Source organism: Pseudomonas sp. TE21394 (genome assembly GCF_054057835.1).
Genome location: NZ_JBSRZR010000001.1, coordinates 3,417,296 through 3,531,221, shown reverse-complemented (window position 1 = coordinate 3,531,221; position 113,926 = coordinate 3,417,296). Strand labels below are relative to the sequence as shown.

The window sequence follows — 113,926 nt, the reverse complement described above, 5'->3', positions numbered from 1 at the left end:
AACTGAAAGCCTGCAAATACGGGCTTCCAGGGTGAAGTGCTGTCAGAGTGATGCCAGAAAAGCGGCAAAGGCCTTCCGCCCGGAGCGGCGAAAGCGGCAATTGCCAGGCGGCAAAAGCGGCAAAACAAAAAATTGACGTCAGCATTTGCTGCTCCGGCCTTCTCGCCGGCGCGCCCGCGAAGAGGCCGGAGCAGACAAACAAAAAAGCCGGCAACTTTCGCTGCCGGCCTTTCGTGCCTACTTGGCCTGGTAGATGATCCCCGGGCTGCACTGCACCATCTGGTAATGGTCCGGCAGGCCGTTCAGCGCCTCGGAAGCGCCAAGGAACAGGTAGCCACCCGGCTTCAGGGTGGCATGAATGCGCATCAGGATGTCCTTCTTGACCTGCGCCGAGAAGTAGATCAGCACGTTACGGCAGAACACCACGTCGAACTTGCCCAGGCTGGCATAGCTGTCGAGCAGGTTGAACGAGCGGAACTCGACACGGCTGCGAATCGCCGGCTTGACCGCCCAGCGCCCGGGCCCCTTGCTGTCGAAGTAACGCTGCAGGCGCTCCGGGGACAACCCGCGGGCAATCGCCAGGCTGTCGTACTCGCCCGTCTTGCAGTTGGTCAGCATGCTGCCGGACAAGTCGGTGGCGACGATCTGCGCGCCCATCTTCAGCTGGCCCAGGTTGCTGCGCTCGAACTCGTCGATGGCCATCGAGATGGAATACGGCTCCTGCCCCGAGGAACAAGCCGCCGACCACATGCGCAGGCGCTGGCCGGGGTTGTTGCGGATGAACTCCGGAATCACCTTGTTCTTCAGCACTTCGAACGGGTAGGTGTCGCGAAACCACAGGGTCTCGTTGGTGGTCATGGCATCCACCACCTGCTCGCGCAAGCCACCTCGCGGCTGGGCCTGGATGCGCTGCACCAGCTCGCCCAGGCTCTTGATGCCCTGTTGTTCCATCAGCTTGTTGAGACGGCTGGAAACCAGGTACTGCTTGTTATCCCCCAGCAGGATGCCACAGGCTTTCTCCAGGAAGCCCCGGAACTGTTCGAAATCCAAATTACCCGTAGACACTTCTGCCGCCTCTTTTTCAATCACTGGTGCCGGAGGGCTGCCCCCGGCGCTTTCAATGTGCTGCCTTGATCCGGTCGACCACCCGCTGGGCCAAGTCGTCCGGCTTGAACTTGGCCAGGAAGTCATCAGCCCCGACCTTCTTCACCATCGCCTGGTTGAACACCCCGGAAAGCGAAGTATGCAGGCAGATATGCAGCTTTTGCATGCGTGGGTCACTGCGTATTTCCGCGGTCAGCGTGTAGCCATCCATTTCCGGCATTTCAATGTCCGAGATCATCATCAGGAACTCTTCCTCCGGCTTCTTGCCTTCATCCACCAGCTGACGCAGGTAGTTCAGGGCCTGACGACCATCATTGAGCGCCACCACCTCTACCCCTACCGTCTGCAGGCAGCGGCTGACCTGCTTGCGCGCCACCGACGAGTCGTCGACGGTGAGCACCCGCAGCAGCACGGCCTTGTCCTGCACCTCGGCATCGACTACCCCGGCCGACACCGACTCGGACGATGGCGCCACTTCGGCCAGCACCTTCTCCACGTCGATGATCTCGACCATGCGGTTGTCCACCCTGGTGACTGCGGTCAGGTAGTGATCGCGGCCGGTGCCCTTGGGTGGCGGGTGGATTTCTTCCCAGTTCATGTTGACGATACGTTCCACCGAATGCACCAGGAAGCCCTGGGTCTTGGTGTTGTACTCGGTGATGATCACGAAGCTGTTGCGCGTGTCTTCCTGCAGCGGCCGCAGCCCGGTGGCCATCGACAGGTCGAGGATCGGGATGGTCGCCCCGCGAATATTGGCAACGCCGCGCACCACCGGGTGCGCCCTGGGCAGCAGGGTCAGCGCAGGGCATTGCAGCACTTCCCTGACCTTGAACACGTTGATGCCGTAAAGCTGTTCGCCATTGAGGCGGAACAGCAGCAATTCCAGGCGGTTCTGCCCGACCAGCTGCGTGCGCTGGTTGACCGAATCCATAACACCTGCCATGCCAGTCTCCTCTACCTTTAAGCCTTTCGTTGCCACTCACCAAGGAAGTCGGCACGGGCTTTGCTTTTTTGAGCGTCATGTACACGAAAACGACATTTTCCCGACGATTGACGCGCCTGCTGACTGGCTCGCTGGCCGTGCTGTGCCTGCTGATGCCTGGCGTTCGCACGGTAGCGGACGCGTTTACCTTGCCTGAACAGCTTATCGGTGTCACCCAAGGGTTTCTTGAATTCAGCGTCGAAGATTACCTGGCCACCACCCAGACCGCCGGCCGCTACGAAATCCAGGTCAACCCGCTGGACCCGCGCTTGCGCATGCCGCTGTGCAGCCAGCCGCTGGACGCCTCGCTGGAGAGCCCGGCGCAACCGCTGGGCCGCGTTACAGTGAAGGTGCGTTGCGACAGTGCAGCGCCATGGACCGTGTTCGTACCAGCCAGCGTGCGGCTGTTCCGCGAAGTCGTGGTAGCGACCCGCCCGCTGAAGCGCGACAACGTGGTGAGCGAAGGCGACGTGGCCCTGCGCGAACGCGATGTCGGCACGCTGGGGCAAGGCTTCCTGACCGAGCTGGACCAGGCAGTCGGTATGAAGATGCTGCGCCCCACGGTGATCGACCAGGTGCTCACCCCGCAACACCTGGAACAGGCCGAAGTGGTGCGCAAGGGCGACCACGTGGTGATCATTGCCCGCAGCGGCAGCCTGAGCGTACGCATGCCCGGTGAAGCGCTGAGCAAGGGCGGCCTGAGCGAGCAGATCCGGGTGCGTAACCTCAATTCCAAGCGGGTAGTCAAGGCCAGGGTCACCGGCCCTGGCCAGGTCGAGGTGAGTATGTAGCCAGCCGACATTGCGCTGGCGGTGAGGAACCGCTGCTCCTAAACTGTGTCAGAAAATGGGTTCGCAAGCTTGCCGACAGGCGGCTACGCATTTGTGCCTAAAGTTTCTTTCGGGTTGGCCGAAAACAAGGCAAGCGTCCAAATACCCAGAGGTTTCTGATCATGGTCATCGACTTCAGTCGTGTAAATAATTCTCCGTCCGTCACGGGCGGCGTGCGCGGCAACAGCGCATCCGGCAGCGCCGAAAAACCGGCAGCCAGCCAGGAAGCCACTACCAGCGCCAGCGGAGAAGCGGTACACCTCAGCCAGGAGGCACAGCAGTTGCAGAAGATCAGCGACAAGCTGCGCGACGAGCCGGTGGTCAACAGCGCCCGTGTGGCCCAGTTGAAACAGGCGATCGCCGACGGCAGCTACCAGGTCGATGCCGGCCGGGTCGCCAGTAAACTGCTCGATTTCGAAGCCCAGCGCTGACCGTTCGGCGCGCTGACTTCACGGACGCTAGAAAAGCCAAGAGTTAGCCATGCACGACACCACCTTGCTGCAACTGATCGAAGATGACATCGCACCGATGCAGGAACTGCTCGACCTTTTGCAGAAGGAGGCCGTGGCACTGCATGGGCGCGACATGGCGTTGCTGGAAACCATCCTCGCCCGCAAGCAGTCCTTGATCGTGCTGCTGGAGCAGCAAGGTACGCGGCGCAACAACCTGCTCACCAGCCTGGGCCTGAGCGCCAATCGCGCCGGGGTGGAGGCGGTGGCGGCACAATCACCGAACGGTGAACTGCTGCTGCAGCAACTCGACGTCATCAGCCAGTTGATGCAAGCTTGCCAGCAACTCAACGAGACCAACGGGCGGATCATCCAGGTGCAGCAAAACGTCACCAACAACCAGATCCGCATTCTCATGGGGGGCGACTCTCCGTCGCTCTACGACAGCCGCGGCAGCACTTCGCCGCTGGTCAAGCCACGGGCGCTCAGCCAGGTTTGATTTTTTCTATCAAGGCACGGAACATACTGGCAAAATGCCGTTAATTGCGTGTGTCGCTTTTGCCTGGAGAAACATAAAGCCGTGTTCAATGAATCCGATGCCCCGCAGCCGCCAAAGGTACTGAACACCCCTTTGGAGATTGCGGCCAACTTGCGGCAGCTGCAGGAAAGCCATGACCCTCTGATCATCACCTTCCCTGACCGCAGCCAGCGCTTCCAGAGCTATGTGGTGCATGTGGACCGTGAGAGCAATACCCTGGCGCTGGACGAAATGATCCCCCGCGACGGCGAGAAATACATCGAGAACGGCGAGCACTTCCGCGTCGAAGGTTTTCACGATGGCGTGCGCATTGCCTGGGAGTGCAACCACGCGCTGCGGATCAGCGAGGTCGATGGCCACCGCTGCTACCGGGGCGCCATGCCCCTGGAAATGACCTATCACCAACGCCGCAACGCTTTCCGCGCAGCCCTGAAACTGTCGCAGCTGGTCGACATCATCCTCGATGGCGCCCACCTCAAGGGCAATGGCGCCCTGCGCGGCAAGCTGCTGGATATTTCTGCCACCGGCTGCAAACTGCGCTTCGACGGCAATGTCGAGGATCGCCTGCAACTTGGCCAGGTGTACGAGCGCTTCAAGGCAGGCAACCCGCTGGGCCTGGTCGATACCATGGTCGAGCTGCGCCACCTGCATTATGAGGAGCGGATCAATACCACCTTCGCCGGCGTGCGCTTCCATAACCTCAGCGGCCAGGCGCAACGCAAGGTCGAAAGTTTCGTGTACCAGTTGCAGCGTGAGGCGCGGCGGTTCGACAAGGACGATTACTGAACCAATACCAGGCTACCCTTGCTGACAAACGGGGCTGCATCATGCAGCCCCGTTTGTATTTGGGGCCGGCTAACGGACACAGGAATGCTTGCCCGGTTACCGCTGGCCTGCTGGCCGCTTAGGGTGCCAGACACCCGAAGCAAGGGCCGCCAGGAGCCAGTCCACATGATTACTTCCACTTTCACCGCCGAACTGCATTGTCAGCATGGACGAATAGGGGTTGTCGAGACCCCCATCTATGTTCATCCCATCTTCTCCCTGGACCAGGACGGCTGGTTATGCACTGAAGACCAGCGCGGAGAAACGCCGAGCTTTCTGCCGATTACCTTCCAGTTCCACTTCGTCAAACAAAGCGGAGACCGGCACTATTACACGATCAATGGCGCCGATACCTGGAAGTACTTTGGCTCCCGCATGCAGAGCAACAGGAACGGCTGGCTCGGCCTTTACGCCAGCCACATCGTGGGGCGAATCATTGACTGGTCTCCAACCGCACTGATCGGTCGGGCGGTCAGCGGGCAACAGGAATGGAAAATTCAAATGCTCGACGCCTGGGACGGCACCGTGGAGGGCGCCGAACAGGTCCGTTTCTACTTGCGCGACAGCCAGGGCTACAGGGTCGCGCTGGCCAAGGAAATCTATACCAGGGACAAGGTAAAGCGGCATTTCTGGTTCTTGAACGCAAGTGATAAAGCGGGAGAAATCCTGGTGTTCACCTTCAAGAATATCGAACTCATCTGATCAGGATCGCGCTCGCCGCAGGCTAGTCGCTGGCGGCGGGCCGACACTCACACCGACGATTTCACCTCGGCTTCAGGGTTGGCCTGGCCCTGCTTCTGGGGAGGATCCTCTTCGGTATCCTCGGCGGCCACCGGCGCCTGCATCACGTCCTGCACAGTCTGCTCGTCCACCCGCGGGTCAAGCGCTGCCGACAACGGCGAACCCGCCGCCGGCATCGCCACGTGGCCCAACGGCGCGTCCTGAACCTGGTGCAGACCGGTGACCGCTTTTGGCCGGATGCGCCATACCAGTACCAGCGCGAAGAACACGAAGAAGGCGTACAGCATCTGCGCCCCCAGCACCTTCATCAGCACACCCGCCGCCAACGGGCCGATGCACGCGCCCACGCCATAGGTCACCAGCAGCATCGCGGTCAGCGACACCCGTCGCTCGCTCTCCACATGGTCGTTGGAAAACGCCACCGCCAGCGGGTACAGGCAGAACTGCAGCAACGAGATCAGGAAGCCCACACCAAACAGCAACTCCAGCGGCACGCTGGGCAGTATCGCCAGCGGCGCCGATGCCAGCGCCAGGCCCACTGCCACGCTACGGATCAGTACCGCCCGGTCGTAACGGTCCGACAGCCAGCCCAGCGGCCACTGCACCAGCAGACCGGCGAAAATGCAGCTACCCATGAACAGGCCGATCTGCTCGGTGCTCAGCCCCTGGCTCGAAGCATACAAAGGCGCCAGGCCATAGAACGAACCGACGATCAGGCCCGAGCCCAGCACCGTGCTGAGCGACTGCGGCACCCGCTTGAGGAAGAACTTCGGCTCCATCGGTGCCGGGCGCAAGGGCGCCGGGTGGATACGCCGGGTCATCGCCACCGGCACCAGGCACAGGGCGAAACACATGGCCACCAGCATCAGCAGTTCGGGGCCCAGTTGCGGGTGCACCACCAGGATCAGCTGGCCAAGCACCAGGCCCAGGTAAGAGGCAATCATGTAGCCGCTGAACACCGCGCCACGGTGCTTCACATCGGCCTGTTCGTTGAGCCAGCTCTCGATGACCATGTACTGGCACATCATGCCCAGGCCGACGATCATGCGCAGGCCGACCCAGGCCGGCAACCAGTTGGTAAGTCCATGGCCGAGCACCGCCGCACCGACGATACCAGCGCAGGTGGCATAGGCCCGGATGTGCCCGACCCGGCCAATCAGGCGGTGGCCGACCTTGCCGCCGACCGCCAGGCCAAAGTAGTTGGCCGCCATCAACGCACCTACCCACAAACTGTCGACATGGTCAGCCGCCAGGCGCAGGGCCAGGTAAGTACTGAGCAGGCCCGAGCCGATCAACATCATCAGCGCGGCGAAATACAACGACTGAAATGGCTTCCATATATTTCGCATACGTCGAGTGTGGCTCCCTGGTCAGGTGACGGTTGGGTGCTAGAAGCATAAGGGCAAAAACTGCCTGGCGCAGGCCCCTATAGGGATTTTGCCGCTACGAGGCGTGTCCAGTGTCGGTTGTGTCGCGATCAGGCCTGTGCCGCCAGTACCCGGCGCTCCCACGGCGTGATTTCGTCGAGGAAATCGGTCAGCTCCAGCGTCTTGCTGGCGATGTAGCCTTCGATGAACTCGCTGCCGAACAGTTCCCGCGCCAACGCGCTGCGCTTGAGCCGCTCCAGCGCCGCATGCAAGGTGCACGGCAAGGCAAGGTGCTCCGGCACCTCGAACTCGCCCTGGATAGCTGGCGCTGGTTGCAGGCGCTGCTGGATGCCATGCAGCCCGGCGGCCAGGCTGGCGGCGATGGCCAGGTACGGGTTGGCATCGGCGCCGGGCAGGCGGTTTTCCACCCGCCGCGCTGCCGGTGCGCTGGCCGGAATGCGCAGGCCTGCGGCACGGTTGTCTTCGGACCAGCAGGCATTGTTCGGCGAAGCGTAGGGGTGACACAGACGCTGGTAGGAATTGACGTTGGGCGCGAACAGCGCGGTGAAGTCGGCCATGCACGCCTGCAGGCCGCCAATGAAGTGGTGAAAGGTTGCGCTGGGCAGGCCTTGCTCATCGCTGAACACGTTACGCCCGCTGGCCACCTCCACCAGGCTCTGGTGAATATGCATGGAACTGCCCGGCGTGCGCGCCAGCGGCTTGGCCATGCATACCACGGTCAGGCCGTGCTTGAGCGCCACCTCCTTGAGCAGGTGCTTGAACAGCAAGGTCTGGTCGGCCAGCAACAACGGGTCGCCGTGCAGCAGGTTGATCTCGAACTGGCTGACGCCCATTTCGTGCATGAAGGTGTCACGCGGCAGGCCCAGCGCGACCATGCACTGGCCCACCTCCTTGAAGAACGGGCGCAGGCCGTTGTTGGAACTGACACTGAATGCCGAATGGCCAAGCTCGCGGCGACCATCGCTGCCGATCGGTGGCTGGAACGGCTGCTGCGGATCCGGGTTGGCAGCGAAGACGAAGAATTCGAGCTCAGTCGCCACCACCGGCGCCAGGCCCAGCGCTGCGTAGCGGGCGAGCACTGCCTTGAGCTGGCCGCGAGTGGACAATGCCGAAGGGCGACCGTCGAGTTCGTCGGCATCGCAGATGGCAAGGGCGCGGCCATCGTCGCTCCACGGCAGGCGGTGGACCTGGCTGGGGTCGGCCACCAGCACCAGGTCGCCATCGTCGCTGCCATAGTACCTGGCCGGCGGGTAACCACCCATGATGCACTGCAACAACACCCCTCGAGCCAGCTGCAGGCGGCGGCCTTCAAGAAAGCCCTCGGCGGTCATTACCTTGCCGCGCGGAACGCCGTTGAGGTCGGGGGTGACGCATTCGATTTGGTCGATGCCGTGCAGTTGCTCGGTGGTCATGACGCAGGTCCTTGTCGTTGGTGGCTGACACCAACATAGGCCCGGGGTGTTTAAAATATCAAGCACCTGCCTTCAACAGTGCATGCGCCTCTGCGCGGGAACGGGCGAGCCCGCGCAGAAGCCGGGCCGGGCAACCACTATTCACGCAGGGTCATGCCATTGGCCGGCAGCGGCAAGGCGGTCTTGTAGCGTACCTGCTTGAGGGCAAAACTCGACCGTATGTTGGCCACGCCGGGCAAGCGCGTCAGGTAATCGAGAAACCGCTCCAGCGCCTGGATGCTGGGCAACAGCACGCGCAGCAGGTAGTCCGGGTCACCGGTCATCAGGTAGCACTCCATCACCTCGGGCCGTTCGGCAACTTCTTCCTCGAAGCGGTGCAGCGCCTGCTCTACCTGCTTTTCCAGGCTGACATGGATGAACACGTTGACGTCCAGCCCCAACACCTCGGGCGACAGCAAAGTCACCTGCTGGCGGATCACCCCCAGTTCTTCCATGGCCCGTACCCGGTTGAAGCAGGGGGTCGGCGACAGGTTCACCGAGCGCGCCAGTTCGGCGTTGGTAATGCGGGCGTTTTCCTGCAGGCTGTTGAGGATGCCGATATCGGTACGATCGAGTTTGCGCATGAGACAAAATCACCGGTTTTTTGTGTTTATGCGGAATGTTTATCTCCCCTGCCTGGCAAAGGCAATCAACTTGAGAGAAAAATTCTCCTGCCGGACCACTAAGATGTAGAGGACGCTGACCTACCAGTCACAAGCCGGTACTCAGCGGCGGCCGCTTCAGAGCTCACAAAAACAAATACCCGAGCGAGCGTAAAAAGCATGAACGAGTACGCCCCCCTGCGTTTGCATGTGCCCGAGCCTACCGGCCGGCCAGGCTGCCAGACCGATTTTTCCTACCTGCGCCTGAACGATGCAGGTCAAGTCCGTAAACCGCCTGTCGATGTCGACGCTGCCGACACCGCCGACCTGTCCTATAGCCTGATCCGCGTGCTCGATGAGCAAGGCAACGCGCAAGGCCCGTGGGCTGAAGACATCGACCCGCAGATCCTCCGTCAGGGCATGCGCGCCATGCTCAAGACGCGGATCTTCGACAGCCGCATGGTGGTTGCCCAGCGCCAGAAGAAAATGTCCTTCTACATGCAGAGCCTGGGTGAAGAAGCCATCGGCAGCGCCCAGGCCCTGGCGCTGAACCGCACCGACATGTGCTTCCCCACCTACCGCCAGCAAAGCATCCTGATGGCCCGCGACGTGTCGCTGGTAGAAATGATCTGCCAGCTGCTGTCCAACGAGCGCGACCCGCTCAAGGGCCGCCAGCTGCCGATCATGTACTCGGTGCGCGACGCCGGTTTCTTCACCATCAGCGGCAACCTGGCGACCCAGTTCGTGCAGGCGGTCGGCTGGGCCATGGCCTCGGCCATCAAGGGCGACACCAAGATCGCATCGGCATGGATCGGCGACGGCGCCACCGCCGAGTCGGACTTCCACACCGCCCTGACCTTCGCTCACGTATACCGCGCCCCGGTGATCCTTAACGTGGTCAACAACCAGTGGGCGATCTCCACCTTCCAGGCCATTGCCGGTGGCGAGTCGACCACCTTCGCCGGACGTGGCGTAGGCTGTGGCATTGCCTCGCTGCGGGTGGACGGCAACGACTTCGTCGCCGTCTATGCCGCCTCGCGCTGGGCCGCCGAACGTGCCCGCCGAGGCCTCGGCCCGAGCCTGATCGAGTGGGTCACCTACCGCGCCGGCCCGCACTCGACCTCGGACGACCCGTCCAAGTACCGCCCCGCCGATGACTGGAACCACTTCCCGCTGGGTGACCCGATCGCCCGCCTGAAGCAGCACCTGATCAAGATCGGCCACTGGTCCGAAGAAGAACACCAGGCCACCACCGCCGAACTCGAAGCCGCGGTCATCGCCGCGCAGAAAGAAGCCGAGCAGTACGGCACCCTGGCCAACGGTCACATCCCCAGTGCCGCCTCGATGTTCGAGGACGTGTACAAGGAAATGCCCGACCACCTGCGCCGTCAGCGCCAGGAACTGGGGGTTTGAGATGAACGACCATAACAACAGCATCAAACCGGAAACCGCCATGGCCACCACTACCATGACCATGATCCAGGCCCTGCGCTCGGCCATGGATGTCATGCTCGAGCGCGATGACAATGTGGTGATCTATGGCCAGGACGTCGGCTACTTCGGCGGGGTGTTCCGTTGCACCGAAGGCCTGCAGAACAAATACGGCAAGTCCCGTGTGTTCGACGCGCCGATCTCCGAAAGCGGCATCGTCGGCACCGCCGTGGGCATGGGTGCCTACGGCCTGCGCCCGGTGGTGGAAATCCAGTTCGCCGACTATTTCTACCCGGCCTCCGACCAGATCGTCTCGGAAATGGCGCGCCTGCGTTACCGCTCGGCTGGCGAGTTCATCGCCCCGCTGACCCTGCGCATGCCCTGCGGTGGCGGCATCTATGGCGGCCAGACCCACAGCCAGAGCCCTGAAGCGATGTTCACTCAGGTGTGCGGCCTGCGCACCGTGATGCCGTCCAACCCCTATGACGCCAAAGGTCTGCTGATCGCCTCGATCGAATGCGACGACCCGGTGATCTTCCTCGAGCCCAAACGCCTGTACAACGGCCCGTTCGACGGCCACCACGACCGCCCTGTAACCCCCTGGTCGAAACACCCGCAAAGCGCCGTGCCCGATGGTTACTACACCGTGCCGCTGGACAAGGCCGCCATTACCCGCCCCGGCAACGACGTGACCGTGCTGACCTATGGCACCACGGTGTACGTGGCCCAGGTGGCCGCCGAAGAAACCGGCGTCGATGCCGAAGTGATCGACCTGCGCAGCCTGTGGCCGCTGGACCTGGACACCATCGTCGAGTCGGTGAAGAAGACCGGCCGCTGCGTGGTGGTACACGAGGCCACCCGCACCTGTGGCTTCGGTGCCGAACTGGTGTCGCTGGTGCAGGAACACTGCTTCCACCACCTGGAGGCGCCGATCGAGCGCGTCACCGGTTGGGACACCCCCTACCCTCACGCGCAGGAATGGGCTTACTTCCCAGGGCCCTCGCGGGTAGGTGCGGCATTGAAAAAGGTCATGGAGGTCTGAATGGGCACGCACGTCATCAAGATGCCGGACATTGGCGAAGGCATCGCGCAGGTCGAGTTGGTGGAATGGTTCGTCAAAGTCGGTGACATGATCACCGAGGACCAGGTGGTGGCCGACGTCATGACCGACAAGGCCACGGTGGAAATTCCCTCGCCGGTCAGCGGCAAGGTACTGGCCCTGGGCGGCCAGCCGGGCGAAGTGATGGCGGTCGGCAGCGAGCTGATCCGCATCGAGGTGGAAGGCAGCGGCAACCATGTGGATGTGCCGCAGGCGAAACCGCTCGAGGCACCCGCCGCCCCAGTGGCCAGCAAACCGGAACCCCAGCAGCAAGCAGCACCGGCAGCGTATCAGGCGCCCGCCCATCACGAGGCAGCCCCGATCGTGCCGCGCCAGCCAGGCGACAAGCCGCTGGCCTCGCCGGCCGTGCGCAAGCGCGCCCTGGACGCCGGTATCGAACTGCGTTATGTGCATGGCAGCGGCCCGGCCGGGCGCATCCTGCACGAAGACCTCGATGCCTTCATGAGCAAACCGCAAAGCGCTGCCGGGCAAGCGCCGAATGGCTATGCCAGGCGCACCGACAGCGAACAGGTACCGGTGATCGGCCTGCGCCGCAAGATCGCCCAGCGCATGCAGGACGCCAAGCGCCGCGTCGCGCACTTCAGCTATGTGGAAGAAATCGACGTCACCGCGCTGGAAGCCCTGCGCCAGCAACTCAACAGCAAGCATGGCGACAGCCGTGGCAAGCTGACCCTGCTGCCGTTCCTGGTGCGCGCGCTGGTCGTGGCGCTGCGCGACTTCCCGCAGATCAACGCCACCTATGACGACGAAGCCCAGGTCATCACCCGCCATGGCGCGGTGCATGTGGGCATTGCCACCCAAGGCGACAACGGCCTGATGGTACCGGTGCTGCGCCATGCCGAAGCGGGCAGCCTGTGGGCCAATGCCAGCGAGATTTCGCGCCTGGCCAACGCTGCGCGCAACAACAAGGCCAGCCGCGAGGAGCTGTCGGGCTCGACCATCACCCTGACCAGCCTGGGCGCCCTCGGCGGCATCGTCAGCACACCGGTGGTGAACACCCCGGAAGTGGCGATTGTCGGCGTCAACCGCATGGTCGAGCGGCCGGTGGTGATCGACGGCCAGATCGTCGTGCGCAAGATGATGAACCTGTCCAGCTCGTTCGACCACCGCGTGGTCGATGGCATGGACGCCGCGCTGTTCATCCAGGCCGTGCGCGGCCTGCTCGAACAACCCGCCTGCCTGTTCGTGGAGTGAGCATGCAACAGACTATCCAGACTACCCTGTTGATCATCGGCGGCGGCCCTGGCGGCTACGTGGCTGCCATCCGCGCCGGGCAACTGGGCATCCCCACCGTGCTGGTGGAAGGCCAGGCGCTGGGCGGTACCTGCCTGAACATCGGCTGCATCCCGTCCAAGGCGTTGATTCATGTAGCCGAACAGTTTCACCAGACCTCACGCTTCGCCGGGCCTTCGGAACTGGGCATCAGCGTCACATCGCCACGCCTGGACATCAGCCAGAGCGTGGCCTGGAAGGACGGCATCGTCGACCGCCTGACCACGGGTGTGGCCGCCCTGCTGAAGAAGCACGGAGTCAAGGTGATCCACGGCTGGGCGAAGGTCCTCGACGGCAAGCAGGTAGAGGTCGATGGCCAGCGTATCCAGTGCGAACACCTGCTGCTGGCCACCGGTTCCAGCAGCGTCGAACTGCCAATGCTGCCGCTGGGCGGGCCGATCATTTCTTCGACCGAGGCCCTGGCACCGACAACCCTGCCGCAGCACCTGGTGGTGGTAGGCGGTGGCTATATCGGCCTGGAACTGGGCATTGCCTACCGCAAGCTGGGCGCTCGGGTCAGCGTGGTGGAGGCGCGCGAGCGCATCCTCCCGAGCTACGACAGCGAATTGACTGCGCCGGTTGCCGAGTCGCTGAAGAAGCTGGGCATCGCGTTGCACCTGGGCCATAGCGTCGAGGGCTACGAAGGCGGCTGCCTGCTGGCCGGGGATGGCCAGGGCGGGCAACTGCGCCTGGAGGCCGACCAGGTGCTGGTGGCCGTTGGCCGCCGACCGCGCACCCAAGGTTTCAACCTCGAATGCCTGGACCTGAAGATGAACGGCGCTGCCATCGCCATTGACGAGCGCTGCCAGACCAGCATGCGCAACGTCTGGGCCATCGGTGACGTGGCGGGCGAACCGATGCTGGCGCACCGGGCCATGGCCCAGGGCGAGATGGTCGCCGAAATCATTGCCGGCAAGACCCGTCGCTTCGAGCCCAGCGCGATAGCCGCGGTGTGCTTCACCGACCCGGAAGTGGTAGTGGTTGGCAAGACCCCGGAGCAGGCCAGCCAGCAAGGGCTGGACTGCATCGTCGCGCAGTTCCCGTTTGCCGCCAATGGCCGGGCCATGAGCCTGGAAGCGAAAAGCGGCTTCGTGCGCGTGGTCGCGCGGCGCGACAACCACCTGATCCTCGGTTGGCAGGCCGTTGGCGTGGCGGTATCCGAGTTGTCCACCGCCTTTGCCCAGTCGCTGGAGATGGGCGCCTGCCTGGAGGATGTAGCCGGTACCATCCATGCCCACCCGACGCTGGGCGAAGCGGTACAGGAAGCGGCATTGCGCGCCCTGGGCCACGCCCTGCACATCTGACACTGAAACGGCCGATGCCGACTTGGCCCGCTGCGCCCCAAGGCGCCGCGGGCCCTTTTCATCTGACGTTGATCCTGAGCCCGGCGCGGCGGGTGCGGGAGTGCCTGCCTATTCGGCTATGGCGTTCTTGCCGGCATCCTTGGCCCGGTACAGCGCCTGATCGGCGCGGGCCAACAGGGCATGCGGGTCTTCTCCCTGTCGCCACTGCACCACGCCATAGCTCATGGTCAGCCGGCACTCGCCCACCGGCTCTACCTCAGCCATCACCTGGCGCAATCGCGTAGCCACCTCCAGCGCTTCAACCAGCGAGGTCTGCGGCAGCACCAGGACGAACTCGTCACCACCCAGGCGCGCCAGCAGGTCCGGCTCACGCAGGCAGGTGCACAGGTTGTCGGCCACCCGCACCAGTGCTGCATCGCCCTGGGCATGGCCGTAGCGGTCATTGATCGGCTTGAAGTCGTCCAGGTCCATGGCAATCAGCGCCAACGGCTGGCGGAAACGCTGTGCGCGCTCGCATTCCAGCTGCAAGGCCTTCTCCAGCCGGTAACGGTTGGCAATGCGCGTCAACGCATCGCGCTCTGCCAACTCACGGTTTTCCTCCAGCTGGCGCTGCAACTGCTCGTTCACCCAGGACAGCTCGCGGGTGCGTTCGGCCACCTGGCTTTCCAGCGACAGGTTCTTCTGCTGCAACTGCGCCACCAGGCGCTTGCCGGCATCGATGTTGCGGTGGGCGCCAAGCATGCGCGCCACCGAGCCGTCTTCGTTACGGGCAATGATGTAGCCCCTGTCTTCGATCCACAGGTAGCTGCCATCGTGGCAGCGGCAGCGGTATTCAACCAGATAACGCTCGTGGCGCTGGTTGAGGTAGGCCTCGAAATGCGCCATTACCCGAGGGTAGTCTTCAGGGTGAATCACGCTTTCCCAGGTGAATACCGAATTGGCCAGCGAATGGCTGGGGTAGCCGAGCATGGCGTACCAGCCCGGGTTGCGATAGACGTAGCCGGTGTTGGCGTTCCAGTCCCAGATACCGTCGCTGATCAGCTCGAACAAGGTATGCAGTTGCTGTTCACTGAAGCCGGCGGGTACCGGCGCGATTTGCTGACTCATGGACCCTCTCCCTGATGCCCAGCAACTGCGCTCCGAACAAGGGGCTGCCGACAAGGTGGTAGATGCCGCAGGCGGCAAGATCATTTCCTGACGGGCAAGCATATGCCCAGCGTGCCGCCATCGGAATAGCGGCCAGGCTCATTTTTTCGGTGCTGACAATTGGCATACCCGTCAGCGGAAGACGGGGCGGGAGACATGAAAGTGGAGAAATGGCGTCCCAGGCAGGAATTGAACCTGCAACCTTCCCCTTAGGAGGGGGATGCTCTATCCAATTGAGCTACTGAGACGCAAGCGCCGACAGCGAGCGCTGCACAGCGGGACGGCCAGCATGTTAACCAGCATGCTTGCGTTTGTCATGCCTCAACCAGGCTTTTTCGCGTAATCCTTTTCTGCCAATGCTACACCTGCGCCAACACACCTTCATCACGCAGCAATGCGAACAGGCCCTCCACCGCTGTCTCCAGGGTCGTGGAGTTGTCCAGCACGTGCACCGCCGGGTCGGCCATCGCCTGCAAGTGGTCGTTACGGGCCAGGCGCTGCTCGATTTCGTCCGCGGTTTCCCGGCCACGTGCGTGCAAGCGTTGGCGCAGTACCTCGGGCCTGACCTGGACCCGCACCGCCAGAAGATCGGGGTAGCGCTTGCGCGCTTCGGACAGATAAGCCCGCGAGCCATTCACCAGCACTGCCCTGCCCTCCGCCAGCCATTGATCAATCTGCCGGGGAATGCCGTAATCCAGGCCATTGGCACGCCAGTGCATGGCAAATGCACCGTGCGCACGCAGCGCCTCGAACTGTTCGGCCGTGACGCCTTGGGCAGCTTCGCCCTTGGCTTCGGCCGAGCGGGTAATCACGCGACGGGCAATTTCCACCCCGGCGGCTGCAAGTCGCTCACGTGAAGCGTCGATCAGGGAATCTTTCCCGGAACCCGACGGTCCTACCAGGTATATCAACCGGCCTGTCCCTGATCGGCGGTCGCTTGCGTCATGTTGCATAGCCACTATGCTCTATGGAAGGAAACCGGCGCATTCTAGGGCTTTTCTCTGACTTTTGCTGCTTATTGCCCGTTTTTGACAGCATAAGACTGACAGTCCCGGCAGCCGGCGCATGTAAAACTTTTCAAACCAGTGCTCATTTCTGATAATTGGTACTGGCAAAAAGCCTTTATTCGGATCACTATTTGTCACAGAATTGACGCCAAGGAAACGGCGACCATGAGGCAAGATGAACATCCATTTTTCACTGGCGGTTGAACATTTTGTCGTCGCCACGGTCGTACTACCACCCCGTGCGGCCAATTTGAGAACCGCTTCCCCTGAACCAAAATCCGGTCAATTTATATGCGCCCAATGAAACAGGCTATTTATTCGAGCCGCACTGCTGACAAGTTCGTCGTCCGCCTGCCAGACGGGATGCGTGAGCGCATTGCCGAGGTAGCGCGCAACCATCACCGCAGCATGAACTCCGAGATCATCGCGCGCCTGGAGCAGAGCCTTATCCAGGAAGGTGCGTTGGGTGACGAGCTGAGCATGCGCATGGACAGCCCTGAACTGTCCCTGCATGAGCGCGAGCTGCTGCAACGCTTCCGCCAGCTGTCCCACCGCCAGCAGAACGCACTGGTCGCCCTCATCGCTCACGATGTGGAAATGGCCGCCGACGCCTCCTGAGGCACTCGGCGAACATGACAAAGCCAGCGCAAGCTGGCTTTTTTGTGGGCGGATGGTCCTGCAACAGACGCGTTCCCTGGTAGGAGCGACCCCTCGCGAACAGGATCGCGCAGGCCGCAGAGACCGGGTTACAGCAGGAACAGAGTGGCCAGGCCGAGGAAGATGAAGAACCCGCCACTATCGGTAACCGCAGTGATCATCACGCTGGAGCCCATTGCCGGGTCGCGGCCCAAACGCGTCAAGGTCATCGGAATCAATACCCCCATCAAGGCCGCCAGCAGCAGGTTCAAGGTCATTGCCGCAGTCATCACCAGGCCCAGCGACCAACTGCCATACAGCCAGAACGCCACCACCCCGATCACCCCACCCCAGATCAGGCCATTGAGCAGCGATACCGCCAGCTCCTTGCGCATCAGGCGGCTGGTGTTGCCTGGCGACACCTGGTCCAGCGCCATGGCACGCACGATCATGGTGATGGTCTGGTTGCCGGAGTTGCCACCGATACCCGCCACGATCGGCATCAGGGCGGCCAGGGCCACCAGCTTCTCGATCGACCCTTCGAACAGGCCGATCACCCGCGAAGCGACAAAAGCGGTAATCAGGTTGATGGCCAGCCAGGCCCAGCGGTTGCGCAGCGAACGCCAGACCGAGGCGAAGATGTCTTCCTCCTCGCGCAAACCAGCCATGTTCAGCACTTCGCTTTCGCTTTCTTCACGAATCAGGTCGACCATTTCGTCGATGGTCAGACGGCCGATCAGGCGCTCGTTCTTGTCCACCACCGGCGCAGACACCAGGTCATAACGTTCAAAGGCTTGCGCAGCATCATAGGCATCTTCCTCAGGGTGGAAGGACACCGGGTCGGTCGCCATGACCTCCGCGACCTTCTTCTCCGGGTCGTTGACCAGCAGGCGCTTGATCGGCAACACGCCCTTGAGAATGCCGTCATAGTCGACCACGAACAGCTTGTCGGTGTGGTTCGGCAGTTCTTTCAGGCGACGCAGGTAGCGCAACACCACTTCCAGGCTGACGTCTTCGCGGATGGTGACCATCTCGAAGTCCATCAACGCACCGACCTGCTCCTCGTCGTAGCTCAACGCCGAACGCACGCGCTCGCGCTGCTGGGCATCGAGGGTTTCCATCAACTCATGGATAACGTCACGTGGCAGCTCGGGCGCCAGGTCGGCCAGCTCGTCGGCGTCCATTTCCTTGGCGGCGGCGAGCAGCTCGTGATCGTCCATGTCGGCGATCAGCGATTGCCGAACTGCGTCGGAAACTTCCAGGAGGATGTCGCCATCGCGATCCGAGCGCACCAGCTGCCAGACCGTCAGGCGGTCTTCCAGGGGCAAGGCTTCGAGGATGTAGGCGATGTCGGCGGGGTGCAGGTCATCCAGCTTGCGCTGCAGCTCGACAAGGTTCTGGCGGTGGACCAGGTTTTCCACCAGGTCGTGGTGGGCACCTTCCTGACGGTGCGTCAGGTCTTCGACCACGCGCTGGCGTTGCAGCAGTTCGACCACCTGGGCCAGGCGATCTTGCAGGCTTTCTTGCGCTTTTTTTACTTCTACTTCAGTCATAGGCGAACTCCACTCCCAGCAGCGGAGCACGCCGGGAGAATCAATCGGTCAGATCTTTCTGTACGAAACTTGTTAGCGAGTAACTACTGGGTAAGTCCATGGTGGTTTTCCACAAGCCCCGGCGGGGCTGACGGGCGCAATCATACACTGCTGGAGCGGTCAGATCGCTGAAAATTTTGGCCAGAACAATCGTTTGCGTAATAAAGCTGGGACAACGCTCGAAGCTATCAGTGCGACGGCGGGTCTGGCGGTTAAAGCACATTTGTTGTGCCTGGATGTGTATGCCTGACGGGGTCGATCTCGGGCCCTACCGCACCCCCAAAGGCCAAACGCAACATCTACAGGAGAGCTTAGATCGACATCACCGACAATTCATTGGCGAAGAAAACAAAAAGCCCGCTCAATTGAGCGGGCTTCTTGATGGGGTATGGCGGACTCAGGAGGATTCGAACCTCCGACCGCTCGGTTCGTAGCCGAGTACTCTATCCAGCTGAGCTATGAGTCCGTGGTGGTATTTTTAGACCAGGTTACCACTGGTGACTGAAGCAGCCTTGCAAACAAAGCCACTTCAAAAGTGGCGGACTCAGGAGGATTCGAACCTCCGACCGCTCGGTTCGTAGCCGAGTACTCTATCCAGCTGAGCTATGAGTCCGTGGTTGGTATTTTTAGACCAGGTTACCACTGGTGATTGAAGCAGCCTTGCAAACAAAGCCACTTCAAAAGTGGCGGACTCAGGAGGATTCGAACCTCCGACCGCTCGGTTCGTAGCCGAGTACTCTATCCAGCTGAGCTATGAGTCCGTGTCTTGCCGCGCATTATAGGTCGCTGAAACATTATTGCAAGAACTTTTTCGTTTAAAATCAACTACTTAGCGTTCTTGCCGATTACAGCGCCCTAAGCGAATAATGGCGGTGAAGGGGGGATTCGAACCCCCGATACCCTTATGAGGTATACTCCCTTAGCAGGGGAGCGCCTTCGGCCACTCGGCCACCTCACCGCAACACGAGGCGAATATTAAACACAGCCTTCCTCGTTTGCAACCCTTTTTTTGAAAAAAACTTCAAAAAAATTAAAGGCTTGGCTCCTCGTCCTTCTCTTTCTTGATCCGCAGGTAGATTTCCTCGCGGTGAACGGCCACTTCTTTAGGGGCGCTGACGCCAATACGCACCTGGTTACCTTTGACACCGAGCACCGTCACGGTGATCTCGCCGTCTCCAATGATCAGGCTCTCGGCGCACCGACGAGTCAGAATCAACATAGCTTTCTCCTTACGCGAAACATACAGGGGTAACAGTCTTGGGTGTCGCGGCCGGCCGTGGACGACGGCTCGGGCCTCGGTTGCTTGCCCCGCAAGCCAGGAAAGGGCCTGCGTGGCAAGCAGAAACGCGAAGGGCGCGGCAAGCCGCGCCCTTCCAGGCAGCGTTTTACTCGCTCTGTCGTACCGGAGCGTCGAGCTCGAACGCGGTGTGCAGCGCGCGTACGGCCAGCTCCAGGTACTTCTCTTCGATCACGACCGAAACCTTGATCTCGGAGGTGGAGATCATCTGGATGTTGATCCCCTCCTTGGCCAGGGCTTCGAACATGCGGCTGGCCACACCGGCGTGCGAACGCATGCCGACGCCAACGATCGAGACCTTGGCGATCTTGGTGTCGCCAATCACTTCACGGGCGCCGATTTCGCGCGCGGTGTTTTCCAGCACGCTCTGCGCCTTCTCGTACTCGTTGCGGTGCACGGTGAAGGTGAAGTCGGTGGTGTTATCGTGGGCAACGTTCTGCACGATCATGTCGACCTCGATATTCGAGGCGCTGATCGGGCCGAGGATCTTGAAAGCCACGCCCGGGGTGTCCGGCACGCCGCGAATGGTCAGCTTGGCTTCATCACGGTTGAAGGCGATACCGGAAATGATCGGCTGTTCCATGGATTCCTCTTCATCAATGGTAATGAGGGTACCCGGACCCTCCTTGAAGCTGTGCAGCACGCGCAGCGGAACGTTGTATTTGCCGGCGAACTCCACCGAGCGGATCTGCAGCACCTTGGAACCGAGGCTGGCCATTTCCAGCATCTCTTCGAAGGTGATCTTCTCCAGCCGTCGGGCCTGTGGCACGACGCGCGGATCAGTGGTGTAGACGCCGTCGACGTCGGTGTAGATCTGGCACTCGTCGGCCTTCAGCGCCGCCGCCAGGGCCACGCCGGTGGTGTCGGAGCCGCCACGGCCCAGGGTGGTGATGTTGCCGTGCTCGTCGACGCCCTGGAAGCCCGCTACCACGACCACGCGGCCTTGCTTGAGGTCGGCACGGATCTTCTGGTCGTCGATCTGCAGGATGCGCGCTTTGTTGTGCGCACTGTCGGTGAGGATGCGCACCTGGTTGCCGGTGTAGGACACCGCTGGCACACCGCGCTTGATCAGGGCCATGGCCAGCAGGGCAATGGTGACCTGCTCACCGGTCGACACGATCACGTCCAGCTCGCGCGGAACCGGCTGATCGCTGATCTGCTTGGCCAGGTCGATCAGGCGATTGGTTTCACCGCTCATGGCCGACAACACAACCACCAGGTCGTCGCCCGCCTCACGGTGTTTCTTGACCTTATCGGCTACCTGCTCGATCCGCTCGATGGAACCGACAGAGGTGCCGCCAAATTTCTGTACGATCAACGCCATTTCAATGGTGCCTCAGCCCATACAGGGCCCCAAAAAACAATCCAACATGGAGCGGCCAGCGACTAGACCACTGGCCGCCCCATCTCAAAGTCCCTGCTCTGCGAATGGCACGGCCAGCGCCAGGGCCCGGTCCAGCGCAGCGACGTCGACGCCACCACCCTGGGCCATGTCCGGACGGCCACCGCCCTTGCCACCCACCGCCGCAGCGGCTTGTTTCATCAGATCGCCAGCCTTGAGTTGGCTGGAGAGGTCCTTGGTCACACCGGCCACCAGCACGACCTTGCCCTCATGCTCGCTGCCCAGCAGGATCACTGCGTGGCCGAGCTTGTTCTTCAGTTGATCGACCAGCGCCAGCAAGGCCTTGCCATCCTGCCCATCCAGGCGGGCGGCGAGCACCTTGGCGCCCTTGACCTCAACGGCCGCGTTGGAGAGATCATCCCCGGCGGCGCTGGCGGCCTTGGCCTGCAGCTGTTCCAGCTGCTTCTCCAGCTGGCGGTTGCGCTCGAGCACAGCCGACAGCTTGTCGATCAGGTTGTCACGGTTGCCTTTCACCAGTTGCGCGGCTTCCTTGACCTGCTCTTCGGCAGCGTTCAGGTAGGCCAGCGCCGCAGCGCCGGTTACCGCTTCGATGCGGCGCACGCCAGAAGCCACACCACCTTCGCTGATGATCTTGAACAGGCTGATGTCACCGGTGCGCTTGGCGTGAATACCGCCGCACAGCTCCACCGAGAAATCGCCGCCCATGCTCAGCACACGCACGGTGTCGCCGTACTTCTCGCCGAACAGCGCCATGGCACCCTTGGCCTTGGCGGTTTCGATGTCGGTCAGTTCGGTTTCCACCGCAGTGTTCTTGCGCACTTCGCGGTTGACGATGTCTTCCAGGGCCTTGATCTGCTCCGGTTTCACCGCCTCGAAGTGGCTGAAGTCGAAACGCAGGCGCTGGCTGTCGACCAGCGAGCCCTTCTGCTGTACGTGCTCACCCAGCACCTGGCGCAGCGCTTCGTGCAGCAGGTGGGTGGCCGAGTGGTTCAGCGAGGTGGCATGCTGCACCTCGGCATCGACCTTGGCCTCGACCGACGAACCGATCAGCAATGCACCGCTGGCGACCACGCCGTGGTGCAGGAAGGCGCCGCCGGTCTTGGTGGTGTCGCGCACGTCGAATCGTGCAGCGCCGGCCTGCAGGTAGCCGGTGTCGCCCACCTGGCCGCCGGACTCGGCGTAGAACGGCGTGCGGTCGAGCACGACCACGCCCTGCTCGCCTTCACCCAGCTGGTCGACAGCCTGGCCGTCCTTGTACAGGGCGATGACCTTGCCCTGGCCTTCGGTAGCGTCGTAGCCAAGGAATTCGGTGGCGCTGTCGACCTTGACCAGGCTGTTGTAGTCCATGCCGAAGGCGCTGGCCGAGCGGGCACGCTCACGCTGGGCGTCCATTTCGCGCTCGAAGCCGGCTTCGTCGATGGTCAGTTCGCGCTCGCGGGCGATGTCGGCAGTCAGGTCCATCGGGAAGCCATAGGTGTCGTACAGCTTGAACACCACGTCACCCGGCACCACGTCGCCCTGCAACTGCGCCAGGTCCTGCTCGAGGATGCGCAGGCCCTGTTCCAGGGTCTTGGCGAACTGCTCTTCTTCGGCCTTGAGCACGCGCTCGATGTGCGCCTGCTGGCTCTGCAGTTCCGGGAACGCTTCGCCCATTTCGCCGACCAGCGCGGCCACGATCTGGTAGAAGAAGCTGCCCTTGGCACCCAGCTTGTTGCCGTGGCGGCAGGCGCGGCGAATGATGCGGCGCAGCACGTAGCCGCGACCTTCGTTGGACGGCAGCACGCCGTCGGCGATCAGGAAGCCGCACGAACGGATGTGGTCGGCCACCACTTTCAGCGAAGCCTGGCCGTCATTGCTGCAACCGATGGCCTTGGCCGCGGCAGACAGCAGGTTCTGGAACAGGTCGATCTCGTAGTTCGAATGCACGTGCTGCAGCACCGCGCTGATCCGCTCCAGGCCCATGCCGGTGTCTACCGACGGCGCTGGCAGCGGGTGCAGCACGCCATCGGCAGTGCGGTTGAACTGCATGAAGACGTTGTTCCAGATCTCGATGTAGCGGTCGCCGTCTTCTTCCGGCGAGCCGGGTGGGCCGCCCCAGATGTCCGGGCCGTGGTCGTAGAAGATCTCGGTGCACGGGCCGCAAGGGCCGGTGTCGCCCATGGTCCAGAAGTTGTCGGAGGCGTATGGGGCGCCTTTGTTGTCGCCGATACGCACCATGCGCTCGGCTGGTACGCCGACTTCCTTGGTCCAGATGTCGTAGGCTTCATCGTCAGTGGCGTAGACCGTTACCCAGAGCTTCTCCTTGGGCAGGTTCAGCCACTTTTCCGAGGTCAGGAAGGTCCAGGCGAAGGTGATGGCGTCGCGCTTGAAATAGTCGCCGAAGCTGAAATTGCCCAGCATCTCGAAGAAGGTATGGTGACGCGCGGTGTAACCGACGTTTTCCAGGTCGTTGTGCTTGCCACCGGCGCGCACGCACTTCTGGCTGCTGACGGCACGGGTGTAGGCACGCTTCTCCGCACCGAGGAAGCAGTCCTTGAACTGGTTCATGCCGGCATTGGTGAACAGCAGAGTCGGGTCGTTGTTCGGGATCAGCGAACTGGAGGCGACTCGGGTATGTCCCTGCTCTTCGAAGAAGCGAAGGAAGGCTTCACGGATTTCTGCGCTTTTCATAGGTTCTTCCACGGAAACGGCAGCCCTGTTGGGCAAACGCGTCGACGAAACGACGGCAAAGGGCCGCATTATATCGGTCCTGCGGTCTCGATGCAGTGTGTTTATACGATAGAAACCATCGTTTGGACGGTTTTTCGGGCTATGCAAACGAAAACGACATGGCCGGATGCTAAAGCCTGCCTTTCGCCACTGGCAAGCCAATTACCGCTCAGGGGGAGGGAAAATGGAACAGGCGGTGAATTAAAAGCGTTTCATCGGCAAACCGGGACGATTTCAGCCTGGCCCGGCGGTAAGGGCGGGACAGGCTGATTGCCAATCACCCCAACCGCTGCCCGGAATCGGGCACGATCAGGATGCCGGCGCGCAAGCCATTCCTGACCCTGGGGTTGGGGAAGATGATGCGCGCACCCTCCTCCTCCACCACCCAGCGGGTCTCCGCCAGGTCCTCGGCCAACAGGTAACCCTTGCTCAGCTCGGAGAAATTCTCGATGTCCGCCGGCAGATGCAGGTGAAAGCTGTCACTGTGCTTGATGATCTCGCGGGAAACACTGAACAGCTGCAAGCCATCCAGCGAGCCTTCACCTTCCGGCTCGGTGTTTTCGATGATCTGGATCAGGCGCTGCTCCAGCTTGTCGAGGTTGACCAGCTCGTTCTGGCCGAACGGGCGGGCCTTGCCCAACTCCAGGGTAAAGGCTTCGGCCTCCAGTTGCTCATAGGTGAAGGCACTGAAGGTGATGGACGACTTGCTCTGCAACAGCACGGCCTGCATGCCCGCTGCCGCCAGGCGTGCCAGCTCGCGGCGGGAATGCTTGCGTCCCTCCTTGAAGGGATACAGGGCGAACTGCTCGATCTTCGAGCCGCGAATGGCCGTATGCAGGTCGTAATGCAGGCGGCTGCGCCCCGGCATGCTGAAAAACACCCGGGCGAACTGTTCCAGCTCGGCGGCACGCAAGGCCTCGAAGCCACTGGACAGCTCGTGGCGGCCGTTGAACAGGCGGTTGATGTCCTGCTCGATGAAACGCTCACCCTTGCGGATAGCCGCAGGATTACCGAACAGGAACAGTACCCGTGCCCGGGGTATGATCTTGCCGTTGGCCACGCCATGCAGCAGGCGCTCGAGCAACTCGATCGGCGCCGTTTCGTTGCCGTGGATACCGGCGGACAACAGCAAGTCGAGCCCGCAATCGTCGCTTTCGGCCGGGCGCACTTCCAGCGCGCCCTCCCCTAGCCAGCGCAAACGCACGCCCTTGGGAGTCACTTGGGTCTTCTCGGCCGGTTCGTGATCGGCGAGGGTCAGATCAAGCAATTTGCCAAGGGCGAGCATAGGGACTTCCTTAGTGGTGGTGGCCGCAGTCGGGGCCATGGACGTGATCGTCGTCTTCGCCAAGCTCCGCCGGCTCCATTTCCAGCTGCAGGCTGACCAGGTTGGTGGCCATCGGCCGCAGCAACAGGTTGGCGTACTCGGTGTCGTCTTCCTCGACATCCACGCCGATCAGCAGCTGGCCACGGCCATCCTGCTGAATCCACACTTCCTTGCCTTGCCAGACCACGGCAAAGCGGGTGCAGGAGGTCTCCAGCTGGGTGCCGTCTTCATCTTCGAGGATCAGGCGCAGGGCGTCGGTCATTGCAAAGTCTCTCTTCAAGGTTGGCGTTGGAACGGATACACCGAGCCCAACTTCAGGATCTGGGTCAGTTCGTCCAGTGCCGTACGGCATTCCAGCAACAGCTGCGGGTCGGCCAGGTCCGCCTCGCCGAGGCGATCGCGGTAATGCTTGTCGACCCACTGCACCAGGGTGTCGTACAGCGGGGCGGTCATGATAACGCCTTGGTTGACCGCTGCCAGTTCCGATTCCTTCAACGCCACACGCAAACGCAGGCAAGCCGGGCCACCACCGTTCTGCATGCTCTGCTTGAGGTCGAACACCTTGACCTCCTTCACCGGGCCGCCCTGGCTGGTGAGCCGGCCCAGGTAGGCCCAGACCCGCTCGTTGTTGCGGCACTCTTCCGGCACCACCAGCAGCATGGAACCATCCTCGCGGCTGAGCAGCTGGCTGTTGAACAGGTAGGAACGCACCGCGTCCTCTACGGTAACCGCTGCCCGCGGCACGCAGATGGCCTGGAAGTTGCCACCCTTGCTGGCCAGTTTAGCTCGCAGTTGGCCAAGTACCGTGTCGGTGTCGAGGAAAGCGTCCTCGTGGTAGAACAGTACCTCGCCGTTGCCCACCGAAATCACGTCGTTGTGGAACACGCCCTGGTCGATCACTGCCGGGTTCTGTTGAGCGTAGACCACGCCACCCTCGCTCAGGCCATGCAGCCTGGCCACCGCCTGCGAGGCTTCCAGGGTTTGCCGGGCCGGGTATTTCTGTGGTGCCGGGTAGCGGCTGTCGAAAGCACTGCGGCCATAGACGAAGAACTCCACGCCAGCCTCGCCGTAGCTACGGCAAAAGCGCGTGTGGTTGGCCGCGCCTTCGTCGCCGAACTGAGCCACGGCAGGCAGCGCCGCATGGTGGGCAAAATACTGTTCATCACTGAACATGGCCCCCAGCACGCGGCTGGTGGTCGGGTGCTCGATGCTGCGGTGGTACTTGCAATTGAGGTTGGCGGCGGTGAAGTGCACGCGGCCATCGGCCGTGTCGGCACTCGGGCTGACCGTGGCGGCGTTGGCTACCCACATGCTCGAGGCCGAGCAGCTGGCCACCAGCAACGGCATGGCCTCCCTGGCAGCCCGCTGGATCACCTCGGCATCGCTACCGCTGAAGCCCAAGCGGCGCAGCGCGGCCACATCCGGGCGCTCCTGCGGCGCCAGTACGCCCTGCTTGAAACCCATGTCAGCCAGCGCTTTCATCTTCGCCAGGCCCTGGCGTGCAGCTTCGCGCGGGTTGGACCCCTGCTGGCTGTTGCTCTGCGAAGCCACGTTACCGTAGGACAGGCCGCCATAGTTGTGGGTAGGCCCCACCAGGCCATCAAAATTCACTTCATAGGATTTCATCGGCTAGGCTCCGTGACCTGTAGTTATAGGGTGACGCCCGGCGTCAGGGTCGCCGGCAAGGCAAGGCTGGCGGTCTCCAGCGAAGCCACGGGGTAAGCGCAGTAGTCAGCGGCGTAATAGGCGCTGGCGCGATGGTTGCCACTGGCGCCTACACCACCGAACGGCGCGCTGCTGGCGGCGCCGGTCAGCTGTTTGTTCCAGTTGACGATGCCGGCGCGGCTGCGCAGCCAGAAGTACTGGTAGCGGGCGCGCGAGTCGGACAGCAGCCCGGCGGCCAGGCCGTACTGGGTGTTGTTGGCTTCCTCGATGGCGGCATCGAAGTCGGCGTAGCGAATCACCTGCAGCAACGGGCCGAAGAATTCTTCGTCCGGCCGCTCGCTGACGGCACTGACGTCGAGAATACCCGGGGTCAGCAGTGCGGCATCGGCCTGCGGCTGGGTCATTTCCAGCAGTTGCACGGCACCCTTGGCAACCAGCTCGGCCTGGGCCGCAAGCAACGCTCGCGCCGCCTGCAGCGAAATGACCGAGCCCATGAACGGCGCTGGCTGCTGGTCGAACGCACCCACCGTGATGGTCTTGCACACCTCGACCAGGCGCGCGATCAACCTATCACCCCAGGCGCCTTGCGGCACCAGCAGGCGGCGGGCGCAGGTGCAGCGCTGGCCGGCGGAAATGAATGCCGACTGGATAATGGTGTACACCGCAGCGTCAAGGTCCTTGACCTCGTCCACCAGCAGCGGGTTGTTGCCACCCATTTCCAGGGCCAGGATCTTGTCCGGGCGGCCAGCGAACTGCTGGTGCAGCAGGTTTCCGGTACGGCTGGAGCCAGTGAAGAACAGGCCGTCGATACCAGGGTTGGCGGCCAGCGCCACGCCGGTTTCACGCGCGCCCTGCACCAGGTTCAGCACACCCGGCGGCAAGCCGGCGGCAATCCAGCAGTTGACAGTCAGCTCGGCGACCTTGGGGGTCAGCTCGCTGGGCTTGAACACCACGCAGTTACCCGCCAGCAGTGCCGGCACGATATGGCCGTTGGGCAAGTGGCCGGGGAAGTTGTACGGGCCGAACACCGCCACCACACCGTGAGGCTTGTGCCGCAGCACTGCGCTGGCATCGGCCAGCGGGCCACTCTTTTCACCGGTGCGCTCGCGGTAGCTTTGCACCGAGATCGCCACCTTGTTGACCATGCTGGTAACTTCGGTAGCTGACTCCCACAGGGGCTTGCCGGTTTCCTCGCCGATGCACTGGGCCAGCGCTTCGGCATGCGTCTTGAGCTGCTCGGCAAATTTTTCCAGCACGTCGATACGCGCTTCCAGGCTCAGTTGCGCCCAGCCCGGGAAGGCCTGGCGGGCAGCCTGCACGGCGGCATCCACCTGGCTGGCATCAGCGCCCCGGCCTTGCCAGATGACGGACTGCGTAACCGGGTTGAGCGACTGCAGGGTATCGCCCTGGCCGGCCTGCCAGTTGCCGGCGATGTAATGCGTGGTCATTTATTTGGCCTCCCGGCTTGCCGACAGCGGCACCGCGCGCACATTGTCGCCAGCACCCATGCGCAGGCGCTTGGCCGTCAAGGGGTCAACCACCAGGGTACCGGCGGCCAACCGCGCAGGTGCAGCCGTGATGCGGCAGTCGTCGCGCTTGCGGTTGTGAATGATGTAAGGGGTGGCGTCATCGCCCGGTGTGCCCACGGCCAGCACCAGGGTCTGGCTTTCGCGCACGGCGCGGATCTTGTCGGTATCGCATTCGATAGCAGGGCCGGCGTCGAAAATGTCGACGTAGCCCTGGTAGTTGAAACCTTCCTGCTTGAGCATGGCCAGCGCCGGCTCGGTGTCCTTGTGCACGCGACCGATCACGTTGCGGGCCGCCTCGGACAGGAAGCAGGTGTACAGCGGGAACTTGGGCATCAGCTCGGCGATGAACGACTTGTTGCCCACACCGGTGAGGTAGTCGGCCTGGCTGAACTCCATCTTGAAGAAGTGCCGGCCCAGGCTTTCCCAGAATGGCGAACGGCCCTGCTCGTCGGACATGCCGCGCATTTCGGCGATGATCTTCTTGCCGAACAGTTCGGGGAACTCGGCCATGAACAGCATGCGCGCCCGCGACAGCAGGCGGCCGTTCAGGCCCGAGCGGTAGTCACTGCGCAGGAACAGCGAGCACAACTCGGAATTGCCGGTCAGGTCGTTGGCCAGGAACAGGGTGGGGATTTCGCGGTAGATCTTCAGCTCCTGCGAGGCGCTGACGGTCAGCCCGACCCGGTAGTTGTACCAGGGCTCACGCAGGCCGACGGCACCGGCAATGGCACTGATGCCCACCACCAGGCCTTCGTCGTTTTCCAGCACGAACAGGTAGTCGGTGTCGGCGCGCTCGGCTTCACCACGGAAGCTTTTTTCCGCCCAGCCAACGCGATGCCCCAGGCGCTCTTCGTTGGCCGGCAGCGTGGTCAGCCCGGTGGTTCCGGTGCTGCGTGCCAATTCGATCAACGCAGGCAAATCGCTGCTGCGTACAGGACGAACGATCATGCTATCTCCTTGCGCGACGGCGGCGGCCGGCGCGAAACTCTGCTAACGCATCAATCCGCAAACGTCTGTTGCCAGACCTCAGACCGCGACCAGACGCACGCTGGCCCCCTCACCCACCCCCAGCGCATCGGCGGCAGCCAGGCTCAGGCTGACCGGTTTGCCGGGCACCCAGTCCAGGTCCAGCAGCACCGCGCGGTAGTCCTGCAGCTGGCCGTTGCACACCAGGTATGGGCGCCCGCCCTTGACCGGGGCGTCCTCAAGCTTCACCGGCACCACCCGGCTCTGGGCGATCGAACGGATGCCCGAAGTACGCGCATGCAGGGTTGGGCCGCCATCGAAGATGTCGATGTAGTGTTCGGTTTCGAAGCCTTCGCGCATGAGGATGTCGAAGGTGATCTGCGCCCGCGGATGCACCTGGCCCATCGCCTCCTGCGCCAGGTCAGGCAGCAGCGGCACGTAGATCGGGTAGTGCGGCATCAGCTCGGCGAGGAAGGTACGGCTTTTCAGGCCGCACAGGCGCTCGGCGTCGGCGTAGTTGAGGTCGAAGAAATTGCGGCCGATGGCATCCCAGAACGGCGACTCACCCTGCTCGTCGCTGTAGCCGACGATCTCGGTCACCACCGAATCGGCGAAACGCTCCGGGTGCGAGGCCATGAACAACAGGCGGCCACGCGAATTGAGCTCGGCCCAACCACTGTTCACCAGCTCCGGCAGTACATAGAAGCTGGTCAGAAGGCTGTTGCCGGTCAGGTCGTGGCACAACGACAGCACGTGGATCTTGTTGTGGATCTTCAGCTCGCGTGAAGCGTGCACGAAGGTTTCGTTACGAAAGCTGTAGAACGGCTCGGAGTAGCCGGCCGAAGCAACGATCGCCGAGCAGCCTGCCAGCTTGCCGGTTTCGCTGTCTTCAAGGACGAAGAAGTAGCTTTCTTCACCGTTGAAGCTGACCTCGGCGGCGAAGGAAGTCTCGGAAGCGGCAATCTTGTCGCCCAGGCGAGCAGTGTCGTCCGGCAGCGAGGTGACACCAATGGGGCTGTCTGCAGCCATGCGCTGCACTTCGTTCAGATCAGCCATTTGCGCGGGGCGCATCACCAGCATGGTGTCACTCCTTTGGAATACGGGCCGCTCATGGCGGCACGGAAGAACGGCAGGTGCACCGGCACCTGCACGGGAATCGGGTATCGCCGGCCCGCTCAGTCATCGCTGCCGGCGATGGGACCCCAGGCTGCTCAGCCCTGGGTCAGGGTGGCCACGGCGCGCTCGAAGCGGTCCAGGCCTTCATCGATATCGGCGTCTTCTACCACCAGGCTTGGGGCAAAGCGGACCACATCCGGGCCGGCCTGCAGCACCATCACGCCTTCCTTCTCGGCGGCGTTGAGCACGTCCTTGGCCTTGCCTTTCCAGGCTTCAGCCAGCACGCAGCCCAGCAGCAGACCGACGCCACGCACCTGGGTGAACAGCTGGTACTTCTGGCCGATCTGCTCCAGGCGTACCTTGAAGCGCTCGTGCTTGGCCTTGATGCCAGCCAGGGTTTCCGGGGTGTTGACCACGTCCAGCACCGCGCAGGCAACCGCGCAACCCAGCGGGTTGCCGCCATAGGTGGTGCCGTGGGTGCCGACGGCCAGGTGCTTGGCCAGCTCGGTGGTGGTCAGCATGGCGCCGATCGGGAAGCCACCGCCCAGGCTCTTGGCGCTGGTCAGGATGTCCGGAGTCACACCGTAGTGCTGGTAGGCATACAGCGAACCGGTACGGCCCACGCCAGTCTGCACTTCGTCGAAGATCAGCAGGGCATTGTGCTCGTCACACAGTTTGCGTGCGCCTTCCAGGTAGGCCTTGTCGGCCGGCACTACGCCGCTCTCGCCCTGGATCGGCTCGATCACCACGGCGCAGGTCTTGTCGGAAATCTGTGCCTTCAGCGCTTCCAGGTCGTTGTAGGGCACATGGCTGATACCGGTGATCTTCGGGCCGAAGCCGTCGGAATACTTCGGCTGGCCACCGACGCTGACGGTAAACAGGGTGCGGCCATGGAAGCTGTTCACGGTGGCAATGATTTCGTGCTTTTCCGGGCCGAAGCGGTCATGGGCAACGCGCCGGGCCAGCTTGAAGGCCGCCTCGTTGGACTCGGCGCCGGAGTTGCAGAAGAACGCACGGTCGGCAAACGTGGCATCCACCAGCTTGTGGGCCAGGCGCAGGGCCGGCTCGTTGGTGAATACGTTGGATACGTGCCAGAGGGTGTTGGCCTGCTCGGTCAGGGCCTTGACCAGTGCCGGGTGGCAGTGGCCCAGGGCGTTGACCGCGATGCCACCGGCAAAGTCGATCAGCTCGCGACCCGACTGGTCCCAGACACGGGAACCCTCGCCTCGCACAGGAATGAAGGCCGCCGGGGAATAGTTGGGGACCATGACCTGGTCGAAATCGGCACGTTGCACCGGGGCTTGCTCAACGGACATCTGAGTCTCCTGATGAGGAACGCTGGCCTGGAAGTGGCGAGCGATGGGGGGATTGTAAGGACTGAACCGCGCCTGTCCTTGCGGCCAAGCGACAACTTGTTACAGCGCAAAACCCTGTTTGCACAAGGTTTTCGGCAATGCGACAAACATTGTCGCAATAGCGCAGTGTACGGGAGAGAGGGTGCTGGGTGAACGGCTGTTCACATAAGAAGGGATGGCGCCTGTACCGACCTCTTCGCGGGTAAACCCGCTCCCACAGGTATGCACGGCTCCCAAGGCCGGTGGAGATCCTGTGGGAGCGGTTCTACGTGCGACGAGGCCGATACAGACGGAGGAGAGATCAGCCTTTTTCGGCAGGCGCCGAGCTCAGCTCGAACGGGCTGCTGTTGCGTCGCTGATTACGGTCTTCGCGCGGTGTTGCCCCGAAGAAATTACGATACGCACTGGAAAAATGCGGCCCGGAAGAGAAGCCGCAAGACAGGCCGATCTGAATGATCGACTTGCTTGTCTGCATCAGCATCTGCCGCGCCTTGTTCAGCCGCAGCTCCAGGTAGTACTGGCTCGGCACGCGGTTGAGGTACTGCTTGAAGATGCGCTCCAGCTGCCGACGTGACACGCACACATGCTGGGCAATTTCGTCGGTGGTCAGCGGCTCTTCGATATTCGCTTCCATCAGCAGCACCGCCTGGGTCAGCTTGGGGTGGCTGGAGCCCAGGCGATTCTGCAACGGAATGCGCTGGCGCTCTCCCCCCTCGCGGATGCGCTCGACCACCAGCTCCTCCGACACCGCCCCGGCCAGCTCGGCACCGTGATCACGCGCCAGCACCGCCAGCAGCAGGTCGGTCACCGCCATGCCGCCACAGGCGGTCAGGCGATCGCGATCCCAGTCGAACAGATGGCTGGTGGCGATGACCTTGGGGAAACGCTCGGCGAAATCATCCTGCCAACGCCAATGCACCGCCGCCCGGTAGCCATCGAGCAGGCCCAGCATCGCCAGGGGATAGACCCCGGCCGACAGCCCACCGATCATGCAGCCGCTACGCGCCAGTTGCTTGAGCGCCGCCACCAGGGGCCCTGCCACCACCGCCGGCGGCTCGTCAGCCACCAGGAACAGCTTCTGGCAACCGTCAAGGCGGCCGTTCCACGGCTCGCCCGGCAGGCGCCAACTGCCCTCCTGCGCCGGCTCCGCCTGCAGGAACAGCAGCTCGTAGACCACCTCCGGGTGCACCCGCTGCGCCACCTGCAACACCTCCTCGGCCAGCGCCAGGGTCAAGGGCCTGGTATTGGGCCAGATGAGAAAACCGATTCGCTGGGTGGTCATAGGGTGCGGTCCGAAACCTGAGGTCGTTCGAGTCTGTGCGCCGGGTCAGGCTGCGCTCGCCGCGCAGCATGCCCTACTATGGTGCAAAAATGCAGCTTTTACTTCAGGCTGCCGGAGAGGAACTGCTTGAGGCGCTCCGACTGCGGATTGGCCAGCACCTGGCGAGGGCAGCCGGTTTCTTCGACCAGCCCCTTGTGCAGGAACACCAGCTGGTTCGACACCTCGCGGGCAAAGCCCATTTCATGGGTTACCACCACCATGGTCCGGCCTTCCTGGGCCAGCGCCTGCATGACCTTGAGCACATCGCCCACCAGCTCCGGGTCGAGTGCCGAAGTCGGCTCATCGAACAGCATCACTTCCGGCTCCATCGCCAGCGCCCGGGCAATGGCCACGCGCTGCTGCTCGCCGCCGGACATGTGCCCCGGGAAGGCGTCCTTGCGATGCGCGACTCCGACCTTGGCCAGGTAGTGCTCGGCCTTTTCCAGGGCCTCCTTGCGGTTCACCCCCAGCACGTGCACCGGCGCTTCGATGATGTTCTCCAGCGCGGTCATGTGCGACCACAGGTTGAAATGCTGGAACACCATCGACAGGCGCGAGCGCATGCGCTGCAACTGGCGCGGGTCGGCGGCCTTGAGCGCACCGTCCTTGCCCGGCACCAGCTTGAGTTCTTCGTTGTTGAGCAGGATCTTGCCGGCATGCGGCTGCTCCAGCAGGTTGATGCAGCGCAGGAAGGTCGACTTGCCCGAGCCGCTGGAGCCGATGATGCTGATGACATCGCCTGCCTTGGCCGACAGGGACACACCCTTGAGCACTTCATGGCTGCCGTAGCGCTTGTGCAGGTCTTGGACTTCGAGTTTGTACATGCTGTCGATTCTCACAAAGCGGTCAGTGCTTGCGCGGCGCCAGGTAGCCGAGCCAGCGGCGTTCGGCCATCTTGAACAGGCGCACCAGGATGAAGGTCAGGCACAGGTAGAACACGCCCGCCGTGATATAGGCCTCGAAAGGCAGGTAATACTGGGCATTGACCGTGCGCGCAGCACCGGTGATGTCGATCAGGGTAACGATCGACGCCAGGCTGGTAGTCTGCAGCATCATGATCACTTCGTTGCTGTACTGCGGCAGCGCCCGGCGCAGGGCCGACGGCAGCAGGATGCGCCGGTACATCTTCATGCGCGACATGCCCATGGCCTTGGCCGCCTCGATCTCGCCATGCGGCGTGGCCTTGAGGCTGCCGGCGATGATTTCGGCGGTGTAGGCGCTGGTGTTGATGCCGAACGCCAGGCAGGCACAGAACGTGGCGCTGGACAGCAGCGGCCACAGGACGCTTTCGCGTACCGCCTCGAACTGCGCCAGGCCGTAATAGATCAGGAACAGCTGCACCAGCATCGGCGTGCCGCGGATCACATAGGTGTAGAGCCAGGCAACCAGGTTGACTGCCGGCTGCCTGGACACCCGCATCAGGCCCAGCGGGATGGCCGCCAGCAGGCCGAAGAACAGCGAAATGGCCAGCAGCTTGAGCGTGGTCAGCAGGCCGCCGAGGTACAGCGGCAAGGCCTCCCAGACGACGTTGTAGTCGAAGATCATAGTTCAGCCACCTTGACGCCTACCGAATAGCGGCGTTCGAGATACTTCAGGGCCAGCAACGAGACACTGGTCAGCACCAGGTACAGCGCCGCCACCGCGAGGAAGAAGGTGAAAGGCTCGCGGGTGGCATCAGCCGCCTGCTTGGCCTTGAACATCATGTCCTGCAGACCGACCACCGAGATCAGCGCGGTAGCCTTGGTCAGCACCAGCCAGTTGTTGGTGAAGCCCGGGATCGCCAGGCGAATCATCTGTGGCACCTGGATGCGGAAGAACACCTGGCGACTGCTCATGCCATAGGCCACGCCCGCTTCGGCCTGGCCCTTGGGAATACCCAGGAACGCGCCACGGAAGGTCTCCGACAGGTACGCGCCGAAAATGAAGCCCAGGGTACCGATACCCGCGATCAACGGGTTCAGGTCGATGTAGTCTTCGTAACCGAGCAGCGGCGCCACCCGGTTGATGATGTCCTGCCCGCCGTAGAAGATCAGCAGGATCAGGACCAGGTCCGGAATGCCACGAATCACCGTGGAGTAGAGATCGCCCAGCCAGGCCAGCCAGCGCACCGGCGACAAGCGCAGCGCCACACCGATCAGGCCGAGCACGATGGCCAGGGCCATCGACGACAGGGCGAGCTGCAGCGTCAGCCACGCCCCGTCGAGGATGACTGCCCCGTAGCCTTTCAACATGATGAGGTCCTCGACCTAGAGAATGAAAAATGGTGCAAACCTCAGAGCCTCTGCTGTTTGCACCATTGCACAGGTGAAACCCGATTTCTTAGTTCGAGTCTGGACCGTAGATATCGAAGTTGAAGTACTTCTTCTCGATTTCTTTGTACTTGCCATTGGCGCGGATGGCGTCGATGGCCTTGTTGATGCGCTCGCGGTTGGCGTCGTCACCTTTACGCACGGCAATACCGACGCCGTCACCGAAGTACTTCACGTCGGTGAACGACGGGCCGACGAAGGCGAAGCCCTTGCCAGCGTCGGTCTTCAGGAAACCGTCCTCCAGCAGGGTGGCGTCAGCCACGGTACCATCGAGGCGGCCGGCAGCCACGTCCAGGTAGATTTCGTTCTGGGTACCGTAAGGAACCACGGTGGCACCCTTGGCAGCCAGCACTTCCTTGGCGAAGCGGTCATGGATCGAGCCGCGCTGCACGCCGATCTTCTTGCCCTTGAGCTCGTCGAGGCTGTCGCTGACGGTGGTGCCTTCCTTCATGGCCAGACGCGCTGGGGTCAGGTAGTAGCGCTTGGTGAAGTCCACCGACTTCTTGCGGTCTTCGGTGATCGACATGGATGACAGGATGGCGTCGATCTTGCGCACTTTCAGCGCCGGGATCAGGCCATCGAATTCCTGCTCGACCCAGGTGCACTTGGCCTTCATCTCTTCGCACAGGGCGTTGCCGATGTCGTAGTCGAAACCGGCAAGGCTGCCATCAGGCTGCTTGAAGGCAAATGGCGGGTAGGCGGCCTCGATGCCGATTTTCAGCGGTTTTTCATCGGCCTGCGACACCAGGGAAAACACGGACAGCGCCAGGGCGCCAAGCAGTGCGAGCTTCTTCATCAGGTAACTCCATCGGTACGGGGCAATACAAGGCAGGGAACGGCTGCCCGAATGCGAATGGGTACAACGCGAGCCGCGCAGGGTATCGACCAAGGTCGCAGACCACGAGCGTGTGAGTGGCATTCTAGCGACAGCCCGGTAGTCGATATTTCTTCAAAGCGACAACTACTTACAGAAGCGCCTGAAACCGCTGCGGGCAATGTTGACAGCCAGTGCAAAATATGCAACAGCGCAAGAAATAGAACCTATAGACCTAGCAATTCCCGGGCCTATTATTGGCAAAGCCTTGAAGTACGGCAAGCGTAGCGTGCTGCGTTGGAAAAATTGCCGGTGAAATGCACCGAAACGAAGCGGAATTGTTTCCTGGCGCCCCGAAGCCGTGCGTCAACGGTGACAGAACAGTTACCGATGAATGTCGGGTAACAGTAAAGCAAAAACCCCGCCGGTTGCCCGTGCGGGGTTTTGGTCGAACGGCGTACGAGTATTCAGCTTTCCGAATACCCGCAGCTATCAGGCCGAAGCCAGGCTCATCGCCTTGTGGGTATCGATCAGATGCTGCACCACCCCCGGGTCGGCCAGGGTCGAGATGTCACCCAGCGCGCCGTATTCGCCCGTGGCAATCTTGCGCAGGATACGCCGCATGATCTTGCCCGAACGGGTCTTCGGCAGCCCCGGCGCCCACTGGATCACGTCCGGCGAGGCGATCGGGCCGATTTCCTTGCGCACCCAGTTCTTCAGCTCCAGGCGCAACTGCTCGCTGGGCTCGATGCCGGCATTGAGGGTGACATACACATAGATGCCTTGCCCCTTGATGTCGTGCGGCACGCCCACCACCGCTGCCTCGGCCACTTTCGAATGGGCCACCATGGCGCTTTCGATTTCGGCGGTCCCCATGCGGTGGCCGGACACGTTGAGCACGTCATCCACGCGGCCGGTGATCCAGTAGTAGCCATCTTCGTCGCGGCGCGCGCCGTCGCCGGTGAAGTACATGCCACGGAAGGTCTTGAAATAGGTGTCGACGAAACGGTCGTGGTCGCCGTACAGCGAACGCGACTGGCCCGGCCAGGAATCGAGAATCACCAGGTTGCCTTCGGCAGCACCTTCGATCAGGTTGCCCAGGTTGTCCACCAGTGCCGGCACCACGCCGAAGAACGGACGGGTTGCCGAACCCGGCTTGAGGCCGGTAGCACCTGGCAGCGGGCTGATCAGAATGCCGCCGGTCTCGGTCTGCCACCAGGTATCGACGATCGGGCAGCGTTCCTTGCCCACCGCCTTGTAGTACCAGTTCCAGGCTTCCGGGTTGATCGGCTCGCCGACAGAGCCCAGCAGACGCAGGCTCGAGCCGTCGGCCCCGGCCACCGCAGCCTCGCCTTCGGCCATCATCGCGCGGATGGCAGTTGGCGCGGTGTACAGGATATTGACCTTGTGCTTGTCGATGATCTTCGACACGCGGGTGATGTCCGGGTAGTTCGGCACGCCCTCGAACAGCAGCGTGGTGGCACCGTTGGCCAGCGGGCCGTAGACGATATAGCTGTGGCCGGTGACCCACCCCACGTCGGCGGTGCACCAATAGACCTCGCCCGGACGGTAGTCGAACACCCGCTCATGGGTCAGCGCGGCATATACCAGGTAACCACCGGTGGTATGCAGCACGCCCTTCGGCTTGCCGGTGGAGCCGGAGGTGTAAAGGATGAACAGCGCTTCCTCAGCCCCCATCTCCTTCGGCGCGCAGTGGCTGGAAGCCACTTTCATCAGGTCTTCGTACCAGATGTCGCGATGCTGGTGCCAGGCAATGTCGCCACCGGTGCGCTTGCACACGATGATCTTCTGCACGCTGTTGGTTTCCGGGTTGGTCAGCGCCAGATCGACGTTGGCCTTGAGCGGGGTACGGCGGCCGCCGCGCACGCCTTCGTCGGCGGTGATCACCACCTTGGACTTGCAGTCGATGATCCGCCCGGCCAACGCTTCAGGCGAGAAGCCACCGAACACCACCGAGTGGATCGCACCGATACGGGCGCAGGCCAGCATGGCGACCACGGCTTCCGGGATCATCGGCATATAGATGGTGACCACGTCACCGCGGTGCACATCCTGGCCACGCAGGGCGTTGGCAAACTTGCAGACCTGCTCGTGCAGTTCGCGGTAGGTGATATTGCGGTGCTCGGAAGGATCGTCGCCTTCCCAGATGATGGCCAGCTGGTCACCGCGCTCTTCGAGGTGGCGATCCAGGCAGTTGGAGGAAACGTTCAGAGTGCCATCGGCAAACCACTTGATGTCGACATGGTGATCGTCGAAGGAGGTCTGCTTGACCTTGGTGAACGGCTTGATCCAGTCAATGCGCTGGGCCTGCTCGCGCCAGAAGCCGTCCGGGTTGATCACCGACTGCTGGTACATGGCCTTGTAGGTGGCCTCGTCGGTCAGGGTTGTGGCCGCGACCTCGGGACGAACGGGATACAGTGGAGCCGCACTCATCTGTGTTACCTCGGTGTAATAGTTGTTTTTGTATGGGACCGTTTTTAACTGTACCAGAGCAACAAAAGCCATTCGACGATGGTAGTAATTTGGTACGTGCGTACAGCACAAGCGCTCTGGCACGCGCCTTAGCGGCGCGGCAGAGAAAGAACTGCAACGCTTGGCAGACGATTGTTACAGATTCTGTCAAAAGACTTTATCAAAAGCCCCACTGTTTCGGCCTTGGGCACAGCCCTAGAATTCATCTCGCCAGCAACGGCAAGGCGATTAACAACTGGTAACAGCCCCCACGAAGGCAAACGTTAATCCCCGTCTTATCGATAGTTGAACCAGCAATACCCGCGGCGCCACAAGCGCCGCGCGCCCCCTCTCGACCTTAGACAGGTAAATGGAAAATGAAAGCTTTACTGGTATTGGTACTTGGCAGTCTTTGCGGCGCGGCAATGGCCGACGAAGCGAAAGAGGCCGAGCAGATTCCGGTTGAACAGTACAACTATTCGCAGCACCTGGACATTGCCCGCGTCATTTCCATGAGCGAAGTGCCCAATGTGTGCGAAGTCGTGCCTGCCCGCATGACCTATGAAGACTCCAAGGGCCAGAAGCACATTCTCGAATACCGCGTGATGGGGAACGGCTGCTCGAACGGCTGAGACCATTTGAATCAGGGGCCCTGCGGGCCCCATTCGCGGGTAGACCCGCTTCCACAAGTACAGCGCCTGCCTTGAGTCCAGCGCTGTACCTGTGGGAGCGGGTTTACCCGCGTAGCAGCCACCGCCTGATTAACAGGTTATAACTAACGACGATTTAATCCGCTGACTTGCCCAACGAATAATCCCGCAACTTGTTGGCAATTGTCGTATGCGAAACACCCAGTCTTTTACCTAAAGCGCGACTACTGGGAAACTCCCCCATCAAACTTTCCAGCACCGCCTTCTCAAAGCGCCCGACAATTTGCGAAAGATCCCCGTCCAGGGAAAAGTCACCCAGCGGTTGCCGCGCACCATAATCCGGCAAGCGGATATGTTCGCTCTTGACCACGCCGCCATCGCATAACGAAACTGCCTGGAACAATACATTTTCCAGTTGCCTTACATTGCCCGGCCAATGGTACTGGGCAAGTTTGTCCATCGCCGCCGGCGCCAGGCGCGGCATGGCACAGCCAATCTGCCGGCTGGCCTGGTCGAGAAAGTGCTGCACCAGGCCTTCCAGGCCATCCATGCATTCACGCAGGGGCGGAATGTGCAGCGACAACACATTGAGCCGGTGGTACAGGTCCTGACGAAACTCGCCACGCGCGCACAATTCGGACAAATCCACCTGGGTCGCGCAGATCACCCGCACGTCCAGGTATACCTCTTCATCACTGCCTACGCGGCGGAAGCAGCCGTCCTGCAGAAAGCGCAGCAGCTTCACCTGCAGGCGCGGGCTCATCTCCCCTACCCCGTCAAGGAACAGCGTGCCACCGGCGGTCAGTTCCAGCAGCCCCAGCTTGCCCTCGGCCCGCGCGCCTTCGAAGGCCCCAGGGCCATAACCGAACAACTCGGTCTCGGCCATCGACTCGGGTAACCCGGCGCAGTTCAGCGCCATCAGCGGCGACTGTCCGCGCGGGCTGGCCAGGTGGCAGGCACGCGCCAGCAGCTCCTTGCCGGTACCCGTTTCCCCCTCGATCAGCAACGGCGCATCCAGCGGTGCCATGCGCCGCGCCTCGCGCACCACGGCGGCCATGACCCGCGAGCTCTGGAAGATGCTGTCGAAACCGCGCAACTCCTGCTTGCGCACGTTGTAGATTCGCTCGCCGATGCGGTCGGCGCGGTGCAGAGTCAGCACTGCACCGGCCAGCGCCTCGCTGTCGTCGTGCTCGGACTGCAGCGGCGCGATATCGGCCAGGAACACATCACCCTTGACCTTGATGCGCAGGCCGTTGATGCGCGACTTGTTGGCCCGTACCAGCTCCGGCAGGTCGAAATCTTCCACATAGCGCGCCAGCGGCATGCCCGGCACCTCATCCACCCGCACCCCCAGCAACTGGGCTGCCGAGCGGTTGGCGGCGACGATACTGCCGCCCATGTCGATCGACAGCACCGGGAAATCCAGCGCCCCCAGCAGCGCATTCAGCTCCATGTGACGGCGCTCGCTGGGCATCAGCCCCACGCGCTTGACGCCGAACACCCCGGCGATGGCCTCGAACTTGGGCCGCAGCGCCTGGAATTGCAGGTTGATCAGGTTCGGGCAATGCAGGTAGATGGCGTTGCCGTGGTCACCGCCCACCTCGCCGCGCAACACGTTGATGCCGTATTCCACCAACAGGTTGAGGATGTCGCGCAGGATGCCAATACGGTTCTGACAATGCACTTTGATACGCATGAGGCCTCTCGAGGACCGGTTTATTTCGACACGGCAAAGAAAATTCGTAAAGAAAAGCTGACAAAGTCCACAATATGATCAGCCAGATGCCTCGGATTTTCCGACACTCGCCGCGCTTTGTAAAATATTCGTTACGAAAGTAGTGCAAGAACCCTGGCCCGCCCCAGTACTACCCCCGTGCAAAGCTGCCGGTGAAGGGATATCCCTTAAAGCATGTCCTGCACATAACAAGAAAAGCCCTCACCAGGAGAGCCACATGAAACAGACGCAATACGTGGCACGCGAGCCCGATGCGCACGGTTTTATCGACTACCCGCAGCAAGAGCATGCGGTATGGAACACCTTGATCACCCGCCAGCTGAAAGTGATCGAAGGTCGCGCATGCCAGGAATACCTGGACGGCATCGACCAGCTCAAGCTGCCGCATGAGCGGATTCCGCAATTGGGCGAGATCAACAAGGTGCTGGGCGCCACCACGGGCTGGCAGGTAGCCCGGGTGCCGGCGCTGATCCCCTTCCAGACCTTCTTCGAACTGCTGGCCAGCAAGCGCTTCCCGGTCGCCACGTTCATCCGCACCCCGGAAGAACTGGACTATCTGCAGGAACCCGACATCTTCCACGAGATCTTCGGCCACTGCCCGCTGCTGACCAACCCCTGGTTCGCCGAATTCACCCACACCTACGGCAAGCTCGGCCTGGCCGCGACCAAGGAACAGCGCGTCTACCTGGCACGCCTGTACTGGATGACCATCGAATTCGGCCTCATTGAAACCGCCCAGGGCCGCAAGATCTATGGCGGTGGCATCCTCTCGTCACCAAAGGAAACCGTCTACAGTCTGTCTGGCGAGCCAGAGCACCAGGCCTTCGACCCGGTCGAAGCCATGCGTACCCCCTACCGCATAGACATCCTGCAGCCGCTGTATTTCGTGCTGCCGAACATGAAGCGCCTGTTCGACCTGGCCCATGAAGACATCATGGGCATGGTTCACCACGCCATGCAGCTGGGCCTGCACGCACCGAAGTTTCCACCCAAGGTCGCCGCCTGAGCGACCTTGCCGACAACAACTCGAACCGGAAAACACTACATGAATGCCTTGAACCAAGCCCATTGCGAAGCCTGCCGCGCCGACGCGCCGAAAGTCACCGACGAAGAGTTGGCCGAGCTGATCCGCGAAATCCCGGACTGGAACATCGAAGTACGCGATGGCCACATGGAGCTGGAGCGCGTATTCCTGTTCAAGAACTTCAAGCACGCCCTGGCCTTCACCAATGCCATTGGCGAAATCGCCGAAGCCGAAGGCCACCACCCGGGCCTGCTGACCGAGTGGGGCAAGGTCACCGTGACCTGGTGGAGCCACTCGATCAAGGGCCTGCACCGCAACGACTTCATCATGTGCGCGCGCACTGACAAGGTGGCGGAGACGGCTGAAGGCCGCAAGTAATCGTCTGAAAAGTGGGGCTGCTTCGCGCCCCTTCGCGGGCGCGCCCGCTCCCACAGGGACCTATTTTCCGCGGCCCTGGCGGGAGTGGGCGTGCTCGCGAAGGGGTACGAAGCGGCCCCTTTTCGTTGGCATCCCTGTCCGCTGTTCGCCCGCAAAACCGACCGGCGACCGGCAAAAAAACCAAACTGTCATCCAGACTTGTGTATCCTGCCCCAGCTTTGCGAAGCTTCAAACGCGCCTGGCGCAGACTTTTCACTCACACTTGCGAGGAACGACGAGATGCATGAAATCCCGAATCTTCCCTTCCCAAGCCTGAACCCAGAAGAGCCAACCGTAACCGTTCACGCCGAGCCGGCTGCTGCCGCCGAGCAGGATGGTGACGATCAATCCAGCGCTGACCAGGACTAACCGCGCAACCCCGACTGTGTGAAAACGGCTGACCTGCGGGCTACCCCCGTCATCACGTTTTCACACCGTCCAGAACCCACGTAGGCCCCCATGCCCGACTCACCGCGCCCCCTTGCGGTCACCCTGCAAGTCGTCTCCATCGTCCTCTTTACCTTCATCGGCTACCTGAACATCGGCATCCCCCTGGCCGTATTGCCCGGCTATGTGCACAACGACCTGGGCTTCGGCGCCGTGGTCGCGGGCCTGGTGATCAGCGTGCAATACCTGGCCACCCTGCTCAGCCGCCCCACGGCCAGCCGCATCATCGACAACCATGGCAGCAAGAAAGCCGTCCTGTATGGCCTGGCCGGGTGCGGCCTCAGCGGGGTGTTCATGCTGGCCTGCGCCTTTCTCACCCACCTGCCCTGGCTGAGCCTGACCAGCCTGCTGGCCGGCCGCCTGGTGCTGGGCAGCGCTGAAAGCCTGGTGGGTTCGGGGTCGATCGGCTGGGGTATCGGCCGGGTCGGTGCCGAACACACCGCCAAGGTCATCTCCTGGAACGGCATCGCCAGCTACGGCGCGCTGGCCATCGGCGCCCCGCTGGGGGTGCTGATGGTCAAGGGCCTGGGGCTATGGAGCATGGGCGCGAGCATCATCCTGCTGTGTGCGCTCGGCCTGCTGCTGGCCTGGCCCCGGCAGGCCGCGCCCATCGTCAGCGGCGTGCGCCTGCCGTTCCTGCGCGTGCTGGGCAAAGTGTTCCCGCACGGTTCGGGGCTGGCCCTGGGCTCGATCGGCTTCGGCACCATCGCTACGTTCATCACCCTGTACTACGCCAGCCGCGGCTGGGCCAATGCAGCGCTGACCTTGAGCCTGTTCGGCGCCAGCTTCATCAGCGCGCGGCTGCTGTTCGGCAACCTGATCAACCGGATTGGCGGGTTCCGCGTAGCGATTGCCTGCCTGTCCGTGGAAACCCTCGGGCTGCTGATGCTGTGGCTGGCGCCCGATGCCGAATTGGCACTGGCAGGTGCCGCGCTGAGCGGGTTCGGTTTCTCGCTGGTGTTCCCGGCACTGGGAGTGGAGGCAGTGAACCAGGTATCGGCGGCCAACCGCGGGGCTGCGGTGGGGGCCTATTCACTGTTCATCGACTTGTCGCTGGGGGTGACCGGGCCGCTGGTGGGCGCGGTGGCGGCGGGGTTCGGCTTTGCTTCGATGTTTCTGTTTGCGGCGGCGGCGGCGGCTTGCGGGTTGGTGCTGAGCCTGTACCTGTACCGGCAGGTGCATCGCAGGCAGTATCGGTAACAAGCCGGGGGGCGCTTTGCCCCCCAAGGCCCTGAAACCTAGCGCTGCGCGTACTGCAGCACCACCTCCAGCGGGTGACGCAGCTGCCGCTCGGTCATGCGCTTGACTTGGCTACGGCAGGAATAACCCGTCGCCAGCGGTTCGCCTTCGTTGTCCAGCTTGGTCGCCCAGCTCTGTTCGAAGATGGTCCGCGAGGTGTCCTGGTTACGCGCCTCGTGCCCGTAGGTACCGGACATCCCGCAGCAGCCAGTGGCCTCGGTCACCAGCTTCAGCCCCAGGCGGGCGAACACCTGTTCCCATTGCCGGGTACTGGCCGGCACATTGGTCTTCTCGGTGCAGTGCGCCATCAGGCGGAAGCGGCCCGGCGCAGTCGGCGCCTGCTCCGGCAGCACATCCATCAACCACTCCTGCGGCAACAAAACTTTCGGACAACCGTCCAGGCCCGGGACTTTCTGGTACTCCTGGCGGTACACCAGGGTCATCGCCGGGTCCAGGCCCACCAGCGGTACGCCGCAGTCAGCCAGGGCCTTGAGCTGGTTGGCATTGCGGATCGCCGCCTTGGCGAACGCACCGAGGAAGCCCTGCACATGCAGCGGCTTGCCGTTGGCGCTGTACGGTGCCAGGAACACGCGATGGCCAAGGCGGTGCGCCAGATCGATGAAGGCCGACAGCAGTGGCGTCTCGAAGTAGCGGGTGAAGGCGTCCTGTACCAGCACGATGCTGCGCTCACGCTGGGCCGGGGTCAGCTCACGCAGGGCCGGCACACTGGCCACACCGACACGGCAGCGGGCCAGGGTGGCCTGGAAGTTGAAGCGGCTGAGCAGCGGGCTGTCGACCATGCCCACCTTGTCGGCCAGCAACCTGCTTACCCACTTCGAGCCCATCACCGCGTTGTACAACCCCGGCGCGTGGGCCAGGTACGGGATGGTGAACTCCAGCGAACCGATCAGGTAGTCACGCAGCGGGCGCTGGTAGCGGCCGTGGTAAAGCTCGAGGAAGCGCGAGCGGAAATCTGGCACGTTGACCTTGATCGGGCACTGCCCGGCGCACGACTTGCACGCCAGGCAGCCGGCCATGGCGTCGTACACTTCGTGGGAGAAATCTGCCTGCCCCTGGCTGCGTGCGCGGTTGTTGCGCAGGCGTGCCGGCAGGCCCTTGAGCCAGGACACTCGACTGCGCGCCGCAGCCAGCACATCGATGTTCGCCTGGCCCTGCAGGCGCAGCCACTCACGCATCAGCGAGGCGCGGCCCTTGGGCGAGTGCTGGCGCTCGCGGGTGGCCTTCCATGACGGGCACATGGCGTCGTTGGGGTCATAGTTGTAGCAGGCGCCGTTGCCGTTGCAGTGCACGGCGCTGCCGAAATCCTGCCACACGCGCTCGTCGATGGTGCGGTCGAGATCGCCGCGCAGGGTCACGCCATCGACCTTGGTCAGGCCCTCGGCACTGTCCGGCGGGGTACAGATCTTGCCCGGGTTGAGCTGGTTGTGCGGGTCGAAGGCGCCCTTCAGGCGCTGCAGCGTCGGGTACAGCTCGCCGAAGTACTCCGGCACGTACTCCGACCGCAGGCCCTTGCCATGTTCGCCCCACAGCAGGCCGCCGTAGCTTCGTGTCAACGCCGCCACGGCATCGGAGATCGGCTTGACCAGCGCCGCCTGGGCCGGGTCCTTCATGTCCAGCGCCGGTCGCACGTGCAGCACGCCGGCGTCGACGTGACCGAACATGCCATAGGCCAGGCCGTAGCCATCGAGCAGCGCGCGGAAGTCGGCGATGTAGTCGGCCAGTTGTTCTGGCGGTACCGCAGTGTCCTCGACGAACGGCTGCGGGCGGACTTCGCCTTCGACGTTGCCCAGCAAACCCACCGAACGTTTACGCATGGTATAGACGCGGGTCACCGCCTCGGCGCCCTCGGCGAGGGTGTGGCCCAGGCGTTCGACACTGGTGTCGCTCTGCAGGTGCTGGATGAACGCCTGCACCCTGGCGTTGACCTCGGCCGGCTCGTCGCCACAGAACTCCACCAGGTTGATGCCCAGGGTCGGGCGCTCGGGGTCGGCCGGGAAGTATTCGGCGACGCTGTGCCAGACGATATCCTTCATCGCCAGCATCAGCACCTTGGAGTCGACGGTCTCGATCGACAGCGGCTTGTGCGCCATCAGCGCGTTGGCGTCGCGCAGGGCATCCATGAAACTGCTGTAGCGGACGTTGACCAGCACGGCGTACCTGGGGATCGGCAGCACATTGAGCTTGGCTTCGACCACGTAGCCCAACGAACCTTCGGCACCGCACAGCACGCTGTTGAGGTTGAAACGGCCCTGCTCGTCGCGCAGGTGCGCCAGGTCGTAGCCGGTCAGGCAGCGGTTGAGCTTGGGGAACGTGGTTTCGATCAGGTCTGTCTGGGTTTCCTGGATCTCCCGCGCCATGCGGTACACCTCGCCGACCCGGCCGGGCGCGGCGCAGGCCTGTTCCAGTGCGGCATCGTCGATCGGCAGGCTGTGCAGGCGTTCGCCACCGAGCAGCACGCTGTGCAGCTCCAGGACGTGATCGCGGGTCTTGCCATAGGTGCAACTGCCCTGGCCGCTGGCATCGGTGTTGATCATGCCACCGACGGTGGCGCGGTTGGAGGTGGACAGCTCGGGGGCGAAGAACAGGCCATACGGCTTGAGCGCGGCGTTGAGCTGGTCCTTGACCGTACCGGCCTGTACCCGCACCCAGCGCTCCTCGACGTTGATTTCGAGAATCTTGTTCATGTGCCGCGACAGGTCGACGACAATACCGTCGGTCAGCGACTGGCCATTGGTGCCAGTGCCGCCGCCGCGCGGGGTCAGCTTGACCTGGCGGAAACGCGGCTCGCCCATCAGCGTGGCGACCCGCACCACGTCGTCGGCGTCCAGCGGGAACACCGCGGCCTGCGGCAAGCGCTGGTAGATCGAGTTGTCGGTGGCCAGCACCGTGCGGGTAGCGTAGTCGGCACTTATCTGGCCACGGAAGCCGCTGCTGCGCAGGGCTTCGAGGAATTCGGGGTAATTGGCGCTCGGCGCAACGGTCGGCAGCTGGGCGATCATCGAAGGATGGCCTCTTGATATAGGCTAATTCACGGGATTCCTGTCGCTCCGGCATGAGTGAAGGCATGCGGGGATGACGTATAGGCCAATGTTCCTGTAGTTTCGCGTCAGGGGCAAACGGATAATCCTGCCGCTATCGATGACTTCCATGAATGAATTACCGCCACCTGACCCCCTCCATGTCGCTGCTGCTGGCCTTCGAGGCTGCCGCCCGACATGAAAGCTATACCCGCGCCGCCGCCGAACTGTCGCTGACCCAGAGCGCAGTCAGCCGCCAGGTACAGGCACTGGAACAGCAGCTGGGGCTGACCCTGTTCCGCCGTGAAGGGCGCCAGGTGCAGCTCACGGATGTCGGGCGCCTGTACCAACGGGAACTCAGCGAGGCCCTGGGGCGCATCCGCAGTGCCACCCTGCAGGCACTGGCCTACCAGTCGGGGGTCGGTACCTTGCGCCTGGCCACCCTGCCCACCTTCGGCTCGAAGTGGCTGCTGCCGCGGCTGCACGCGTTCTACAGCGCCCACCCGGGCATGCTGGTGCACATTCATTCACGCATCGAAGCCATCAATTTCGACACCAGCGAGATCGACGCCGCCATCGGCGTGGCCAGCCACGACCTGCCGGGGCTGGTCTGCCATCGCCTGCATGCCGAGCAACTGGTGGTGATCCTGCCGCCGGAAGCTGGCGCGGATGGCCAGGGCTGGAGCCCGGCCCGGATCAGTGAAGAGGTGCTGCTGAACGTGGCCAACAACCCGCATGCCTGGGGCGAGTGGTTCTCCCACCATGGCCTGGCGCACCGGGCGATGCGCCTGGGGCCGAGCTTCGAGCTGACCTCGCACCTGATCCAGGCGGTACGGGCCGGTATCGGCATCGGCCTGGTGCCGCGCATCCTGGTGGAAGAAGAGTTGGCCAAGGGCGAGCTGTACAGCCCCGGCGAGGCGTTTGCCAGCCAGCGCAGTTATTACCTGATCTACCCGCCGCGGAACGAGGCGTTGCCATCGTTGCGGGCATTCAGAAGCTGGTTGCTGGAGCAGATCTGACTTCTGCCTCGGCCCTGTCGCCGGCAAGCCACGGCCGGGACAGGCAAGAAAAAACCCGAAGCCAGTCACCTGGCTCCGGGTTCCCGGCTACTGCATGGCGGCCTACTTGGCCATGCCACCAGCAGCCACACCGGTATTCATCCGGCGACGCGGCTTGACCATGTACACCACGAACATGACGAACACCCACAGCGGCATCACATACACCGACACCTGGATATCCGGGATCATCAGCATGATGCCGAGGATCAGCACCACGAATGCCAGGCAGACATAGTTGCCATAGGGGTACCACAGCGCCTTGAACAGCGGCTTCTGGCCGGTGCGGTCGAGGTGTTGACGGAACTTCAGGTGCGAGTAGCTGATCATCGCCCAGTTGATCACCAGGGTCGCCACCACCAGCGACATCAGCAGCTCCAGGGCGTTCTGCGGCATCAGGTAGTTGAGCAGCACGGCGAAAAAGGTCACAGCGGCCGACGCCAGAATCGAACGCACCGGCACACCACGCTTGTCGACCTTGGCCAGCGACGCCGGGGCATCGCCCTGCTCGGCCATGCCCAGCAGCATGCGGGCGTTGCAGTAGGTGCCGCTGTTGTACACCGACAATGCTGCAGTCAGGACCACGAAGTTCAGCAAGTGCGCCGCCACGTCACTGCCCAGCAGCGAGAACACCTGCACGAACGGGCTGCTGCCATAGCTGCCACCCGAGGCAGCGATGCTGGCAACCAGGTTGTCCCACGGGGTCAGCGACAGCAGGACCACCAGGGCGCCCACATAGAAGATCAGGATGCGGTAGATGACCTGGTTGATCGCCTTGGGGATCACGGTCTTCGGCTTGTCGGCCTCGGCAGCGGTAAAGCCGAGCATTTCCAGGCCACCGAAGGAGAACATGATGAACGCCAGGGCCATCACCAGCCCGCTGACACCGTTCGGGAAGAAGCCACCATGCGACCACAGGTTGGCCACGGTCGCCTCGGGGCCGCCGCTGCCGCTGGTCAGCAGGTAGGCACCCAGGCCGATCATGCTGACGATGGCCACCACCTTGATGATGGCGAACCAGAATTCCGCTTCACCGAAGAACTTCACGTTCATCAGGTTGATGGCGTTGATCAGCACGAAGAACGCCGCCGCGGTGATCCAGGTCGGGATCTCCGGCCACCAGTAGTGGACATATTTGCCGACGGCCGACAGCTCCGACATGCCCACCAGGATGTACAGCACCCAGCAGTTCCAGCCCGACAGGAAGCCGGCGAAACCGCCCCAGTAGGTGTGGGCGAAATGGCTGAACGAGCCGGCTACCGGCTCTTCGACGATCATTTCGCCCAGTTGGCGCATGATCATGAAGGCGATGAAGCCGCAGATGGCGTAGCCAAGGATCATCGACGGGCCGGCGGATTTCATCACCCCCGCCGAACCGAGGAACAGGCCGGTACCGATCGCACCACCCAGGGCAATCAGCTGGATGTGGCGGTTCTTCAGGCCCCGCTTGAGCTCGCCTGAATGCATGTTTTGTCCACTCATGAACGAAGTCACCTGCATTGTTTTTATCTGTGACGGAATCGGACCCACCGCGCTCGTGGCGCAGCGGAATGGGCAAGGTGGTTACCTTGGGTTTCCTGAACGCTGCAGCCGCCGGAGCGGGTCAACCAGGGGTGATCAGGAGTGCGCGGTACGCAAAGGAGTCACAGGTAAAACGCGGCGCACTGTATACCCCTGCAAACGCGCAGGCGTCAACGCACTGCATCGTTTCCCTGGGAAAAAACGCAGCGATCCTGTGGTGTAGGCCTTCAAAGGCGGAGTGATCGGCGTACATGGCGCCTCCATTTGTTGTTTTGTCAGCCGGGCTCTGCGGACCGGCTTTTGCACACGGCAATGACGGCTATAACACCGTGGGGCGGGGTTTTGGGCAAGGGTGAGCGGAGCCTGGGGGCAGGCTCAGGCATTGTGGCGGCGGCAAGCAATGTTTACAGGGTCGTGGAAATTCTGAAATCCGGGCTGGATTCGGCGGCATCTGTATAGATTTTTTTACACGGCGGTTCGAGAACTTGCCAGTCGTCCGAAAAATTCTTTTTGTTCAATGTCTTGGGCCTCTTTGCGGCCCACCGCAGCAGCCGCAAATCCCACAGGCATAAAAAAACCAGCCCGAAGGCTGGTTCTCGTTACCGCAAAGGCCGATCAGCCACGCGGCTTGCCCCGACCACGGCCGGTCGGCTTGTCAGCCTCAGGCTTGCCCGGGCGCTTGCGCATCTCGCTCGGGCGCTCGGCAACGGTGCTGCCACGGCTGCTCTTGCGCGGGGCTTCCTCACGCGGCTGGCGCGCCGGGCGTTCTTCGCCAGCGCCGCCTTCGTGGGCCGGGCGCAGGCTGCGCACGCGCTCGCCACGGCCCAACGGGCGGGTCGACTTGCGCTGCAAGCGCTCCAGCTTGTCCTTGGCCTTGAGTTTCATGGCAGGCAGCGCTACTGGCTGCAGGCCCACTTCAGCGGCGAGGATGTCGATTTCGCCCTGGGTCATTTCACGCCAACGGCCCATCGGCAGGTCGGAATTGAGGAACACCGGGCCGAACCGCACGCGCTTCAGGCGGCTGACCACCATGCCCTGGGATTCCCACAGGCGACGTACCTCGCGGTTACGGCCTTCCATCACCACGCAGTGGTACCAGTGGTTGAAGCCTTCGCCACCCGGCGCCTTCTGGATGTCGGTGAACTTGGCCGGGCCGTCTTCCAGCATCACGCCAGCCTTCAGGCGCTCGATCATCTCGTCATCGACTTCGCCGCGCACACGCACCGCGTACTCACGGTCCATCTCGTAGGACGGGTGCATCAGGCGGTTGGCCAGCTCACCATCGGTGGTGAACAGGAGCAGGCCGGTAGTGTTGATGTCGAGGCGGCCAATGTTGATCCAGCGGCCTTCCTTCGGCCGTGGCAGGCGATCGAACACGGTCGGGCGACCTTCCGGGTCGTCACGGGTGCAGATCTCGCCATCGGGCTTGTTGTACATGATCACCCGGCGGGTGGCCTCGGCGGCCTCTTCGCGCTTGATCAGCTTGCCGTCCACGGCAATGGCATCGTGCAGGTCGACGCGCTGGCCAAGGGTGGCCTCGACGCCATTGACCTTGATACGGCCCTGGCTGATCCAGGCCTCGACGTCACGCCGCGAGCCCACGCCGATACGCGCCAGCACTTTCTGCAGCTTTTCGCCGGACGGAGGGGTAGGTTGGCTATCTTGCAGGTCTTGCTCACTCATCTGGGCACCTCCCGGTGTAGGAATGAAAACAGGTTCTTGGCGACGAACGCGCCAAAAGGCCGCGCATCATACGCGGTTCGACGCGGGAACGCACTGGAGCGTAGAAGGTTTTGTAGGCGTTGGCAGGAGTATCTGCCTAATGGTGATGTGTTGGCAGTACCGGCCTCTTCGCGGGTGAACCCGCGAAGAGGCCCGTGCAGGCAACAGAAGAATCAGGGCTGCACCTTGCCCTCTTCCTCCATCGAGGCCCCAGGCTCCTCTTCACGCAAGTCATCGAAGTCGGTCTTCAACCCTTCTTCCATGGCATCCAGCTCCACCAGCAGGCTACGGAAACTGGTCTCCTCCTTCGGCTCGGCAACTTGCTCTTCTGCGCCAAGGCTGGCATCGGCCAACGCCTGCAGGTGCGCCGGTACCGGCGCATCATCCGGGTCGAGCAGCGGCTCGGGCTGCATTTCCCGCAGCTCGGCCAGGGCCGGCAGTTCGTCCAGGCTCTTCAGGTTGAAATGATCGAGAAAGCCCTTGGTGGTGGCGAACATCGCCGGCCGCCCGGGCACCTCGCGGTAACCGACCACGCGAACCCACTCGCGCTCCATGAGGGTCTTGATGATGTTGCTGTTCACCGCCACCCCACGCACATCCTCGATCTCGCCACGGGTGATCGGCTGGCGGTAGGCGATCAAGGCCAAGGTTTCCAGCAGCGCGCGTGAATAGCGCTGCGGGCGCTCTTCCCACAGGCGCCCGACCCAGGGGGCAAAGTCTTCGCGAATCTGCAGGCGGTAGCCGCTGGCCACTTCCTTGAGTTCGAAGGCACGGCCAGTGCACGATGTGCCCAGCAGCTCCAGGGCCTGCTTGAAGACCTTGGGCTCTGGCCGTTCGGCCTCTTCGAACAGCTCGTACAGGCGTTCCAGCGATTGCGGCTTGCCCGAAGCCAGCAGGAAGGCCTCGATCAGCGACGCCAGGTCACGGGGTTCATTCAGGTTCATCAGGTTCTTCTACAAGCGCCGGGCGAAGCCGCACGTGGATGGCGGCGAAGGGTTCATTCTGCACCAGTTCGACCAGCGATTCCTTCACCAGCTCAAGGATCGCCATGAAGGTCACCACCACGCCCAGCTTGCCCTCCTCGGCAGCAAACAGCTCGACGAACGGCACGAAGCCGCCGCCCTTCAGGCGCTCCAGCACCAGGCTCATGCGTTCCCGGGTGGACAGGGTCTCGCGGGTGATCTGGTGGCTCTCGAACAAGTCGTTGCGGCGCATCACCTCGGCCATGGACACCAGCAGCTCTTCCAGGCTGACCTGGGGCAACAGCTTGCGCACCTTGGCCTGCGGTGCCTCCAGGCGTGGCACCACGACCTCGCGGCCAACCCGGGGCAACCCATCGATGCCTTCGGCGGCAGCCTTGAAACGCTCATACTCCTGCAGGCGGCGGATCAGTTCGGCGCGTGGGTCGCCCTCCTCCTCCTCGACATCGGCCGAGCGCGGCAGCAGCATGCGCGACTTGATCTCGGCGAGCATGGCGGCCATCACCAGGTATTCGGCCGCCAGCTCCAGGCGCACGCTCTTCATCAGCTCCACATAACCCATGTACTGGCGGGTGATTTCCGCCACCGGGATGTCGAGGATGTCGATGTTCTGCTTGCGGATCAGGTACAGCAACAGGTCCAGCGGGCCTTCGAAAGCTTCGAGGATGACCTCCAGCGCGTCCGGCGGGATGTACAGGTCCAGCGGCAGCTCGGTCAGGGCTTCGCCATAGACCAGCGCCAGCTGCAGTTGCCGCGGCGCCTCGGCCAGTTCGGGCGGTGCCTCGGGTGTTTCGACCTGGCTCACGCGTTGACCAGGAATGGCGTGGGGTCGCCGCAGCCTTCGCGGATCAGCTCCGGCTCGTCACCGGACAGGTCGATGATGGTCGAGGCCTTGAGGTCGCCAAAACCGCCGTCGATCACCAGGTCGACATGATGCTCCAGGCGCTCGCGAATCTCGTACGGGTCGGTCATCGGCTCGTCGTCGCCCGGCAGGATCAGGCTCACGCTCATCAGCGGCTCGCCCAGCTCGGCGAGCAAGGCCAGGGTAATGGCATGGTCGGGCACGCGCAGGCCGATGGTGCGGCGCTTTTCGTGCAGCAGCAGGCGCGGTACTTCGCGGGTGCCATTGAGAATGAAGGTATAAGGCCCCGGCACATGCGCCTTGAGCAGGCGGAAGGTGCCGGTATCGACCTTGGCATACAGCCCCAACTGCGACATGTCACAGCACATCAGGGTGAAATTGTGGGTCTTGTCCAGGCCGCGCAGGCGTCGCACCCGTTCGATCGCCGCCTTGTCGCCGATCTGGCAGCCCAGGGCGTAGGCCGAGTCGGTCGGATACACCACCACGCCGCCCTTGCGGATGATCTCCACCGCCTGGCGGATCAGCCGCGGCTGGGGGTTCTCCGGATGAATCTGGAAAAATTGGCTCACGTAGTCGTCCTGTTCATACCGCCAAAGGCTGTTCATGGCTGAATCGGCGCCACAGAGGTGGCAGGTCCTCGGGCAAAGGCCGGTAGGCACCGATCTCGCCCCAGGTGCCGGGGCCGTGGAAATCACTGCCAGCGCTTGCCAGCAGGCCGAACTCACGGGTGAGGATGGACATCGTGCCCACCTGCTCGGCCGGCATCATTCCGTTGACCACCTCCAGTGCCTGCCCGCCTGCCTGAATATAGTCGGCAATCAGCCTTCTGCGCTTGCTGCGGGTCAGGTCGTAGTGCATGGGATGCGCCAGGCTCACCCAAGCGTTGGACTGGCGCAGGGTGGCAACGGTTTCATCGAGGCTCGGCCAATGCTGCTTGACATCGCCCAGCTTGCCGGCGCCCAGCCACTTGCGAAACGCCTCGCCGCGGTCCTTGACGTGCCCGGCACGCACCAGGTATTCGGCAAAATGCGGGCGCGCCGGGGCGTTGCCACTGTCGCCCAGTTCGTGCTGCACGGCGCGGGCGCCTTCGAGGGCGCCGGGCATGCCCTTGGCCGCCAGCCGTTTGTCGATTTCTTCGGCGCGCAGCCAGCGGCCACGGTGCAGCGCTTCGATCGCCGCCAGCAGCGGCGGCGCGTCGAGCGGGAAATCATAGCCCAGCACATGGATGGTCGCGCCGCCCCAGGTGCACGACAGCTCCACCCCGCTGACCCAGTGCATGCCCTTGTCGCGGCAGGCCTGGCGCGCCTCGGGCAGGCCCTCGATGGTGTCATGGTCGGTCAGTGCCAGCGTTTGCACCCCGTGCTCATGGGCCCGGGCGACCAGCGCCGAAGGCGACAGGGCGCCGTCGGAGGCCGTGCTGTGACAGTGCAGATCAACATTCATGGAGGAGCGCTTTCGCTGGAATCGATGTTTGTTATTATGCCGTCACATCCCGATTCTGGCTGCCATTGTGAAACAATTCATCGATTTCATTCCGCTGTTGCTGTTCTTCATCGTCTACAAGCTCGACCCGCGCCCCATGGAGGTCGCCGGCCACAGCTTCGAATTCGGCGGGATCTACAGCGCCACGGCCATGCTGATCATCAGCTCGCTGGTGGTCTACGGCGCGCTGTTCCTGCGTCAGCGCAAGCTGGAGAAGGGCCAGTGGCTGACTTTGGTGGCGTGCCTGGTGTTCGGCGGCCTGACCTTGACCTTTCACAGCGAAACCTTCCTCAAGTGGAAGGCGCCGGTGGTCAACTGGCTGTTCGCCCTGGGCTTCGCCGGCAGCCACTTCATCGGCGACCGGGTGCTGATCAAGCGCATCATGGGCCATGCGCTGAGCCTGCCCGACCTCATCTGGACCCGCCTGAACCTGGCCTGGATCGGCTTTTTCCTTTTCTGCGGCGCGGCCAACCTGTTCGTCGCCTTCACCTTCCAGGACTTCTGGGTCGACTTCAAGGTGTTCGGCAGCCTGGGCATGACCGTGATGTTCCTGGTGGCGCAAGGTGTGTACCTGTCGCGCCACCTGCACGACGACCCTTCTACCTCCAAACCCAAGGATTGACATGCTCTACGCCATCATCGCCAGCGACGTCGCAAACTCCCTGGAAAAACGCCTGGCTGCCCGCCCGGCGCACATCGAGCGCCTGCAGCAACTGAAAGCCGAAGGCCGCGTGGTGCTGGCCGGCCCGCACCCGGCCATCGATAGCAATGACCCGGGCGAAGCGGGTTTCAGCGGCAGCCTGATCGTTGCCGAGTTCGCTTCCCTGGCGGCGGCGCAGGCCTGGGCCGATGCCGACCCTTACATTGCAGCGGGCGTATACGACAAGGTTGTGGTCAAGCCATTCAAGCAAGTGCTGCCTTGACCTGATACGCGTCGGCATCTTTCGCGGGCTTGCTCGCGAAGGCTGGCGCGGTGCCGGCAGTTATACGATTGCCATCAGTCTGCGGTATCTTTGCCACTGGCGGGCCGAATAGTCGCCGTCAATGGTTGAATTGAGTGAGTCATGAGCGAGCTGTTACTGATTGATGATGACCAGGAACTGTGCGAACTGCTTGGCAGCTGGCTGACCCAGGAAGGGTTCACCGTGCGTGCCTGCCATGATGGCAAGAGCGCCCGCCAGGCCCTGGCCACGCATGCCCCGGCGGCCGTGGTGCTGGATGTGATGCTGCCCGATGGCAGTGGCCTGGAGCTGCTCAAGCAGTTGCGCAGCGAGCATGCCGAGCTGCCAGTGGTAATGCTTTCGGCCCGCGGCGAACCGCTGGACCGCATTCTCGGCCTGGAACTGGGCGCCGACGATTACCTGGCCAAACCGTGCGACCCACGTGAACTCACCGCCCGCCTGCGCGCCGTGCTGCGCCGCAGCCACCCTGCCGCCACCAGCAGCCAGGTGGAGCTGGGCGACCTGGTCTACAGCCCTGCCCGTGGCGTGGCCAGCATCGATGGCCGCGAAATGACCCTGACCCTGTCCGAGAGCCGCATTCTCGAAGCCCTGCTGCGCCAACCGGGCGAGCCGCTGGACAAGCAGGAACTGGCGCAGATCGGCCTGGGCCGCAAACTGACCCTGTACGACCGCAGCCTGGACATGCACGTCAGCAACCTGCGCAAGAAGATCGGCCCGCACGCCGATGGCCGCCCGCGCATCGTGGCCCTGCGCAGCCGCGGCTATTACTACTGCCTCTGACCCTCTTTACCGAGCCTTTACCCTCCGCTGACGGCGCTTGACGGTGCTCTCCCTAGACTGTGTTCATCCGGTAGACACCGGCCCATGAAAGGAGAGACACCATGCGCAAGACCCTTATCGCCCTGATGTTTGCCGCCGCCCTGCCGACCGTGGCCCTGGCCATGCCTGAAGACGGCCCGCGCCACGGCGGCCCGCATCATCGCGGTGACGCGCCGTTCCACCAGCTGGACCTGAGCCGTGACCAGCGCCAGCAGATCGGCAAGCTGATGGGCGAACAGATGAAGCAGCGCCGCGAGATCACCGAGCGCTACCTGTCCAAGCTGCCAGCGGCCGACCAGAAGGCCATGAAGGACGAGCTGCAGGCCAGCCGCGACAAGACCGACAGCGCGGTCCGTGCCCTGCTCAAGCCGGAGCAGCAGAAGCAGTTCGACGAGTTGCAGAAGGAACGCGCCGCCCGTAAAGCCGAGTGGCAGGAGTTCCAGGCCTGGAAAGCTGAAAAAGGCGCCAAGGCCCAGTAAGCTGACAGCTTGTGCCCGGCCCGCCCAGAGCGGGCCGGGTTTTTCCGTTTAGGAGGTGCACTTGCGTTCACTGTTCTGGCGCGTCCTGGCCAGTTTCTGGCTGGCCATCGCCCTGGTCGCGGGCCTGTCGATCCTGCTGGGCCACATGCTCAACCAGGATGCCTGGATCCTGAGCCGCCACCCGGGCCTCAATACCTTGGCCAGCCAGTGGGCCAGGCACTACGAGCAGGAAGGCCTGGCTTCGGCACAGCAGTTCCTGGAGCGACGCAAAGAGCGCTTCAAGATCGACGTGCAAGTGCTCGACGACAGTGGCGAAGCCGTCGTGCCCGGCACCTTCCCGCGCCGTGCGGCAGCTTTGGAGGCACGCCAGCACAACGACCAGCGGCGCCTGCCCTGGCGCCGGCTGACCGAGGAATACACCAGCCCCGACACAGGCGAGACCTACCTGCTGATCTACCGTATCCCCCACCCGGCACTGGTTGCCTGGCACCGTGAAAGCCTGCTGTGGCCGCTCAGCGCCCTGGGGATCGCACTGGTGGTACTGACCCTGTTCAGCCTGTTGGTAACGCTGTCAATCACCCGCCCGCTCAGCCGCCTGCGCAGCGCCGTGCACGACCTGGGCCAGACCACCTACCAGCAGAACAGCCTGGCGCAACTGGCGGCGCGGCGCGACGAGTTCGGCGTGCTGGCCAAGGACTTCAACAAGATGGGCGCACGCCTGCAAAGCACCATCGGCAGCCAGCGCCAGTTGTTGCGCGACGTGTCCCATGAACTGCGCTCACCGCTGGCAAGGCTGCGCATCGCCCTGGCCCTGGCCGAGCGCGCCGAACCTGGGCAGCGGGAGGCGCTGTGGCCGCGGCTGACTCGCGAATGCGACCGTCTGGAAGACCTGATCAGCGAAATACTCACTCTGGCGCGGGTCGATGCCGAACAGGCCCATGCCGAGCCGGTCGACCTCAATGCCGTGCTCGGCAGCGTGCGCAAGGATGCACAGCTCAGTGCGCCGGAGCAGGACGTGCGCCTGGAGGCGCAGCCGGGCTTGACCTTGCAAGGTTGGCCAACGCTGATCGAGCGCGCCGTGGACAACCTGCTACGCAACGCGCTGCGCTTCAACCCGGTGGGCCAGCCGATCGAAATCAGCGCCGCGCGCGAGCAAGGCCGCATCCTGGTGAGCGTACGCGACCATGGGCCCGGGGCGGCGGCCGAGCATCTGCAACAGCTCGGTGAGCCATTCTTCCGCGCGCCGGGGCAGGAAGCGCCGGGGCATGGGCTGGGGTTGGCGATTGCACGCAAGGCGGCGGAGCGCCATGGCGGCAGCCTGGTGCTGGAGAACCACCCACAGGGCGGATTCGTGGCCAGGCTGGAGTTGCCTGCGGAAGCAGTCCCGGCTTGAAATGGCCGGGTCTACTGCGCAGCCCCGGCATTCTCGGCGGTTATTCGCCCCAGGCGCTGACGAAATCAGTGATGTCCAGAACCGGCGCCGTACGCGGCTCGGCCAGTGGCGTACCGACATACAGGTAGCCAATCAGCTCCTCGTTCTCAGCCAGCCCCAGGCCCTTGTGCACATGGACATCGTAGGCCATGTCACCGGTTCGCCATACCGCCCCGATCCCTTGCGCATGCGCCGCAATCAGGATGCCATGCGCCGCACAGCCCGCCGCCAGGCGCTGCTCGGAACCAGGCACCTTGAAATGGTCCTGCACGCGGGCAATCACCACGATCAGCAACGGCGCCCGCAACGGCATGGCGCGGGCCTTGTCCAGTGCAGCCTGGCTGGCATCGCCCTTGCGCTGCAGTGCTTCAGCGAACAGCTCGCCCAGTTTCTCGCGGCCCTGGCCTTCGATGGTAAGGAACCGCCAAGGCCGCAGCTGGCCGTGGTCCGGGGCACGCAGCGCGGCCTGGAACAGCGCCTCGCGCTGGGCGGCATTGGGGGCCGGGTCAGTCAGGCGTGGCACGGAAACACGGTTGAGCAATGCGTCGAGAGCCTCCATCGGCTACCCTCCTGGCAGGTGAATGTGGCGCCATTCTAGCGTTTACATCACCAGACCCATAGGTAGAATGGCGCCCTTCCGTTTCGAGTCAGAGCAGATCACATGGCGTTGCCGACCTTAAGGATCATTGGTTTCATCATCGGCATCTTCCTGATTACCCTCGCTGTCAGCATGGCCGTGCCCATGGCGACCCTGGTGATCTTCGAACGCACCGGTGACATGCCGTCGTTCCTCTGGTCTAGCCTGGTCACCTTCCTCGCCGGCCTGGCCCTGGTGGTCCAGGGCCGCCCCGAGCATGTGCACCTGCGCCCGCGCGACATGTACCTGCTGACGGTCAGCAGCTGGCTGGTGGTGTGCGTGTTCGCCGCCCTGCCCTTCCTGCTGACCCAGCACATCAGCTACACCGACGCCTTCTTCGAAAGCATGTCGGGCATCACCGCCACCGGTGCTACCGTGCTCAGCGGGCTCGACAGCATGTCACCGGGCATCCTGATGTGGCGCTCGATGCTGCACTGGCTTGGCGGCATCGGCTTCATCGGCATGGCGGTAGCGATCCTGCCACTGCTGCGCATCGGTGGCATGCGCCTGTTCCAGACCGAATCGTCCGACCGTTCCGAGAAGGTCATGCCACGCTCGCATATGGTCGCCAAGTCGATCGTGGGGGTGTACGTCGGCTTTTCGATCCTCGGCGCGCTGGCCTTCTGGTGGGCCGGGATGAGCCCCTTCGATGCCATCAACCACGCCATGTCGGCAATTTCCACCGGCGGGTTTTCCACCTCCGACCAGTCGCTGGCGAAATGGGACATCCCCGCCGTGCACTGGGTCGCGGTGGTGGTGATGATCCTCGGTAGCCTGCCCTTCACGCTGTATGTCGCGACCCTGCGTGGCAACCGCAAGGCGCTGCTTCGCGACCAGCAGGTACAGGGCTTGCTCGGCATGCTGCTGGTCACCTGGCTGGTGCTAGGCACCTGGTACTGGGCCACCACCCAGATGCACTGGCTCGACGCCCTGCGCCACGTGGCCCTGAATGTGACCTCGGTGGTTACCACCACCGGCTTCGCCCTGGGCGACTACAGCCTGTGGGGTAACTTCTCGTTGATGCTGTTCTTCTACCTGGGCTTCGTCGGGGGCTGCTCCGGCTCGACCGCCGGCGGCATCAAGATCTTCCGCTTCCAGGTCGCCTACATTCTGCTCAAGGCCAGCCTCAATCAGCTGATCCACCCGCGCGCGGTGATCAAGCAGAAGTACAACGGTCACCGCCTTGACGAAGAAATCGTGCGCTCGATCCTGACCTTCTCGTTCTTCTTCGCCATCACCATCTGCGTGATGGCACTGTTGCTGTCGCTGCTGGGCGTAGACTGGATGACCGCCCTGACCGGTGCTGCCGGCACGGTCTCCGGTGTAGGCCCGGGCCTGGGTGAGGTGATCGGCCCGTCAGGCAACTATGCCAGCCTGCCGGACGCGGCCAAGTGGATCCTCTCCAGCGGCATGCTGCTCGGCCGCCTGGAGATCATCACCGTGCTAGTGCTGTGTATGCCAGCGTTCTGGCGTCACTGAGCCCCGCGGCCGTAGCGCCCAGGCGGGCACGGTACTCGCTGGGCGTGGTATCGAACCAGCGGCGGAACGCCCGGTAGAAGTTGCTGGGGTCGGCGAAACCCAGCAGGTAGGCGGTTTCCAGCAGGGTCATACCTGGTTGTGCCAGGTACTGTTCGGCCAGTTCGCGACGGGTGTCGTCGAGCAATGCCTGGAAACTGGTGCCTTCTTCCTGCAACCGCCGCTGCAAGGTGCGCTGCGACAGGTGCAGGGCCTGGGCCAGGGTTTCGCGCTTGGGCTCGCCCTGCGGCAGAATGCGGCACAGCACCTGGCGTACCCGGTGGGTTACCCGGGTTTCGGAAAAACGCGCCAGGTATTCCCCGGCAAACCGGTCGTGCAGCACCGCCATGGCTTCATTGGCGGTGGGCAACGGTGCCTCCATGTCGGCCCGCTCGAACAGCAGCGCATCGTGCGCCGCAGCGAACACCAGCGGGGCATGAAACGCCGCCTTGTAAGGCTCGACATGCTTGGGTGGCGGCCCCTGCAGCAGCACCCGGCGCGGCTGCACCGGTCGGCCGCTGAGCCATGAGCACAATGCCAGCCCGCAGGCCAGCGACGCTTCGGCACTGTGCCGGGTCGGCGGCAGATGGTCGCCGTGCACGGTCAGGATCAGCGAATACCCTTCGGGGTCGGCGACGAAGCTCAGGTCGCAGCTTTCGGCGATGATGCGCTGGTAGCGTACCAGGCGCTCGAAACCCTCGGCCAGGGTGCGGCTGGACATCAACGCATAACCCGCCACATGGAACGACGCCGGGCGCACCACCCGCGCCATGTTCAGACCAATGGCCTCATTGCCGGACAGCTCCTCCGCCAGTTGCCACAGGCGGGTCATGGCGTCCTGCGGGAAGCGCGCATCGGGGTCGTCCAGGGCAGTGAAGTCCAGCCCCAGCTGCTTGAACATGGCCCGGCAGTCCAGCCCTTCCAGCTCGAGTGCCTTCACGATCCCAGTTGCCCAGCTGGCTGACGTGGTTCTTTCGCTCATGACTGTGCAGACCGCTCCTGCGGTGCCCCCAAGGATACTCAATTGGCGCCCATTGTCACTGGAAGGCCTCGCCAGTCACTCTAGACTCGAATCAGGCTCCACGCCGTGCATCCTGTCCAAAAGTATCTGCCGGAGCAGTGCCATGAACCGCACAGCGCAGTTTCGCAGTTTTGCCGAGTTCTATCCGTACTACCTGGGGGAACACAGCAACTCCACTTGCCGCCGCCTGCACTTTGTCGGTACCAGCCTGGTGATTGCCCTGCTGGCCTACACCATCGGCAGTGGCAAATGGGCCCTGCTGCTGGCCCTGCCGGTGTTCGGCTACGGCTTCGCCTGGGTCGGGCATTTCTTTTTCGAAAAGAACCGGCCTGCCACCTTTACCCACCCGTTGTACAGCCTGGCCGGGGATTTCGTGATGTTCAGGGATATCCTGCTGGGCAAGATCAGCCTGTAGATTTTCGCGCCTGAAGCATTACGCCGGCTCCCGCAGTGCCCCGGCCTGCCGGGCCTCCCGCGCCTGCGCCTCGGCCAACCGGTACAGCTCGATCGTGCCATCCCAATGCTCGATCAGCGCCGTACACGACTCCACCCAATCCCCGCAGTTGAGGTACTCCACCTCACCCACCCGGCGAATCTCGGCATGGTGGATATGCCCACACACCACGCCGTGAAAACCACGGCGGGTGCACTCGTGGGCAATGGCATCCTCGAAATCGCTGATGAAGTTCACCGCGCCTTTGACCTTGTGCTTGAGGTATGCCGACAGTGACCAGTAGCCGTATCCATAGCGGGCCCGCCAGCGGTTGAGCCAGCGGTTGAGCACCAAGGTAAACTCGTAGGCCCGATCACCAAGAAACGCCAGCCAGCGATGGTAACGGGTAATCACATCGAACTGGTCGCCATGGATCACCAGCAGCCGACGGCCATCGGCGGTCAGGTGCTCAGCCTCGTCCACCAGCTGGATATTGCCGAGCATCAGCCTGGAATAACGGCGCAGGAATTCGTCATGGTTGCCGGTGACGTAGATCACTTCGGTACCGCGCTTGCTCATGGTCAGCAAGCGGCGCAGCACATTGGTGTGGGCCTGCGGCCAGTAGATTCCGCTGCGCAGCTTCCAGCCATCGATGATATCGCCCACCAGGTAGATGCGGTCGGCCTGGTAGCCCTTGAGGAATTGCGCAAGATGTTCGGCCTGGCAATCACGGGTACCCAGGTGCACGTCGGAGATCCACAGGGTTCGCACGCGCTGCTTGCGCGAGGGACGGGACAGTTCGGCATGGGTCATGGGCAGGCTCCGGCGCAGTTTGCTGGAGACTGGCAGGCATGGATGACAGAGCCATGGCAAAACCGTGACGAGTGATGGGCTGTCGGGAATCAGGCACAATGCGGGCCTGCCCCGCCAGGACGTTGCCCATGACCGGTCCGATCCTCTCGCTGCGCCATTACCGCCACAGCCTGATCGCCCACAGCCACGAACACCCGCAGTTGGTGTTCGGCCTGCGCGGCCGCCTGGAGTTCGAAGTCCAGGGGCATGGCGCCGGGATCGCTCGCCAGGGGCTGGTCGTGGTACCGGCAGGCGCTCATCATATCTGCGCCAGCGATAACGGCAGCGATTGCCTGGTGCTGGATGTGCCGGGGGAGCAATGGTTGCGCGAGCAACTGGGTGAGCATGCCGATGCCAGCCGCAGGCTGCTGGACCGTCCCGCCGCCCTCGGCCTGAACGAGCGCCAGCAACAGCTGGTGGACTGGCTGGCGGCCAGCCCGGTGCACGACCCGCTGATTGCCCGGCAAGGCGCCGCGCTGCTGCTGGCCAGCCTCAACCCCATGGCGGCTGCCAGCAGCGGTGCTTGCCAGCGGCTGCCGTATGCGGCGTTCGATGCGCATATCGAGGAGCATGCCGCTTACCCGTTGCAGGTAGCCGACCTGGCGCGCATCGCCGGGTTGTCCAGTGCTCGCCTGCACGCGCGCTTTACTACGGAGTGCGGGATGACGCCAATGGACTACATCCGCCAGCGACGCTTGCTCAAGGCGCGGCGGCTGGTAGTGCAGACCTTGCTGCCGCTGGGGGAGATTGCGGCGCAGGTGGGGTACAGCTCGCAGAGCGCGTTTTCGGCGGCGATGTTGCGGGCATTCGGCTGCACGCCTTTGGCTTTGCGGCGAGAGGCTGGCGACAACGCACACTAGTCTTGCGACAGAACGTGCTGGCCTGAACCTTTACACTTTGCCTGTGCCGTCCTCTTCCCGGCAAGCCCGCGAAGAGGCCGCTACTGCCAGCAAAGATCTTCAGCAAGGACCCCTCATGAACCACCGCACCGCTCTCGGCGCCCTGCACATTGGCGCGCTGTTCTTCGGCCTGACCGGCGTCTTCGGCAAGCTGGCCGCCAGCGCCAGCCCGGCAATCATCGTGTTCGGCCGCGCCGCCTTCGCCGTGCTCGCCCTGGCCCTGTTCGCCAGCCTGACCGGCCCGGGCTGGCAACGCCTGAGCGGCCAGGACGTCCGTCGCCTGCTGCTTGGCGGCATGCTGCTGGCCGGCCATTGGGTGAGCTTTTTCGTCGCCGTGAAAGTCGGCGGCGTGGCCATTGCCACCCTAGGCTTTGCCAGTTTCCCGGCTTTTACCGTGATTCTCGAGGGCCTGCTGTTCCGCGAACGGATCCGCCGCAACGAAGCCATGCTGGTGCTGCTGGTGAGCATCGGATTGATGCTGGTCACTCCGGCATTCGACCTGGCCAGCCAGGCCACCGGTGGCCTGCTCTGGGCGCTGCTGTCGGGGCTGCTGTTCGCCTTGCTGTCTCTTACCAACCGCGCCGGCTCCGGCCGCCTGCCGGCGGTACAGGCGGCGCTGTGGCAGAACCTGGTGGTGGGCCTGTGCCTGCTAGCGTTCGCCGCGCCAGGCCTGGGCGAAGTAGCCAGCCGGGACTGGCTGTGGATCGCCCTGCTCGGCATCTTCTGCACCGGCGTTGCCCACAGCCTTTTCGTTGCCAGCCTGGCCGTGATCAAGGCGCGCACCGCCGCCGTGGTGTTCGGCATGGAGCCGGTCTACGGCATTGCGGTGGCCTGGGTGGTGTTCGCCGAAACCCCGACCCTGCGCATGCTGCTGGGTGGCGCGCTGATCATCTTCGCCATCGTGCTGTCCAGCCGCCTGGCTGCCGAGCAGGCCCCCCGGCAACGGCCTGCGGCCGAGGGCACCTGATCAGCGGTCGTTGTGCCCGAGGTCACGCTGCGGATCGATCTGGTCACGCACCCGCTGCTTCAATACCTTGGCCTCGGGGAAGCCGCCATCGGCCTTGCGCTCCCAGACCTGCACGCCATTGCAGGTGATGCGGAAGATGCCCCCGGTACCCGGCTCCAGTGCCACCCGCCCGAGGTCATCGGCAAAGGTGCTGAGCAGTTCCTGGGCCAGCCAGGCGGCACGCAGCAGCCACTGGCACTGGGTGCAGTAGGTGATCACGATTTCAGGTTTGCTGTCGGCCATGGTGAAACGTCTCCAGGTGAGGGGCCGCTTATACTAGCGGTCTTTAGCCCATGGTTTGAGACTCACGATGCGCCGTTTGCTGTTCTGTTTCCTGCTTGCCCTCACCTCGCTCACGGCCTTTGCCACCGAAGCGGCCAGGCCCAAGGTTGGCCTGGTGCTGTCGGGCGGCGCGGCCCGCGGCCTGGCCCACATTGGTGTGCTCAAGGCGCTTGAACAACAAGGTGTGCGCATCGACGCCATCGCCGGTACCAGCATGGGCGCGGTGATCGGCGGCCTGTACGCCTCGGGCTACAGTGTCGAAGAGCTGGAAAAGCTTGCCACCACCCTCGACTGGCAACAGGCGCTGTCCGATGCCCCACCGCGCAAGGACGTGCCGTTCCGGCGCAAGCAGGACGACCGCGACTTCCTGGTGAAGCAGAAACTCAGCTTTCGCGACGATGGCAGCCTGGGCCTGCCACTGGGCGTGATCCAGGGCCAGAACCTGTCCTTGCTGCTGGAAAGCAAGCTGGCGCACACCGCCGACACCCGTGACTTCGACAGGCTGCCGATTCCTTTCCGGGCAGTGGCCACCGACATCGCCAGTGGCGAGAAAGTGGTGTTCAGCCATGGCCACCTGCCCCAGGTGATCCGTGCCAGCATGTCGATCCCGGCGGTGTTCGCCCCAGTCGAGCTGGACGGCCGGCTGCTGGTGGACGGCGGCATGGTCGATAACATTCCGGTGGACGTAGCCCGCGAAATGGGCGTGGACCTGGCCATCGTGGTCGACATCGGCACCCCACTGCGTGACCGCAAGCAACTGGCCACGGTGGTCGATGTGCTCAACCAGTCGATCACCCTGATGACCCGGCGCAACTCGGACGAGCAACTGGCCAGCCTGCACCGCGACGACATCCTCATCCAGCCGCCGCTGGCCGCCTTCGGTGTCACCGATTTCGGCCGCGCCGGGGACATGATCGAGGCCGGCTACCGTGCTACCCGCCTGCTCGACGCTCGCCTCGCCACCCTGCGCCAGCCCGGGGCCGATAGCAGCCTGGCAGTGGCCCGCTCGCCGCGCCAGCGTACCCCGGTGATTACCGCAATCCGGATCGAGAACGACTCCAAGGTCAGCGACGACGTCATCCGTTCGTACATCCGCCAGCCAATCGGTGCGCCGCTGGAGCTGGACCGTCTGCAGACCGACATGGGCACGCTGTATGGCCTGGACTACTTCGACCGGGTGCAATATCGCGTGGTACACAAGGGCGACGACAACACCCTGGTGATCAATGCCCGGGGCCGACGCGGTGGTACCGATTACCTGCGCCTGGGCCTCAACCTGTCGGACGACCTGCGCGGTGACAGCGCCTTCAACCTGGGTGCCAGCTACCGCGTCAACGGCATCAACAGCCTCGGCGCCGAATGGCTGACTCGTGGCCAGATCGGCGACCAGCAGGAGCTCTATAGCGAGTTCTACCAGCCGCTGGACGTGGGTTCGCGCTATTTCATCGCGCCGTACCTGGACTTCAACTCGCAGAACATCGAAGCGACCCTGGACAACGATCCGGTCGCCGAGTACCGCCTGGAGCGTTACGGCTTCGGCCTGAACGTAGGGCGGCAGATCGGTACCAACGGTGAGGTGCGCCTGGGCGTGGGCAAGGCCTGGGGCGAGGCCGAGGTGCGCATCGGCGACCAGGACCTGCCCAAGGTCAGTTTCAACGAAGGCTTCTACGAGCTGAAATACTCGTTCGACACCCTCGACAACGTGTACTTCCCGCACCGCGGCGAGGACATCGGCCTGACCTTGCGCAACTACGACAAGTCGCTGGACTCCGACCAGGATTACCGGCAGTGGATGTTCAACCTGGACAAAGCCATCAGCAGCGGGCCGAACACCCTGGTGCTGGGGGGACGCTACGGGCGCACGCTGGATGCCACCGAAGTGGTCACGTCAAGTTTCGTCCTGGGAGGGGCAAGAGAACTGTCAGGGTTCCGCCAGGACTCGGTGTCAGGGCAGAACATGAGCCTGATGCGCATGGTCTATTATCGCCGCCTGACACCACGGGCCTACCTGCCGCTGGACTTCCCGTTGTACCTTGGCGGGTCGCTGGAACGTGGGCGGGCGTGGAACAACGACAACGCTTTCGACAGTGGCTACATCAATGCCGCCAGCATTTTCCTGGGGCTGGAGACGCCATTGGGGCCGTTGAATTTCACCTATGGCGCCAACAACGCGCATGAGCAGGCGGTGTACCTGAACCTGGGGCATACCTTCTGAATCGTCAGGGCCGCAAAGCGGCCCCAAGGTCCCTCAGGATTTCTCCAGGTTGGCCAGGATCCTGGCATGCACCCGCATGCACACCTGCAGGTCGGCATCGTCCACCCCGGTGAACAGTTCCACCCGTAGCTGGTTGGCAATGGTCTCGATCTGGTCGATCAGCGGCTTGGCCGGAGGGCAGAGCACGATCTTCTTCGCCCGCCGGTCTTCCAGTACCGCCTGCCGGCGCACCAGCCCCTGCGCTTCCAGGCTGTCGAGCAGGCGCGCCAGGGTCGGGCCTTCGACCCCCACGCTCTGGGCCAGCTCGCGCTGGGTCGGGGCGTCTTCGAAACGGGCCAGGTGCAGCAACACCAGCCAGCGCGCCTGGGACAGGTTGAGCCCGGCCAGGCGGCGGTCCAGTTCGGCACGCCAGCCGCGGGACATCTGGGCCAGCTGCATGCCGAAGCGGTGTTGGTTGTCGGTCAGGGGCATAGGCAACTCATTGAACAGATCTAATTATTAGGCAGCTAACCATGACCCGCCCCACGAGGCAAGGTGCGGGCTCTGGTGTATGTCCAATTATCGTCAAAAAACATGACCAAGGTCAGCAGATGGCGGCGATGCCGCCGAGCCTGATGCCGGTCACAACTCGAATTCGGCTGCCAGCGCCGCCCGTACGCAATACAGCACGCCTTCTGGCACGCGGCCACCGAACAACGGCGCGATGGCCGATACCGGTGGCAGCTCGCCCTCGCCGTCGAGGAAGGCATCCTGCACTTCCATCAACAGGTCTTCCGGCAGGTCCAGCGCCTGCTCCAGGCTCAGTTCCTGACGGCCCAACGCCTCGGCCAGCAGGCTATAGACGTTCTTCTCGCTGCAATTGAGCTGCCCGGCGATCTGCGCCGGGGTCATGCCGGCACGGGCCAGGCTGACCAGCTCGTGGCGCAGGTCGAGCACCACTTTCGGCGCCTCGGCGCTGCCGCCGCTGTTGTTCAGCACTTCGAGGAAGGCCTGCCCATAACGCTCGAGCTTGCGCGCACCCACGCCGCTGACCTGGGCCATGTCGCTGAGGCTGACCGGCTGGCTGCGCAACATCTCCAGCAAGGTCGAATCGGGGAAGATGACGTAGGGCGGCACGCTGTGTTCCTCGGCCAGCTTGCGCCGCAAGGTGCGCAGCGCCTCCCACAGTTCGCGCTCCTCGGCACGCACCAGCTGGCTGGCCGGGCTGCCAGCGCCGGACGACGCAGCCCTGGCGCTGGTCTGCGGCTTGAAGTCGCGGCGCAGCTGCAAGGTCACTTCGCCACGCAGCAGCGGCCGGCAGCTGTCGGACAGGCGCAGGCCGCCATAGCCTTCCAGGTCGATATCGACCAGGCCACGCGCCACCAACTGACGGAACAGCGAACGCCACTCGGCCTCGGCCAGACCTTTGCCCACGCCAAACACCGAGAGTTTCTCGTGGCCGAAATTGCGTACCTTCTCGGTGTCCTTGCCCAGCAGTACGTCGACCAGGTGGCCAACGCCGTAGCGCTGGCCGGTGCGGAACACCGTCGACAGCGCCTGGCGGGCCGGCTCGGTGGCGTCCCAGGTCTGCACCTGGTCGACACAGTTGTCGCAGTGCCCGCATGGCTGTTCAAGCACCTCGTCGAAATAGGCCAGCAGCGCCTGGCGCCGGCAGCGGGTTTCTTCGCACAGCGCCAGCATGGCGTCGAGCTTGTGCTGCTCGATGCGCTTGTGGCGTTCGTCACCTTCGGAGTTCTGCAGCATCTGCTTGAGCATCACCATGTCCTGCAGGCCGTAGGCCATCCAGGCATCGGACGGCAGGCCGTCACGCCCGGCCCGGCCGGTCTCCTGGTAGTACGCCTCCAGCGACTTGGGCAGGTCGAGGTGGGCAACGAAGCGCACGTTGGGCTTGTCGATGCCCATGCCGAAGGCAATGGTGGCGACCATGATCAGCCCTTCCTCGTTGAGGAACCGGTGCTGGTTGGCCGCGCGCGTCTCGGCAGGCAGGCCAGCGTGATAGGGCAACGCCGGGAAACCCTGGTCGCAGAGGAAGGCGGCGGTTTCGTCGACTTTCTTGCGCGACAGGCAATAGACGATGCCGGCGTTGCCACGGCGCTCGCCGAGGAACGCCATCAGTTGCTTGCGCGGCGCCTCCTTGGGCACGATGCGGTAGAAGATGTTGGGCCGGTCGAAGCTCGACAGGAAGCGCTCGGCACCTTGCAGGTGCAAGCGCTGGACGATTTCTTCGCGGGTGCGCATGTCGGCGGTGGCGGTCAGGGCGATGCGCGGCACATGCGGAAACAGCTCGGCCAGCTGGCCCAGTTGCAGGTACTCGGGGCGGAAGTCATGCCCCCATTGCGACACGCAGTGGGCTTCGTCGATGGCGAACAAGGCGATGTCCAGGTCACGCAGGAAGTCGAGCATGCGCGGCTGCACCAGGCGCTCCGGCGCCAGGTACAGCATCTTCACCTCGCCACGCCGCAGGCGCCCGGCCAGTTCACGCTGCTGCTCGGGCGTCAGCGTGGAGTTCAGTGCGGCGGCCGGCACGCCCAGTTCATCGAGCGTGGCAACCTGATCATCCATCAGCGCGATCAGCGGCGAAACCACCACCGTCAGGCCCGGACGCAACAACCCCGGCACCTGGAAACACAAGGACTTGCCGCCGCCGGTGGGCATCAGCACCAGGGCATCGCCGCCATTGGCCACGCAGTCGATGATCGCTGCCTGGCGCCCGCGGAAACTGTCGTAGCCGAAGACGTCCTTGAGAACGCGCTGAGCCTGTTCGAGCATGTGCAACTCCACAAATCGCCGTACCATCCTGGACACAGGCTGGACGAAAAACCCGCCCCGCACACGCCAAATGCGTAAGCGGTTTTTTGCCAGGCCGCCGGCAAAACCGGCGCCTGGGTGAAAAATCGCGGAGTATACCGCAGCACCGCCCTGCGCAGGGCACCCGGTGATAGACGTTGCCTTTCCCCCACCGCCGTCGCAAGGTGCTAGAATTCGTTATCGTTTATTCCCCAAGGTAGCCATGTAATGTCCTTCGCCGAGCAACTGACCCGCCTGCAAGCCTTCCTCGATGCCGACGAGCTGCACGAAGAAGCGCTGGACTATGTCGCCGCCCACGGCTACCTCACCGCCCTCTCGATCAACGCCGAGGAAGTGCCGGAGCGCGAGTGGATCGACGCCCTGTTCGCCGAAGAGCCGCATTACGCCAGCGACGCCCAGCGCACCGAAATCGAAGCCACCCTGGTTGCGCTCAAGGCACATATCGCCCGCCAGCTGGCCAGCGACGACGAGTTCGAATTGCCATGCGAGCTCGACCTGACCGACGAGCCGGACGATTCCGACCTGCGCGGCTGGTGCATCGGCTTCATGGAAGGCGTGTTCCTGCGTGAAGAGGCCTGGTTCGAAAACGCCGAAGAAGAGGTCAGCGAGATGCTGCTGCCGATCATGGTCGGTTCGGGCCTGTTCGACGAGCAGCCGGAGTTCGCCGACATCGCCAGCAATGCCAACCTGCAGGACGACATGATCGTACAGATCCCCGAAGCGCTGACCGCGCTGTTCCTGCTGCTGCACGCTCCTGACGAGAAACCGGCGCTGCTCAAGCCTCGCCACCACTGAGTCGCCTGTGCGCTACGTGCTGCTGGCCACTGGCTGGCTCAGCGTTGCGCTGGGGGTGCTGGGGATTTTCCTGCCGGTCTTGCCCACCACCCCGTTCCTGCTGCTGGCTGCGGCCTGCTTTGCCCGCAGCTCGCCGCGCTTTCACCACTGGCTGGTCCACCACCCCAAACTCGGGCCGTGGATTCGCGACTACCTCAGTGGTGAAGGCATCCCCCTCAAGGGCAAGCTCTACGCTATCGGCCTGATGTGGGCCAGCATCGGCCTGTCGTGCTACCTGGTGCCCCTGTTCTGGGCGCGCATTTTCATGCTGGCCAGCGCCGTACTGGTGAGTCTGTATATCCTCAGTCAGAAAACCCTGCACAAGCCCAAGTGACATTTTTTTGTCGCCAAATATCAATTTGGCCTAGCTGTAGGTGTGCTTATCCATATTCGTTCTGGAACCCGCACAAACCCTTCTATCCATTGGCTTTCGCGGTCTGTTGACCGTCGATTTACTTTGAAGGCAGGTCTTGGTTTTAGACCTTTCAGCGCTTATATGGCAATTTGATATGAAGAAATCTTCTTATCCATCGCGTTGAATGTACTTAGCTGTGTCGTTAAAAACCTGCAACACTATATGCGATAACCTTTTCGTCATTTTTTTGGCGACTGCAGGATAAATTCCAGGATCAGGGAGATGTACCATGCGCGTTTTGAACCCCATCACCAGTGCACTGTTGTTGGCCCTGGCGAGTGCCAACGTACAGGCGATGTCTATCACCGAAGCGGTCCAAAGCGCCGTGGACTACCATCCGCAAGTCAGCTCCAACCGCAACAGCAAGCTGTCGGCCGATGAAGACGTGAAATTTGCGCGTGGTGGCTACTACCCTTCCGTGGACCTGGTCGCTGGCTATGGCCGCCAGCGTTCGGACAACACCAGCACGCGTGCCGAGGGCAACCACAACAAGGAAACCCTCAACTACACCCAGTCCGAGCTGCGCCTGCGGCAGATGATCTTCGACGGCTTCAACACCTCGAACGAAGTGGGCCGCACCGAGGCGGTCTCGACCTCCCGCGCCTACTACACCCAGGCCATTGCCCAGGATGTTGCCCTGCGTGCGGTCGAGGTGTACCTGGAGGTGCTCAAGCGCCGTGAACTGGTAACGCTCGCCAAGAACAACCTGCAAGCCCACCTGCGGGTCAACGACCAGATCGGCCTGCGCAACGAGCGCGGGGTCGGCAGCACCGCCGACCTGGACCAGTCCCGCGCACGTCGCGCCCTGGCGGAAAACAACCTGGACACCGCTGAAGTCGACCTTGCCGACGCCGAGGCCAACTTCTTCAGCGTGGTCGGCCGCATGCCGGACGAGCTGGAGGCCCCGCAGTCGATCAAGGTGGCAATGCCCGCCAACCTTGAAGAAGCGCGCGAGGGCATGCGCCAGAACAACCCGTACATCAAGTCGGCCCAGGCTGATGTCAACGCCGCCGAGAAGCAGTACGAAGTGGCCAAGTCGACGTTCTACCCACGCTTCGACGCCATCCTGGCCACCGGTGCCAACAACAACACCGGCGGCGAGAAAGGCCACAACAACAACGACTGGCAGGCCGGTGTGGAGATGAACTACAACCTGTTCCGCGGCGGCAGCGACAAGGCTCGCCTGCAGTCTGACGCACACAAGATCAACCAGGCCCTGGACATCCGCAACAACGCCCTGCGCGAGCTGACCGAGAACCTGAGCCTGGCGTGGAACGCCATGAACAATGCCAGCAAGCAGCTGCCGACCGCGCGTGAATACGCCGAAACGACCAAGCGCGTGCGTGCCGCCTACCAGGACCAGTTCGGCCTGGGCCAGCGTACCCTGCTGGACGTGCTCGACAGTGAAAACGAGCTGTACAACGCCGACCGCCGCTACACCGAGGTGCGCTATACCGAGGAATTCTCGCGTTACCGCGTGCTGGCGACCATGGGTGAGCTGCTGAGCAAGCAGCGCATTTCGCTGCCGCCGGAGGCGCTGGCCGCTACTGAAGTGAGCACCGAGGCGCGTTTGCCTGAGATGCGTTGACCGGTTTTGCGATTGCCGGCGCCGCTCTGCGGCCCCGGCCGTCACTCGGTGCCGTGGTTACGCTGGAATGTCTCGACACCCATGGCCCTGATCTGCCCCTCGATCAATGCCTCGAACGGTGCCAGCAGCGCATCGAAGCTGGCTGGCTGTTCCAGTGCATTCAATGCCCCCACCACCGCCTCGATCGTCGACAACGCCCCTGCCTCCGGCGCCTTGCGCAACCGATAGCGCGACGGCGCAACAGCCCCCAGCGTCACCCTCGGCAACGCCTCCAGCAGCGGGTTCAGGTACAGCATCTTGCGCGCCTTGCGCCAGGTACCGTCAGGCACGATCAGCAGCAAGGGCTCGTCGTGTGCCTGCTCGTAAGGCGCCAGCACCCGGGCCTGATCGCCCGGGAACAACAGGGCCGGCCGATAGCCGGGCGTTGCCAGCAATGCGGCCAGGCCCTCGAACACCTCGCCGACCCGCAACTCGGCATTGGTCAGGCCCAGGGCAGCCAGGCGGGCGGTGTTGAGCGCGTGGGTGGTTTCACTGGGGTGCTGCAGCAGGATGACGCGGGTGCGGCTGTCGAGTGCCGGGATCAGTGGGCAGAGGCAATGGTCGAGCGGGCGCTGGCAGCGCTCGCAGCGTGGTCTGGGCATGGGGTTCTCCTTGGCCGGAGCAGTTTGCCACAAACCCGGGGCCGGCAAAGCGGCCCCGGCCAGCTCAGCGGTTGAAGCGCTCCGCCAGGCTGTGCAGGTATTCGGCCATGCGCTCCAGGTCCTGGCTGATTTCCGCGCCCTGCCTGGCCTGCCCGGCACTCTCGTCGCACAGGTGGGCGATCCTCACGATCTGCTGGTTGATATCCTCGGCCACATGGCTCTGCTGCTCCGACGCGGTCGCCATCTGCTGGCTCATGCCGGTGATTCGGCTGACCGCCTGGGCAATCCCGCTCAGCGCCGCTTGCACCGCCTCGACACTGTGCACGCTGTCGCGGGAAATCTGTTCGCCACGGCTGGCAGTGCTCACCGCCCGCTCGGCCCCGGCGCGCAACGAGGCGATGATCTGGTGGATCTCCTCGGTCGAGGCTCGGGTGCGCTGGGCCAGCGAACGCACTTCATCCGCCACCACGGCAAAGCCGCGCCCCTGCTCGCCGGCGCGGGCAGCCTCGATGGCCGCGTTCAGCGCCAGCAGGTTGGTCTGCTCGGCAATCGAAGTGATCACATCGACCACGCTGCCGATCGACTGGGTCTGCTCGGCCAGGGCATTGACCGCCTGGCCGATGTCATTCACCGCATCGCTCATGCTGCCCATGGCCTTCAGGCTCTGCAACGCCAGCTGACTGCCCTGCTGCGCCAGCTGGTCGGCATCGCCGGCGGCGTGGGCCGTGCTCTGCACGTTGTGGGTGACTTGCTGGATGGTGGCGGCCATCTGCGCGATGGCGGTAGCGGACTGATCGGTCTCGTTGCGCTGGCGGTCGAGCATCTGCGCCTGGGCATCGGACAGGCCAGCCGACTGCGCTGCCCGCGATTTCACCCCGACCCCGGCATCGACCAGGCGGGTCAGGGCTGTTTGCAGGCGCGCCTCTTCACTGATGATGGCCAGGTCAAGCTGGCCCTGCAGGCCTGGGTTGTCGCTGTAGGTCAGTGCCACCAGCGGGCTGGTGAAGGCCTTGGGGTGTTCGGCCAAGGTGCGGCGAATGGCCTGGTTCTGGCGCAGCTCGACCAGGTACCAGGCCAGCAGCAGGCTGGCCATCAGTACACCCAACGCCGCATAGGGCGGCAGCCACAGGTAGCCTGCCGCCGACAGCAAGCCGGCCCCGATCAATGGCCAGCCGTGGCCCAGGCCATGCCCCAGGCGGGCCACCCACGGCACCGGCGCACGGCCGGCGCGCAAGCGTGCATACAACGCTTCGGCGCGGCGAATCTGCTCGCGCGTGGGCACCGAGCGCACCGACTCGTAGCCACTGATGCGGCCCTGTTCGTAAATGGCCGTGACATAGGCGCTGACCCAGTAGAAATCGCCGTTCTTGGCCCGGTTCTTGACCACGCCCATCCACGGCTTGCCCTGCTTGATGGTGTCCCACATATGGCCGAACACGGCCGGCGGCATGTCCGGGTGCCGCACCAGGTTATGCGGTTGGCCGACCAGCTCGTCGTAGGTGAAACCGCTGATTGCCACGAAGGCATCGTTACAGTAGGTGATGCGGCTGTTGAGGTCGGTGGTGGATATCAGGCGTTGATCGCTGGAGAAGGTTCTTTCGTGCTCGGTGACGGGCAAGTTCATGCGCATCTTGGGCGATCCTTGCAGGATAATTTAGGGGAAAAATCATCAGCGCAAGTTGATATGTAGCAGAGCGCTATCAGTTTGGCGGCCCGCATTTGCCGGAATTTAAGGCGTCCCGACGGAATGTTGTGCACGCCTTGTTCATCAGCCGACGTTGAGCTGGCTTTTCAACAGGTCGCGGAAGGTCTGGATCAGCGGTTCACGGCTGCGCCCGCGGCGGATGATCAAGGAAAACGGCGCCTGATAGCCGAAGGTGGCAGGCGACAGCACGCGCAGGTCGCCCTTGTCGACCCAGGCCTGCGCATAGTGCTCGGGCAGGTAGCCGATGTAGGCCCCGGAAAGAATCAGGATCAGCTGCGCTTCCATGCTTTCCACTGTCGCCGCACTGTGCTTGAAGCCGTGCCGGGCCAGCTCGGCCTGGCTCCAGTAGCCGCGCCCGACCATGCGTTGCTGGGTCACCACCTGCTCGGGGATACGCCGCTCGCCATACAGCGGGTGGCGGCTACTGCAATACAACCAGTGCTGTTCCCGGTACAGGGGCTGATACAGCAGCCCGCTCATGCGCGAAGAAAACGCCCCGATGGCCAGGTCCAGGCGATTGTCCTGCACGCCCAGTTGCAGTTCGTAAGGGCTGGACACCGACAGGTGCAGGTGCACCGCCGGATGTTCCTGGCTATAGGCGCCGATGGCCTCGGCCAGCGGCAAGGCGCGGTCACCGACCGTGGAGTCGATCACGCCGAGGTTGAGGGTGCCGCGCAACTCGCCCTTGAGGGCAGCGGCGTACTGTTCGAAACCGTCCAGCTCGGCCAACAGGCGCAGGGTTTCCTGATGGAACAGCTCGCCCTTGCTGGTCAGGCTGAAGCCGCCACGGCCACGGTGGCACAGCACGATGCCCAGGGCACCTTCGAGCTGGCTCATGTAGGTACTGATGGCCGAGGTCGACAGGTTCAGCTCGCGCTGGGCGTTGGCAAAACCCTGGTGGCGCACCACGCTGACGAAGATGCGCAGCAGTTTCAGGTCGGGCAAGGTCGAGGCCATGGTGCAACGGTTCCACAACGGTATTTGCGCGCAGTCTAACCGCTGCGCACGCGTTCAGTTCAGAAATTCCTGAACTAAGTATTTGCCGGCAGCGATTTTTCCCCGGCAGCGCCTTCAGCAGACTTGGCCGAAATGTCCCTGCCCGCCGTCAACCAACAGGCGTGCGGCGGCACAGGTTCGAACAAACAGAACAATCGACCGACTGATGAGGCCCACCGTGGACAAGATTCTCCACCAACCACTGGGCGGCAACGAAATGCCGCGTTTCGGCGGCATCGCCACCATGCTTCGCCTTCCCCACCTGCAAAGTGCCCAAGGCCTGGACGCTGCGTTCATCGGCGTGCCCCTGGACATCGGCACCTCGCTGCGCTCCGGCACCCGCTTCGGGCCACGGCAGATCCGCGCCGAATCGGTCATGATCCGCCCGTACAACATGGCCACCGGGGCTGCCCCGTTCGACTCGCTGTCGGTGGCCGACATCGGTGACGTGGCGATCAACACCTTCAACCTGCTGGACGCCGTGCGCATCATCGAAGAAGCCTATGACGAGATTCTCGAACACAACATCATCCCGCTGACCCTGGGCGGCGACCACACCATCACCCTGCCGATCCTGCGCGCGCTGCACAAGAAACACGGCAAGATCGGCCTGGTGCACATCGATGCCCACGCCGACGTCAACGACCACATGTTCGGCGAGAAGATCGCCCACGGCACCACCTTCCGCCGCGCCGTGGAAGAAGGCCTGCTCGACTGCGAGCGTGTGGTGCAGATCGGCCTGCGCGCCCAGGGTTACACCGCCGATGACTTCAACTGGAGCCGCCGCCAGGGCTTCCGCGTGGTCCAGGCCGAAGAATGCTGGCACCAGTCGCTGGTACCGCTGATGGCCGAAGTGCGGGAAAAGGTCGGCGGCGGCCCGGTGTACCTGTCCTTCGACATCGATGGCATCGACCCGGCCTGGGCGCCGGGCACCGGCACCCCGGAAATCGGCGGCTTGACCACCATCCAGGCGATGGAGATCATTCGCGGCTGCCACGGCCTGGACCTGATCGGCTGTGACCTGGTCGAAGTCTCCCCGCCTTACGACACCACCGGCAACACCTCGCTGCTCGGTGCCAACCTGCTGTTCGAGATGCTCTGCGTGCTGCCAGGCGTAGTGCGCCGCTGACCGGATACACGGCGCCTTTGCTGGAGCGGCCGCAGTACTTGCTACACCCCGGCAGGAGCCATGAGGGAGGGCCACTGAGGCCCGCCAACACACGACTGGACCGCCGGGCGCCGTGAACCCGCCCGGGTGGTCGATCTCGCCATAATAAAGATAATCGGGAGACCCCCAATGGCCTTGGACATCATTGTTGTAATGATCTACACCGCCGGCATGCTCGGCCTTGGCTGGTATGGCATGCGCCGCGCGAAAACCCACGAAGACTACCTGGTCGCCGGGCGCAACCTCGGCCCGGTACTGTACATGGGCACCATGGCCACCACCGTGCTCGGTGGCGCTTCCACCGTTGGCACCGTACGCCTGGGCTATGTGCACGGCATCTCAGGCTTCTGGCTGTGTGCCGCCCTGGGCCTGGGCATCATCGCGCTCAACCTGTTCCTGGCCAAACCCCTGCTGCGCCTGCGTATCTTCACCGTGACCCAGGTACTGGAACAGCGCTACAACCCCACCGCACGCCAGGCCAGTGCGGTGATCATGCTGGCCTACGCGTTGATGATCGGGGTGACCTCCACCCTGGCCATGGCCACCGTATTGCAAGTGTTGCTTGACCTGCCGTTCTGGGCTTCGCTGCTGCTCGGCGGCGGGGTGGTGGTGCTGTACTCCACCATCGGCGGCATGTGGTCGCTGACCCTCACCGACATCGTGCAGTTCGTGATCAAGACTGTCGGCCTGATGTTCATCCTGCTGCCCGTGTGCCTGTACAAGGCCGGGGGCTGGGACACCCTGGTGGCCAAGCTGCCGGCGGCCAGCTTCCAGCTGACCACCATTGGCTGGGACACTATCATCACCTACTTCCTGATCTACTTCTTCGGCATCCTCATCGGCCAGGACATCTGGCAGCGGGTATTCACTGCCCGTGACGAGAAGGTCTGCCAGCGTGCCGGCACCACTGCGGGTGTGTACTGCGTGCTGTACGGCCTGGCCTGCGCCACCATCGGCATGGCCGCGCATGTGCTGATGCCCGACCTGGCCAACCCGAACAACGCCTTTGCCGAAATGATCAAGACCACCCTGCCCGATGGCATCCGTGGCTTGCTGATGGCGGCAGCGCTGGCTGCCATGATGTCCACCGCCAGCGCCGGCCTGCTGGCCGCGTCGACCACCCTGACCGAAGACCTGCTGCCCAAGCTGCGTGGCGGCAAGCAATCGAGCCTGGCCGTCAGCCGCCTGTTCACCCTGCTCACCGGCCTGGTGGTGCTGGGCATCGCCCTGGTGGTCAACGATGTGATCAGCGCGCTGACCCTGGCCTACAACCTGCTGGTCGGCGGCATGCTGATCCCGCTGATCGGGGCGATCTACTGGAAGCGCGCCACCACCGCCGGCGCTATCGCCAGCATGTCGCTGGGCTTTGCCACCGCGTTGCTGTTCATGTTCCTGGACGGCCTGGAGGCCAATACACCGATCTACTACAGCCTGGTGGTTGGCCTGGTGAGCTTCGTGCTGGTAAGCCTGATGTCGCGCAAACCGGCGGCGGCGGTGAAGCTGGCCTGATTGATCGACCGCCTGCACCGGCCCATCGTCGGTACAGGCGGCAACAATGGACCAGATACAAGGAGGCCGCTGCACCCGCACAGGTGCAGCGGCCTTTGTCTGTATCAGCGACGACGCGGTTGGCGCTTGCGCTGCTCTTCATCAGTCGGAATCGGTACCGGCTGCAAGGGTGGTGGGATCAGCCCCAAGGCGACAGCCAGGTCATGGAGCCAGTTGTACAGTGGTTTATTCATAATGCCCCCTTGACGGGTCCGCCTCACGGCAATTCAGTCTTACGATGTTTCATACAGATCATAGTCCCATGTTCTGTATAACGCATGCCTCTGTACCTACAGATACGGGCCATTTTGACGCGGATCAAGCCGTAACGGCGCGTTCCGACGACTGGTTAATCGTTTCGCTTTGTTGCAGGTCAATCCACGCCTGCAAATTTGCCCCGCGCATGCCCTGGCGCCACATCAACCAGGTGACCGCCTGATCGAACGGCGCCTGCAACCGGTGTACTCGTACCCGGTCACGCCCGGGCAGGCTATCGAGCATCGACTGGGCCATCATTGCCACCCCCGCACCCGCGATCACGCAGGCCAGCATGCTTTGGTACGACTCGATCTCCATCACCCGGCCCATCGGCGTATGGGCATGGGCATACCAGGCCTCCAGGCGCATGCGGTACGAGCAGCCCTGGCGGAAGGTGAACACCGCCTTGCCCGCCACGTCCCGGGCCGTGTGCACTGGCGGGTGCTCGGGGCTGGTGATCAGCACCAGTTGTTCGTCGCACAACGGCACCCCATCCAGCCCGGCCAGGCTTGGAGGGCCATCCACCAGTGCGGCGTCCAGGCTGTGGCTGAGCAGGCCCTCCAGCAGCTCGCCACTGGGCGCCGCCCGCACCTGCAGGTTCACCGCTGGATAGGCCTGATGATAACGCGCCAGTAACCCCGGCAAATGCGTTGCCGCCGTGCTGTACATGGTTCCCAGCACAAAATCCCCGGCTGGCTGGCCGCCGCGCACGGCGGCCTGGGCCTCGTCGCGCAAGGCTGACAGGCGCTGGGCGTAGTCCAGCAGCACCTTGCCCGCAGGCGACAGCTGCAGGCGCTGGCGTTCCCGCAGGAACAGTTCGACGCCCAGGTGTTCTTCAAGCTGGCGCAAGCGTGTCGACAGATTGGACGGAACACGGTGCAGCCGCTCTGCGGCACGGGTGAGCGAGCCCTCCTCGGCCACGGCCTGGAAGATACGCAGCTGACTGAACTCCACGACATTCTCCAAAACAGAACAACTTGATCATCATTATTCAATTTTATTGAAAAGAAAACCGCCCTAACCTGCCGGTCATCGTTTACACCGTGCAGGAGACCTGTGATGTCACCACTCATTCAACTGCTGGCCAGCGCCGTCGCGCTGATGATGGCCATGGGCATTGGCCGTTTCGCCCTGACTCCGCAGCTGCCGCAGCTGATCGCCGAGGGTCAGCTCGACCTGACGGCGGCCGGGCTGGTGGCGGCAGCCAATTACCTTGGCTACTTCCTCGGCGCGCTCGATGCGATGTTCGCCCGCTCGCCTGGCCAGGTGCGCCTGCGCCTGCAGGGCGGGCTGTGGCTGTGCGTGGTACTGACCCTGGCGTCGTGGGCTGCCGACGGCTTCTGGGGGCACCTGCTGCTGCGCTTCGGTACGGGCGTGGCCAGTGCCTGGGTGCTGGTGATGATCACCAGCCTCAGCCAGCAACTGGCCAATGCCCATAACCGCCGGCGCCTGGGTGCGCTGGTATTCGCCGGGCCCGGCCTGGGTATCGCGCTGACCGGCTTGCTGGCACTGCTGGCACATCGGCTGGGGCTGGGCTCGGCAGCGCTGTGGCTGATCTATGCCGTGGCGGCGCTGCTGATGCTGCTGGCGATCAGGCCCTGGCTACCCCAGGCCCTGCAGGCAGCGCCAGCACCGTCTGTGCAGCAGGGCCTGCAACGGCATGTCGGTATCGGCCGCCTGGGGCTGGTGTATGCCCTGTACGGCGTGGGTTACATCCTGCCGGCCACCTTCCTGTCGCAGATGGCCAGTCAGCAGTTTCTCGGGCAGTGGCTGGCCGACCTGTTCTGGCCGGCGTTCGGCATGGCGGCGGCACTGGGTGTACTGCTGGTGAGCCTGCGCCGCGGCGGGCGTACTTCTACCTGGCTGAGCGCCACTCTGTGGTTGCAAGGGTTGGGTGTGCTGGCCTGCCTGATCGGTGGGGGTGTCGGGCTGGCCTTGGGCGTGGTGCTATGTGGCGCGCCATCCCTGGCTTGCATGCAGCTGGTGATGCAACGTTCGCGGGAGCTGGCGCCACACGCTACGCAGCGCAATGCCGGGTTGCTGACAGCGTGCTTTGCCCTGGGGCAGTTGAGCGGGCCGCTGCTGGCGGCGCTGAGCAGCCATTACAGCGGCGGGCTGCAACCCGCGCTGATGCTGTCGGCGGGTGGGTTGGCGGTGGCCGGTGGGCTGGTGTGGTTGGCTGGCAATGCACAGCAAGGCAGTCCCTGTCAGGGCAAGCTTACATCCTGAATCAAGGCGGCTCAGGCCACACATCAGCCCACAAGCCGCCGCAATTGCTGCTTCACCCAAGGCTCGGCACTCACCAGGATCACCCCCAGCAGCACCATCAACGCCCCGATCACGAAGTTCATGCTCAACGGCTCATCCAGCAGCACCACGCCAAAGGTCACCCCGAACAGCGGGGTGATGAACGAGAACACCGCCAGGTTCGACGCCAGGTATTTGCGCAGCAACCAGAACCACGTCAGGTAACTGATGAACGACACCACGATACCCTGGAACAGCACACTGCCCACAGCCAGCGGCGTCAACACCACCGCACCGATCTGCCCGCTGAGCAGGGCAATCAGCAGCAGCCCGGCAAAGCCCACGGCCAACTGGTAGAACAGGGTCAGGGTTGCCGGCGCTTCCGACAACCGCGAGCAGCGCACCACCACGGTGGTCGCCCCCCAGGCCAGGCCGGCAATCACGCCGAAGGCATCCCCCAGCAGGGTACGACCATCCATCTGCTCGAACGACATGCCACCGGCGAATGCCATGCCGATGCCACCGAAGGCCAGCAGAATCCCCAGCCATTGCAACAGCCGCAGGCGCTCGCTGGGCAACCTGAAGTGCAGGCCCAGCGCGGTAAACACCGGCGCGGTATAGAGAAACACCGACATATGCGCCGCCGAGGTCAGCTTCAAGCCCTCGGCGATGAACAGAAACTCAAGGCCGAACAAGCCACCCGCCAGCACCCCGGCACGCCAGGTGCTGCCCAGTTGGCTCCAGCCACCGCGCCAGCACAGCATCAGCCCCACCAGCACGGCGGCAATGCCGTTGCGCAGGGCTGCCTGCATCACCGGCGCGATGTCGACCGCGGCGGTCTTGATCAGCACCTGCTGGCAACCCCAGATCAGGCACAACCCCAGCATTACCTGGAAGGCAAAGGCGTCAGGGTGCTTGCGGACCGCGCTCATAGGCAGGCCTTCGGGGTAATCATGGGCATGGGCAAGGGCTCGGCAGCGTTCGGAAGCTACCGATTATCGGGTTTACTGGGCTGCCCTTGCCAGCCTCAAAACGACCTCAGGCAATCTGCGCCTTCGCCGACACCTGCTCGAAGGTGTTTTCGTCCAGCGCATCCTCCTGCTCGTCCAGCACCTGGCGCGGGTGCTCGAAGCCGGGGATGCTGCTGTCGATCAGGCTCATCAGGCGCGAACCGCGTTCGGTCAGCACGAAGTTCTCGCCGTTGCCGCCATCCTCTTCAGGACGGCTTTCGATGTAGCCACGTTCGAACAGCAGCTTTTCGTATTCGCAGGCACGGGTCTTAAGGTGGTCCAGGTCGCCCACCGGCTCACCCTTGGCGGCCAGGGCCGCAGCGTGCTGCTCGGCATAAGGGCGTGGCGTGAAGCTGTGACCGGCGCCGTTCTGCACCTCGTGCAGCAAGCGTTCGATCAGGTCCCAGTCGTAGGCGATGCTCATGGCTACGGGCTCCTGCTGTGGACGGAAGGGGTACACAGGGTGGGACCCGTCGCGACTGCCGAGCGTTCCGAAAGATCTCAGCGTTGGCGCTGCTGCGCCTGCATGTACAGGCGCAACAACTGATTGATCCGGGTCTGGTAGCCGCTACCCTGCCCCTTGAATCAGGCGAGGACATCGGAATCCAGGCGAATGGACATACGATGCCTCCTGACTCAAGCCGAGGCTAGGGGGCAAACGATCGCTCTTCAATAGCTTCAGAACTCTTTGGGAAAAGGACTACGGCTTGAAGCGGAACCAACGTGACCGACCAGACCAAGGCTCAATTAACCCTGGTATGGCCATCGGTCGAAGCCGCTGAACTAACGGCCAGGCACACACCTCCACCGGGCATCACCACCGCCGGAGGTATAAAGGATGAAACCGCTGCTGCCCATTGCCTGCGCCACGGCCCTGTTCTGCGCCCTGCCCGTCTGGGCCTGCACACCGGAGGAAGCGACGCAGAAACGTGAAGAGCTGGCCGGGTTGGTTACCCAGCTGACCGAGCAGAACCCGCAGAAGGCCAAGGAGATCAATGACGAGTTGCAAGGGATGGAGCTGGGAACGGCGAGCAAGGACTTGCCCGACAAGTGTCAGCTGATCGACAAGCGGATCAAGGAACTGAAAGCGGCAGAAAAGAAGGCTGACTGACCGCTTGCAGCCTGCGTGCGCCTTGTAGGAGCGGCCTTGCGCCGCGAAAGGGCCGCAAAGCGGCCCCGGATGGATGCGTCAGTGTGGAAAATCTCGGGGCTGCTTCGCAGCCCTTTCGCGGCACAAGGCCGCTCCTACAAAGAACGCATCAGCCTGTGAGGGGCGCCGATTACTCCGCCGCCGCCTTGCGCTTCTTCAACGGCGCCAGGCCATCGGCGCTGGTCAGTGGTGCATTGGCCTTCGGCTTGGCGGTTGGCTTGCGCTTGGCTGCGGCTTTCTTGTCACCCGATTTCTTCTCGACCTTTTTCTTCTTGCTGCCGGCGGCCTTGCCCGAGGCCTTGACCTTCTTCGGCCCGCTGTAGGTGCCCTTCACTTCCTTGATCACCCGGCGCTCGAACTGCTGCTTGAGGTAGCGCTCGATGCTCGACATCAGGTTCCAGTCGTTGTGGGTAATCAGCGAGATCGCCAGGCCTTCGCCACCGGCACGGCCGGTACGGCCCACGCGGTGCACGTACTCGTCACCGCTGCGCGGCATGTCGAAGTTGATGACCAGGTCCAGCCCGTCGATATCCAGGCCACGCGCGGCCACGTCGGTGGCCACCAGCACCTTGGAGCTGCCCTGCTTGAAGCGCTCCAGGGCCAGCTTGCGGTCCTTCTGGTCCTTTTCGCCGTGCAGCACGAAGGCCTTGACGTCCTTGGCCACCAGGTGACCGTAGATGCGGTCGGCCAGGGCGCGGGTGTTGGTGAAGATGATCGCCTTGTCGAACGTCTCGTTGGCCAGCAGCCACTGCACGATCTGCTCTTTGTGCTGGTCGTGGTCGGCGGTGATGATCTGCTGGCGGGTGCCTTCGGCCAGCTGCGAGACGCTGTTGAGCATCAGGTGTTCCGGGTCTTTCAGCACCTTGCCGATCATGTCGCGCAGCGCCGCGCCGCCGGTGGTGGCCGAGAACAGCAGGGTTTGCTGGCGGTTCTCGCACTCCTTGCACAGGCGCTCCATGTCTTCGGCGAAGCCCATGTCGAGCATGCGGTCGGCTTCGTCGAGGATCAGCACCTGCACATGGGACAGGTCGAGGTTGCCGGCATTCAGCTGCTCAAGCAGGCGGCCCGGGGTGCCGATCAGCACGTCCGGCACCTTGCGCAGCATGGCGGCCTGTTCCTTGAAGTCTTCACCACCGGTGACCAGGCCGGCCTTGATGTAGGTGAACTGCGCGAACAGTTGCACCTGCTTGAGGGTTTGCTGGGCCAGTTCACGGGTCGGCAGCAGGATCAGCGCGCGGATCTCCACACGGCGCTCGCGCAGGTCGACCAGGCGGTTGAGCAGTGGCAGCACGAAGGCTGCGGTCTTGCCGCTGCCGGTCTGTGCGGTCACGCGCAGGTCACGCCCTTGCAGGGCCAGGGGGATGGCCGCGGCCTGCACCGGGGTTGGCTCGACAAAGTTAAGCTCGGCCACGGCTTTAAGCAGGCGTTCGTGCAGGGCGAATTGGGAGAACACGGAGGTAACCTCAGGCAAGTGCGGAAATTCAGTTGCATAGGGTAACGTTTTCTGCCGCCTTAGCCGAATTTCTTTTGGCAACTTCACCGCCATCCGCGCTCTAATGGCGCTTCGTTTGGCAACAAGACTGTACGCAAGCCCATGGATATCCAACGAATCTGGCGTGACTCCCTCGACCTGTGGGGCACCCTTGACCGACACCCGGTGCTGCACGCGGCCATTGGCCTGGCGGTGCTGCTGCTGATCTCCCTGGTCATCGGCCGTCTGGCGCGCTTCCTGGTGCTGCATGGCGCCCGCCTGCTGGCCCGCCAGCCGGCGCTGAGGTGGCTGGACGACTTGCGCAACAACAAGGTCTTCCACCGCCTGGCGCAGACCACGCCATCGCTGGTGCTGCAATTCGGCCTGAAACTGGTGCCGGAGCTGTCCGATACCGCCCAGCACTTCCTCGGCAATGTCGCCCTGGCCTTCACCCTGCTGTTCATGACCCTGGCGCTGTCGTGCCTGCTGGATGCCCTGCTCGACATCTACGCCCGCACCGAACACGCCCGCACCCGCTCGATCAAGGGCTACGTGCAACTGGCCAAGATGATGCTGTGGATCTTCGCCGCCATCGTCATCGTCGCCACCCTGATCGACCGCTCGCCGCTGTTGCTGCTGTCGGGCCTGGGTGCGATGTCGGCGGTGCTGCTGTTGGTGTACAAGGACACCCTGCTGTCGTTCGTCGCCAGCGTGCAGCTGACCAGCAACGACATGCTGCACGTGGGTGACTGGATCGAAATGCCGCAGGTCGGTGCCGATGGCGATGTGGTCGACATTACCCTGCACACGGTGAAGGTGCAGAACTTCGACAAGACCATCGTCTCCATCCCCACCTGGCGCCTGATGAGCGAGTCGTTCCGCAACTACCGTGGCATGCAGCAGTCCGGTGGCCGGCGCATCAAGCGCAGCCTGTTCATCGATGCCGCCGGGGTGCGCTTCCTCACCCGCGAAGAGGAACAGCGCCTGAGCCAGGTGCACCTGCTGGCCGACTACCTGGCCGCCAAGCGCCAGGAGCTGCAGCGCTGGAACGAGGCCATGGGGCCAGTGGCCGAGCTGTCGGCCAACCGCCGCAGGCTCACCAACCTCGGCACCTTCCGCGCCTTTGCCCTGGCCTACCTGAAGAACCACCCCAACGTGCACCCGAACATGACCTGCATGGTGCGGCAGATGCAGACCACCGCCGAGGGCGTGCCGCTGGAGATCTACTGCTTTACCACCACCACGGTATGGGCGGATTACGAGCGGATCCAGGGGGATATCTTCGATTACCTGTTGGCGGTGTTGCCGGAGTTTGGGCTGAGCTTGTATCAGCAGCCAAGTGGCAATGACATGCGGGTGGGGCTGGCGGGGCGTGCGGTGCCTGAACCGACGCAACGCCGCCTTGAAGAGATGAACGAGGTTTGAGAGTAACGGGGCTGCTTTGCAGCCCCTTCCGTTTTAACTGCCGCTCAGAGTGGAGCGGCGGGACTGCGGTTTTCAGCGCTTTTCATCATGCCCAGTTCGGCATCATCGAGCAGGGCCTTGGCCAAGGCGCAGAGGTAGTGCGAGGCCCAGAGTAGCTGGGGTTTGTCTTCCATCAGTCCGTCGATGGACAAGTCGCGGGCATAGCCCATCAGTTCAGAAGCCTGTTCGCGGGCGTTCTGGCAAGGGATGCCGGGCTCGATGCGAAACAGAGGATGGGTCTGGTTTTCGCCTTGGTAGAAGGTGGTTTTGCCCACGGTGACTGGGGTTACTTCAATGGCCATTGGTTCTTCTCCCTGAAATTGCAGATGCCTGGGCTGGCCCTGCCGCCGGCAAGCCGGACTCCCACCAGGCGCAGCCCCAGGCGAATCATGATGTGATTAATGCAACGTCTGCGGGTCTGCTGGCCTTTGGACTTGAGCCAGCGCTGATTCGAGCAACCTACGGAGGGCTTCTAGTTCGTGCATCGACGTCATGATCAACACTGAGACGGGTGATTTCGGTTGCATCAATACGGCTTGCTGAGCAACGGCTTCGGCGCATAGCGCGTAATCGGCGGCCATCAGCAGCGTGTCTTCCAGGGAATGGAGGTTGCAGGGTGGGTCGGGGACAATCTTCAGCATGGTGTAACCCTCAATTTGTGATTGGGACTACCGCCATTTGCTGTCAAACAAAGGGTGGCAGCTGTGCACGGGTTGACAGACCGGTCAAATTGAGAAACCCGGCGCACCCGAAGGCGCCCCACGCACAGCCGCCATTGAAGGCAAAGCTGAGGATTGTAATTTGAGTCGGCCTGTCAAAGCCGGTCGTTGGATTGCAACGACTCGCTGAGACTAGTGGTCAACTCGGAGCACTACAATGGGTGGCAGTATCTTTGGGAAATGCCCTACAAGAAAGGGGCAAAATCTGATTTTATAGCCCGTTAGCGGTAACAATATGTAACGCCAATCTGAGCTATGGGATTAACTGCGTTGGCCTGAGTAAATCCCTTGTTACTGCGGTAATTGAATCATCGCATAATTATGACGCCTTCATTGGTCCAAGGGTGCTCAGTGGCGAAGTGGAGGTTGACGACCTAACCCTGCGAGCTGGTAATCGTTGATAGACTGGAATAGCTGCTATGCGGTCAAGCTCTGCCGCTCAACTTCCATATCGGTCTCGCCTGTTTCATGGACTTGGTGATAACGCCTCGTTGCCTCGATGGCTTCCCGCATAACGAGATCGTCGGGCATGAGCATTGACGCAAGATTCCTTTTCATTGCTGCTCCAGCTGCATTTCATAAGAAACCAACAGAGTAGCGCTAACGAGCAGCTCACACTCTCAATTGATGATTGTAACAATGGACTTGTACGTCGCTCAGCATGTCACTGACGTGGCTTGACGGACACAGAGGTAGATGCCAATTTAACATCAAGCCGATGATCAAGGAGTGACACGTGAAGATCACTATCAATGTGTTCTTGCTCAAGGAGGGGCGAACCGTCCAGGACGCGCTTTCCGATGAGGTCAACCTACGACCTATCGCGTTTGCATTGGGCGAAGTTGAATGCCTTTTCTACCACCAGAAGAATCCTTCCCATCCAAAGTGGACGCAGCTTTTTGGCGCAGTCCCAGAGGTGGCCGACCTCGACTTGACCGGTAGATCGCTCAAAGCCCTGCTCGTTCTGGCAATCCACGACAGGGTCTTTTGCTTTACCTTTGGCCATGCCAGGCACCTGATTGATCCGCTCGCTATTGAGCGCTACTTCGGGCTACGTACAGCGCTGAGCTTGACGGATCCTCTGCTGATCAAGTCCGTCGAAAAGTCCAACATTGACCGCACCCGGCTGCGCTCAAAAGCACAGTCATCAAGGCTGTTGTCGATATCCGAATTCGACTTCAAATTCGATTCGGAGATCCTCAAGTCCCTAACCGGGATCGTGGAAAACGATCAGGATGAAGGCGAGTATGTCAGCGGCTCAGACTCATTGGCGCTCCATTCCGATGTAAAGCTAGAAGACTTCCCAGAGATCGCACTTCGCCTGTTGACTGCCTACGAGGATGAGCACTGCAAAGAAAAATATCCTTGGATGGATTTCATCGTCCCAGTTCGCGACGCAGCCCTCAAAAGCCAATTGGATGGGGTGCTGGTGGAAGCGATCAATGCCGAGCGGTTCGACTGCGTCCGCGCAGCGGCACCTGAGCTGCTTGGAAATGATGTCAGCGGCTTCGGCTATGTCAAACACAGTGCCCGAGCGCACAACGGCCCAGCAATCTCATTCGATCTGGATCTTCGTCAAGCTCTGCTCGCTAAGCACCTGTTGGGACGCATAACTCGCCCACTTCTTGATTCCGAGCGCATCTACCTATACGGCGCGGACGAACAACGACTCGCCACTTGGCCTTTGTACATGTGCTTGGAGGCGGAGATTGAGCACGAAGGGAAAATATATTTGCTGAGCGAAGGTGACTGGTACCAGATTGATCGCGACTACACCGAGCAAGTGAACCACTTTTTTGAGGCCGCGACTCCGTGCAACCTGGTGTTTCCTCCCTACCGCACTGACCATGAAGGCGCCTACCTTCGGCGCATTGCTGACAACGTCAATTTCTACCTACTCGACCAGAAACTGGTGAGACTAACTGGCGCAGGCGGCCCGTTCGAGTTCTGTGATTTGCTCACACCGGATAATCACATCATCCACGTCAAGAAGTACTCATCGTCGAGCGTGCTGAGCCACCTATTCTCACAGGCCTATGTGTCTGCTGAGGCGCTGATCAATGCACCGGATGTGGTTACCCAGGTGAACGCACACCTGGCAGAGCTGGGTGATTTCCAATTCATTTTCAACCCGGCCACCCAGCCGCGCAACAAAATCGTGTTCGCCATCATGCAACCCAATGCAGAACTGCACATGCCGTTTTTCTCGAAGGTCAACTTCAGGCAATTTGCCCAACGGCTTACTGCGATGGGTTACCAGGTCGAGGTGTGCCGGATAAGCAATAGAGACGTTGCCGCCGCCTGAAATCAGACATCAGTGAGGATGTCATCTTTGGTCTGCTTGAGAAGGTGTTGCCCGATCAACATCGTAATCCTTGAAGTTGGGGGCGGCAGAAAATCTGCGCACTAAAGGTAGTTAGCTATCTAGGGGCAGTGCTGGCCCTTCTGTTTGGAAAAGTTCGGGCTGAGCTTGTATCAGCAGCCGAGTGGCAATGACATGCGGGCGGGGTTGGCGGGGCGTGCGATGCCAGAGCCGGCGCCGCGCCGGCTTGAAGAAATGAAGGAGGTTTGAGAGTGCCGGGGCTGCTGTGCAGCCCCACCCTTCTCAACGCCGCATCAGGGAAGCACATTCCTTGTTGCCAACAGCGGCTTGTTCTCACGACCATGGACCATGCAATACAACGCCCCAGCCAGGATCAACCCCATCGCCCAGCTAATGTCCGCCCCCAGCCACTCAGCCACAAAGCCCGTGTAGAACGACAGCTTCATGAACGGGATGGTACCGATGATCGCCACCGCATACACCGCCAGGCTCCGCCGATTGAAGCAGCCGTAACGCCCCTTGGCGTCATACAGCGCCCCAACATCATAGTGACCACGGCACACCCAGTAGTAATCCACCAGGTTGATCGCGCTCCATGGGATCAGCAGGTACAACTGGCCAATCAGGATGTCGGCAAAGAACGTATCGAAATTGTACTGGGTGGCGATGGCAATCACCGTTGCCGCTGCGGTCAGGCCTGCCATTACCAAGGCCTTGGCCGTCGCAGTCACGCGGCGGATGGTCTTGAACGCGCCAAAGATCGTGACCGACGACATGTAGGCGCTGTACAGGCACAGGACGTTGTACTGGATCACCCCCAGCGCGATCACTGCCAGCGCCAACGGCGCCCACGGGCCAAACAGGGCGGCGATGGCTGTGGCCGGGTCATGGCCCAGGGCCGAGGGCAGTTCCACGGCCACCAGCGCGCCCAGTGCCATCATGGCGAAGGAGCCCAGCGCACAACCGCAGTAGGTGGCCCAGAACGTGGCGCGTGGGTTGACGTTGGCCGGGAGGTAGCGCGAGTAGTCGGCCACGTAGGGGCCATAGCCCAGCGTCCACGAGGCCGACTGGGCCACGATCAGGTTGAACGCAGTGAACGAAAAGCCGGTACTCACCGCCGTCGTGGTTGCCATGTCGCCAGGGTGCAGCAGGATCAGCACCAGGGCGCCGGCAAACACCAGCGTGGACAACAGGCTCATCCAGGCCCCCAGGCGGTGGATGAGTTCGTAGCCGACAAAGCCGATGACAAAGGTCAGTACCCCGACCACTACGATGGCCTGGTCGTCGCTCATCGGCACCAGGGCCTGCAGGGCATTGCGCATCAGCACGCCGCTGGCGGCGAGGAACAGGACTGCAGCGGTGACCATCACCAACAGCGGAAGCGCCGCGCCGTGGACGCCGAACTGGGCCCGGCTCTGGATCATCTGTGGCACGCCCAGGTGCGGGCCCTGGGCAGAGTGCGCGGCCATGAACACGGTGCCGATCAGGTTGCCGACCAACAGGCCGAGCAAGGTCCAGCCCAGGCTCAGCCCCGAGGCGACGCCCAGGGTGCCGACCATCAGGGCGGTTATCTGGAAGTTGGAGCTGAACCAGATGGTGAACAACCGTTTGGGCTTACCATAACGCTCAGCGTGTGGGACAAATTCGATACTTCGCGTTTCTAGCTTCACGCCGGTCTCCGGTTTTTATTTTTTTGATTATCGGGTGGCCACCGACGGACTTCGGGCCCAGTAACGAACGTGTCATAGCTAGCTGCGCCATGCCTTGCCTGATAACGGCAGGCTACCCAGGCGGCTCATCCACACCGACGCCAGGATCACCGCCCCGCCGAGCAACAGCCGGCCCAATGGCTCGTGCTGGTTCCAGATCAGCAGGTTCAGCAGCAAGCCTACCGGCACATGCAGGTTGTTCATCACCGCCAGCGTCGCGCCGGACACCAGGCAGGCGCCCTTGTTCCACCAGTACAGCCCCAGCGCCGTCGGGCACAGGCCCAGGAACAGCAACACCAGCCATTGCACGTTGGTGCTCGGCAGGTGCTGGGTATTGCCGAACAGCAGGAACGCTGGCAACACCACGATCAGCGCGCCCAGGTAGAAGTAGCCAAAGCGCTTGTAGTGCGGCAGGTCGCTGGGGTGGCGTGCGACCAGGTGGCGATAGAGTACCTGGCCGGCAGCGTAGGTGAAGTTGGCCAGTTGCAGCAGCAGGAAACCGATGAAGAACTCGCCGCTGATGGTGTCGAAGCGGATCACCGCAGCGCCGGCCACCGCCACCAGCGCTGCCACCAGGGCCCAGGGGTTGAAGCGGCGGTTCATGGCATCTTCGATCAGGGTCACGTGCAATGGCGTGAGGATGGTGAACAGCAGCACCTCCGGAACGGTAAGCACGCGGAAGCTGAGGTACAGGCAGACGTAGGTGATGCCGTACTGCAGCGCGCCGATCAGCAGCATCGAGCGCATGAAGCGCGGTTCGACCTGGCGCCAGCGGGTCAGTGGCAGGAACACCAGGCCAGCCAGCACCACGCGCGCGAGCACGGCGAAGTAGCTGTCGACGTGCCCGGCCAGGTACTCGCCGATCAGGCTGAAGGAAAACGCCTGGATCAGCGCGACGATTATCAGGTAGCCCATGGGTGCCTCTCGGGGGATCAAGGGCGCGACCTTAGCGGGTTGCGGCAAATGAGTTCAACCATGAGGAATGTAAGGGCTGTGCCGGCCTCTTCGCGGGTAAACCCGCTCCCACAGTGTAACCACAGGCCTCAAGTGCCGTGATATTCCTGTGGGAGCGGGTCCACCCGCGAATAGGCCGGCACCGGCATCAACAAAATTCCTGGCATAAAAAAACCCGGCCATGCAGGCCGGGCAGGTACACCCAAAGGAGCAAAACCAGGTGTCAGGGTTGGGAATTCGTTCCGCCTCAGGCGACCGCTGCCAGCCGGGCCTTGGCCTGGTTCACGCCTTTGTCGTGGAACTCGCCACTCATGTTCAGGCCTTCGGCGTGGATGAACTCGACATCGTGAATACCGATGAAGGCCATGACCTGACGCAGGTACGGTTCCTGGTGGTCGCTGCTGGCGCCGGCGTGGATACCGCCACGTGCCGTCAGGACAATGGCACGCTTGCCGGTCAGCAAGCCCTGAGGGCCGGTGGGGGTGTACTTGAAGGTGATGCCGGCACGCAGCACGTGGTCCAGCCAGGCCTTGAGCGTACTGGGGATGGCGAAGTTGTACATCGGCGCAGCCATCACCAGCACGTCGGCAGCGAGCAGTTCATCGGTGAGCTCGTTGGAGCGGGCCAGGGCCTCCAGCTCGGCGGCGCTGCGCTGCTCTTCGGGCTTCATCCAGCCACCCAGCAGGTTGGCGTCCAGGTGCGGCACCGGGTTCACCGCCAGGTCGCGCACGCTGATCTGGTCGGCCGGGTGGGCGGCCTGCCACTGCTGGATGAAATCACGGGTCAGCTGGCGGGAAACGGAATCCTGCTGGCGGGCGCTGCTTTCGATGATCAGTACGCTGGACATGAGGTGCCTCCATCGGCAAAAAGGGTTGCGATTCGATGGAGGTGAGATTAAGGCTTGACCTATCGATAAAAAAGCGTAAAAAATGGGTTCAATCAATCGATTTATCAGTTTATTCCGCGCTGCAGTCCAAGGCGATCCGCAGCTTGATGATCTGCCGGTTGAACTTCGCGGTGACATCGACGCTTTTACCGGCCGGTACGTTCACCCGCCGCACCCGCGGTGCCTCCGGGCCATTGCGGAAGGTGACCTTGCAGGCTGCCGGCACCTGCCCATAGTTGTTCAGGGTGATGGCGCCAATGTCGTAAGCCGTGTCGTAGGCGGTGTAGTCGAGCTTGACCCCGGTCAGTTCCTTTTCCACATCGATGGGATAAGCCATGGCCCCGAGGGGCAGGCACATCAGTATTGCCGCACAACATTTCTTCATGGGCCGCTCTCCTTGAAAGAGCGCAGCTTAGGACAACAGGAGCGAAAGATGAAAGCGCCGCGCGTAACCCTTGACCAGTGGCGAACCCTGCAGGCAGTGGTCGATCACGGCGGGTTTGCCCAGGCCGCCGAGGCGCTGCACCGTTCGCAGTCGTCGGTCAGCTACACCGTGGCGCGCATGCAGGAGCAGCTGGGCGTGCCGCTGCTGCGTATCGATGGCCGCAAGGCCGTGCTCACCGAGGCCGGCAATGTGCTGCTGCGCCGTTCGCGCCACCTGGTCAAGCAGGCCAGCCAGCTCGAAGACCTCGCCCACCACATGGAACAGGGCTGGGAGGCCGAGGTGCGCCTGGTGGTCGACGCCGCCTACCCCAGCGCCCGCCTGGTGCGCGCCCTGGCAGCGTTCATGCCGCAGAGCCGTGGCTGCCGGGTGCGCCTGCGGGAAGAAGTGCTGTCCGGGGTCGAGGAAGTGATGCATGAAGGCATCGCCGACCTGGCCATCAGTAGCTACAGCATCGGCGGCTATCTGGGTGCCGAACTGAGCGCGGTGGAGTTCGTCGCCGTCGCCCACCCGGAACACAGCCTGCACCGCCTGGGCCGCGAGCTCACCTTCCAGGACCTGGAAAGCCAGTTGCAGGTGGTGATCCGCGACTCCGGGCGCGCCCAGCCGCGCGACGTTGGCTGGCTGGGTGCCGAGCAGCGCTGGACGGTCGGCAGCCTGGGCACCGCCGCCACCTTCGTCAGCAGTGGCCTGGGCTTCGCCTGGCTGCCCCGGCACATGATCGAGCGCGAGCTGCGCGAAGGCGTGCTCAAGCCGTTGCCGCTGGACCAGGGTGGCAGCCGTCACCCACTGTTCTACCTTTACTCCAGCAAAGAGAAGACCCTGGGCCCGGCGACGCAGATCCTCATCGACCTGCTGCGCAATTTCGACACCGCGCCACTGGACGTGCCCTTCGCAGCCCCCGCACAAGCCTGAGAGGACCGCGCCCATGGCCTATTTCGAACACGAAGGATGCACACTGCATTACGAGGTGTATGGCCAGGGCGAACCGCTGGTGTTGTTGCATGGCCTGGGTTCCAGTTGCCAGGACTGGGAGATGCAGGTGCCGGCGCTCAGCCGCCACTACCGGGTCATCCTGATGGACATCCGCGGCCATGGCCGCTCCGACAAGCCCCGCGACGGCTACCAGATCGCCACCTTCAGTGCCGACCTGCTGGCCCTGCTCGAACACCTGGCTACCGGCCCGGTGCACTTCGTCGGCCTGTCCATGGGCGGCATGGTCGGCTTCCAGTTCGCCGTCGACCATCCACAATGGCTGCGCAGCCTGTGCATCGTCAACAGCGCCCCCGAGGTCAAGCGCCGCACCCGCAGTGACTGGATCTGGTGGTTGAAACGCTGGGGCCTGGCGCACCTGCTCAGTGTCGAAACCGTCGGCAAGGGCCTGGCCGAACGGCTGTTCCCCAAGCCCGAGCAGGCCGAACTGCGCCAGGAAATGGCCAAACGCTGGGCACGCAACGACAAACGCGCCTACCTCAAGAGTTTCGACGCCATCGTCGACTGGGGCGTGCAGGAACGCATCGGGCAAATTCACTGTCCTACCCTGGTGATCGCCGCCGACCACGATTACACGCCGATACAACTGAAACAGCGCTATGTCGCCCTGATGCCCCACGCCAGGCTGGTGGTCATCGACGATTCCCGGCACGCTACGCCCCTCGACCAACCCGAGGTCTTCAACCAGACCCTGCTGCAATTCCTTGCAGCCGCTTCCACCTCTCAAGGATCTTTGAGCCCATGCTGAAAAAACTTCTGCTCACCGCCTGCTCGGTCGCCTTCGCCTCCAGCGTCATGGCCTCCGACAAGACCCCGCACGTATTGCTGGACACCAGCTTCGGCCAGGTCGAAATCGAGCTGAATGCCGAGAAGGCGCCGCTCAGTACCAAGAACTTCCTCAGCTATGTCGACAGCGGCTTCTACAACAACACCATCTTCCACCGGGTGATCCCGGGCTTCATGGTCCAGGGCGGCGGCTTCACCGAGCAGATGGTGCAGAAACCCACCAAGGACCCGATCAGGAACGAAGCCAGCAACGGCCTGCAGAACACCCGCGGTACCTTGTCGATGGCGCGTACCTCGGACCCGAACTCGGCCACCAGCCAGTTCTTCATCAACGTTGCCGACAACGACTTCCTCAACCCGGGCCGTGACGCCGGCTATGCCGTGTTCGGCAAGGTGACCAAGGGCATGGAAGTGGTCGACCAGATCGTCAATTCGCCGACCACCATCAAGAAAGGCATGCGCGATGTGCCGGCCGACCCGGTGTTCATCAAGTCGGCCAAACGCATCGACTGACCGCAGGCTTCACAGGGACGTGAAACCGCCAGGGGTCGGATGGAACAGGAGTGTCGTCACCCATGCTGTACCGCCGTTTCGAACAACTGATCGATATCTTTCGCGAAGCACCCAGCGAAGCGCCACCCAGCCGGGTGTGGCCGTTCTACCTGTATTACCTGCGCCAGGTCTGGCCGAGCTTCCTGGCCCTGCTGGTGGTCGGCCTGTTCGCCTCGCTGATCGAGGTGGCGATGTTCAGCTACCTCAGCCGCATCATCGACCTGGCCCAGGGCACGCCCAATGCCAACTTCTTCAGTGAGCACAGTGGCGAGCTGATCTGGATGCTGGTGGTCATCCTGCTGCTGCGGCCGTTGTTCTTCGGCCTGCACGACCTGCTGGTGCACCAGACCATAACCCCGGGCATGACCAGCCTGATCCGCTGGCAGAACCACACCTACGTGCTCAAGCAGAGCCTGAACTTCTTCCAGAGCGACTTCGCCGGGCGTATCGCCCAGCGCATCATGCAGACCGGCAACTCGCTGCGTGACTCCGCCGTGCAGGCAGTGGATGCGCTGTGGCATGTGCTGATCTACGCCATCACCTCGCTGGTGCTGTTCGCCGAGGCCGACTGGCGCCTGATGCTGCCATTGCTGCTATGGATCGTCGGCTATATCGCCGCGCTGTTCTACTTCGTGCCCAGGGTGAAGGAACGCTCGGTCATTTCCTCCGACGCGCGCTCCAAGCTGATGGGCCGTATCGTCGATGGCTACACCAACATCGCTACCCTCAAGCTGTTCGCCCACACCGACTACGAACAGCAATACGCCCGCGAGGCGATCAGCGAACAGACCGAGAAAACCCAACTGGCGGCGCGCGTGGTCACCAGCATGGACGTGGTCATCACCACCCTCAACGGCCTGCTGGTGGTCACCACCACAGGCCTGGCCCTGTGGTTGTGGAGCCAGTCGCTGATCACGGTCGGCGCCATCGCCCTGGCCACCGGCCTGGTGATCCGCATCGTCAACATGTCGGGCTGGATCATGTGGGTGGTCAACGGCATCTTCGAGAACATCGGCATGGTCCAGGACGGCCTGCAGACCATCGCCCAGCCGGTCACCGTCACCGACCCACCCAACGCACCGGCGCTGAAGGTCAGCCGCGGCGCGGTACGCTTCGATGACGTGGATTTCCACTATGGCCAGGCGGCCAACGTGATCGAAGGGCTGAACCTGGACATTCGCCCGGGCGAGAAGATCGGCCTGATCGGCCCGTCCGGGGCCGGCAAGTCGACCCTGGTCAACCTGCTGCTGCGGCTGTACGACGTGCAGGGCGGGCGCATCCTCATCGACGGCCAGGACATCGCCCAAGTCAGCCAGGCCAGCCTGCGCGCGCAGATTGGCATGATCACCCAGGACACCTCGCTGCTGCACCGTTCGATTCGCGACAACCTGCTGTACGGCCGCCCGGGTGCCAGCGAGGCCGAGCTGCTCGAAGCGGTGCGCCGGGCGCGGGCTGACGAGTTCATCCCGCAGCTGTCGGATGCACTGGGCCGCACCGGCTTCGATGCCCACGTGGGCGAGCGCGGGGTCAAGCTGTCGGGCGGGCAGCGCCAGCGCATCGCCATTGCCCGGGTGCTGTTGAAGAATGCACCGATCCTGATCATGGACGAAGCGACCTCGGCGCTGGACTCGGAAGTCGAGGCCGCCATCCAGGAAAGCCTAGAGACCCTGATGCAGGGCAAGACGGTGATCGCCATTGCCCACCGGCTGTCGACCATCGCGCGCATGGACCGGCTGGTGGTGCTGGACAAGGGGCGGATTGTCGAGAGTGGCAGCCACAGTGAACTGCTTGAGCAGCAAGGGCTGTATGCCCGCTTGTGGCATCACCAGACCGGGGGCTTTGTCGGGGTCGACTGACTCCTGTGATGGCCCTATCGCTGGCGATAGGGCAACATGCCGCGCGCCTCCTCGGCATATGCCCGGACACCTTCCCGCTCCTGCTGCAGAAAATCTTCCACCGCACGGCGCAACCCCGGGTGCAGCAGGTAGTGCCACGACCGCGTCACCACCGGCTCGAACCCGCGTATCAGCTTGTGCTCGCCCTGGGCCCCGGCATCGAAACGCTGCAGGCCCTCGGCAATGGCAAAGTCCATGCCCTGGTAGAAACAGGTCTCGAAATGCAGCCGGTCGAACTCCTCCAGGCAGCCCCAGTAACGCCCGAACAGGCTGTCGCCGCCTACCAGGCTCAAGGCCATCGCCACGTCCCTCCCGGCTTGCCGTGCCATCACCACGCGCAGTGCCTCGGGCATGCGCTCGGCCAGCAAGCTGAAGAATTCACGCGTCAGGTAAGGCGCCCGACGGCGCACCGCGTAGGTATTCGCGTAGCAGCGGTAGACGAAGTCCCACTGCGCCTGGTCCAGCTCCGCGCCGTGGTACCAGCGAAAATCGATGCCCTGCCCGGCTACCTGCTCACGCTCCTTGCGCATCTGCTTGCGCTTGCGTGAGCTGAGGCTGTCGAGGAAGTCCTGGAAGTCGCGGTAGCCATGATTGCGCCAGTGGAACTGGCAACCCAGCCGCTCCATCCAGCCCGGCACACTGGCCATCTGCGCATCCAGCTGCGGGTCGGTGAAGTTGATGTGTGCCCCGGACAACCCGCCCTTGCCCAGGTACTCCGGCAACGCCTGCAGCACCAGCAAGGCGTCGGCAGGATCGGCGGCCAGCAGGCGCGGGCCGCTGACCGGGCTGAACGGCACGGCACCGAGCAGCTTGGGGTAATAAGCGATGCCGGCCCGCTCACAGGCATCGGCCCAACCATGGTCGAACACATACTCGCCAAACGAATGCCACTTGCGGTACGCCGGCAACAGCGCCCGCACCTGCCCGCCACGCTCCAGCACCAGGTGCTCGGCGGCCCAGCCGGTGTTGCGCGCGACGCTGCCGCTGTCCTCCATGGCACTGAGAAACGCATGGCGCAGGAACGGTTGGCCGGGTGGCACCAAGGCATCCCAGGTAGCCGCCGGCAGGTCACGCAGATGAGCAAGGCTGTACAGGCTGGTCACGGTTTCGACTCGCTGTTTCAAGGTACCCAGTATCCCCAAGGAAGGCCCGCCACTCAATTCGCCAACGCGGCGGCGATCCTTTTATTCTCAATTACTTAACCGCAGTGCCACTAATTCGACATTAATCTGTCATTCGCCCCCGCAATACTTGCGCCTGTTTTCCGGAACCCCAGAACCTGTCTATTCAGGCCCTTTCCGAAGACATGCCAATACAGGGGTGGGCGCCTGAGCCTCCCCCATCTTATTCAACAGGGAGAACCTTATGCGTCTTGTTTCTACACTTACCGGAGTGAGCCTCACCGGCATGATGCTGGCTCTGAGTACTCCGGCCAGTGCAGCTGTCGACGCCAAGCTGCTCGAAATGCTCCGCGCCAACGGCTCGATCAACCAGGCGCAGTACAACGAACTGCAGGCAGACCTGGCTCAGGAAACCAAGGAAAAGGCCGCTCAGAAAGCTCAGTCCGACCGGATGAGCTCCTTTGAACAGAAAGTGGCATGGGCTGCCAAGACCCAGGTCAAGGGTGACATTCGCCTGCGTTACGAAGACGTCAACGTCGACAACCCCAACAGCAGCAGCGGCAACCAGGACCGCCAGCGCGTGCGTGCCCGTGTCGGCTTCTACAGCGAAATCAACCCACAGGTGGACGCGGGCATCCGTATCGCCACCGGCAGCAGCGCCGACCGCCGCTCGACCAACCAGAGCTTCGACAACTACTTCGACAAGAAGTCGCTGTGGGTCGACCAGGCCTACCTCGACTGGCACCCGACCGCCGTACCCAACCTGCACCTGATTGGCGGCAAGATGGCACAGCCATGGGTGAGCATGGGTGACATCATCTGGGATAGCGACATCAACCCGGAAGGCGTGGCAGCTACCTACAAGACCGACCTGGGCGGGGCCGAAGTGTTCGCCAGCGCCGGCCAGTACACGCTCAAGGACAACGTCGATGGCGACGGTGTGCAGTACAAGCATGACGCACAGGTCTATCACGGCCAGTTGGGCGCCAAATTCGCCCCGGCAGACGCGCTCAAGCTGACCGTTGGTGCCAGCATCTACGGCTACGACAACGACAAGGAAGCGACCATCCTGCAGTCGTTCGGCAACACCACCAACGAGTTCAACCTGGTGGAAGGCTTCGGCCAGCTGGACTTCACCGGCTTTGCCATCCCGCTGTCCGCTTACGGCCAATATGTGAAGAACACCGAAAGCACCGATGGCGAAGACCAGGCCTGGTTGGCGGGCCTGAAAACCAAGGTCGGCGCCTGGAGCCTGGACTACAACTACCGCGACGTGCAGCGTAACGCGGTGGTCAGCCTGTTCACCGACTCGGACTTTGGCAACGGTTTTACTGGTTCGCGCGGGCACAAGTTCAAGGTCGGGTATGAAATCGACAAGAACTTCTCGCTGGGCGCTGCCTACCTGATGGCCAAGACCGACCTGTCGCAATTGCCCAACAGCGATGCCGATGTCGATACCCTGCAGGTCGACCTGGAAGCCAAGTTCTAAGCGATACCGGTTGCGCTTCACCTGAAGCGGTTTCTTCTGAAGCGGGAAATGCCGACCCCATCCGGCGTTTCCCGCTTTTTTTCACCTGGCAGCAATGCACCCGGCCCCATCGCCGGCAAGCCAGCGAAAGGGCCGGTACCAGCGGTACGATCAATCAGCGCTTGCGCAGGATCACGCTACCGATCGAATACCCCGCACCAAACGAGCTCAACACCCCCAGCGCCCCCTTGGCCAGGTCGTCCTGGTACAGGTGGAAGGCAATTACCGAGCCCGCCGAGCTGGTGTTGGCATAACGGTCGAGAATCACCGGCGCATCTTCCTCTGCCACTTCACGCCCCAGCAGTTTCTTGACAATCAGCTGGTTCATGCTGAGGTTGGCCTGGTGCAGCCAGAAGCGTTTCACATCGCTCGGCTGCAGCCCGTTCTCCTGCAGGTGCTCACCGATCAGTTCGGCCACCTTCGGGCACACTTCGCGGAACACCTTGCGCCCTTCCTGGATGAACAGCTTGTCCGCTGCACCTTCGCCCTCTTCCGCCGCGCGGTTGAGGAAGCCGAAGTTGTTGCGGATGTTGTTGGAGAATTCGGTCCACAGCTTGCTGCTGACAATCTCGAACTGGTGCGCCGAGGTCGCCTTGTCGGCACGCTCGAGCAGCACCGCGGTGGCGGCATCGCCAAAAATGAAGTGGCTGTCGCGGTCACGGAAGTTCAGGTGCCCGGTGCACACCTCCGGGTTGACCATCAGCACCGCACGGGCCTGGCCCAAGGCCACGCTGTTGGCAGCGGTCTGGATGCCGAAGGTGGCCGACGAGCAGGCCACGTTCATGTCGAAGGCAAAACCCTGGATGCCCAATGCCTGTTGCACTTCGATGGCGATGGCCGGGTACGGACGCTGCAGGTTGGAACAGGCGACGATCACCCCGTCGACATCGGCGGCACTGCGGCCGGCGCGCTGCAGGGCCTGGCGCGCCGCGGCCACGGCCATTTCGCAGAGTACCGACGGCTCGTCGTTGGAGCGCTCCGGCAGGCGTGGCTTCATGCGCTGCGGGTCGAGGATGCCGGCCTTGTCCATGACGAAGCGGCTCTTGATGCCCGAAGCCTTTTCGATGAAGGCTGCGTCGGACAACGGTGCCGCTTCGATCTCACCGCGCTCGATGGCTGCGGCGTTGTCCTGGTTGAACTGCTGCGCCCAGGTGTTGAAGGAGGCTACCAGTTCTTCGTTGGAGATGCTCTGGGCCGGGGTGTACAGGCCGGTGCCGCTGATCACGACGTTATGCACGGTCGTTCCTCTGGTAAAAGGCCAGCGCCACGCGGCGCTGGCTGGGAATATGGCAAGTTAATGGCACTTTAGTGCCAACTCAAAGACAAAGCTGCTCCCTCGTGCGCAGCGCCGGTGGGAGCGGGCTTGCCCGCAAAGGGTCGCAAGGCGACCCCAAATTGCCCTAATAGTGCCACAACCAGGGAAGTTTAGCCCTCCACCTGGCTCCATTGCTTGCTCAAGCGTTTGTCGGAAATCGGCACCTTGGTGCCCAACTGCTGGGCGAACAGCGAGACCCGATATTCTTCCAGCCACCAGCGGTAGACGGTCAGTTGCTCGTCGCGCTTGCCCTCCTGGGCATGCTTGTCGGCACGGGCCTTGTACTGCGCCCACAGGTTGCCCAGCTCGGCGCTCCACACCCGGTCCTTCTGCACCTGCCCGCCCAGCTTCTCCAGGCGCAGCTCCACCGCCTTCAGGTAGCGCGGCAGTTCCTTGAACCAGGCCGCGGGGGTTTCGCGCACGAAGCCCGGGTACACCAGGTTGCCCAGCTGTTGCTTGATGTCGTTCAACGCCACCGCCTGGCTCAGGTCGATCTTGCCCTTGAAGCGCTTCTGCAAGCCATGCCACAGCTTCAGCACTTCCAGGGTCTGGCGGGCCAGGCGCTCGGCATGTTCGGCCCAGCTGCCGCGCTTGCGTTCCGCCAGCCCGGCCAATGCAGCACCGTCGCGCGGCAGCGGCTGTTCGCCGTCGAGAATGCAGCTGTCCAGGCTGGCCAGAAGAATATCCTCGACCAATGCCTCGACGCGGCCCAGCTCGCGGTACAGCAGGCCCAGTTCGGTCAGCCCCGGCAGCTTGCCACGCAGGAACTTGGCCGGTTCGGCCAACTGCTGCAGCAACAGGCGTTGCAAGGCGCGGCGGTGCTGAAACTCGGCTTCGGCCGGGGTCGAGAAACGCCCTTCGCGCACGCTGCCGTTATCTTCCACCAACGCCGGGTACACGGTCATCGACAGGCCAGCGATGTTCTGCTGGGCAGTCTGTTTCACTTCGCTGAAGGCCTTGGCCTGCACCGGCTGTTCGCTGCCGGCGTCGCGCGGCACGGCCAGCGCAGCCTGGCTGGCAGCGGCAAAGCGCGCGGTCAGCTCGGCCAGGTCGCGGCCTTCACCGAGGAACTTGCCCTGCCCATCGACCACTTCGATGTTCATGCGCAGGTGGCCTTCGACCAGGTTGACCGACTCGTCCCAGGCCTCGTCGGGCACCCGCACACCGGTCATGCGCAGCAGCTCCTGGCCGAGGGCCTGCGGCAGCGCTCCCTGGCCGAAGGTCATGCGCGCCAACGAGGCCTTGACGAAGTCCGGCACCGGCACGAAGTTCTTGCGCAAGGCCTTGGGCAGGTTGCGTACCAACGCCACGCACTTGGCTTCCAGCAGGCCCGGCACCAGCCATTCCAGGCGCTCGCCCGGCAGGCTCGGCAGCAGTGGTGCAGGCACCCGCACGGTCACACCATCACGAGGATGGCCGGGCTCGAAGTGGTAGCTCAGCGGCAGGCGCAGGTCACCCAGCTGCAGGCTGTCGGGGTACTGCGCGGCGGTAACTTCGCTGGCTTCGCGGGCCAGCACGTCTTCCTCGCGCATGATCAGCAGGTTGGCGTCCTTTTGACTCCCCATGCGGTACCAGCTGTCGAACGTCGCGGTCTGGTGGATTTCCGCCGGCAGGCGCGCTTCGTAGAAGGCGTACAAGGTTTCTTCGTCGGCGAGGATGTCGCGGCGGCGCGCCTTGGCCTCCAGTTCGTCGAGCTGCTCGAGCAGGCGCTTGTTGGCCGCCAGGCACTTGGCCCGCGACTGGATCTGGCCGCCGACCAGACCTTCACGGATGAACAGCTCGCGCGAGGTGACCGGGTCGATCGGGCCGAAATGCACCGGGCGGCGGCCGACCAGGATCAGGCCGTACAGGGTGATCTGCTCATAGGCCACCACCTGCCCGCGCTTCTTCTCCCAGTGCGGTTCGAAGTGGTTCTTCTTGACCAGGTGACCGGCCAGCGGCTCGATCCAGTCCGGCTCGATCTTGGCCACCATGCGCGCATACAGCTTGGTGGTCTCGACCAGTTCGGCAGCCATCACCCACTGCGGGCGCTTGCGCCCCAGGCCCGAGGACGGGTGCACCCAGAAGCGCCGCTGGCGGGCCCCCTGGTAGTCGCCCTCTTCGGTCTTCTGGCCGATCTGGCTGAGCAGCCCGCTGAGAATGGCCTTGTGCATTTTCGGGTAGTCGGACGGTTCCTTGTTCACCGTCAACTGCAGGTCGCGGCAGATCAGCGCCAGCTGGCGATGGGCATCGCGCCATTCGCGCAGGCGCAGGTAATTGAGGAAGTTCTTGCGGCACCAGTTGCGCAGCGGGTTGGCGGTCAGCGCCTGGCGCTGCTCTTCGAAGCCACGCCAGAGGTTGACCAGCGCAGCGAAATCGGAATCCACGTCCTTCCATTGCGCGTGCGCCTGGTCGGCGGCCTGCTGGCGCTCCGGTGGGCGTTCACGTGGGTCCTGCACCGACAGCGCACTGGTCACGATCAGCACTTCCTGCAGGCTGCCCAGGCGGGCGCCTTCGAGCAGCATGCGGCCCAGCCGCGGGTCGATCGGCAGACGCGCCAACTGGCGGCCGATCGGGGTCAGCTGGTTCTCGCGGTTGACCGCCGACAGCTCCTGCAGCAGGTTGAAACCGTCGCTGATGGCCTTGCCATCCGGCGGTTCGATGAACGGGAAGGCATCGATCGCGCCCAGGCGCAGGTGCAGCATCTGCAGGATCACCGCCGCCAGGTTGGTGCGCAGGATTTCCGGGTCGGTGAAAGCCGGACGGCTGTTGAAGTCCTCTTCGCTGTACAGGCGTACGCAGATACCCGGCTCGACCCGGCCACAGCGGCCTTTGCGCTGGTTGGCACTGGCCTGCGACACGGCCTCGATCGGCAGGCGCTGGACCTTGGCGCGGTAGCTGTAGCGGCTGATGCGGGCGGTGCCGGTGTCGATCACGTATCGGATACCCGGCACGGTCAGCGAGGTTTCCGCGACGTTGGTGGCCAGCACCACGCGGCGCCCGCTGTGCGGCTGGAAGATGCGCTGCTGCTCGGCCGGCGACAGGCGCGCGTACAACGGCAGGATTTCGGTGTGGCGCAACTGCGCCTTGCGCAGGATCTCGGCAGCATCGCGGATCTCCCGCTCGCCCGGCAGGAAGACCAGCACGTCGCCCGGCCCCTTGCCGACGCTGCGCTCGTGCTGCGCCAGCTCGTCCAGGGTGGCGAGGATGGCCTGGTCGACGGTAAGGTCGTCCTCGATCTGGTTGCCTTCTTCGTCCTGCTCGCTGGTCAGCGGGCGGTACCAGGTTTCCACCGGGAAAGTGCGCCCGGACACCTCGATGATCGGCGCACCGTCGAAGTGCCTGGAGAAGCGCTCGAGGTCGATGGTCGCCGAGGTGATGATCAGCTTAAGGTCAGGGCGGCGGTGCAGCAGGGTCTTCAGGTAGCCGAGCAGGAAGTCGATGTTCAGGCTGCGTTCGTGGGCTTCGTCGACGATGATCGTGTCGTAGCGTTCGAGAAAGCGGTCGTGCTGGGTTTCGGCCAGCAGGATGCCGTCGGTCATCAGCTTGACCAGGGTGTTGGCATCGCTCTGGTCCTCGAAGCGCACCTGGTAGCCGACCAGCCCGCCCAGCGGTGTGCCCAGTTCCTCGGCGACCCGCGCGGCCACACTGCGCGCGGCGATCCGGCGTGGCTGGGTGTGGGCGATCATGCCATGGCTGCCACGGCCCAGCTCCAGGCAGATCTTCGGCAACTGGGTGGTCTTGCCGGAGCCGGTTTCGCCGGCAATCACCAGCACTTGGTGTTCGGCCAGGGCCTTCTTGATTTCGTCACGCTTGGCGGCGATCGGCAGGCTGTCGTCGTAGCGCACGGTGGGCACGCTCTGCTGGCGCGCGGTGACCTGGGCGCAGGAGGCCTGAACCTTTTCCACCCACTGCGCCAGCTTCGCCTCATCGGGGCGTTTGCGCAGTTCGTGCAATTGCCGGCGCAGGCGATGGCGGTCGGCAATCATGGCGTGGTCGAGGTTTTGCAGCAGTTTGTCGATGGCGTGGTCAGTCATGGGGCTTTTTAGTGATGCAGGTGAGCCTGCTTTTGCATGATCGGCATTCGAAGGTTGCGCGATTGTCGCAGATTTGCCGGTTGTCTGCTGCCTGCCGGCCTCTTCGCGGGTGAACCCGCGCCCACAGGGACCGCACAACCCCCAGCCTTGATGCAATCCTGTGGGCGCAGGTTTACCCGCGAAGAGGCCAGGTGCAATGGCACAAATGTTTAGCCGGATGCGATGTAAAGGTTGCCATTCACTGCTTTAATCAACCTTACCGCGCATGTGAGTATCCAAGGCATGACTCCCGTCCAGCCCATCGCCCCACCCTCGCCCCGCCCTTCGCTGCCGAAGGCCCGGCGCCGTGCCGGTGAGAATCCGCTGGTCCACATCATCCTCGCCTTCTGGGCCCTGTGGCACTGCCGTCACGCCCGCCCACCGGATTGCTCGCGCACGCTTTCATGACCGAGCCCGGACCCCGTCCGGCCGTTTGACTCAACCGGGCCGCTTGCCCAAGCGCAGGCCCGGTGCGCCCATGAGCGAATCCATCATGCACTTTGCACCCGTAGAGCAGGCCAGGCGTTTCCTGGCCGACAACCCCGACATCGAGCTGTTCGAACTGTTCATCCTCGACGCCAACGGCGTACCGCGCGGCAAGCTGCTGCACCGCGACGAGCTGCTGGCCGTGTACCAGAGCGGCCGCCCGCTGCCCAGCACCATACTTGGCCTGACCCTGAACGGCGACGATGTGGAAAACTCCGGCCTGGTATGGGACGTGGGCGATATCGACTGCCGCGCCTACCCCTTGGCGGGCAGCCTGGTGCGCCTGCCCTGGCGGCGGGTGCCGACTGCCGCAGTACAGGTGAGCATGCACCCCAGCGAAGGCCTGCCCGCCAGTATCGCCGACCCACGGCATGTGCTGCTGCGCACCATCGATGCGCTGAAGGCCGACGGCTACCACCCGGTGATGGCCTGCGAACTGGAGTTCTACCTGCTCGACCAACAGCGTGACGCCCTAGGCCGCCCGCAACCGGCGCTGGACAACGATGGCGGCCGCCCACGCAGCACCCAGGTCTATGGCCTGCGCGAACTGGAGCAGATCGAGCCGTTCCTCGCCGACCTCTACGCCGCCTGCAAGGCCCAGGGCATCCCGGCCCGCACGGCGATCTCGGAATATGCCCCCGGCCAGGTGGAGATCACCCTCGAGCACGGCGACGCGCTGCAGGCGATGGACCAGGCCGTACGCTACAAACGCCTGGTAAAAGGTGTGGCTCACGCTCACGGCATGCAGGCCTGCTTCATGGCCAAGCCGTTCGCGCACCTGGCCGGCACCGGCATGCACATGCACCTGAGCCTGGCCGACGACGCCGGCCACAACCTGTTCGCCAGCGACGACAAGGCCGGCACCCCGCTGCTGCGCCAGGCCGTGGCCGGCATGTTGCGTCATTTGCGCGACTCGCTGCTGCTGTTCTGCCCCAATGCCAATTCGTTCCGCCGCTTCCAGGCCAACAGCTACGCGCCGCTGGCGCCCACCTGGGGCGTGGACAACCGCACCGTGAGCCTGCGCGTCCCGGGCGGCCCGGCCAACAGCCGGCATGTGGAGCACCGGATCTGCGGCGCCGACGCCAACCCGTACCTGGCAGCGGCGGCGATCCTCGCCGCCAGCCACCGCGGCATCCGCGAACAGCTTGACCCTGGGGCGCCGGTAGAAGGCAACGGCTATGCCCAGGTCAGCGAACACCTGCCCACCGACTGGCTGACCGCGCTCGACGCCCTGCAGCACTCCAACTGGGCCCGCGAAGCCTTTGGCGAGCCGTTTCTGGGCGTGTACCTGAAGGTCAAGCGCGCCGAGTACCGCCAGTTCATGGCCGAAGTCAGCGAACAGGACTGGCGCTGGTACCTGCACCAGGCCTAAGCCCCGTATAACAAGGAACACCCATGAATGCAGCATTGAACCAAGGCCCGGCGCAGCGCGCGCCGTCCTACTACAGCGCCACCCTCAACGACCACACCGAATACCCGCAGCTCAAAGGCGTGGTGCAGGTGGACGTGGCGATCATCGGCGGTGGCTTCACCGGCGTGGCCACGGCAGTGGAACTGGCCGAGCGCGGCCTGAAGGTGGCCATCGTCGAAACCAACCGCATTGGCTGGGGTGCCAGCGGGCGCAATGGCGGCCAGGTCACCGGCAGCCTGTCGGGCGACGAAGCCATGCGCACGCAAATGCGCAACCGCCTGGGGGCCGAAGTCGACGATTTCATCTGGCACCTGCGCTGGCGCGGGCACCAGCTGATCGAACAGCGCGTGGCACGTTATGGCATCGACTGCGACCTCAAGCGTGGCCACCTACATGCCGCGATGAAGCCCTCGCACATGAATGAGCTGCGCGCATTCGAGGCCGAGGCCCAGCGCCGCGGCATGGGCGAGCAGGTGCAGTTGCTGGACCGCAACGGCGTGGCCGAACACCTGCAGAGCCCGCTGTACCTGGGCGCGCTGAAGAACCTGCGCAACCTGCACCTGCACCCGCTCAACCTGTGCCTGGGCGAAGCCCGCGCCGCCCATGGCCTGGGGGCGCTGATTTTCGAGAACTCCGAGGTGCTGGACATCGTCCACGGCCCGCGCCCGGCCGTGGTCACTGCCCACGGTCGGGTCGAGGCGCGTCAGGTGATGCTGGCCGGCGACGTGTATCACAAGCTGGAGAAGCGCCAGCTCAAGGGCAAGATCTTCCCGGCCATGGGCGGCATCGTCACCACCGCACCGCTGGGGCAACTGGCCGAGCAGATCAACCCGCAGGACCTGGCGGTCTACGACTGCCGCTTCGTCCTCGACTACTACCGCCTGACCGCCGACAAGCGCCTGCTGTTTGGCGGTGGCGCGAACTATTCCGGCCGTGACTCACGCGACATCGAGGGCGAACTGCGCCCGTGCATCGAACGCACCTTCCCGGCGTTGAAGGGCGTGCCGATCGAGTTCCAGTGGAGTTGCGCGATGGGCATCGTGGTCAACCGGATACCGCAGCTGGGCAAGCTGTCGGACAACGTGTGGTATTGCCAGGGCTATTCGGGGCACGGCATTGCCACCAGCCACATCATGGGCGAGATCATGGCCGAGGCGTTGACCGGGACGCTGGAGAAGTTCGACACCTTTGCCCAGTGCCGGCATGTGCGGGTGCCGATGGGCGACCTGCTGGGGAATCCGCTGTTGGCGGCAGGGATGTGGTACTACCAGATGCTGGAAAAACTGCGCTGAAGCATTCGCGGGTAAACCCGCTCCCACAGGTATTGCACAACCCTTGATAGTTGCGCAAACCTGTGGGAGCGGGTTTACCCGCGAAAAGGCCGGTAAAGCCAGCGAAGATTCAGAGGATCAGGCGATCTTCTTCAGGCCCTGCTTCTTCAGCTCTTCGTCACGCAGTTCACGGCGCAGGATCTTGCCCACGTTGGTCGTCGGCAGCGCGTCGCGGAACTCGATCTGGCGCGGTACCTTGTAGCCGGTAACGTTGGCGCGCATGTGCTCCATTACCTGCTCCTTGGTCACGGTCATGCCCGGCTTGACCACGACGAACACCTTGATCACCTCGCCCGACTTCTCGTCCGGCACACCGATGGCCGCGCACTGCAATACGCCCGGCAGGGCCGCCAGCACATCTTCCAGTTCGTTGGGGTACACGTTGAAACCCGAGACCAGGATCATGTCCTTCTTGCGGTCGACGATGCGCATGTAGCCGTCCGGCTGGATCACAGCGATGTCGCCAGTCTTCAGCCAGCCCTCACTGTCGAGGATCTCGGCCGTGGCGTCCTCGCGCTGCCAGTAGCCCTTCATCACCTGCGGGCCCTTGACGCACAGCTCGCCCACCTCGCCCAACGGCAGTTCGTGGCCTGCGTCGTCGATCACCTTGCACAGGGTCGAGGGTACCGGGATACCGATGGTGCCGACCTGGTTGGCTTCCGACGGGTTCACTGCGGCCACCGGGCTGGTCTCGGTCATGCCGTAACCTTCGCAGATGGCGCAGCCGGTCACGGCTTTCCAGCGTTCGGCCACGCTCAATTGCAGGGCCATGCCGCCGGACAGGGTGATCTTCAGCGCGGAGAAGTCCAAGGCACGGAAGGCCTCGTTGTTGCACAGGGCAACGAACAGCGTGTTGAGGCCGACGAAGCCGCTGAACTTCCACTTGCCCAGCTCCTTGACCATCGCCGGCAGGTCACGCGGGTTACTGATCAGCACGTTGTGGTTACCGATCAGCATCATTGCCATGCAGTGGAAGGTAAAGGCGTAGATATGGTACAGCGGCAACGGAGTGATGAGGATTTCGCAACCTTCGTGCAGGTTCGAGCCCATCAGCGCCCGGCACTGCAGCATGTTGGCCACCAGGTTGCGGTGGGTCAGCATCGCGCCCTTGGCCACGCCGGTGGTACCACCGGTGTACTGCAGCACCGCCACGTCGTTGGCTTGCGGGTTGGCCTCGGTCACCGGCTGGCCCTTGCCCAGCGCCAGTGCGTCGTTGAAGCGTACGGCATGCGGCAGGTGGTAGGCCGGCACCATCTTCTTCACGTACTTGATCACGCTGTTGATCAGCAGGCGCTTGAGTGGCGGCAGCAGGTCGGCCACTTCGGTGACGATGACATGCCTGACCTGGGTCTTGGGCACCACCTTCTCGGCCAGGTGGGCCATGTTGGCCAGACACACCAGGGCCTTGGCCCCGGAGTCGTTGAACTGGTGTTCCATCTCCCGCGCGGTATACAGCGGGTTGGTGTTGACCACGACCAGCCCGGCACGCATGGCGCCGAACACCGCTACCGGGTATTGCAGGACGTTGGGCAACTGCACGGCAATGCGGTCACCCGGCTTGAGGTCGGTATGCTGTTGCAGCCAGGCGGCAAACGCCCCGGACAGCGCATAGAGCTCGCCATAGGTGATAGTCTTGCCCAGGTTGCTAAAGGCCGGTTTGTCGGCAAAGCGTTGGCAGGATTGCTTGAGTACCGCCTGGATATTGGGGAATTCGTCAGGATTGATTTCCGCCGTAATCCCGGCTGGGTACTTATCCTTCCAAAAATGTTCGATCATGGAAGCCCACTCCTTCAGCAACAGCGAAGTTCGATTCACGCGTCGATGCGCTTATTATTGATATGGGATGACGGCTCGTTGCAAACCGGATCATCTGAAAGCGGGCCGAGAGTAACAGCTTTACCTGGGGTCGCCTAGGGGCCAAAGTAGGCCTTACGGTCACAAAAATGACTCAATGAACAATACAAGTCATTTTTAGAGTATTTATCCAAAATGTCGCAGATCGGGCTGCAAGCAGCCTGTTAGAGCGGTTTTCCAGCAATCGCGGAGTAGCCCGCTGCCACAGGACCTCACAGCCCTTCGAGCCTGTTCAGTACCTGTGGCAGCGGGTTTTCACCCGCGACCAAGCCAGCGCGGGTCAGGCCATGTCGCGCAACTCCCGCCGCAGAATCTTGCCCACCGGCGTCATCGGCAACGAGTCGCGCAACACGATGTGCTTGGGCACCTTGTAGCCAGTGAAGTTGGCCTTGCAGTACGCCTTCAGTTCATCCACGCTCAACCCGCCCTCGCGCGGCACCACGAACAGCTTCACCGCCTCGCCGGAATGCTCGTCCGGAACGCCGATGGCTGCGCAGTTGGCCACCTTGGGGTGGCCCATGACCACGTCTTCGATCTCGTTGGGGTACACGTTGAACCCGGAGACGATGATCATGTCCTTCTTGCGGTCGACGATGCGGGTGAAGCCGTCGGGGTCTATTACCGCAATATCGCCGGTCTTGAACCAGCCGTCTGCATCCAGGGCCTGCGCGGTGGCCTCGGGCTGCTGCCAATAGCCCTTCATCACCTGTGGGCCCTTGATGCAAAGCTCGCCCCGCTCACCCAGCGGCAGCTCGTTGCCGTCATCGTCGATCACCTTGAAGGCGGTGCCCACCACCGGGATGCCCACCGTGCCCAGGCGCGCCAGCTGGCCGTAGGGGTTGGTGCTGGCCACCGGCGAGGTTTCGGTCAGGCCGTAGCCTTCGACGATGCGGCAGCCGGTCAGGCTTTCCCAGCGCTCGGCAGTGGCCTTGACCAGCGCGGTGCCGCCCGAGTTGGTGACTTTCAGCGCCGAGAAGTCGAGCTGGCGGAAGCCCGGGTGGTTCATCAGTGCAACGAACAGGGTGTTCAGGCCCAGCAAGGCCGTGAACCGCCACTTGCCCAGTTCCTTGATGAAGCCGGAAATATCCCGCGGGTTGGTGATCAACACGTTGTGGTTGCCGGTTACCATCATGCACATGCAGTTCGCGGTAAAGGCATAGATGTGGTACAGCGGCAGCGGTGCGATCATCACTTCCTGGCCTTCCCTGATCAGCTTCTGCCCGTCCGGCCCGTGCTGCGAGAAACAGGCCAGCACCTGCAGCATGTTGGCCACCAGGTTGCCGTGGGTGAGCATGGCGCCCTTGGCCAGCCCCGTGGTGCCGCCGGTGTATTGCAGCACGGCAATGTCGCCCAGGCTCAGCGGCACCGGCTTGGCTGACAGCACGCGGCCCTGGCGCAACACCTGTTTGAACGACACCGCCTGCGGCAGCCGGTAGGCCGGAACCATTTTCTTCAGCTTGTCGACCACGGTGTTGACCAGCCAGCCCTTGGCAGCGGGCAACAGGTCACCCATCTTCGCCTCGATCAGGTACTCGATGCCGGTATCGGGCAGCACTTCCTGCACGCGCCTGCCGAACATGTTCAGGTACACCAGCGCACGCGCGCCGCTGTCCTTGAACTGGTGGCGCATCTCGCGTTCGGTGTACAGCGGGTTGGTATTGACCACGACCAGGCCCGCACGCAGGGCGCCGAACACGGCGATCGGGTACTGCAGCACGTTGGGCAGTTGCACCGCGATGCGGTCACCCGGCTTGAGGTCGGTATGCTGCTGCAACCAGGCGGCGAAGGCCGCCGAATGGCGCTCCAGGTCCGCGTAGCTCAGGGTCACGCCCAGGTTGCTGAAGGCCGGGCGGTCGGCAAAGCGCTTGCAGGAGCGCTCGAACACCTCGATGACCGAGGCGTAGGCATTGATGTCAATGGTGGAAGGCACGCCCGCCGGGCGCTTGTCGTTCCAGAATTCGGCTTGCATTTATTATTGTTCCTCTGCCGGGACCCATTGTGTGTCCTGTCATCCTTTTACCTGCCCGCCCGAAAGCGAAAAGGCGTTGAACCGACGTTAGCAGGTAAGCCCAAGGTGGCATATACGCCAAGTGCCGCCATTAACATTGTGAATCTTATTTGTGCCCTTCCTGCAATCCGGCCGGTTGTGCATACACTGTTCGGGTAACCGTGCGCACAAGGACCCGCCATGCCTCACGACGCCTTCTGGCTGCCTGCCAGCGAGCACTGCAGCCTGTACGTGCACCAATGGCTGCCGGCCTCGCCGGTCAAGGCGGTGGTGCTGCTGGCCCACGGCATGGCCGAGCATGCTGGGCGCTACCAGCCTCTAGGCCAGGCTTTGAGCGAGGCTGGCTTCGCCCTGTTCGCCGCCGACCAGCGCGGCCACGGGCGCACCGCCGAACTGGGCAGCCTCGGCCTGTTCGCCCGCCATCACGGCTGGGATGCCGTGGTCAATGATCTCGGGCTGCTGGCCCAGCACATCGGCCAGCAGTACCCGGGCACGCCGTTATTCCTGTTCGGCCACAGCATGGGCAGCTACATCGCCCAGGCCTACCTGCTGCACCACAGCGGCAGCCTGCATGGGGCGATCCTCAGTGGCTCCAACTACCAACCGGCAATGCTGTACCGTGTGGCGCGGCTGATTGCCCGGCTGGAAGCCTGGCGCCAGGGGCCGCTGGGCAAGAGCGCGCTGATCGAATGGTTGTCGTTCGGCTCGTTCAACAAGGCCTTCAAGCCCAACCGCACGGCATTCGACTGGCTCAGCCGCGACCCGACGCAGGTCGACCTGTACGTCAACGACCCGTTGTGCGGCTTCCGCTGCAGCAACCAGTTATGGCTCGACTTGCTGCAAGGCTTGGCGCAGATCAGCCAGCCGGGT

General features: G+C 63.2%; 100 protein-coding genes, 5 tRNA genes and 2 pseudogenes (1 of these 107 only partly in view). 44 read left to right on the top strand and 63 right to left on the bottom strand.

Annotated features, from left to right (window positions below; all coding sequences use genetic code 11):
- Positions 1-237 precede the first annotated feature (237 nt).
- Entirely contained in the window at positions 238-1,065 is an 828-nt protein-coding gene (cheR, locus tag ACVWZT_RS16215) for a protein-glutamate O-methyltransferase CheR (RefSeq protein ID WP_296231608.1), read from the bottom strand.
- A 52-nt stretch (positions 1,066-1,117) separates the two neighbouring features.
- A complete protein-coding gene (locus ACVWZT_RS16210) occupies positions 1,118-2,047 on the bottom strand; it encodes a chemotaxis protein CheV (RefSeq protein WP_225778708.1) in 930 nt (309 codons plus the stop codon).
- Between the two features lie 77 nt (positions 2,048-2,124).
- Here ACVWZT_RS16210 and flgA point away from each other — a divergent pair, with 77 nt between their 5' ends.
- The 5 genes from flgA to ACVWZT_RS16185 all read left to right on the top strand — a co-directional run bounded on the left by flgA (position 2,125) and on the right by ACVWZT_RS16185 (position 5,430).
- Positions 2,125-2,877, top strand: a complete 753-nt coding sequence (flgA, locus tag ACVWZT_RS16205) for a flagellar basal body P-ring formation chaperone FlgA (RefSeq protein ID WP_457470263.1) — start codon at positions 2,125-2,127, stop codon at positions 2,875-2,877.
- 161 nt (positions 2,878-3,038) lie between these two features.
- Positions 3,039-3,347: a flagellar biosynthesis anti-sigma factor FlgM gene (flgM, locus tag ACVWZT_RS16200; RefSeq protein ID WP_225778710.1), complete on the top strand. Its 309-nt coding sequence runs from the start codon at positions 3,039-3,041 to the stop codon at positions 3,345-3,347.
- Between the two features lie 49 nt (positions 3,348-3,396).
- The gene (locus ACVWZT_RS16195) at positions 3,397-3,864 is read left to right on the top strand and encodes a flagella synthesis protein FlgN (protein WP_289130962.1); all 468 of its coding nucleotides are present in this window, start codon (positions 3,397-3,399) and stop codon (positions 3,862-3,864) included.
- An 81-nt stretch (positions 3,865-3,945) separates the two neighbouring features.
- On the top strand, positions 3,946-4,689 hold the full coding sequence (locus tag ACVWZT_RS16190; RefSeq protein WP_296231611.1) for a flagellar brake protein: 744 nt from the start codon (positions 3,946-3,948) through the stop codon (positions 4,687-4,689).
- A 165-nt stretch (positions 4,690-4,854) separates the two neighbouring features.
- The gene (locus ACVWZT_RS16185; protein WP_457470261.1) at positions 4,855-5,430 is read left to right on the top strand and encodes a hypothetical protein; all 576 of its coding nucleotides are present in this window, start codon (positions 4,855-4,857) and stop codon (positions 5,428-5,430) included.
- Positions 5,431-5,477: 47 nt separating this feature from the next.
- Here the strand turns inward: ACVWZT_RS16185 and ACVWZT_RS16180 are convergent, their stop codons facing one another.
- The 3 genes from ACVWZT_RS16180 to bkdR form a co-directional block, all read right to left on the bottom strand.
- On the bottom strand, positions 5,478-6,818 hold the full coding sequence (locus ACVWZT_RS16180; protein ID WP_296231614.1) for an MFS transporter: 1,341 nt from the start codon (positions 6,816-6,818) through the stop codon (positions 5,478-5,480).
- Between the two features lie 128 nt (positions 6,819-6,946).
- Positions 6,947-8,188: a glutamine synthetase family protein gene (locus ACVWZT_RS16175; protein ID WP_296231643.1), complete on the bottom strand. Its 1,242-nt coding sequence runs from the start codon at positions 8,186-8,188 to the stop codon at positions 6,947-6,949.
- A gap of 218 nt (positions 8,189-8,406) precedes the next feature.
- Positions 8,407-8,892, bottom strand: coding sequence for a Bkd operon transcriptional regulator BkdR (gene bkdR, locus ACVWZT_RS16170; RefSeq protein WP_457470259.1), 486 nt, complete (start codon positions 8,890-8,892; stop codon positions 8,407-8,409).
- Between the two features lie 198 nt (positions 8,893-9,090).
- Here bkdR and ACVWZT_RS16165 point away from each other — a divergent pair, with 198 nt between their 5' ends.
- From ACVWZT_RS16165 to lpdA, 4 genes are read left to right on the top strand one after another with little or no spacing between them, the layout of a single operon-like run.
- The gene (locus tag ACVWZT_RS16165) at positions 9,091-10,323 is read left to right on the top strand and encodes a 3-methyl-2-oxobutanoate dehydrogenase (2-methylpropanoyl-transferring) subunit alpha (RefSeq protein WP_296231618.1); all 1,233 of its coding nucleotides are present in this window, start codon (positions 9,091-9,093) and stop codon (positions 10,321-10,323) included.
- Between the two features lies 1 nt (position 10,324).
- Complete coding sequence (locus ACVWZT_RS16160) at positions 10,325-11,383, top strand: alpha-ketoacid dehydrogenase subunit beta (RefSeq protein ID WP_186679606.1); 1,059 nt, start codon at positions 10,325-10,327, stop codon at positions 11,381-11,383.
- The gene (locus tag ACVWZT_RS16155; RefSeq protein ID WP_457470257.1) at positions 11,384-12,655 is read left to right on the top strand and encodes a dihydrolipoamide acetyltransferase family protein; all 1,272 of its coding nucleotides are present in this window, start codon (positions 11,384-11,386) and stop codon (positions 12,653-12,655) included. It begins immediately after the preceding gene.
- Between the two features lie 2 nt (positions 12,656-12,657).
- Complete coding sequence (lpdA, locus tag ACVWZT_RS16150) at positions 12,658-14,037, top strand: dihydrolipoyl dehydrogenase (protein WP_457470255.1); 1,380 nt, start codon at positions 12,658-12,660, stop codon at positions 14,035-14,037.
- Between the two features lie 108 nt (positions 14,038-14,145).
- On the opposite strand, the gene ACVWZT_RS16145 is transcribed toward lpdA, so the two are convergent.
- The 3 genes from ACVWZT_RS16145 to phnN form a co-directional block, all read right to left on the bottom strand.
- Positions 14,146-15,144, bottom strand: a complete 999-nt coding sequence (locus ACVWZT_RS16145) for a sensor domain-containing diguanylate cyclase (RefSeq protein WP_457470253.1) — start codon at positions 15,142-15,144, stop codon at positions 14,146-14,148.
- A gap of 210 nt (positions 15,145-15,354) precedes the next feature.
- Positions 15,355-15,431 (bottom strand) — tRNA-Arg (locus ACVWZT_RS16140).
- A gap of 111 nt (positions 15,432-15,542) precedes the next feature.
- Entirely contained in the window at positions 15,543-16,136 is a 594-nt protein-coding gene (gene phnN, locus ACVWZT_RS16135; protein WP_296231628.1) for a phosphonate metabolism protein/1,5-bisphosphokinase (PRPP-forming) PhnN, read from the bottom strand.
- Between the two features lie 345 nt (positions 16,137-16,481).
- On the opposite strand from phnN, the gene ACVWZT_RS16130 reads away from it, so the two are divergent.
- Positions 16,482-16,808: an Arc family DNA-binding protein gene (locus ACVWZT_RS16130; RefSeq protein ID WP_060480503.1), complete on the top strand. Its 327-nt coding sequence runs from the start codon at positions 16,482-16,484 to the stop codon at positions 16,806-16,808.
- A gap of 128 nt (positions 16,809-16,936) precedes the next feature.
- Here the strand turns inward: ACVWZT_RS16130 and mgtE are convergent, their stop codons facing one another.
- The 21 genes from mgtE to acs form a co-directional block, all read right to left on the bottom strand.
- A complete protein-coding gene (gene mgtE / locus ACVWZT_RS16125) occupies positions 16,937-18,379 on the bottom strand; it encodes a magnesium transporter (RefSeq protein ID WP_170031207.1) in 1,443 nt (480 codons plus the stop codon).
- A gap of 428 nt (positions 18,380-18,807) precedes the next feature.
- Positions 18,808-18,884, bottom strand: a tRNA-Arg gene (locus ACVWZT_RS16120).
- 70 nt (positions 18,885-18,954) lie between these two features.
- Positions 18,955-19,031, bottom strand: a tRNA-Arg gene (locus ACVWZT_RS16115).
- A gap of 71 nt (positions 19,032-19,102) precedes the next feature.
- Positions 19,103-19,179, bottom strand: a tRNA-Arg gene (locus ACVWZT_RS16110).
- A gap of 106 nt (positions 19,180-19,285) precedes the next feature.
- Positions 19,286-19,376 (bottom strand) — tRNA-Ser (locus ACVWZT_RS16105).
- Positions 19,377-19,448: 72 nt separating this feature from the next.
- Positions 19,449-19,637 carry a carbon storage regulator CsrA gene (gene csrA / locus ACVWZT_RS16100; RefSeq protein ID WP_003254503.1) on the bottom strand — a complete coding sequence of 63 codons (189 nt, stop codon included), beginning with the start codon at positions 19,635-19,637 and terminating at the stop codon, positions 19,449-19,451.
- A 166-nt stretch (positions 19,638-19,803) separates the two neighbouring features.
- A complete protein-coding gene (locus ACVWZT_RS16095) occupies positions 19,804-21,039 on the bottom strand; it encodes an aspartate kinase (protein WP_296232467.1) in 1,236 nt (411 codons plus the stop codon).
- A gap of 84 nt (positions 21,040-21,123) precedes the next feature.
- Positions 21,124-23,748 carry an alanine--tRNA ligase gene (alaS, locus tag ACVWZT_RS16090; protein ID WP_457470250.1) on the bottom strand — a complete coding sequence of 875 codons (2,625 nt, stop codon included), beginning with the start codon at positions 23,746-23,748 and terminating at the stop codon, positions 21,124-21,126.
- Between the two features lie 316 nt (positions 23,749-24,064).
- Positions 24,065-25,072, bottom strand: a complete 1,008-nt coding sequence (astE, locus tag ACVWZT_RS16085) for a succinylglutamate desuccinylase (protein WP_457470248.1) — start codon at positions 25,070-25,072, stop codon at positions 24,065-24,067.
- A gap of 10 nt (positions 25,073-25,082) precedes the next feature.
- Positions 25,083-25,373 (bottom strand): topoisomerase II, encoded by a 291-nt coding sequence (locus ACVWZT_RS16080; RefSeq protein ID WP_003254508.1) that lies wholly within the window; start codon positions 25,371-25,373, stop codon positions 25,083-25,085.
- Positions 25,374-25,387: 14 nt separating this feature from the next.
- On the bottom strand, positions 25,388-26,737 hold the full coding sequence (gene astB, locus ACVWZT_RS16075) for an N-succinylarginine dihydrolase (protein WP_457470247.1): 1,350 nt from the start codon (positions 26,735-26,737) through the stop codon (positions 25,388-25,390).
- Positions 26,738-26,760: 23 nt separating this feature from the next.
- Positions 26,761-28,224, bottom strand: coding sequence for a succinylglutamate-semialdehyde dehydrogenase (gene astD / locus ACVWZT_RS16070; protein WP_457470246.1), 1,464 nt, complete (start codon positions 28,222-28,224; stop codon positions 26,761-26,763).
- Entirely contained in the window at positions 28,225-29,253 is a 1,029-nt protein-coding gene (gene astA, locus ACVWZT_RS16065) for an arginine N-succinyltransferase (protein WP_063912885.1), read from the bottom strand.
- 78 nt (positions 29,254-29,331) lie between these two features.
- Entirely contained in the window at positions 29,332-30,351 is a 1,020-nt protein-coding gene (gene aruF / locus ACVWZT_RS16060; protein ID WP_457470244.1) for an arginine/ornithine succinyltransferase subunit alpha, read from the bottom strand.
- Between the two features lie 131 nt (positions 30,352-30,482).
- On the bottom strand, positions 30,483-31,703 hold the full coding sequence (locus ACVWZT_RS16055) for an aspartate aminotransferase family protein (protein WP_457470242.1): 1,221 nt from the start codon (positions 31,701-31,703) through the stop codon (positions 30,483-30,485).
- 340 nt (positions 31,704-32,043) lie between these two features.
- Positions 32,044-33,024 (bottom strand): transcriptional regulator ArgR, encoded by a 981-nt coding sequence (argR, locus tag ACVWZT_RS16050; RefSeq protein ID WP_296232455.1) that lies wholly within the window; start codon positions 33,022-33,024, stop codon positions 32,044-32,046.
- A 98-nt stretch (positions 33,025-33,122) separates the two neighbouring features.
- Positions 33,123-33,887, bottom strand: a complete 765-nt coding sequence (locus ACVWZT_RS16045) for an ABC transporter ATP-binding protein (protein ID WP_406819494.1) — start codon at positions 33,885-33,887, stop codon at positions 33,123-33,125.
- Positions 33,888-33,909: 22 nt separating this feature from the next.
- Positions 33,910-34,608, bottom strand: a complete 699-nt coding sequence (locus ACVWZT_RS16040; protein ID WP_457470239.1) for an ABC transporter permease — start codon at positions 34,606-34,608, stop codon at positions 33,910-33,912.
- Entirely contained in the window at positions 34,605-35,294 is a 690-nt protein-coding gene (locus ACVWZT_RS16035; protein WP_296232452.1) for an ABC transporter permease, read from the bottom strand. The genes ACVWZT_RS16040 and ACVWZT_RS16035 overlap by 4 nt, the downstream gene beginning before the upstream one ends.
- Positions 35,295-35,382: 88 nt before the next feature.
- Positions 35,383-36,168, bottom strand: coding sequence for an ABC transporter substrate-binding protein (locus ACVWZT_RS16030; RefSeq protein ID WP_296232451.1), 786 nt, complete (start codon positions 36,166-36,168; stop codon positions 35,383-35,385).
- 510 nt (positions 36,169-36,678) lie between these two features.
- Positions 36,679-38,640: an acetate--CoA ligase gene (gene acs, locus ACVWZT_RS16025; protein ID WP_186676385.1), complete on the bottom strand. Its 1,962-nt coding sequence runs from the start codon at positions 38,638-38,640 to the stop codon at positions 36,679-36,681.
- A 395-nt stretch (positions 38,641-39,035) separates the two neighbouring features.
- On the opposite strand from acs, the gene ACVWZT_RS16020 reads away from it, so the two are divergent.
- Entirely contained in the window at positions 39,036-39,290 is a 255-nt protein-coding gene (locus ACVWZT_RS16020; RefSeq protein WP_296232449.1) for a DUF2790 domain-containing protein, read from the top strand.
- 154 nt (positions 39,291-39,444) lie between these two features.
- Here ACVWZT_RS16020 and ACVWZT_RS16015 read toward each other — a convergent pair whose 3' ends face one another.
- Positions 39,445-41,004, bottom strand: a complete 1,560-nt coding sequence (locus tag ACVWZT_RS16015) for a sigma-54-dependent transcriptional regulator (RefSeq protein ID WP_296232448.1) — start codon at positions 41,002-41,004, stop codon at positions 39,445-39,447.
- A 256-nt stretch (positions 41,005-41,260) separates the two neighbouring features.
- On the opposite strand from ACVWZT_RS16015, the gene phhA reads away from it, so the two are divergent.
- From phhA to ACVWZT_RS15995, 4 genes are all read left to right on the top strand, one after another.
- On the top strand, positions 41,261-42,049 hold the full coding sequence (phhA, locus tag ACVWZT_RS16010; protein WP_296232447.1) for a phenylalanine 4-monooxygenase: 789 nt from the start codon (positions 41,261-41,263) through the stop codon (positions 42,047-42,049).
- Positions 42,050-42,088: 39 nt separating this feature from the next.
- Entirely contained in the window at positions 42,089-42,445 is a 357-nt protein-coding gene (locus tag ACVWZT_RS16005; protein ID WP_133328218.1) for a 4a-hydroxytetrahydrobiopterin dehydratase, read from the top strand.
- A gap of 279 nt (positions 42,446-42,724) precedes the next feature.
- Positions 42,725-42,853: a hypothetical protein gene (locus ACVWZT_RS16000; protein ID WP_263975009.1), complete on the top strand. Its 129-nt coding sequence runs from the start codon at positions 42,725-42,727 to the stop codon at positions 42,851-42,853.
- Positions 42,854-42,943: 90 nt separating this feature from the next.
- On the top strand, positions 42,944-44,131 hold the full coding sequence (locus tag ACVWZT_RS15995) for an MFS transporter (protein WP_457470236.1): 1,188 nt from the start codon (positions 42,944-42,946) through the stop codon (positions 44,129-44,131).
- A gap of 38 nt (positions 44,132-44,169) precedes the next feature.
- Here the strand turns inward: ACVWZT_RS15995 and ydiJ are convergent, their stop codons facing one another.
- A complete protein-coding gene (gene ydiJ, locus ACVWZT_RS15990) occupies positions 44,170-47,190 on the bottom strand; it encodes a D-2-hydroxyglutarate dehydrogenase YdiJ (protein ID WP_457470235.1) in 3,021 nt (1,006 codons plus the stop codon).
- Positions 47,191-47,342: 152 nt separating this feature from the next.
- Between ydiJ and ACVWZT_RS15985 the strand changes: the two genes are divergently transcribed.
- Complete coding sequence (locus ACVWZT_RS15985) at positions 47,343-48,227, top strand: LysR substrate-binding domain-containing protein (RefSeq protein WP_170031242.1); 885 nt, start codon at positions 47,343-47,345, stop codon at positions 48,225-48,227.
- A 102-nt stretch (positions 48,228-48,329) separates the two neighbouring features.
- Here ACVWZT_RS15985 and ACVWZT_RS15980 read toward each other — a convergent pair whose 3' ends face one another.
- The 6 genes from ACVWZT_RS15980 to ACVWZT_RS15955 form a co-directional block, all read right to left on the bottom strand.
- Complete coding sequence (locus tag ACVWZT_RS15980; protein WP_457470233.1) at positions 48,330-49,748, bottom strand: amino acid permease; 1,419 nt, start codon at positions 49,746-49,748, stop codon at positions 48,330-48,332.
- Positions 49,749-50,402: 654 nt separating this feature from the next.
- Positions 50,403-51,470 carry a 23S rRNA pseudouridine(2605) synthase RluB gene (gene rluB / locus ACVWZT_RS15975; protein ID WP_457470232.1) on the bottom strand — a complete coding sequence of 356 codons (1,068 nt, stop codon included), beginning with the start codon at positions 51,468-51,470 and terminating at the stop codon, positions 50,403-50,405.
- A 212-nt stretch (positions 51,471-51,682) separates the two neighbouring features.
- Entirely contained in the window at positions 51,683-52,453 is a 771-nt protein-coding gene (gene scpB, locus ACVWZT_RS15970) for an SMC-Scp complex subunit ScpB (RefSeq protein WP_296232435.1), read from the bottom strand.
- Positions 52,440-53,165: a segregation and condensation protein A gene (locus tag ACVWZT_RS15965; protein ID WP_457472084.1), complete on the bottom strand. Its 726-nt coding sequence runs from the start codon at positions 53,163-53,165 to the stop codon at positions 52,440-52,442. Before ACVWZT_RS15965 ends, scpB begins: the two co-directional genes overlap by 14 nt.
- Positions 53,166-53,290: 125 nt before the next feature.
- Entirely contained in the window at positions 53,291-53,920 is a 630-nt protein-coding gene (locus ACVWZT_RS15960) for an L-threonylcarbamoyladenylate synthase (protein ID WP_200627528.1), read from the bottom strand.
- Between the two features lie 13 nt (positions 53,921-53,933).
- Positions 53,934-54,794 (bottom strand): PHP domain-containing protein, encoded by an 861-nt coding sequence (locus ACVWZT_RS15955; RefSeq protein WP_296232434.1) that lies wholly within the window; start codon positions 54,792-54,794, stop codon positions 53,934-53,936.
- A 67-nt stretch (positions 54,795-54,861) separates the two neighbouring features.
- On the opposite strand from ACVWZT_RS15955, the gene ACVWZT_RS15950 reads away from it, so the two are divergent.
- The 5 genes from ACVWZT_RS15950 to ACVWZT_RS15930 all read left to right on the top strand — a co-directional run bounded on the left by ACVWZT_RS15950 (position 54,862) and on the right by ACVWZT_RS15930 (position 58,486).
- Positions 54,862-55,455, top strand: coding sequence for a septation protein A (locus ACVWZT_RS15950; RefSeq protein WP_296232433.1), 594 nt, complete (start codon positions 54,862-54,864; stop codon positions 55,453-55,455).
- A gap of 1 nt (position 55,456) precedes the next feature.
- Positions 55,457-55,756: a YciI family protein gene (locus tag ACVWZT_RS15945; RefSeq protein ID WP_296232432.1), complete on the top strand. Its 300-nt coding sequence runs from the start codon at positions 55,457-55,459 to the stop codon at positions 55,754-55,756.
- Between the two features lie 141 nt (positions 55,757-55,897).
- A complete protein-coding gene (locus ACVWZT_RS15940; protein ID WP_225778741.1) occupies positions 55,898-56,575 on the top strand; it encodes a response regulator transcription factor in 678 nt (225 codons plus the stop codon).
- 101 nt (positions 56,576-56,676) lie between these two features.
- Positions 56,677-57,093: a Spy/CpxP family protein refolding chaperone gene (locus ACVWZT_RS15935; RefSeq protein ID WP_457470230.1), complete on the top strand. Its 417-nt coding sequence runs from the start codon at positions 56,677-56,679 to the stop codon at positions 57,091-57,093.
- Positions 57,094-57,148: 55 nt separating this feature from the next.
- On the top strand, positions 57,149-58,486 hold the full coding sequence (locus ACVWZT_RS15930) for an ATP-binding protein (RefSeq protein WP_457470229.1): 1,338 nt from the start codon (positions 57,149-57,151) through the stop codon (positions 58,484-58,486).
- A 40-nt stretch (positions 58,487-58,526) separates the two neighbouring features.
- On the opposite strand, the gene ACVWZT_RS15925 is transcribed toward ACVWZT_RS15930, so the two are convergent.
- Positions 58,527-59,084, bottom strand: coding sequence for an NAD(P)H nitroreductase (locus ACVWZT_RS15925; protein WP_457470227.1), 558 nt, complete (start codon positions 59,082-59,084; stop codon positions 58,527-58,529).
- 102 nt (positions 59,085-59,186) lie between these two features.
- On the opposite strand from ACVWZT_RS15925, the gene ACVWZT_RS15920 reads away from it, so the two are divergent.
- A complete protein-coding gene (locus ACVWZT_RS15920; protein WP_289130991.1) occupies positions 59,187-60,641 on the top strand; it encodes a TrkH family potassium uptake protein in 1,455 nt (484 codons plus the stop codon).
- Here the strand turns inward: ACVWZT_RS15920 and ACVWZT_RS15915 are convergent.
- A complete protein-coding gene (locus ACVWZT_RS15915; RefSeq protein ID WP_296232420.1) occupies positions 60,598-61,659 on the bottom strand; it encodes an AraC family transcriptional regulator in 1,062 nt (353 codons plus the stop codon). The two genes, ACVWZT_RS15920 and ACVWZT_RS15915, sit on opposite strands and share 44 nt — an antisense overlap.
- A 142-nt stretch (positions 61,660-61,801) precedes the next feature.
- Between ACVWZT_RS15915 and ACVWZT_RS15910 the strand changes: the two genes are divergently transcribed.
- Entirely contained in the window at positions 61,802-62,113 is a 312-nt protein-coding gene (locus ACVWZT_RS15910; RefSeq protein ID WP_296232419.1) for a DUF962 domain-containing protein, read from the top strand.
- Positions 62,114-62,131: 18 nt separating this feature from the next.
- Here ACVWZT_RS15910 and ACVWZT_RS15905 read toward each other — a convergent pair whose 3' ends face one another.
- On the bottom strand, positions 62,132-62,944 hold the full coding sequence (locus ACVWZT_RS15905) for a UDP-2,3-diacylglucosamine diphosphatase (RefSeq protein ID WP_457470226.1): 813 nt from the start codon (positions 62,942-62,944) through the stop codon (positions 62,132-62,134).
- A 128-nt stretch (positions 62,945-63,072) separates the two neighbouring features.
- On the opposite strand from ACVWZT_RS15905, the gene ACVWZT_RS15900 reads away from it, so the two are divergent.
- Positions 63,073-63,843 (top strand): AraC family transcriptional regulator, encoded by a 771-nt coding sequence (locus ACVWZT_RS15900; RefSeq protein WP_457470224.1) that lies wholly within the window; start codon positions 63,073-63,075, stop codon positions 63,841-63,843.
- Positions 63,844-63,958: 115 nt separating this feature from the next.
- Positions 63,959-64,849 (top strand): DMT family transporter, encoded by an 891-nt coding sequence (locus ACVWZT_RS15895; protein WP_457470223.1) that lies wholly within the window; start codon positions 63,959-63,961, stop codon positions 64,847-64,849.
- Here ACVWZT_RS15895 and ACVWZT_RS15890 read toward each other — a convergent pair whose 3' ends face one another.
- Positions 64,850-65,131, bottom strand: a complete 282-nt coding sequence (locus ACVWZT_RS15890; protein ID WP_296232415.1) for a SelT/SelW/SelH family protein — start codon at positions 65,129-65,131, stop codon at positions 64,850-64,852.
- A gap of 67 nt (positions 65,132-65,198) precedes the next feature.
- Between ACVWZT_RS15890 and ACVWZT_RS15885 the strand changes: the two genes are divergently transcribed.
- The gene (locus tag ACVWZT_RS15885; protein ID WP_457470222.1) at positions 65,199-67,385 is read left to right on the top strand and encodes a patatin-like phospholipase family protein; all 2,187 of its coding nucleotides are present in this window, start codon (positions 65,199-65,201) and stop codon (positions 67,383-67,385) included.
- A 33-nt stretch (positions 67,386-67,418) separates the two neighbouring features.
- Here the strand turns inward: ACVWZT_RS15885 and ACVWZT_RS15880 are convergent, their stop codons facing one another.
- Both ACVWZT_RS15880 and recQ read right to left on the bottom strand, forming a co-directional pair.
- On the bottom strand, positions 67,419-67,856 hold the full coding sequence (locus ACVWZT_RS15880) for a MarR family transcriptional regulator (RefSeq protein ID WP_457470220.1): 438 nt from the start codon (positions 67,854-67,856) through the stop codon (positions 67,419-67,421).
- A gap of 150 nt (positions 67,857-68,006) precedes the next feature.
- Positions 68,007-70,154 carry a DNA helicase RecQ gene (gene recQ / locus ACVWZT_RS15875; RefSeq protein WP_296232413.1) on the bottom strand — a complete coding sequence of 716 codons (2,148 nt, stop codon included), beginning with the start codon at positions 70,152-70,154 and terminating at the stop codon, positions 68,007-68,009.
- Between the two features lie 246 nt (positions 70,155-70,400).
- Here recQ and ACVWZT_RS15870 point away from each other — a divergent pair, with 246 nt between their 5' ends.
- The 3 genes from ACVWZT_RS15870 to ACVWZT_RS15860 all read left to right on the top strand — a co-directional run bounded on the left by ACVWZT_RS15870 (position 70,401) and on the right by ACVWZT_RS15860 (position 73,030).
- Positions 70,401-70,988 (top strand): YecA/YgfB family protein, encoded by a 588-nt coding sequence (locus tag ACVWZT_RS15870; RefSeq protein WP_296232412.1) that lies wholly within the window; start codon positions 70,401-70,403, stop codon positions 70,986-70,988.
- Positions 70,989-70,995: 7 nt separating this feature from the next.
- Positions 70,996-71,361, top strand: a complete 366-nt coding sequence (locus ACVWZT_RS15865) for a YbaN family protein (RefSeq protein WP_296232409.1) — start codon at positions 70,996-70,998, stop codon at positions 71,359-71,361.
- 310 nt (positions 71,362-71,671) lie between these two features.
- The gene (locus tag ACVWZT_RS15860) at positions 71,672-73,030 is read left to right on the top strand and encodes a TolC family outer membrane protein (protein ID WP_296232408.1); all 1,359 of its coding nucleotides are present in this window, start codon (positions 71,672-71,674) and stop codon (positions 73,028-73,030) included.
- A 41-nt stretch (positions 73,031-73,071) separates the two neighbouring features.
- On the opposite strand, the gene ACVWZT_RS15855 is transcribed toward ACVWZT_RS15860, so the two are convergent.
- The 3 genes from ACVWZT_RS15855 to ACVWZT_RS15845 all read right to left on the bottom strand — a co-directional run bounded on the left by ACVWZT_RS15855 (position 73,072) and on the right by ACVWZT_RS15845 (position 76,333).
- The gene (locus ACVWZT_RS15855) at positions 73,072-73,671 is read right to left on the bottom strand and encodes a tRNA-uridine aminocarboxypropyltransferase (RefSeq protein ID WP_296232407.1); all 600 of its coding nucleotides are present in this window, start codon (positions 73,669-73,671) and stop codon (positions 73,072-73,074) included.
- 64 nt (positions 73,672-73,735) lie between these two features.
- A complete protein-coding gene (locus ACVWZT_RS15850; RefSeq protein ID WP_296232404.1) occupies positions 73,736-75,301 on the bottom strand; it encodes a methyl-accepting chemotaxis protein in 1,566 nt (521 codons plus the stop codon).
- A gap of 138 nt (positions 75,302-75,439) precedes the next feature.
- Positions 75,440-76,333, bottom strand: coding sequence for a LysR family transcriptional regulator (locus tag ACVWZT_RS15845; RefSeq protein WP_186676283.1), 894 nt, complete (start codon positions 76,331-76,333; stop codon positions 75,440-75,442).
- A gap of 217 nt (positions 76,334-76,550) precedes the next feature.
- On the opposite strand from ACVWZT_RS15845, the gene speB reads away from it, so the two are divergent.
- Both speB and ACVWZT_RS15835 read left to right on the top strand, forming a co-directional pair.
- Positions 76,551-77,501, top strand: a complete 951-nt coding sequence (speB, locus tag ACVWZT_RS15840) for an agmatinase (protein ID WP_289131004.1) — start codon at positions 76,551-76,553, stop codon at positions 77,499-77,501.
- A 168-nt stretch (positions 77,502-77,669) separates the two neighbouring features.
- Entirely contained in the window at positions 77,670-79,049 is a 1,380-nt protein-coding gene (locus ACVWZT_RS15835) for a sodium:solute symporter (protein WP_457470217.1), read from the top strand.
- Positions 79,050-79,153: 104 nt separating this feature from the next.
- On the opposite strand, the gene ACVWZT_RS15830 is transcribed toward ACVWZT_RS15835, so the two are convergent.
- Complete coding sequence (locus ACVWZT_RS15830) at positions 79,154-79,282, bottom strand: PA1414 family protein (protein WP_296232402.1); 129 nt, start codon at positions 79,280-79,282, stop codon at positions 79,154-79,156.
- A 124-nt stretch (positions 79,283-79,406) separates the two neighbouring features.
- Complete coding sequence (ptrR, locus tag ACVWZT_RS15825; protein WP_457470215.1) at positions 79,407-80,300, bottom strand: putrescine utilization regulator PtrR; 894 nt, start codon at positions 80,298-80,300, stop codon at positions 79,407-79,409.
- A 105-nt stretch (positions 80,301-80,405) separates the two neighbouring features.
- Here ptrR and ACVWZT_RS15820 point away from each other — a divergent pair, with 105 nt between their 5' ends.
- Positions 80,406-81,575, top strand: coding sequence for an MFS transporter (locus ACVWZT_RS15820; protein ID WP_457470213.1), 1,170 nt, complete (start codon positions 80,406-80,408; stop codon positions 81,573-81,575).
- A 23-nt stretch (positions 81,576-81,598) separates the two neighbouring features.
- On the opposite strand, the gene ACVWZT_RS15815 is transcribed toward ACVWZT_RS15820, so the two are convergent.
- The 3 genes and pseudogenes from ACVWZT_RS15815 to ACVWZT_RS15805 form a co-directional block, all read right to left on the bottom strand.
- Positions 81,599-82,525, bottom strand: a complete 927-nt coding sequence (locus tag ACVWZT_RS15815) for a DMT family transporter (RefSeq protein WP_457470211.1) — start codon at positions 82,523-82,525, stop codon at positions 81,599-81,601.
- A gap of 106 nt (positions 82,526-82,631) precedes the next feature.
- Positions 82,632-83,027 carry a transcriptional regulator gene (locus tag ACVWZT_RS15810; RefSeq protein ID WP_457470210.1) on the bottom strand — a complete coding sequence of 132 codons (396 nt, stop codon included), beginning with the start codon at positions 83,025-83,027 and terminating at the stop codon, positions 82,632-82,634.
- A gap of 77 nt (positions 83,028-83,104) precedes the next feature.
- Positions 83,105-83,221: pseudogene (locus tag ACVWZT_RS15805) on the bottom strand (BrnA antitoxin family protein); the annotation flags it as partial.
- Positions 83,222-83,441: 220 nt separating this feature from the next.
- Between ACVWZT_RS15805 and ACVWZT_RS15800 the strand changes: the two are divergent.
- Entirely contained in the window at positions 83,442-83,714 is a 273-nt protein-coding gene (locus ACVWZT_RS15800) for a hypothetical protein (RefSeq protein WP_296232393.1), read from the top strand.
- 169 nt (positions 83,715-83,883) lie between these two features.
- Here ACVWZT_RS15800 and ACVWZT_RS15795 read toward each other — a convergent pair whose 3' ends face one another.
- Positions 83,884-85,206, bottom strand: coding sequence for a DEAD/DEAH box helicase (locus tag ACVWZT_RS15795; protein WP_296232392.1), 1,323 nt, complete (start codon positions 85,204-85,206; stop codon positions 83,884-83,886).
- Between the two features lie 141 nt (positions 85,207-85,347).
- Between ACVWZT_RS15795 and ACVWZT_RS15790 the strand changes: the two genes are divergently transcribed.
- Positions 85,348-86,649, top strand: a complete 1,302-nt coding sequence (locus ACVWZT_RS15790; RefSeq protein ID WP_457470208.1) for a mechanosensitive ion channel family protein — start codon at positions 85,348-85,350, stop codon at positions 86,647-86,649.
- A gap of 44 nt (positions 86,650-86,693) precedes the next feature.
- Here ACVWZT_RS15790 and ACVWZT_RS15785 read toward each other — a convergent pair whose 3' ends face one another.
- Both ACVWZT_RS15785 and ACVWZT_RS15780 read right to left on the bottom strand, forming a co-directional pair.
- Positions 86,694-86,990 carry a DUF3077 domain-containing protein gene (locus ACVWZT_RS15785; RefSeq protein WP_457470207.1) on the bottom strand — a complete coding sequence of 99 codons (297 nt, stop codon included), beginning with the start codon at positions 86,988-86,990 and terminating at the stop codon, positions 86,694-86,696.
- A 96-nt stretch (positions 86,991-87,086) separates the two neighbouring features.
- Positions 87,087-87,329 (bottom strand): hypothetical protein, encoded by a 243-nt coding sequence (locus ACVWZT_RS15780; RefSeq protein ID WP_225778766.1) that lies wholly within the window; start codon positions 87,327-87,329, stop codon positions 87,087-87,089.
- A gap of 814 nt (positions 87,330-88,143) precedes the next feature.
- Here ACVWZT_RS15780 and ACVWZT_RS15775 point away from each other — a divergent pair.
- Positions 88,144-89,712, top strand: coding sequence for a TIGR04141 family sporadically distributed protein (locus tag ACVWZT_RS15775; protein WP_457470205.1), 1,569 nt, complete (start codon positions 88,144-88,146; stop codon positions 89,710-89,712).
- A gap of 144 nt (positions 89,713-89,856) precedes the next feature.
- A pseudogene (locus ACVWZT_RS15770) lies at positions 89,857-89,979 on the top strand (mechanosensitive ion channel protein MscS); the annotation flags it as partial.
- A 44-nt stretch (positions 89,980-90,023) separates the two neighbouring features.
- On the opposite strand, the gene ACVWZT_RS15765 reads toward ACVWZT_RS15770, so the two are convergent.
- The 4 genes from ACVWZT_RS15765 to ACVWZT_RS15750 form a co-directional block, all read right to left on the bottom strand.
- Positions 90,024-91,400, bottom strand: a complete 1,377-nt coding sequence (locus ACVWZT_RS15765; RefSeq protein WP_457470204.1) for a purine-cytosine permease family protein — start codon at positions 91,398-91,400, stop codon at positions 90,024-90,026.
- 78 nt (positions 91,401-91,478) lie between these two features.
- Positions 91,479-92,354 carry a carboxylate/amino acid/amine transporter gene (locus ACVWZT_RS15760; protein WP_457470202.1) on the bottom strand — a complete coding sequence of 292 codons (876 nt, stop codon included), beginning with the start codon at positions 92,352-92,354 and terminating at the stop codon, positions 91,479-91,481.
- 286 nt (positions 92,355-92,640) lie between these two features.
- Positions 92,641-93,240, bottom strand: coding sequence for an FMN-dependent NADH-azoreductase (locus ACVWZT_RS15755; RefSeq protein WP_457470200.1), 600 nt, complete (start codon positions 93,238-93,240; stop codon positions 92,641-92,643).
- A 109-nt stretch (positions 93,241-93,349) separates the two neighbouring features.
- On the bottom strand, positions 93,350-93,664 hold the full coding sequence (locus ACVWZT_RS15750; RefSeq protein ID WP_296232387.1) for a 3-phosphoglycerate kinase: 315 nt from the start codon (positions 93,662-93,664) through the stop codon (positions 93,350-93,352).
- Positions 93,665-93,712: 48 nt separating this feature from the next.
- On the opposite strand from ACVWZT_RS15750, the gene ACVWZT_RS15745 reads away from it, so the two are divergent.
- The 4 genes from ACVWZT_RS15745 to ACVWZT_RS15730 all read left to right on the top strand — a co-directional run bounded on the left by ACVWZT_RS15745 (position 93,713) and on the right by ACVWZT_RS15730 (position 97,908).
- On the top strand, positions 93,713-94,636 hold the full coding sequence (locus tag ACVWZT_RS15745; RefSeq protein WP_170031319.1) for a LysR family transcriptional regulator: 924 nt from the start codon (positions 93,713-93,715) through the stop codon (positions 94,634-94,636).
- Positions 94,637-94,649: 13 nt separating this feature from the next.
- Positions 94,650-95,462: an alpha/beta fold hydrolase gene (locus tag ACVWZT_RS15740; protein WP_296232384.1), complete on the top strand. Its 813-nt coding sequence runs from the start codon at positions 94,650-94,652 to the stop codon at positions 95,460-95,462.
- The gene (locus tag ACVWZT_RS15735; RefSeq protein WP_457470198.1) at positions 95,456-96,013 is read left to right on the top strand and encodes a peptidylprolyl isomerase; all 558 of its coding nucleotides are present in this window, start codon (positions 95,456-95,458) and stop codon (positions 96,011-96,013) included. Before ACVWZT_RS15740 ends, ACVWZT_RS15735 begins: the two co-directional genes overlap by 7 nt.
- A 62-nt stretch (positions 96,014-96,075) precedes the next feature.
- Positions 96,076-97,908, top strand: coding sequence for an ABC transporter ATP-binding protein (locus tag ACVWZT_RS15730; RefSeq protein WP_457470196.1), 1,833 nt, complete (start codon positions 96,076-96,078; stop codon positions 97,906-97,908).
- 14 nt (positions 97,909-97,922) lie between these two features.
- Here ACVWZT_RS15730 and ACVWZT_RS15725 read toward each other — a convergent pair whose 3' ends face one another.
- Positions 97,923-99,050: a GNAT family N-acetyltransferase gene (locus ACVWZT_RS15725; protein ID WP_296232472.1), complete on the bottom strand. Its 1,128-nt coding sequence runs from the start codon at positions 99,048-99,050 to the stop codon at positions 97,923-97,925.
- Between the two features lie 262 nt (positions 99,051-99,312).
- On the opposite strand from ACVWZT_RS15725, the gene ACVWZT_RS15720 reads away from it, so the two are divergent.
- On the top strand, positions 99,313-100,557 hold the full coding sequence (locus ACVWZT_RS15720; protein WP_296232378.1) for a putative porin: 1,245 nt from the start codon (positions 99,313-99,315) through the stop codon (positions 100,555-100,557).
- A gap of 154 nt (positions 100,558-100,711) precedes the next feature.
- Here the strand turns inward: ACVWZT_RS15720 and ACVWZT_RS15715 are convergent, their stop codons facing one another.
- Positions 100,712-101,833, bottom strand: a complete 1,122-nt coding sequence (locus ACVWZT_RS15715) for a beta-ketoacyl-ACP synthase III (RefSeq protein ID WP_457470195.1) — start codon at positions 101,831-101,833, stop codon at positions 100,712-100,714.
- 188 nt (positions 101,834-102,021) lie between these two features.
- Complete coding sequence (gene hrpA / locus ACVWZT_RS15710; RefSeq protein WP_457470193.1) at positions 102,022-105,927, bottom strand: ATP-dependent RNA helicase HrpA; 3,906 nt, start codon at positions 105,925-105,927, stop codon at positions 102,022-102,024.
- A 532-nt stretch (positions 105,928-106,459) separates the two neighbouring features.
- Here hrpA and ACVWZT_RS15705 point away from each other — a divergent pair.
- Positions 106,460-107,824: a glutamine synthetase family protein gene (locus tag ACVWZT_RS15705; protein WP_457472082.1), complete on the top strand. Its 1,365-nt coding sequence runs from the start codon at positions 106,460-106,462 to the stop codon at positions 107,822-107,824.
- Positions 107,825-107,847: 23 nt separating this feature from the next.
- Positions 107,848-109,155: an NAD(P)/FAD-dependent oxidoreductase gene (locus ACVWZT_RS15700; RefSeq protein WP_457470191.1), complete on the top strand. Its 1,308-nt coding sequence runs from the start codon at positions 107,848-107,850 to the stop codon at positions 109,153-109,155.
- Positions 109,156-109,272: 117 nt separating this feature from the next.
- On the opposite strand, the gene fadD1 is transcribed toward ACVWZT_RS15700, so the two are convergent.
- Both fadD1 and fadD2 read right to left on the bottom strand, forming a co-directional pair.
- The gene (gene fadD1, locus ACVWZT_RS15695) at positions 109,273-110,970 is read right to left on the bottom strand and encodes a long-chain-fatty-acid--CoA ligase FadD1 (RefSeq protein WP_457470190.1); all 1,698 of its coding nucleotides are present in this window, start codon (positions 110,968-110,970) and stop codon (positions 109,273-109,275) included.
- A gap of 358 nt (positions 110,971-111,328) precedes the next feature.
- Positions 111,329-113,017 carry a long-chain-fatty-acid--CoA ligase FadD2 gene (gene fadD2 / locus ACVWZT_RS15690; protein WP_457470189.1) on the bottom strand — a complete coding sequence of 563 codons (1,689 nt, stop codon included), beginning with the start codon at positions 113,015-113,017 and terminating at the stop codon, positions 111,329-111,331.
- A gap of 219 nt (positions 113,018-113,236) precedes the next feature.
- Here fadD2 and ACVWZT_RS15685 point away from each other — a divergent pair, with 219 nt between their 5' ends.
- Positions 113,237-113,926, top strand: the 5' portion of a protein-coding gene (locus ACVWZT_RS15685) for an alpha/beta hydrolase (RefSeq protein WP_457470187.1). The gene runs 255 nt beyond the window's last position; the window shows 690 of its 945 coding nt (coding positions 1-690); it begins with the start codon at positions 113,237-113,239; its stop codon lies off the right edge, out of view.

What these genes read in the sequence shown, in the direction of transcription:
- ACVWZT_RS16210 (WP_225778708.1), bottom strand. Translation starts at nt 2,047, where the DNA reads ATGGCAGGTGTTATGGATTCGGTCAACCAGCGCACGCAGCTGGTCGGG.
- flgA (WP_457470263.1), top strand. Translation starts at nt 2,125, where the DNA reads ATGTACACGAAAACGACATTTTCCCGACGATTGACGCGCCTGCTGACT.
- flgM (WP_225778710.1), top strand. Translation starts at nt 3,039, where the DNA reads ATGGTCATCGACTTCAGTCGTGTAAATAATTCTCCGTCCGTCACGGGC.
- ACVWZT_RS16195 (WP_289130962.1), top strand. Translation starts at nt 3,397, where the DNA reads ATGCACGACACCACCTTGCTGCAACTGATCGAAGATGACATCGCACCG.
- ACVWZT_RS16185 (WP_457470261.1), top strand. Translation starts at nt 4,855, where the DNA reads ATGATTACTTCCACTTTCACCGCCGAACTGCATTGTCAGCATGGACGA.
- ACVWZT_RS16180 (WP_296231614.1), bottom strand. Translation starts at nt 6,818, where the DNA reads ATGCGAAATATATGGAAGCCATTTCAGTCGTTGTATTTCGCCGCGCTG.
- ACVWZT_RS16175 (WP_296231643.1), bottom strand. Translation starts at nt 8,188, where the DNA reads ATGACCGCCGAGGGCTTTCTTGAAGGCCGCCGCCTGCAGCTGGCTCGA.
- bkdR (WP_457470259.1), bottom strand. Translation starts at nt 8,892, where the DNA reads ATGCGCAAACTCGATCGTACCGATATCGGCATCCTCAACAGCCTGCAG.
- ACVWZT_RS16165 (WP_296231618.1), top strand. Translation starts at nt 9,091, where the DNA reads ATGAACGAGTACGCCCCCCTGCGTTTGCATGTGCCCGAGCCTACCGGC.
- ACVWZT_RS16160 (WP_186679606.1), top strand. Translation starts at nt 10,325, where the DNA reads ATGAACGACCATAACAACAGCATCAAACCGGAAACCGCCATGGCCACC.
- ACVWZT_RS16155 (WP_457470257.1), top strand. Translation starts at nt 11,384, where the DNA reads ATGGGCACGCACGTCATCAAGATGCCGGACATTGGCGAAGGCATCGCG.
- lpdA (WP_457470255.1), top strand. Translation starts at nt 12,658, where the DNA reads ATGCAACAGACTATCCAGACTACCCTGTTGATCATCGGCGGCGGCCCT.
- ACVWZT_RS16145 (WP_457470253.1), bottom strand. Translation starts at nt 15,144, where the DNA reads ATGAGTCAGCAAATCGCGCCGGTACCCGCCGGCTTCAGTGAACAGCAA.
- phnN (WP_296231628.1), bottom strand. Translation starts at nt 16,136, where the DNA reads ATGCAACATGACGCAAGCGACCGCCGATCAGGGACAGGCCGGTTGATA.
- ACVWZT_RS16130 (WP_060480503.1), top strand. Translation starts at nt 16,482, where the DNA reads ATGCGCCCAATGAAACAGGCTATTTATTCGAGCCGCACTGCTGACAAG.
- mgtE (WP_170031207.1), bottom strand. Translation starts at nt 18,379, where the DNA reads ATGACTGAAGTAGAAGTAAAAAAAGCGCAAGAAAGCCTGCAAGATCGC.
- csrA (WP_003254503.1), bottom strand. Translation starts at nt 19,637, where the DNA reads ATGTTGATTCTGACTCGTCGGTGCGCCGAGAGCCTGATCATTGGAGAC.
- ACVWZT_RS16095 (WP_296232467.1), bottom strand. Translation starts at nt 21,039, where the DNA reads ATGGCGTTGATCGTACAGAAATTTGGCGGCACCTCTGTCGGTTCCATC.
- alaS (WP_457470250.1), bottom strand. Translation starts at nt 23,748, where the DNA reads ATGAAAAGCGCAGAAATCCGTGAAGCCTTCCTTCGCTTCTTCGAAGAG.
- astE (WP_457470248.1), bottom strand. Translation starts at nt 25,072, where the DNA reads ATGCTCGCCCTTGGCAAATTGCTTGATCTGACCCTCGCCGATCACGAA.
- ACVWZT_RS16080 (WP_003254508.1), bottom strand. Translation starts at nt 25,373, where the DNA reads ATGACCGACGCCCTGCGCCTGATCCTCGAAGATGAAGACGGCACCCAG.
- astB (WP_457470247.1), bottom strand. Translation starts at nt 26,737, where the DNA reads ATGAAATCCTATGAAGTGAATTTTGATGGCCTGGTGGGGCCTACCCAC.
- astD (WP_457470246.1), bottom strand. Translation starts at nt 28,224, where the DNA reads ATGACCACGCATTACATCGCCGGCAACTGGCAGGCCGGCCAGGGCGAT.
- astA (WP_063912885.1), bottom strand. Translation starts at nt 29,253, where the DNA reads ATGATCGTTCGTCCTGTACGCAGCAGCGATTTGCCTGCGTTGATCGAA.
- aruF (WP_457470244.1), bottom strand. Translation starts at nt 30,351, where the DNA reads ATGCTGGTGATGCGCCCCGCGCAAATGGCTGATCTGAACGAAGTGCAG.
- ACVWZT_RS16055 (WP_457470242.1), bottom strand. Translation starts at nt 31,703, where the DNA reads ATGTCCGTTGAGCAAGCCCCGGTGCAACGTGCCGATTTCGACCAGGTC.
- argR (WP_296232455.1), bottom strand. Translation starts at nt 33,024, where the DNA reads ATGACCACCCAGCGAATCGGTTTTCTCATCTGGCCCAATACCAGGCCC.
- ACVWZT_RS16045 (WP_406819494.1), bottom strand. Translation starts at nt 33,887, where the DNA reads ATGTACAAACTCGAAGTCCAAGACCTGCACAAGCGCTACGGCAGCCAT.
- ACVWZT_RS16040 (WP_457470239.1), bottom strand. Translation starts at nt 34,608, where the DNA reads ATGATCTTCGACTACAACGTCGTCTGGGAGGCCTTGCCGCTGTACCTC.
- ACVWZT_RS16035 (WP_296232452.1), bottom strand. Translation starts at nt 35,294, where the DNA reads ATGTTGAAAGGCTACGGGGCAGTCATCCTCGACGGGGCGTGGCTGACG.
- ACVWZT_RS16030 (WP_296232451.1), bottom strand. Translation starts at nt 36,168, where the DNA reads ATGAAGAAGCTCGCACTGCTTGGCGCCCTGGCGCTGTCCGTGTTTTCC.
- acs (WP_186676385.1), bottom strand. Translation starts at nt 38,640, where the DNA reads ATGAGTGCGGCTCCACTGTATCCCGTTCGTCCCGAGGTCGCGGCCACA.
- ACVWZT_RS16020 (WP_296232449.1), top strand. Translation starts at nt 39,036, where the DNA reads ATGAAAGCTTTACTGGTATTGGTACTTGGCAGTCTTTGCGGCGCGGCA.
- ACVWZT_RS16015 (WP_296232448.1), bottom strand. Translation starts at nt 41,004, where the DNA reads ATGCGTATCAAAGTGCATTGTCAGAACCGTATTGGCATCCTGCGCGAC.
- phhA (WP_296232447.1), top strand. Translation starts at nt 41,261, where the DNA reads ATGAAACAGACGCAATACGTGGCACGCGAGCCCGATGCGCACGGTTTT.
- ACVWZT_RS16005 (WP_133328218.1), top strand. Translation starts at nt 42,089, where the DNA reads ATGAATGCCTTGAACCAAGCCCATTGCGAAGCCTGCCGCGCCGACGCG.
- ACVWZT_RS16000 (WP_263975009.1), top strand. Translation starts at nt 42,725, where the DNA reads ATGCATGAAATCCCGAATCTTCCCTTCCCAAGCCTGAACCCAGAAGAG.
- ACVWZT_RS15995 (WP_457470236.1), top strand. Translation starts at nt 42,944, where the DNA reads ATGCCCGACTCACCGCGCCCCCTTGCGGTCACCCTGCAAGTCGTCTCC.
- ydiJ (WP_457470235.1), bottom strand. Translation starts at nt 47,190, where the DNA reads ATGATCGCCCAGCTGCCGACCGTTGCGCCGAGCGCCAATTACCCCGAA.
- ACVWZT_RS15985 (WP_170031242.1), top strand. Translation starts at nt 47,343, where the DNA reads ATGAATTACCGCCACCTGACCCCCTCCATGTCGCTGCTGCTGGCCTTC.
- ACVWZT_RS15980 (WP_457470233.1), bottom strand. Translation starts at nt 49,748, where the DNA reads ATGAGTGGACAAAACATGCATTCAGGCGAGCTCAAGCGGGGCCTGAAG.
- rluB (WP_457470232.1), bottom strand. Translation starts at nt 51,470, where the DNA reads ATGAGTGAGCAAGACCTGCAAGATAGCCAACCTACCCCTCCGTCCGGC.
- scpB (WP_296232435.1), bottom strand. Translation starts at nt 52,453, where the DNA reads ATGAACCTGAATGAACCCCGTGACCTGGCGTCGCTGATCGAGGCCTTC.
- ACVWZT_RS15955 (WP_296232434.1), bottom strand. Translation starts at nt 54,794, where the DNA reads ATGAATGTTGATCTGCACTGTCACAGCACGGCCTCCGACGGCGCCCTG.
- ACVWZT_RS15945 (WP_296232432.1), top strand. Translation starts at nt 55,457, where the DNA reads ATGCTCTACGCCATCATCGCCAGCGACGTCGCAAACTCCCTGGAAAAA.
- ACVWZT_RS15940 (WP_225778741.1), top strand. Translation starts at nt 55,898, where the DNA reads ATGAGCGAGCTGTTACTGATTGATGATGACCAGGAACTGTGCGAACTG.
- ACVWZT_RS15935 (WP_457470230.1), top strand. Translation starts at nt 56,677, where the DNA reads ATGCGCAAGACCCTTATCGCCCTGATGTTTGCCGCCGCCCTGCCGACC.
- ACVWZT_RS15925 (WP_457470227.1), bottom strand. Translation starts at nt 59,084, where the DNA reads ATGGAGGCTCTCGACGCATTGCTCAACCGTGTTTCCGTGCCACGCCTG.
- ACVWZT_RS15920 (WP_289130991.1), top strand. Translation starts at nt 59,187, where the DNA reads ATGGCGTTGCCGACCTTAAGGATCATTGGTTTCATCATCGGCATCTTC.
- ACVWZT_RS15915 (WP_296232420.1), bottom strand. Translation starts at nt 61,659, where the DNA reads ATGAGCGAAAGAACCACGTCAGCCAGCTGGGCAACTGGGATCGTGAAG.
- ACVWZT_RS15910 (WP_296232419.1), top strand. Translation starts at nt 61,802, where the DNA reads ATGAACCGCACAGCGCAGTTTCGCAGTTTTGCCGAGTTCTATCCGTAC.
- ACVWZT_RS15905 (WP_457470226.1), bottom strand. Translation starts at nt 62,944, where the DNA reads ATGACCCATGCCGAACTGTCCCGTCCCTCGCGCAAGCAGCGCGTGCGA.
- ACVWZT_RS15900 (WP_457470224.1), top strand. Translation starts at nt 63,073, where the DNA reads ATGACCGGTCCGATCCTCTCGCTGCGCCATTACCGCCACAGCCTGATC.
- ACVWZT_RS15895 (WP_457470223.1), top strand. Translation starts at nt 63,959, where the DNA reads ATGAACCACCGCACCGCTCTCGGCGCCCTGCACATTGGCGCGCTGTTC.
- ACVWZT_RS15890 (WP_296232415.1), bottom strand. Translation starts at nt 65,131, where the DNA reads ATGGCCGACAGCAAACCTGAAATCGTGATCACCTACTGCACCCAGTGC.
- ACVWZT_RS15885 (WP_457470222.1), top strand. Translation starts at nt 65,199, where the DNA reads ATGCGCCGTTTGCTGTTCTGTTTCCTGCTTGCCCTCACCTCGCTCACG.
- ACVWZT_RS15880 (WP_457470220.1), bottom strand. Translation starts at nt 67,856, where the DNA reads ATGCCCCTGACCGACAACCAACACCGCTTCGGCATGCAGCTGGCCCAG.
- recQ (WP_296232413.1), bottom strand. Translation starts at nt 70,154, where the DNA reads ATGCTCGAACAGGCTCAGCGCGTTCTCAAGGACGTCTTCGGCTACGAC.
- ACVWZT_RS15870 (WP_296232412.1), top strand. Translation starts at nt 70,401, where the DNA reads ATGTCCTTCGCCGAGCAACTGACCCGCCTGCAAGCCTTCCTCGATGCC.
- ACVWZT_RS15860 (WP_296232408.1), top strand. Translation starts at nt 71,672, where the DNA reads ATGCGCGTTTTGAACCCCATCACCAGTGCACTGTTGTTGGCCCTGGCG.
- ACVWZT_RS15855 (WP_296232407.1), bottom strand. Translation starts at nt 73,671, where the DNA reads ATGCCCAGACCACGCTGCGAGCGCTGCCAGCGCCCGCTCGACCATTGC.
- ACVWZT_RS15850 (WP_296232404.1), bottom strand. Translation starts at nt 75,301, where the DNA reads ATGCGCATGAACTTGCCCGTCACCGAGCACGAAAGAACCTTCTCCAGC.
- ACVWZT_RS15845 (WP_186676283.1), bottom strand. Translation starts at nt 76,333, where the DNA reads ATGGCCTCGACCTTGCCCGACCTGAAACTGCTGCGCATCTTCGTCAGC.
- ACVWZT_RS15835 (WP_457470217.1), top strand. Translation starts at nt 77,670, where the DNA reads ATGGCCTTGGACATCATTGTTGTAATGATCTACACCGCCGGCATGCTC.
- ACVWZT_RS15830 (WP_296232402.1), bottom strand. Translation starts at nt 79,282, where the DNA reads ATGAATAAACCACTGTACAACTGGCTCCATGACCTGGCTGTCGCCTTG.
- ACVWZT_RS15820 (WP_457470213.1), top strand. Translation starts at nt 80,406, where the DNA reads ATGTCACCACTCATTCAACTGCTGGCCAGCGCCGTCGCGCTGATGATG.
- ACVWZT_RS15815 (WP_457470211.1), bottom strand. Translation starts at nt 82,525, where the DNA reads ATGAGCGCGGTCCGCAAGCACCCTGACGCCTTTGCCTTCCAGGTAATG.
- ACVWZT_RS15810 (WP_457470210.1), bottom strand. Translation starts at nt 83,027, where the DNA reads ATGAGCATCGCCTACGACTGGGACCTGATCGAACGCTTGCTGCACGAG.
- ACVWZT_RS15800 (WP_296232393.1), top strand. Translation starts at nt 83,442, where the DNA reads ATGAAACCGCTGCTGCCCATTGCCTGCGCCACGGCCCTGTTCTGCGCC.
- ACVWZT_RS15790 (WP_457470208.1), top strand. Translation starts at nt 85,348, where the DNA reads ATGGATATCCAACGAATCTGGCGTGACTCCCTCGACCTGTGGGGCACC.
- ACVWZT_RS15785 (WP_457470207.1), bottom strand. Translation starts at nt 86,990, where the DNA reads ATGGCCATTGAAGTAACCCCAGTCACCGTGGGCAAAACCACCTTCTAC.
- ACVWZT_RS15780 (WP_225778766.1), bottom strand. Translation starts at nt 87,329, where the DNA reads ATGCTGAAGATTGTCCCCGACCCACCCTGCAACCTCCATTCCCTGGAA.
- ACVWZT_RS15760 (WP_457470202.1), bottom strand. Translation starts at nt 92,354, where the DNA reads ATGGGCTACCTGATAATCGTCGCGCTGATCCAGGCGTTTTCCTTCAGC.
- ACVWZT_RS15755 (WP_457470200.1), bottom strand. Translation starts at nt 93,240, where the DNA reads ATGTCCAGCGTACTGATCATCGAAAGCAGCGCCCGCCAGCAGGATTCC.
- ACVWZT_RS15750 (WP_296232387.1), bottom strand. Translation starts at nt 93,664, where the DNA reads ATGAAGAAATGTTGTGCGGCAATACTGATGTGCCTGCCCCTCGGGGCC.
- ACVWZT_RS15745 (WP_170031319.1), top strand. Translation starts at nt 93,713, where the DNA reads ATGAAAGCGCCGCGCGTAACCCTTGACCAGTGGCGAACCCTGCAGGCA.
- ACVWZT_RS15740 (WP_296232384.1), top strand. Translation starts at nt 94,650, where the DNA reads ATGGCCTATTTCGAACACGAAGGATGCACACTGCATTACGAGGTGTAT.
- ACVWZT_RS15735 (WP_457470198.1), top strand. Translation starts at nt 95,456, where the DNA reads ATGCTGAAAAAACTTCTGCTCACCGCCTGCTCGGTCGCCTTCGCCTCC.
- ACVWZT_RS15730 (WP_457470196.1), top strand. Translation starts at nt 96,076, where the DNA reads ATGCTGTACCGCCGTTTCGAACAACTGATCGATATCTTTCGCGAAGCA.
- ACVWZT_RS15720 (WP_296232378.1), top strand. Translation starts at nt 99,313, where the DNA reads ATGCGTCTTGTTTCTACACTTACCGGAGTGAGCCTCACCGGCATGATG.
- hrpA (WP_457470193.1), bottom strand. Translation starts at nt 105,927, where the DNA reads ATGACTGACCACGCCATCGACAAACTGCTGCAAAACCTCGACCACGCC.
- ACVWZT_RS15705 (WP_457472082.1), top strand. Translation starts at nt 106,460, where the DNA reads ATGCACTTTGCACCCGTAGAGCAGGCCAGGCGTTTCCTGGCCGACAAC.
- ACVWZT_RS15700 (WP_457470191.1), top strand. Translation starts at nt 107,848, where the DNA reads ATGAATGCAGCATTGAACCAAGGCCCGGCGCAGCGCGCGCCGTCCTAC.
- fadD1 (WP_457470190.1), bottom strand. Translation starts at nt 110,970, where the DNA reads ATGATCGAACATTTTTGGAAGGATAAGTACCCAGCCGGGATTACGGCG.
- fadD2 (WP_457470189.1), bottom strand. Translation starts at nt 113,017, where the DNA reads ATGCAAGCCGAATTCTGGAACGACAAGCGCCCGGCGGGCGTGCCTTCC.